A 114,410-nucleotide genomic window follows, 5' to 3' on the forward strand; every position below is an offset into this window, starting at 1 on the left:
GGCGCAGACGTTCCCCGAACTCACTGGCCGGGTGGTCGACCAGGCGGATGTCATTCCGCCCGATGTGGAGGCGCAGCTGGAACAGAAACTCGCCGCGCTTGAAACCCAGTCGCAGCGGCAATTGGTGGTTGCGACCATTCCCGATCTCGAAGGCTACGATATATCCGACTATGGCTACCAGCTTGGCCGGGCCTGGGGGATCGGCGATGCCGAGCGCAATGACGGCGCGCTGCTGATTGTCGCGCCCAATGATCGCAAGGTCCGGATCGAAGTCGGCTACGGCCTCGAAGGCTATATGACAGATGCGCTTTCGTCGCTGATCATCCAGAACCAGGTCTTGCCGCGCTTTCGCGATGGTGACCTGCCCGGCGGAATTGTCGCCGGAGCCGACAGTATTATCCAGCAATTGCAATTGCCGCCCGACCAGGCTGCGCAAGTCGCCGCCGAAGCGGGACAGGCGCGCGATAGCGACGGTGGCTTTCCGGTCGGCGCGATCATCTGGTTCGGCGTGCTGTTTTTCTTCTTCATCCTGCCCATGCTGCGCGGACGGGGCCGCAAGCGCCGCTATGGCGGCACCGGGAGTGCAGTCGGCGACATCATCCTGTGGGAAGTCGGATCCTCGATCGTGCGTGGCGCCCTGAGCGGCGGCGATGATTGGGGCGGCGGAGGCGGCGGTTTCGGTGGTGGATTTGGAGGTGGCTTCTCCGGCGGCGGCGGATCATTCGGAGGCGGCGGCGCCTCCGGGGGTTGGTAAGCAGCACCTTGGCCGGAAGGGTATCCATGGCAAGCGTGCGGCAGCTGTTGCGAATGATCTTTGCAACTTGCGTGCTGGTCGCGTCACCCTTGGCTGCGCAAGACTTTCCCGAACTGACGGGACGCATCGTCGATCAGGCCGGATTGCTGGACGAAAAGAACACAACGAACCTGACCGAGAAGCTGCGCAAGCTGGAAGAAACCACCACCAGGCAGCTCGTTGTTGCGACCGTCAATGACCTGGAAGGCTACGATATTGCCGATTACGGCAACCGGCTGGCCCGGCACTGGCAGTTGGGGCGCGGTGCGAATGACAATGCCGAGAAGGACAATGGCGTCCTGCTGCTCGTCGCGCCAAACGAACGCCGGGTGCGGATTGAAGTGGGGTATGGGCTGGAGGGCGTCATCACCGATGCCCTCGCCTCCCACATCATCCAGGAGAGCATCGCTCCGAAATTCAGGCAGGGGAACATGCGCGGCGGTATCGTGTCGGGCGTTTACCAGATTGCCAAGCAGCTGGAATTGCCTCCCGAGGAAGCGCAGGGAGCTCTCGAAGATCTCGCGTCCGAGAAACTGTGGGATGACGGTGGCCTGGTTTTCGTTGTAGCGCTGGTCCTTGTCATCGGCATCTGGATCGGCCTTTTTGGTGGAAGAGGAAAAGGGCGCGGCAAACGTGTTTCCAGCTGGAATTACACGTCTTCGTCCAGGCGCTCACGCAGCAGTTCGAGCAGAAGCTCGTCCAGCTTTCGTGGCGGCGGTGGTAGTTTCGGAGGCGGCGGCGCCTCAGGAGGATGGTAGAAAATGGCCTATTTGAATGAAGACCAGCACAAGATCGTTTCTGACGCCGTTGGCGCAGCGGAAATGACAACCTCGGGCGAGATCGTGACAGTCCTGGCGGACCGGTCCGACGGCTACACCGATGTCATCCTTTTATGGGCAGCGGTGCTGTCCTTCACAATGATGAGCGTTTTCGCCGCCCTGCCCCAGCCATTCATGGATTTCTATGACAGCTTACTGGGCGGATGGGATCATGAATGGACCACTGGCCAATTGGCCAGCATGACGATCACGCTGGGCCTGATCACATTTGCCCTCACCTGGGCGGTGCTGTCGTGGGACAAGCTGACCTTTGCTTTCATCCCCGGCCCGGTCAAAACGGCCCGCGTCCACCAGCGGGCGATCAAGCACTTCAAGGTCGGGGCAGAGCGGCGCACCACCGGGCGCACCGGCATCATGATCTACCTCTCCATGCGCGAACACCGCGCCGAGATTGTCGCTGACGAGCCGATTGCCAAGCTGGTTTCCGCCGATGTCTGGGGCGAAGCGATGTCCGATATGCTGGTCGAGATCAGGCAGGGGAAGATTGCCGAGGGGATGGCCGCCGGCGTCCGCGATGTCGGTGTCGTCTTGTCGGAGCACTTCCCGCGCACCGATGATGACGAGAACGAGTTGCCCGATCGCCTGATCGAAGTCTAAGCCGCCCTGAATGACCGATCCTGATGCCAACCTGCCCGAAGAAACGATGTGGCAGGGCAAATTCGTCACCGCCAAACGCCGCGGACGGTGGGAATATGCCAGCCGCTCGCGCGGGATTCGCGCGGCGGCGATCATCGCCATCGAAGATGGGCACGTGCTGCTGGTCGAACAATACCGCGTGCCGCTGGGCCGGGTCTGCCTCGAAATACCGGCCGGGCTGATCGGCGATCATGAGGGGCAGGAAGACGAAGACGCGACCGAGGCCGCGATCCGCGAGCTGGAAGAAGAAACCGGCTATCGGGCCGAGCGGATGGAAACCATCGGCGAGTTTTATTCCAGCCCCGGCATGGTCAGCGAAGCCTTCACTCTGCTGCGTGCTCATGGCCTGACCAAGGTCGGCCCCGGGGGTGGCACGGAAGGCGAAAACATCACCGTCCACCGAGTCAAATTGGCCGAACTGCCGCAATTCGTTGCGGAATGGCGCCAACAGGGGCACGGGGTGGATGTGCGGATTGCCATGTTGATGGCACCAGGATTTTTGGGAGAAGTATGATGGCAGTCACTCGGCCGGGGCGTGTTGAAGGAAAAATGGCGCTGGTAACAGGCGCAGCGCAAGGTCTGGGCGCGCAGCACAGCATGACGCTGGCGCTGGAAGGCGCGAGGGTCCTGTGCACCGATATCAATGGCGAAGGCGCCGCCGAAACGGCCGCGGCCATCAATGCTAAGCTGGGCGACGGCACAGCTTTCTCCATCCAGCACGATGTGACCGACCGTGACCAATGGGACGCCGCAGTCGCCATGGCGCGCGATTCGATGGGCGGGCTCAATGTGCTCGTCAACAATGCCGGGATTGGTGTGGCTGGCAACATCGAAACCTGTACGTTCGAAGACTGGCAGCGCTGCTTCTCGATCAATGTCGACAGCATCTTTCATGGCTGCCAGGCTGCCCTGCCCCTGATGCGCGACCACGCGCCGGGATCGATCGTCAATATCAGCTCTATCGCTGGACTGATCGCGAGCGATACGATGCCGGCCTATAATGCGTCCAAGGCTTCGGTCTGGATGATGAGCAAGTCGATCGCGCTGCATTGCGCTAAAAAGAATATGCAAATCCGCTGCAATTCGGTGCACCCCACCTTCGTGGATACACCGATCCTCGATGGCACGGCGAAGAACCACAATATCGAGAAGTCTGTTTTGCTTGAGAAGCTGGCGCGTCAGATCCCGCTCAAATTCGTTGGCGAGCCGAGCGATATTGCCAATGCAGTGCTGTACCTGGCGAGTGACGAGAGCAGGTTCATGACCGGAGCGGAGCTGAAGCTCGACGGCGGTATCTCGGCCATGTGACCCCATTGGGGCGAGAGACTTTCGGGTCTCGGTAACCTCCCGGCCATTTCGCGCGGGAGGGTTTTGTCCTTGGTGTGACCGGGAGCCCCCTTTTTGAGGGAGCCTCCTCAGTCTGCAATCAGGGCGATGGCGGCATAGACGAGGATCAGTGATCCGAAGCCAACCAGTGTGCCCAAGACGAAACCGATACGCACCATCAGTGGGTCGATCCCGAAATATTTGGCGATACCAGAGCATACGCCCCAGATTTTGCCATTGGTGCGGTCAAGCCGAAATTCCTTGGACGGCGGGCCGCTGCGGTTGTTGTTGCTGACCTGGTTCATGCGATGAGACCGGCCGGGCTTGCAGGGATAATGGCGAAGGCCATCGTGGCTGTGGAGATCGCAAGAGCCGTGAATGCGGCGAGGATGCGAGTTCCGGATACTTCAAAGTCGAACATGGTTCCTTTTCCTTTTGCTTGAGTGATGATCTGGTCGATCAGGCGACGAGAACAGGGCTGCCGGGGACGATTGCGGTGGCCATGGCGACTGCCGAAAGGGCAACTGCGAAAGCGGCGGCGAAGAGGCGGTTTACATCGAATTTGACGGTCATGATCTTGGTTCCTTGTGAAAGTGTGGTCGGGGGTTGGTGTGGTTGGGTTAGGCGATCAGGCCGGCCGGGGTGGCAGGTACGATTGCGGTGGCCATTGCGACTGCCGAAAGAGCAACTGCGAAGGCGGCGGCGAAGAGGCGGTTTGCATCGAAGTTCAGGGTCATTGTCTTGGTTCCTTGTCGTTTTGTGTTCGTTGCGGGACCATCCCGCTGGATATCCCAAACGTTGCAGGAGGCGTGCCAGTTTCGAAAAACGGGAGAATTCTGCGGTTTTCGACGATCTCGCTACATTCAGCTTTGTTCATGTATCCGAAAGGTTGGGATTTTTTCCCAACTGATAGGATCATGCTTTTTCGTAGCGTGTCGTCCCGTGCCCCGCTAACCGCTTGAAGGCTCATGGCGCTCGACCGCATCACCCTTTCCCGCTTCCGCAATCACGCGCATTCCGCCCTTGACGGAACCGCGCAGTTCAACCTGCTCGTGGGGGAGAACGGTGCGGGGAAAACCAATATCCTCGAGGCGATTTCCTTGCTCGCACCGGGGCGCGGCCTGCGCCGCGCTGCGTTGGATGCCATGGCGAGTGAAGCAGGCGACGGCGGCTTTACCATTGGTGCGTCTCTCTTCGCGCCGGATGCGGCCGAGCCGGTCCAGATCGGAACCGCGGTTGATCCAGCCCGTCAGGGGCGGCGCAGGGTCCGGGTAAATGGCGCTGAAAGCAGTGCGGTATCTTTGGGAGAGTGGCTGGCGATCGGTTGGCTGACCCCGGCCATGGATGGCATATTCACCGGCAGCGCGGGCGACAGGCGTCGTTTCCTTGATCGCATGGCACTCGCACTCGATCCAGGTCATGCCCGCCAGGCCAGCCGCTATGAGGCTGCCCTGCGCGAACGCAATCGCCTGTTATCGGATGATGCCCCGCCCGATCCGGCTTGGCTGGACGGGATCGAGGCCCAGATGGCCGAACATGGCAGCGCGCTGGCCCGAGGCCGCGCGCGACTTGTCAGCGCACTGGGCGAAACTCTAGCCATACATCCGGATGAACCCTTTGCCCGCCCGCTCCTGTCGATCCAGACCGACAGTCCGTTTGAAGAAGGCACGCTGTGCGAGGCGCTCAAGGGCAACCGCACGCAAGACCGCCGCGCCGGACGCACCCTGATCGGGCCGCATCGTGATGATCTCGCAGTCATCATGGCGGGCAAGAGTGCCCCTGCCGCCAGTTGCTCCACCGGCGAGCAGAAAGCGATGTTGATCGCCATGACTCTGGCGCACGGCGAACTTGCTGCACGCGGGCGCCCCGGCGTGTTGCTGCTGGACGAAGTCGCTGCCCATATCGATCCGGTCCGCCGCAAAGCCTTGTTTGACCGGCTGCGCGATACCGGCGCACAAGTCTGGATGACCGGCACCGAGCTCGGGCCATTCGAGGCTATACAGGGTGACGCCGCAATCTGGCGCGTCAGCGATGGCGCGTTGGAACGGCTAAGCTAGCCGTCAGTCTCCGGCAGGGCTGCAGTCACTTCGTCGAGCGTTTCTGATACCAGCAGCTCGATCCCTTCTTCGGTCGGATGGATACGATCCGCCTGGATCAGCTCCGGCTTGTCGGCAACGGCTGCCACCCAGAACGGGATGAATTGGGTGCCATATTGCTCCGCCAGTGCGGGATAAAGGCCGTTGAACTCTTCCACGAACTCTGCCCCCATATTGGGCGGAGACTGCATTCCCATCAGCAAGACGGCGATCCCGCGCGCCTGCGCTTGCTTGATCATTTCTTCCAGATTGCTGCGTGTTTCGGCCGGCGAAAGGCCCCGCAGCAGGTCATTGCCGCCCAATTCGAGGATCAACAGATCGGGCGTCTGCGCCATACCGTCGAGCGCAAAGGCAAACCGCTGCAGCCCGGCCGCGCTGGTATCGCCCGATACACCGGCATTGGTGACCCGTGCGTTGACCCCTTGCGCCCGCAGGGCAACCTCCAGTTTCGCCGGATAGCTATCGCTCTTGGCCACGTTGTAACCGGCAAACAGGCTGTCCCCGAAAGCGAGGATACGCTTTTCGGGACCCATTACGGGTACTTCTGCGTTGGAGGGCGAACCGGACTGCGCTTGTTGCTGGGGATCGGCCACTGGAGCCTCTGCTCCACACGCGGCCAAAGCCAGTGCGAGTGCGGGAATCGACAAACGACTGAATGCCATCGGCCACCTACCTTGTTCCATAAGTTTCAACATGCCATCGGATTGCTGTGACTGACACCCCTAACACGCCCACACAAGCATCGGGTTCCGACCCGCTCGCAATTTCCGCCCGCAACCTGACCCTGACACTGGGCCAGGAAAAGCATCCGGTGGAGATCCTGAAGGGCATCGATCTGGATGTCGCATCGGGCGAAGTGCTCGCGCTGCTTGGCCCCTCCGGTTCGGGCAAAAGCTCGCTGATGGCCGTATTGTCTGGCCTCGAACGCGCAACCTCCGGCACGCTTAACGTTGCCGGAGCAGACTTCGTCGGCATGGACGAGGATGAGCTGGCACAAGCCCGTCGCGGCCGGATCGGGATTGTGCTGCAGGCTTTTCACCTGTTGCCGACCATGACTGCGACCGAAAATGTCGCCACTCCGATGGAGCTGGCGGGCGCAACTGGTGTACGTGACCGGGCACGCACAGAGCTGGAAGCTGTGGGCCTGGGCCATCGGCTTGACCATTATCCGACCCAGCTTTCGGGCGGCGAACAACAGCGCGTGGCCATTGCCCGCGCCACCGCGCCCCGCCCCGAATTGATTTTCGCCGACGAGCCGACCGGCAATCTGGACGCGGCAACCGGGGCCGAGATTATCGATATGTTGTTCAAACGTCGCGGCGAGACCGGGGCGACCCTGATCATCATCACGCATGATCCAAGCCTGGCGGAACGCTGCGATCGGGTCATCACGCTGGGCGATGGTGTGATTGCCAGCGATACGCAGACAGCCAAGGCGGCATGAGCACCACCATTTCCTGGGGCACCGCGTGGAAGCTGGCGCGGCGTGAGTTGAACCTGCGCTTCAAGGGCCTGCGCCTGTTGCTGGTGTGCCTGTTTCTGGGCACCGGGGCGCTCGCCGCAATCGGCACGCTGACCGGCGCGATCGAGGACGAGCTGGCCAATCGCGGGCAAGAACTGCTCGGCGGTGATCTGGAAGTCGAAATCTGGCAACGCAGCCCCAATGATGCGGAGCTGGCCGCGCTCGAAGACTATGGCGAAGTGTCGCTTGGTACCCGCTTGCAAGTAGTTGCCCGAAATGGCGACGCCACGGCGCCCGTGGGCCTCAAATCGGTAGGCGACAATTACCCGCTTTATGGCGAGCTGACCCTGACCGATGGACGCAGCGTCAATGCCCCTGCACCCGGCGAAGCGTGGGTCGGCCAAGGGGCTATGGACCGACTGGATATCGCCATCGGCGACAGCTTCCAGATCGGCACCTCGACTGTCACTGCAGCGGGGGTCATCGATGTCGAGCCGGATAAATTGTCCGAAGGTTTCCAATTGGGCCCGACCATCATCACCGATTTGCAGACGCCCTATGATGCCGGCCTGATCCAGCCCGGCGCGATGTACCAGAGCAAGTCGCGCATCGCCTTCGATGGCAATCAGGATCCGCAGGTTGTTCAGGATGCGCTGCAAGAGCAATTCCCGCTCGCCGGATTCGATTTCCGCAACCGTGATCGCGCCAGCCCGGGCGCAGACAGGTTTGTCGGCCGGATGGGCGAATTCCTGACCCTGGTCGGCCTTGCTGCGCTGGTGATTGCCGGGATCGGCATTGGCGGCGGTGTCTCCTCTTATCTCGAGGCGCGTCGAAGCAGTATTGCGACGCTGAAAGTCCTTGGTGCGACTAGCGGCGACATCGTGCGGATCTATGCGCTCCAGATCGGGCTGGCAGCCTTGATCGGTAGCGCAGCGGGCCTTGCAGTCGGCCTTGCTATTACGCCCATTCTCGGGGCTGCCCTGCAAGGATTGTTGCCGGTATCGAGCGGCTTTACCTTCGAACCGGCCGCGCTCTTGCTCGCCAGTGCCTATGGCTTGCTGGTGGCAGTGGTCTTTGCCGCAACGCCCCTGCTGCGCGCGCGCCAGTTCCCCGCCATGGCGTTGATGCGCGCTCGAATTGCCCCCCTCGCCCGCGATACCAGAGCCTTGCTGTGGGTCGGAGGCGGACTGGTCGGCATTGTCGCTCTCGCGCTGCTGACGTCGCGCGATCCGCTACTGGCAGGCGGCTTCCTGGCCGGAGCCGCTGGCATGCTGCTGGTGCTCGCCTTGCTCGGATGGGCGATCCGAACCCTCTCTTCCAAGGTCGGGCGACCGTCCAATCCGCTAGTGCGCAATGCGCTGGCCAATCTCTCGCGCCCGGGCGCATCGACTGGTGCGTTGGTAACAGCTTTGGGCTTCGGGCTTTCTGCCTTCGTCCTGCTTGCCGGGATTCAGACCGCCATTGACGGCAATATCGAAAGCAGCGTTCCGCAAGAGGCGCCGGACTATTTCGTGCTCGATATTCCGCGGGACCGGGTCAGTGAATTCGAAGGGGTCGTGCAAGCACAGGATGCCGACGCCATGATCCGCTCCGTCCCCGCCCTGCGCGGATCAGTGACTGCTTATGGTCCTGAAAATGCCATGGTGCAGGTAGCGGAACTGGAGAGCATTCCAGACGGCGCATGGGTGCTGCGCGGCGAGCGCGGCCTGACCTATTCGGCAAAGCTGCCCGCCGGCAATAGCGTCGTCGAGGGAAGCTGGTGGGATGCCGACTATGATGGCGAACCGCTGGTCTCAGTCGCCGATGATTTTGCTCAAGCGATCGATCTGGAACCGGGAGACCGCCTGACCATCGCGCTACTCGGCGTCGAACGCACTGTGACGGTGGCAAATACCCGCAGTATCGACTGGGAAAGCATGGGCTTCAATTACGCCCTCGTTTTCAGCCCCAATGCGCTGGAAGACGCCCCGCACAACCTTGCTGCAACGATCGAGTTTTCACGCGACGACATCCCAACCGGCCCGCTCTTGCGCGAACTGGTCCAGACCTTCCCGTCTAGCTCTGTCATCGAAGTGGGTCAGGTACTGGTGCAGGCCCGGACCATTGTCGGACAGGTGGGCATTGCCACGCTGGCGGCGGCCTCGGTCGCGGTGCTCGCCGGTCTTGCCGTCTTGCTCGGCGCGATTGCCGCAGCGCGGGCCGCACGGACCTACGACACTGTCGTGCTGCGCGTTCTGGGCGCGAGCCGTGGGCAGATCTTGCTGATGCAGCTGATCGAATATGCCTTGTTGGCGCTCATCCTGGCTGTCGTCGCACTGGCGATTGGCAGCGGGCTGGCGTGGCTGGTGATCACGCAATTGTTCGAATTCGACTGGTTGCCTGACTGGAGCGTGGTGTTGGCTGTACTCGGCGCGGGTCTCGCGTTGGTGGTTGGCTTTGCCCTGATCGGTTCGTTGCCGCTGTTGCGTGCCAAACCCGCACAGGCTCTGCGCGCATTGTAGCGTGAAGGCCTAGGCGCCGCGCTTTACGGCGTGGTGATAGGCATTGCCGCCACTGTCCTCGAACGACGCGACCAGATCCATGCTGCACGCATCGAGCAGCGCGCGATAGGCTCCCTTGCCAAGCGAGCGCGATTGCTCGCCAGTCAGAACGTCCTGCCACTGATGCACTTCATTCGGAGCACTGAACAAGACATGCCCGCCGGGCCCCACGGCCTGCGCCATGCGCTCGAAGGCGATGACTTGCTCTGATCCCGGCAGCAGGAAGATCACCCCGATTGCGACGGCGGCATCGAAGCTGCGGCCAAAGAACGCGCTCTCTTGCACCGTCTCGCAAGCTACGGGGGTTTCCGGAAGGGCCGCGCGAAACCGGGTCAGCATGGCTTGCGAAGGATCGATTCCATACAGATCGAAACCCGCTTCGACGAGCGCTCGGGCAATTGGCTCTCCCGTGCCACAACCGATATCTATCAGGGATGCTTGCGAAGGGAGGGCTCGCTTCGCCCACTCCCGCACCAATTCGGCTCCTGTCTCGGAACGCGCAGCGGCATATTGGTCTGCGACCGCGTCGTAGCCGTGTGATAAATCCTGAGACAATCCTCTACACCCGCTCAAGGGGCTGATGCGGTTCTGGCGGCAGCACGACCGATACGGGATCGCCGGCGGCGACAGTTCCGGAGTGGCGCACGATCGCCATGATCCCCGCCTTGCGGACCAGGCTCCCGTCGGGTGCGGTGTCCAGCACGGCCTTGAGCAAGCCGGGCTGGTACGCCTCGATCTGGGCGCAGGGGTTGCGCAGGCCGGTCACTTCGATCTCGGCCTCGTCCCCCAATCGCAGCACCGTGCCGCGCGGGAGACCCAGAAGGTCGATCCCGCTGGTGGTGATGTTTTCGCCCAATTCCGCTGGCCCGATATCGAAGCCCTTGCCGTGAAGCTGGGCAAACAGCTCCGCATGGATCAGATGAACCTGGCGTAGATTGGGCTGTTCAGGATCGGCCCTGACGCGGGACAGGTGCTGCACTTTCGCCCCCTGATGCGCATCACCCTCCACGCCCAATCCGGCCACCAGCGTGATTTGCTGACATACCTGCTTGGAAAAACCATGCTCGCCGTGGCGGGAGACAGACACAATCTGCGCCGAGGATGGAGGGGAATATGCCATCACGCGAGCCTATGCCGCCCGTTCCGACTCCACAACAGTTCAACGAAAAAGGGGGCCCGAAAGCCCCCTCCTCGAAAACGATGCGTTCGGCGAAGTCTGTGCTTACTCGAAAACACTCGCATCGTTTGGATTTTTGGGATCAGGCCCGAACCGGTTGGGGCCTTCGGTGCCGGGCAGGAACATCAGCACGAGGAAAGCGAGCGACGCCAGAAACCCAATGAAAGGGATCAGGCTGGCCACAATAAATCCGAGATACCACCAACCCGACATATCGCGATCGTGCAGCCGGCGAACAGAGACCGCGATGCTCGGGATGAACACGATCAGGCCCCATAGCGCGAACAACAAACCAACCCCACTGAACATGCCAGAATACAGCGCCATGGTATCGTCCGGATCGACGCCCGAAAGCGCATCAATTCCACCACCGATGCCAAATGTCAGGCCCCCGATAACGAGGTACACCAGCAAGTTGAGAACGGCGAACATCCAGAACTCCATCCGCCGCGAACGCCCCTGAAAATCGAAATACCGCCTAAACGGCAGGATCATCCATTCCATTTCTCACCCCCACTCTCGTTGATTGGTCGAGAGTTTGCCCTGACTTGCAAGCAATTGGCAAGGGGCACAAAAAAGGGGGCCCGAAAGCCCCCTTTTCCGTATCGGTACTGATCGTTCGATCAGAACTTGAAGCGTACAACGCCGCCATAGGTGCGCGGTGCGCTGGGGTAGCCGGAAACCGTACCAGCCTGCGCAACACCATCGAACACCGTCAGGATGTACTGGTCGTTGAACAGGTTGCGGCCCCACAGACCCACTTCGATGCCATTGTCGAGTGCCAACGTCATCGAAGCGTTCACCAGATTGACTTCACGACGGAAGATATTGGTGTTGCCCAGCGCTGCGTTGAACGTCGGCAGGCCATTGTTGATGTCGCTGTTGCTTTCGTGGTTGTAATCCACACGCGTGATCAAACGGTTGCCCGAGGCACCGAATTCATGCGTGTAGGTTGCCGACGTCGCGATGGCGATCTCCGGGATACCGGCCGGTGTAACACCGGTCAGATCACCCAGAACGCTGCCGGGGAAATCGTCAAACAGCGGATCGAGATAGGTCATTGCGAAGGTGAACACGAGGCCATCGGTCGGTGTGATCGTGCTGTCGAGCTCGAAGCCCTTGACCGACTGCTTACCAGCGTTGCGCAGGGCAAAGCCGGTGCCCGTGAAGGCGAAGCTCTGGAAACCCTGGATGCTCTGGTCGAACAAAGCGACATTCACGCTCAGTCCGTCCCACTGCCCCTTGAAGCCGATTTCGTACACTTCGGCTTCTTCCGGACCGGCAAAGCGCGAACCCGATACCAGGTTAGGCAAGGCCAGACCGGCATTCAGGATGTTGGAGGCCGGCGCCGCAATGGTCGAACCGCCTGGCCCGGCCAAGAAGTCCGTGTTCGCAGGACGCGAGTCCCGCGACAGGTTGACCGAGCTTGCCTTGAAGCCGGTCGAGTAGCTGCCGTAGACATTGATCGAAGGCGACACCTGATATGCTGCACGCAGCAAATAGGTGAACTTGTCATCACGCGTGCGACCGTCTTCGACCGCGTTCGGGATCGTCAGGAACGGCGGCTGGAACTGAAACGCAGCCAGACCCAACAGCGGGTTGACGGTCGGGTCAGTTGCCGCGCCGATAAGCGCCGCCTGGTTGGCTGCCGGAAGAGCAGCGAACTGGGCCGCAGTGGTTACCGTCCCGCCGGTTGCACCAGCGATGAAGACATCGACGAAATTGACCTGGGCCAGCGGATCAAAGCTCTGCTGGGCAAGTGCGAAATCCTTCTTGTCGTCGGTGTAGTTGAACCCGCCGGTGAGGACGAGGCCGTCAACCGGTTCGAAATCAACGGTACCGAAGATCGACCACGACTTGTTGTCCATCGAGAATTGCTCAGCAGTCAACAGCGGCGTGGCGAAGATGCTTTCCTGCGGGAAACCGAAGCTGGCTTCGAGCCCGTTGAACAGCGTCGGTGCGCCGGTGATCACATCGACCGGATTGGCACCTGCCAGGATTTCGAAGAAGTCACGGATCTGCGTACCGTTCTCGATCTGGCTGGTCTGCTCGATGCTCTCATCGAAATAGAAACCACCAAGCAGGAAGTTGAGCGGTCCGTCGAAATCAGAAGTGATCCGGATTTCCTGCGTGAAAGTGCTCACGGCCTGGTCGCGGGTTTCATTGGCGACATCGAGACTGGTGTAGTCGATGTCGGAGATGAACAGGTTTTCCAGCTCACGATAAGAGGTGATCGAAGTCACCGAAATCGGGCCACTGTTCCAGTCAATCTGGACCGAGCCGCCATAATTTTCGACTTCGTTGATCGGAACCTGGTTCAGGAACGCGTTGTAGCTGAAGAAGTCGGTGTCGAGCGCGCCGCCAAGTGCGAAGATGGCACCTGCGGTCGGGCCGGCCACCAACGTGCTGACCTGGCAGCAGATTTCGTCAATGCGCGAATAGTCGGCAATGGCGCGGATCTTCAGGCTGTCACTCGGTTCGAACAGCAACTGGCCGCGGGCCGACCAGCGGTCACGGTTGTTCTGCTCTGTGTCGAGGTTGACGATATTGGCATAGCCGTCACGCGTGTTGTAACTGCCGTCGAGCGAGAAGGCGATGCTGTCGCTGATCGGGCCAGTCACGTCAGCCTTGACCACGATGGCATTGAAATTGCCGTAGCTGGCTTCGACAGCGCCGCCGAATTCAAACTGCGGTTCGCGGGTGACAACCGAGATCACGCCGGCTGACGCGTTCTTGCCGAACAGCGTCGATTGTGGGCCGTTCAAGACCTCGATGCGCTCGACATTGGGAAGATCGGACAAGGCCGCCGCAGAACGCGAACGGAACACACCGTCGATAAACACACCGACCGACGGCTCGATGCCGAAGTTGTTGTCGCCGTTACCGAAGCCGCGGATGATGAAGGTCGAAGCCGACGAAGTCTGCAGCTGGCTCACGCGCAGCGAAGGCGTAACGGTCTGGAGGTCGAGAACGTCGCGAATCTGCGCCTGCTCAAGCACTTCACCGGTGGTAACCGAAACCGAGATCGGTGTTTCCTGCAGGCTTTGAGCACGCTTGGTCGCGGTCACGATGATAACCGGGGCGCCCGTATCAGGCTCGGCATCGGCGGTGGCGTCGGCATCCTGGGCCAATGCGGCACCCGGGGTGAGAGCGATCCCGGCAGCGCCGGCCAACAAACCAAGGCGCGAAAGACCCTTACGCGGCGCGAATGCACCGTTCAAAACAGTTGATTTCATGGAATAATGTTCCTCTTCCTGCGCAGCCGCCAGTGCAAGGGGGAGGAGCCTGCGACCGCTTGATCACGCGCATAGATTGCAGAATCGCTGTTCTCAAGCGTCACCGCGTCGCACACCCGCGTTGGAATCGACTTGTTGCACGGTAGACACAGTTGCCGCGCGCGCGCGCATCCGCTAGGGGCGCGGGCGAATATTGCGCTGCAACATAGGCCGCGCTCACCAACATAGAGATCCAACATGTCCCAGGCCCTCCGCAACGTGGCGATCATCGCCCACGTCGATCATGGCAAGACCACACTTGTCGACCAATTGTTCCGCCAGTCCGGCACCTTCCGCGAAAACCAGCGCGTGGAAGAGCGCGCGATGGATTCGGGCGACCTGGAAAAGGAACGCGGGATTACCATCCTCGCCAAGTGCACCAGTGTCGAATGGGAACATGAGGGAGAGACGACTCGTATCAACATCGTCGATACCCCGGGCCACGCCGATTTCGGCGCCGAGGTGGAACGCATCCTGAGCATGGTCGATGGCGTTATCCTGCTCGTGGACAGCGCGGAAGGCGCGATGCCGCAGACCAAGTTTGTGACCGGCAAGGCGCTCGCATTGGGCCTCAAGCCGATTGTGGTCGTCAACAAGATCGACCGCCCTGATGGCCGTCCACAAGAAGTGTTGGACGAAGTGTTCGACCTGTTCGCATCGCTCGACGCGACTGACGAGCAGCTCGATTTCCCTTCCCTGTGGGCTTCGGGCCGCGATGGCTATGCCAGCAATGACGAAAGCGCACGCGAAGGCAATCTGGAGCCGCTGTTCAAGCTGATCACCGAGCACGTACCTGCCCCCGGCCTCGACGAAAGCGGACCGTTCTCCTTCCTCGCCACACTGCTGGATCGTGACAACTTCATGGGCCGCGTGCTCACCGGCCGTGTGCAATCGGGCACGATCAACATCAACGATCCGATCCACGCCATCGATCTGGACGGCAATGTTGTCGAAGTCGGCCGCGCGACCAAGCTGATGAGCTTTGACGGGCTCGAGCGGGTCCCGGTCGAAACCGCCAAGGCGGGCGACATCATCGCGCTGGCAGGCCTCGAAAAGGCAACCGTCGCCAACACCATTTGCGACCCGAGCGTGAAGGAACCGATTGCCGCGCAGCTGATCGATCCCCCCACCCTCGCCATGCGCTTTGCCGTGAATGACAGCCCGCTGGCGGGCCGCGAGGGCAGCAAGGTTACCAGCCGCATGATCCGTGACCGGCTTGAGCGCGAGGCGGAAACCAACGTCGCCATTCGCGTGACCGAAAGCAGCGACAAGGACAGTTTCGAAGTGGCTGGCCGCGGCGAATTGCAGCTCGGCGTGCTGATCGAAACGATGCGCCGCGAAGGCTTCGAGCTGGGCATCAGCCGCCCCCGCGTCCTGTTCACAGAAGAAAACGGCCAACGCATGGAGCCGTATGAAACCGTCGTGATCGACGTGGATGACGAACACTCCGGCACCGTGGTCGAGAAGATGCAGAAGCGTAAGGCCGATCTCACCGAGATGCGCCCGAGCGGCAAGGGCAAGACCCGCATCACCTTTTCCGCCCCGTCACGCGGGCTGATCGGCTATCACGGCGAATTCCTGTCCGACACGCGCGGCACCGGCATCATGAACCGCCTGTTCGAGAAATACGGCCCCTATAAGGGCGCCGTGGGCGGTCGCAGCCAGGGCGTGCTGATTTCCAACGGTACCGGCGAAGCGACCGGCTATGCGCTCTACGCACTGGAAGAACGCGGCGAGCTTTTCATCGGCAGCCAGGCCAAGGTCTATGAAGGCATGGTGATCGGCGAAAATGCCAAACCGGACGATCTGGAAGTCAATCCGATGAAGTCCAAACAGCTGACCAACTTCCGTTCCACCGGCAAGGACGACGCGATCCGCCTCACCCCGCCGCGCGTGATGACCCTGGAGCAGTCGATCGCTTACATCGACGATGATGAAATGGTCGAAGTAACTCCGGAAAGCATCCGTCTGCGTAAGGCACTGCTGTGCCCGCACGAGCGCAAAAAGGCGAAGCGCAAGATCGAGGCGTAAGCGCTAGCAGACCCTGCGGCCTCCATTGGAGCCAGTTTCGACTTTCGACTGCAAGACGCTTTGTTGAAGCAATCGGCGTTGACCCAGTTGACCTGGCTCCCAAGCAAGCGCAGCTTTGGGCTGGAAGTGCGATTGATTCGACGTGATACGCCTGCATTGGTTGCTCGTCGGTTCGCTGTGTTGGGGGTAGCCACAGGATGAGCAGAGCTACTAGTCCGCGCAGCCATCAGGATGCTGCCGACCCAAAAGACGGGATTCGCGGCGCACTGGCAGTCGAACGGATTGAGTTCGATCCCTGGACTGTGTTGGCATTCCTTTACCCGCTTTCTCAATTGATTGTCTTCGATCTCGTCGGTCAATTGTACCTGCTCGACATTCTTGCGCTGCCGATGCTGGCGCTCTTGCTGACACTTTCAGACGCCGGGGACCGGCTTTACCGGTTGAGGGTGTTCTTCATCTTCATGGGTCTCTGGCTTCTAGGTCAGGTGCTGACGGATCTGGTACGCGGGACGGTTCCGTCAGATTATCTTCGCGGGTGGTCGAGAATTGTCTTCCTGGGCCTGCATGTCTGCGTGCTGTGGCTCTGGCTGCCGCGTCGACGAAGCTACATGATTGCCTTCGCGATCGGCTTGGGCATCGCCTCTGCCTATAATATTCCCGAGGAATTCATCAAAGATGCGTGGAAGTTCGGGTATGACAAAGCCCTTGTTTACTGCTCGCTCGGGCTGCTGCTGGTCATTGCTTTGCGGTACCGGCGTATCCAGTACCTGATACCGGCCGTTCTGGCTCTCTTGAGCCTCTACATTCTGCTTCAAGGGGCGCGTGCTTCCTTCGCCATTGCGCTTTTTTCCTCTGCGGTCGCCGCATTTGTTCTGTTCGTTACCCCGTTCAAGGAATGGCGCAGGAAACTGAATTTCGGTGGCTTTGCGATTATTCTGGTCGGTGGCGCTGCGGTGATCTGGGGCGCGACATTCACTTACACTGCCGCCGCCGAGAATGGCTGGTTAGGCCGCGAAGCCTATTTGAAATACCGTGACCAGACATCAGGTGAAGTGCCGTTGATCCTGGGTGGACGCACCGAGAGCCTGGTATCGGTTCGAGCAATCGCAGACTCGCCAGTTCTGGGACACGGAAGTTGGGCGCGCGATGCGCGCTATGTCGCATTGCATCACTCGATCAAGGTCGAACTGGGTCTACCCATCTTCGACGCCCAGAAGGGCAAGCGCGACCTGATTCCGTCCCACAGCTACCTGCTGGGCTCGTGGGTGGAGGCTGGCGTGCTTGGCGGCTTATTCTGGCTGTTCGTGTTAAGCCTGCCCTTCGCCACGCTCTTCCAGCTACTCAAGCGCGAGGAAGTTCTCGCTCCGCTCATCGCATATTGCTCTTTCGCATTGATTTGGTCGGTCCTTTTCAGCCCGTTCAGCGGGAGTGAACGGTTCCTGGTATCCTTCCAATTGGTCGTCTTGTTCTGGTTCTTGCGGACTGGAGCAATATCGGTTTCCGTCTTTGCTCCATTGCGCGGAAAGCAACGTGGTGCCCAAGGGTTGGCGGGTTGAGCTTCGCAGTACGAGAATTCTGCCGTCGGAACCGGCAATCGATGAAAATTGTCACTGGAATGCCGGGCCATCATGGGCTTTGCGATGGCTAATCTGGATTACCGTGCAGATATTGACGGGTTGCGTGCGCTCGCAGTCAGCGTGGTTGTCCTATTCCATATCGGCAGCCCCGCCTTTCAGGGCGGTTACGTTGGTGTCGACGTCTTCTTCGTGATTTCCGGATACCTGATCACGAAGATTATCGCCGACGAAATGGCCACCGGTCGTTATTCGATCCTGAACTTCTATGAGCGAAGGCTAAGGCGATTGATGCCCTCGCTCTTCGTAGTTGCGGCGATGACATTGCTCGTCGCCGTATTCTTGCTTGCTCCGCAAGAACTGGTCGGCCTCGCCAAGTCGTCGATCGCGACGATGCTGTTCGCGGCCAACATCTTCTTTTTCCGGCAGGAGGGGTATTTCGACGGAGCAGCCGAGCTCAAACCCAACCTGCACATGTGGTCGCTGGCGGTCGAAGAGCAATTCTATCTCGTCTTCCCGGTCGTTCTACTCTTTCTGTACCGCTTTTTCCGGCCGCATGTCCGCGCCTTCATCGGGCTGGCAGTAATACTCTCCCTGTTGGCGAGCGCCTGGGCCACCTATGCTGCCCCCACTTTCAACTTCTATCTTCCGATAACCCGCGCCTGGGAACTTCTTGTAGGATCGCTTCTGGCGCTGGGCGCCTTTCCGGAAGTGCGTTCCCGCTCAGTGCGGGGAGGCCTCGCATTCCTGGGTCTGGGTCTGATCGTCGTGGCGGTACTAGGATTCAGTGCAGCCACTCCCTTCCCGGGTCCATTTGCACTACTCCCGATCTTGGGATCAGCCCTCTTGCTCTGGACCGCGGAAGGTACGCTCATCGGCAGGGCCCTGTCGCTCCGGTCTGTGGTGTATGTCGGGTTGATCTCCTATCCACTCTATCTCGTCCATTGGCCCGCAATCGTGCTATTCAAATTCGCGTATATTGGTGCGGACCTGGGCGATCTCACAATCGGTCAGTCCATCCTGATTGTGATGGTTTCGATTGGCTGCGCATCCCTTCTCTATCACTTTGTCGAAAGGCCCTTTCGCGACCGGAACCGGGTCAGTTCAAAGACCGTGTTCGGAGTTTCGGCTGGCGTGGCGTTTTCGATTGTCGCCATTTCCGGCGCAATAATTGCCCAAAACGGCTTCCCCTCGCGCGGAAGCACGAAGAGTGAAACCACCCAGTCGCTGGAAAAGGAAATTGTTGCATTCCAGGCGAATGATTGCCTGCGGCGCGGATCTACGCCGGCCCCGCATGGCCAGTGCAAGCTGGGCAACATGGAGAGCGAAAGGCATCCGATTGCGCTGCTCTGGGGAGACAGCCAGGCCGCCCACCTTGCACCTGCGATGGAAAGTGCGGGAGCCGAGACCGGGGTCGCAATCCAACAGCACACAAAGGCCGGCTGCCCACCGATTCTCGCGGACGGGTTTTTTCCGGAAAATCGTATGACGTCAGGATGCCCTGCTTTCAATCAAGCGGTCTTGGCCCGGATCGAAGGCGATCAAAGAATCAAAGTCCTTTTCGTCGCTGCACAATGGGAAACCTATCTCGAAGGTCGCGTACTTGCGACGTCAGGTACGTGGCGCGTTGGCACCCGGGATTCCTACGCAACCATCTCCGCCACACTGCACAAACTCGCCGGATTGATGCAAGCGCGTGGCGGAAAGCTGGTCGTGGTCGGCCCGGCACCCACGCCCGTTGTCGATCTGCTGACGTGTATCCGGACGTCGGAATTCCAGGGGCGTGGGCAGTTGCCGTGTCAGTCGTTCGCCGCAGCAGCGAGCCTGAAGAACGCCGCCGATTTTCGGCAATCGATCATTGCTCCCGCTCTTTCGTCTGGTGGAACGCTGGTCGTTATCGATCCGGTATCGCTCTTTTGTGACAATGAAAGATGCGAAGCCACGAGCTCTGGCCGGCCCCTGTTTCTGGACCAGGTGCACTTTTCCGAAACCGGTTCAATCAGGTTACAAGAAGCGATCACGAACGCGCTTGAGCAAGCAAGATGATGATGCACTGCGCCGGTAGCCATCCCGTGCCTGCCCTGTTACCTGCCCGCGCATGACAACAGGCTCCTTCCAGACCGGCACTCTCGTCTCGCTCGCGCTCTATTTCATCCTGATGCTGGGTATCGGGCTGTATGCGTGGCGCAAGTCGACTTCGGACAGTGCGGGCTATCTCCTTGCTGGACGAAATCTGCATCCGGCTGTGGCGGCGCTGAGTGCCGGGGCCTCGGACATGTCGGGCTGGCTGCTGCTGGGCTTGCCCGGTGCGCTCTATGCCAGCGGGCTGGTAGAGGCGTGGATCGGTATCGGGCTGTTTGTCGGCGCCGTGGCGAACTGGATCATCGTCGCACCGCGCCTGCGCCAACAGACCGAAGATCTGGGCAATGCGCTGACCATTCCGGAATTCCTCGCCAATCGCTTCCCCGACAAGGCGGTGGCCCTGCGGGTGGTGAGCGCAGTGATCATTGTGCTGTTTTTCACCGTCTACACGGCAGCCGGGCTGGTTGGTGGCGGCAAACTGTTCGAAACCGCCTTTGCCGGGATCATGCCGGGAGCGGGCATGAGCGACTACATGCTCGGCATCTGGATCACCGCCGGCGTGGTGCTTGCCTATACGATGGTGGGTGGCTTTCTGGCCGTCAGCCTGACCGATTTCGTCCAGGGCTGCATCATGGTGGTGGCGCTGGTGCTGATGCCGCTGGTGGTGATCTGGGGCGGCAAGGATGTGGGCGCGTTGGGCGAATGGAGCGCGGTGACAGGGATGCTCAACGAGGTCGATCCCGGCCTGTTCAGCCTGTTTGGCGGGCTGACTCTGATTGGCTGGCTGAGCGCGGTAACCTGGGGACTGGGCTATTTCGGGCAGCCGCATATCATCGTGCGTTTCATGGCGGTGCGCAGTGTCGCAGACGTTAAGGTGGCGCGCACGATCGGCCTGAGCTGGATGGCCGTGGCGCTGATCGGGGCCATCGGCGTCGGCATTGCTGGCCGCGCCTATGCCGAGGCGAATGGCGTGGTGGTACAAGACCCGGAGACGATCTTCATCCTTCTGGCAGACCTTCTGTTCCACCCGCTGATTACCGGCTTCCTGCTGGCGGCATTGCTGGCGGCAATCATGAGTACGATCAGCTCGCAATTGCTGGTCAGCTCCAGCAGTCTGACCGAGGATTTCTACCGTCTGTTCCTGCGCAAGGAATGCAGCGAGACCGAGGCGGTGAATGTCGGGCGACTTTGCGTGCTGTTGGTCGCCCTCGCCGCAATTGTGATTGCGCGTGATCCGGACAGTCAGGTTCTGGGGCTGGTTTCCAACGCCTGGGCCGGGTTCGGCGCGGCGTTTGGCCCGCTGATCCTGTTTGCGCTGACATGGGACAAGATGACTGGTGCAGGCGCAGTGTCCGGATTGGTCGTTGGCGCCGCCACGGTGATGGTTTGGATTGCACTGGGCTGGAACGGGGCGTTCCTGGGAGGTCCGGGCGTCTACGAGATCATCCCGGGTTTCGTGGCCGCGAGCCTCGCTATCTGGCTTGTCTCCAAAGCAACAGCGCGCGACGAGGAATCCTCACCGCGCGCTGCCTAGGGTGCGATCATTGCTGCCCTAAAACTGTGTCGTAAACTCTATCACACTTTGCGGCAGGACACCCAGCAGCGCCGCCTCGATCACCTTGTCAAAGCCGGTCACGACCATCAAGCCGACCACCAGCAAGGCAGCGCCGAACAGCGGTTTGCCGTATTTGGCCAGCGTCACCATCGTATCGCGCTTGTCCTTCAGCGCCCGGCGTGACCCATAAGCGAAGGCCAGGATCGAGGTTGCGACGCCCAGCCCGAAGACAAGGAAGATGAAGAAGCTGGAGAGCAGGTCCTGACCGGAACTGGCCGCAGCAATGGCCACACCCAGAGTCGGGCCAACGCACGGCGCCCAGACCAGGCCGAGGAGCAGGCCGATGGCGAACTGGCCGCCGGCACCATCGCCAGTGACCCGGCCCAATTGCTGATTGCCAAAGTTTGCGATCGGTGCCGTCGCACCGCTCAAGGCCGCCTGTGCCCTGGGCACCAGCAAGACGAAACCTGCGACGGCCAACAACAGGCCCGCACCGATACGCACGGCCTGTTCATTAATGCCGATGGAATAGCCAAAGGCGATCACTCCGAAGCCGAAGATGGTGAAACTGGTCACCAATCCGGCCGCAAGCGCCACGGGGCCCATCTTGCTCTTGCTCAGCGCCGACCCGATCAGGATCGGGATGAGCGGCAGAACGCAGGGGTTCAGGATCGTCACCAGTCCGGCGACGAAGGAGAGAAGCGTGCTACCAAGCATGACGGGCCTCTGGTCTGTCTATTGGGCGATCAGATACGGTCGAGCACGAAGCTGCGCAGGCGCGTACGGTTCGTTTCAGCGATCGAACGACCCACCTCCTGCTTGCCCTTGAATACCAGGATGGTGGACTGGCGCGGGATGCGGTGCTGGCGCAGGAAAGCCTTGTCGCGATCGAAATCGACGCGGACAAATTTCACGTTCTTGGCATCCTTGGCGAGCTGCGACAGGATCGGAGCCTGCGCCTTGCAGGTCGGGCACCAGCTGGCATGGACATCGACCACGATGGTCTTGCCCTGATCCTGCGCCGCGGCGAAGCTTTGCGCGTTGTAGCGGGTGATGGAGCCACCGGCCGCATTGGCCGTGGTGCCCAGCGCCGCGACGGCCAGCGCGATGATACCGGTAAGAAGTCCGAGGAAACGAAGCATTACAATATTCTCCTGTTGGGAAGGGTGGTGTTGCAATGGCGCTTCGCCCGAATGCGACAATCGGTTACACATGCGGCGGGAACAGGAGAAAAATGATGGCCAAGGTTACCGGACTGGGCGGCGTATTCTATGTTGTGAAAGACCCCGCAGCGACCCGTCAGTGGTATCGCGACACTCTGGGGCTGGACGGGGAATATGGCCCGCAAATGAGCTGGTCAGAAGAAACCGGCGACCAGCCCTACTCGCTAATCAGCCACTTCAGCGATGATTCCTATATGAAGCCCGGCACCGGCGGCTTCATGATCAATTTGCGGGTCGATAATCTTGATGGTTTCATCGCACAGCTCAAGGAGAAGGGTGTCGATGTGCTCGACAGTGTCGATGAAGGCTATGGCAAATTTGCCTGGCTGCTCGACCCGGACGGGATCAAGATTGAACTGTGGGAACAGGTCGAGGCGCCCTGATTTTTTGCGCCGGAACGGCACGGGTTTGCGGCAGGATTTTGCCGGGTTAGGCTGGCCTTAACCAACAGCTGCGACATTACGCTGATGCAGCGTTTTGCGACCCTTGTGACCATGGCCGCCCTTCTCGGCGCATGCGGAGTCCTGCCTGACAAGAGCGGGAGCCAGGGCAGCTCACGTGCTGCCAGCCAGAGTTTTGCAGTCAGCCCCCAAGGACGCCAATGCCTTTCCAGCCTTGGTGCCAGTGGCTCGCGCTTTTCTGCACTGCCTGACAAATATTACGGGGCCGGCTGCTCCACTCTCAATGCCGTGACCTTGGCAAGTCTCCAGGGTGATCGTTCCAGCCTAGCCGTTTCCAATCTCGGCCCCGTCACCTGCCCCACGGCAGAAGCCCTTTCAGGCTGGGCCCGCTATGGCGTGGACCGGGCGGCCCGCCAGATATTGGGCAGCCCTCTACGCCAGATCGAGACCATGGGCAGTTATGCCTGTCGCAATGTCGCAGGCTCTTCCCGCCGATCCGCCCATTCGCGGGCGGAAGCGATCGACGTTTCCGGCTTTGTGCTGGAGGATGGCCGCCGGATCAGCGTGCTCGCAGACTGGCATGGCGGAAGCGCGGCGGAGAAGGAATTCCTGCGCATCGTCCAGCGCAGCGCCTGCAAACGTTTCGGGACAGTGTTGGGGCCAAACTATAACGCAGCCCATCGCGACCATTTCCACCTTGAATGGGGCAATTCCAGCTTCTGCCGGTAGAATTTCTTGCCGACCACCCCTCAATGATCGGGGCAGGATGGCCGGCAATCGGTTCCGAGGGATTGGAACCGGCACAACGGCGGCTGCCTGCATCCGTTGCGACTATAGCTCCTTATCAACGGCCCATCACGCAGCGACAGGCTCGATCCGGGCTTCGATCCGCAACCGCACGGCTTCGGCTGCATGGCGCGCGCCCAGCTTGGTCATCATATTGGCCCGATGAATCTCGACCGTTCGCGGACTGATCTCCAACTCGCGGGCAATCGCCTTGTTGCTGCTGCCTTCGGTCAGCCAATCGAGCACTTCACGCTCGCGATTGGAGAGAGCCTCGATCCGGTTACGGGCTTCCATCATCCGGCGCCGGGAAATCGCCTGTCGCCGTGCCTCGTCCCTGATCCGGTCCAGCGTGTTGGCAAACCGTTGCTGGTCGATCGGCAGTGGCAGGTAATCGAGCGCGCCCGCTTTGACTGCATGAACAATACGGTCGGTCGTCGGCTGCGCATCTGTTGCCACCACCGGCAGCCAGATACCCATGGCGGTGATCTGCTCCATAAAGCGACCAATGCCACCTTCGCGTGGATCGTCGCGTGCGATGATGATCCCTTCGGAGGGTTGGTGATCGGCCAGTTCCGATACTGATCCGTAGACCTCAGCATGGTGGCCAAGCGCAAATCCCGCGCGGGCCAGTTCGGCTCTGGTACGGCTGTCGCCGTCGATGCAATGCAAAGTAAGTCGTTGTTCCATGGGACGGATCGTGCCCAGCCAGGCCGATCCGCCCAATCCAGTCTAGCGCCGATCTGGAGCGAATATACCGAGCGCGAACGCCCGATCCTTGCGCGCGTCGGCAGCAATGGCAGCCGCAGACAACCTCCGATATCGAGATACTTTAAGTAAAAGTCCGCTCCGTATCGAATGCTAGCGGATTATTTCTAGGCGATACTACCTAATCTTTGATCTGGTAGTCAGGCAAAGAATGAAATGCCGAGCGCAAGGCATCGCCCCAACTTGACGATATCGACTGGAAATATTCATCCTCTGCGGTGATCCGATTGGTATGCGATGGGGCAAACCCGTCTTTTTCGATCACCATCAGATCAAGCGGCAGACCGACCGACAGATTGGCCTTGAGCGTGGAATCAAACGACACCATCAGCAGCTTGATCGCGTCTTCGAAGCTCATAGTGCGATCGTATCCGCGAATGATAATCGGTCGGCCATATTTTAGCTCGCCGATCTGGAAGAATGGCGTGTCCAGACTGGCCTCGATGAAATTCCCCTCTGGATAGACATAGAAAAGGCGCGGCTCCATCCCCGCGATCTGTCCGGCCACGATGATCGATGCCGTGAACCGGTTGCGCCCGGAATTGCCGTTAGCCTTCTGCCGCTCGTCAATCGTATCGCGCAGCAGGCGCCCGATTTCGGTTGCAACCGTAAACATGGTTGGCATGCCGAGCAGTGAGTTTTCGCGATCATCGGGCGCTTTGGTGCGCTCTTCCAACTGGCTTACCACGGCTTGCGTCGTAGCAAGATTGCCGGCGGACATAACGGTGATGATCCGTTCACCAGGTACCGTCCAATGAAACATCTTGCGGAAGGTGGAGATGTTGTCGACGCCCGAATTGGTGCGCGTGTCACTCATCAACACGAGCCCTTTTTCAAGCACCATGCCAACGCAGTAGGTCATGCCGAATCGTCCTGTTTTCGGAGAAGTCCGTGCGAGCCTTTACTGCTCAACGGTCTGCTGTTCTACAGCAACATTCACCGACATCCCGTCCGGCTGGCCGCCGAAACTGATCCCGGTGATCGGTGCCGCATCGCGGTAATCGCGGCCCGTTGCCACACGGATATAGCGCGGATCGGGGCTGATACCGTTGGAAATGTCGAAACCGACCCAGCCGAGCCCGTCAACGTGCGCCTCGGCCCAGGCATGGGTGGCATCCTGGTCAATCCGGTCATTCATCATCAGATAGCCGCTGACATAGCGGGCCGGAATATCCGCCGCACGCGCTGCACCGATGAAAATATGGGCATGGTCCTGGCATACGCCCGAACCCTGCACCACGGCTTCTTCCGCAGTGGTGTGGACCCCGGTCTCCCCGATACGATAATCGACAGTGTTGCGGATCGATTCCGACAGGCGATGCAGAAAATCGACCTTGTCGCCGCCCTCCTCCGTGCCTGGTCCGTCCAGATCGCGCAGCAGCGCTTTCAGCTTGGCACCCGGCTTGGTCAGCTTGGTCTGGCCGAGGAAACTCCATAGCGGCAAGTGCCCGGAGTGGCGGCCGATGACCCCAGCATTGTCTTGCGTATCAACTGTCCCGGCACATTCGATCGTCACTTTACGCGTGTCCGGCTCGACCGCAATCAGGGCGACGGTGTTGTGATGCTGGTCCTCATATTCGAGCTGCTGGACTGCGTTCTCGAATGTCATTTTCCAGTCGAGAATTTCCTGTCCCTGGGTCGTCTTGGGCGTCAGGCGCAGCCGCTGCAACGCGTGTACGACCGGCTCAGCAAAGCTGTAGCTGGTGGTGTGGCGGATCGAAAGGCGCATCAGATGTGGAACCTGTAATCATCGCCGATCGCACGGGCGATGGCAGCATTGGTGTTCTGAAAATCGATCAGGAACTGGTGCAGCCCCTGGTCAAACACTTGCTCCACCGTCAGGTCGGTCAGGCGCATGTCGGACTGGCGCATCAATTCGTTGCACTCCCCTTGCGTCTTGTGGATGCGGGCCAGCGCCAGCAGCTCTTCGCGCAAAGCGCTGTGACAGAACGCCAGACTGCGCGGGAAGCGGTTATCCAACACCAGGAACTCGACGATGCCGCGCGCATCGATCTGGCCGGCATTGAGCCACCGATAGGCACGGTCACCCGAGACTGACCGCAAAACGTTGTCCCACTGACCGGTATCGAGGCTGGAGCCGACATAGGAGAGCGAAGGCAGGAGAAGGTAATATTTGATGTCGAGGATGCGCGCGGTGCTGTCCGCGCGCTCCAGAAAGGTTCCGGCCCGGGCGAAATGGAAGCCGGCATCGCGCAGCATGGACCCGGCCATGGCCCCATGCGCCAGCGTTCCTGCTTGCCGGATCGAGGCCACGACATTGCCCACCGCGCCCTGCCCCACAGGCCGCGCGAGCAGATCCTTGATCTGCATCCAGCTGTCGTTGATCGCTTCCCAGACTTCGCTGCTGATCGCGTTGCGTGCGGCACGGGCATTGGTGCGCACGCCATCGATCATATCCATCACGCTGACCGGATTGTCCTTGTCGCGCAAAATGAAATTCCACGCTTGTTGACCGTTATAATCGTCATATTTGGCTTCGTATTCGGTCCGGCGTCCGGCGGTCTGGATCACCGATTTCCATTCTGCCTCTGCCGTCGCAATGTCGCGGGTCAGGGCCATACGGAGCCCGGCATCGAGCAGGCGCGCGGTGTTCTCCGCCCGCTCCAGATAACGGAACATCCAGAACAGGCTGTTGGCTGTCCGGCCTAGCATGATGCGCCTGCCCTGCTCATTCCTTCAACACCCACGTATCCTTGGTGCCGCCGCCCTGGCTCGAATTTACTACCAGCGATCCCTTTTTGAGCGCCACGCGGGTCAGGCCACCAGGCGTGATGTCGATTTTGTCGGGCGACACCAGCACATAGGGCCGCAGATCGACATGGCGCGGGGCGAGGCCGGATTTGGTGAAAATGGGGCAGGTCGAGAGCGAAAGCGTCGGCTGCGCAATATAGTTTTCGGGATCGGCGACCAGCTTCTTGCGAAATTTCTCGATTTCGCGCTTCGAAGCGGTCGGGCCGATCAGCATGCCATACCCGCCTGAGCCGTGAACTTCCTTGACCACCAGCTCGGCCAGATTGTCCAGCACATAGGCAAGGCTGTCGTCATCGGCGCAGCGCCAGGTCTGGACATTGGGCAGCAGCGGTTTCTCGCCGGTGTAGAACTCGACGATTTCCGGCATGAAGCTATAAATCGCCTTGTCATCGCACACGCCTGTACCGGGCGCATTGGCAATCGTGACCCCGCCCGCGCGATAGACATCCATGATGCCGGGTACGCCCAGCATGCTGTCAGGATTGAAAGTCAGCGGATCGAGGAATTCATCATCGACCCGGCGATAGATCACATCGACCGGCTGGTAGCCATGGGTGCAACGCATAGCGACACGTCCGTCGATCACCCGAAGATCGCTCCCCTCGACCAGTTCGGCGCCCATCTGGTCTGCCAGAAAGGCGTGCTCGAAATAGGCGCTGTTGTAGATACCCGGCGTCAGCACTGCGACCACCGGCTTGCCCGTCGCCGCAGCGGGCGCGCAGGCTGCCAGGCTCTTGGCCAGACGACGCGGATAGTTGGAGACTGTCTCTACCCCTACCTGCGAAAAGAGGTCGGGGAACATCGCCATCATCGTTTCGCGGTTTTCCAGCATGTAGGACACACCGGATGGGGTGCGTGCGTTGTCCTCCAGCACGAACCAATCATCGGGCCCGGTCCGGACAAGATCGATGCCGACAATGTGGGTGTAAACCCCGCCCGGCGGCGTAAAGCCGACCATGTTGGGCAGCCACGCGGCGTTGTTGCGGAACAATCGCTCCGGAATCCGGCCAGCACGTATGATCTCCTGACGGTGATAGAGGTCATACATGAATGCATTGAGGGCGCTGACGCGTTGTTCAATACCGCGCGATAGCTTGCGCCATTCAGCCGATCCGATGATCCGCGGCACCATGTCGAACGGGATCAGGCGCTCTTCCGCCTCGTCCTCGCCATAGACATTGAAAGTAATCCCGGTCCGGCGGAACTGCCCCTCTGCTTCGCGATGTTTGCGGCGCAGGGCCTGCGTTTCCTGCTGCTGGAACCAATCGTCATAGGCAGCATAGGCCGGGCGGATGGTGCCGCCAGCATCGCTACGTTCGTCGAAATAATCGTCCGGTTCGGACATGAGGTCCCCGTCTGGAAGATTGCAGCATAGCAAGCCCTCCGCAGGGTATCAAAGGATCAATCGCAATCCAGTTCCCGCGCCACGGTCAGGATCGCTTCGTCCGAATAGGCAAACCCCAGATGGCCGCAGCGCAGCGCAATGGCGCGGTCACGCTCATCGGGTTTCCCGCACGCCGCACGCGGGTGCACGATCCCGTCATTCGGGCTCCACAAGGCCACAGTCGGCACGGGGGGCTTGGTCGCGACATCCTGGCCAATCGGCGGCTCGTGAACGCTGTGCCCGGCAATGAACTGGTAGATCCGCCAAGCATTGTTGGCGCGCGGCGAATAGGAGAATGGCGATCCCATGCTGATTACTTTCGCAACCGCTTCCGGCCGGTCTTTCGCCAGCTCGCGCGCGAACAATCCACCCAGGCTCCAGCCAACCAGATGGACCTGCTGGCCCGAACGCTGGTGCAGATCGGCAAGGCGACCCCGCAACAGTTCGAAATTCTCCTCCGTCGGCCCCCAATTGAAGCCGAGGCCCCAGCGTTTGACGGTATGTCCCGCCTTTTCCAGCGAAGTGGCGAAATGCCGCATCCGGACGGGATGCGTGGCGAAACCGGGAAGTACCATAACTGTTCTGGGCCGGTCCGCGACCGGAATTACCAGCGGATTGCGCAGCTGGCGCAAGGGCCGCCGGACGGGTTCAAGCAAATAAAGGGTTTCGGCGAGCATGTGGCGCAGGCGGGGCTTGGGAATCTCGCTTTCATCCGGCTCCCTTGCCAGCGCGATACGGCGCGCCAGCTCCTTGCGTTCCAGCGGAACCGGAAAGGGAGTGGTCGGGGGGCGACGTTTACTCATCAGGAACCCAAGATAGGAAACCCAAACCCGCAATGCCATTGCGATGCCGCTGACACCCGATCTTTACTCAGCGGCAGCGGCGGCTGCCTCTGACCGTTTTCGGGCCTCTGCCAACTGGCTTTCCGAACAATCGCCGATCCGCTGCGACTTCACCTTGAAACGCATTTCCATCGAGCCGCCCGGGATTACAGCCATCTCGGCCGTCATATCCATGTCGAGCTCCAGGCTTTCGGACGTCGTTTCACCGGCAAACCCGATATCGGCCTTCGCACCGACTGGACCAGAGCAGGAGAGGTCCGCCACCAGGCGCGGCGCATCCACTTCGAATTTGGCGAACCCGCAGGCCATACCGTTGGAGGCTTCACCGATGGTTTTGAGCATGTCCTCAAAACCCTTCTTGGCCTCTTCCTTGGTCAGGCAATATGGCTGGTCTTCACCTTCCAGGCCGGACAACTGCTCGCGGAAGCGATCAGCCTGCGCGGGTGGCAGGCCCGGCACGTTGAATTCCACCAGCTGGGTTGTGCTGGCATAGAGTCCGGGAGTCGGCCGATCGAGATCGCGCGCCTCACTCAACACCTGGTCGGTCGACAAGGATGGGGTCTCCTCGCACCCCGCGACCAGCAAGGCACATCCTGCCATTGCCAGTGACCGGCCAACACGGTTCATTCTCAGGAGCACTCGCCCACCCGCTCTGACGACATTTTCATTTTCATCTTCATCGATCCACGCGGCAGATCAGCGGACTGCTGGTCCAGCGTCATGGTCAGGTCCTGGCTGGTTTCGGTGATTTTGCCTGCCATTGAAATCGTCCCGGCATTGCCCTTGCCATCGTCGCATTTCATTTCGGAATCGATCGCCCCGGACGACACATCGAAGCGAGTGAATTCGCATTTATTGTTGTCGTCATTGCGCATTTTCCGGATCGCTTCTTCAAAGCCCTTTTCCGCGTCTTCCGGCGTCAGGCAATATCCGACCTGCTGGGTAAAGCCCTGCTCCATAAAGCCGCGGATCATTTGCGATTCTTCGTCCGACATGCCCGGCACTTCAAACTCAACCAGCTCCGCTGTGGTCTGGTATTGCCCGGCCTGCGGCTGGATCATCTCGCTCGCCTGTTCAGCCAGCTCTTCTGCATCCACTGCAGCATCGTCCGCCTCGCCGCTACAGCCTGCCATCACCAACGCCGCGCTGGCCACCAGCATCATCTTCGTTTTCATCGCAAATTCCTCCTGTCCCGTGTTTCGTGGAGAATAGCCGCTTTCGACCAGAAGCCAACCGGCGCGCCACAATTCCTCGCGGTTGTGCACCCGGCCCGGCGGGGCCATATGGTCAGGCATGGCAGAATTGGTGATCAGACGCGGGCTGGAAGAGCCCGATACTTCGGGCGAATTCACTCCGCACAAGCCGGCGCGGCCGGAAAAATCGATGCCCGGCAAGAGGTTCGAGCTGGTCAGCGATTATGAGCCTGCGGGCGACCAGCCGACTGCAATTGCCGAGTTGGTCGAGGGTGTTAAAGAAGGCGAAAAGACGCAAACGCTGCTGGGCGTGACCGGTAGCGGCAAGACCTTCACCATGGCCAAGGTGATCGAGACGGTGCAGCGCCCTGCCCTCATCCTGGCCCCGAACAAGATCCTGGCCGCGCAGCTTTACGGCGAATTCAAGAGCTTCTTTCCCAATAATGCAGTCGAGTATTTCGTCAGCTATTACGACTACTACCAGCCGGAGGCCTATGTCCCGCGCTCCGACACCTATATCGAGAAGGAAAGCTCGGTAAACGAGGCGATCGACCGGATGCGTCACTCTGCCACGCGTTCGCTACTCGAGCGGGACGATGTGATCATCGTCGCTTCGGTTTCGTGCCTGTACGGCATCGGTTCGGTCGAAACCTATTCGGCGATGATCTTCGACATCAAAAAGGATGAAAGCGTCGACCAGCGCGAGCTGATCCGCAAGCTGGTGGCGCTGCAATACAAGCGCAACGATGCCGCGTTCCAGCGCGGCACGTTTCGCGTGCGGGGCGACAATCTGGAGATTTTCCCGAGCCATTATGAGGACATGGCATGGCGGATCAGTTTCTTCGGGGACGAGATCGAGGAGATCAATGAATTCGATCCGCTGACCGGCGAAAAGGGCGCCAGCCTGGAGACGGTGCGGATCTACGCCAATAGTCACTATGTCACGCCCGGCCCGACCATGAAACAGGCCGCCGAAGCAATCAAATTCGAGCTGCAGGAACGGCTCAAGGAACTGCACGAAGAAGGCCAGCTGCTTGAAGCCCAGCGGTTGGAACAACGCACCAATTTCGACCTTGAAATGATCGCGGCGACCGGAAGCTGCAACGGGATCGAGAACTATTCGCGCTTCCTGACCGGCCGCCTGCCGGGTGAACCGCCGCCCACCCTGTTCGAATATCTGCCTGACAACGCGCTGCTGTTTGTCGACGAGAGCCACCAGACAGTGCCGCAGATCGGCGCGATGGCGCGCGGAGACCACCGGCGCAAACTGACCCTTGCCGAATATGGCTTCCGCCTGCCCAGCTGTATCGACAACCGCCCGCTGCGCTTCAACGAGTGGGATGCCATGCGTCCGCAAACCTTCGCCGTGTCCGCCACGCCGGGTGGGTGGGAGTTGGAGCAGACCGGCGGTGTCTTCGCCGAACAGGTCATCCGCCCGACCGGCCTGATCGACCCGCCTGTCGAAATCCGCCCCGTCGAAGACCAGGTGCAGGATTGTATCGAGCAGTGCCGCCAGACCGCCGAGAAGGGTTATCGCACCCTCGTCACCACGCTGACCAAGCGGATGGCAGAGGATCTGACCGAGTTCATGCACGAAGCCGGCCTTCGGGTCCGCTACATGCACTCCGATGTCGAAACGCTGGAGCGGATCGAGCTGATCCGGGATTTGCGGCTGGGCGTTTATGATGTGTTGGTGGGGATCAATCTCCTCCGCGAAGGGCTCGACATACCCGAATGCGGACTGGTGTGCATCCTTGATGCCGACAAGGAAGGCTTCCTGCGGTCCGAAACGTCCCTTGTGCAGACCATTGGCCGCGCCGCGCGTAACGTCGATGGCAAGGTGATCCTTTATGCCGACCGGATCACCGGCAGCATGGAACGCGCGATGGCCGAAACCGATCGTCGCCGCGAGAAACAGCGCGCGTATAATGAAGAACACGGGATCACCCCGCAAACGATCAAGCGCGACATTGCCGATATCGTCGCTCATACTGCGAGCAAGGATGGCGTGGTGATCGACACCGGCGATGACGAGGTCAACAATCTCGTCGGCCACAATCTGCGCGCCTATATCGAGGACCTCGAAAAGCGCATGCGCGATGCCGCCGCCAATCTGGAATTCGAAGAGGCTGGCCGCCTGCGCGACGAAATTCGCAAGCTGGAAGCAGACGAATTGGGCATCCCCGACGAAGACAAGAAAGCGCCCCGTGTGGGCCGCAGCAACGAAGGCAAGCCAGGGACCCGCAAGCTGCGCTACGGCAAAACGCAGCGTAAATTCGGACGGTAACTACTCCGTTGGTTCGTTGACCGGTGGCTCGGCATAGCTGGCCATTTGCCAGATCACCTCGTCAGGCGCGGCGATGACTTGTTTGTAGCGTTCCGGGTCCATTGCCTGATGGGGTTTAGACGGGTCGATTGGCGGCTGGGCCACCTTGCCACCCTCGCCGGCATAGGCAGCAGGCTCAGCGTAGCCAGCCAATTCTTCTGCCGAGATACCGATCTTTTCTGCCGCGCTGGGATCAATCCAGCTGGCCGGGTCGATCGCGCTTTCCGACCATGCCACTTCCAGCACGAGGTTTTCCGGCCCGGCGAAGTAGATCGACTGGCACATGCCGTGATCGATCGGGCCGTAAACATTGACCCCGCGATCCCGGATCCGGTCGCGCATTGCGAGCAGTTGATCACGTTGCTGAACACCCAAGGCGAGGTGCTGCATGGTACCGGGCGCGGAATTGCCGCCGCCCCATCCGGCATGGGTGGCGCCGATCTCGGTCGCGATATCACCCGTGCCGGGCAGCTGAACCAGGCTGAACTGGCAGTCCTGCGATAGCTCCAGAAAGGCGTGAATTCCGCCGGGCACGCCGTGCATGTCGAAGATCGCCACCAGCCTGCAACCGAGGACGTCGGAGAAGAATTCGAGCTGGCTCTTCATATCGGCGGTCATCACCGCAAGATGGTGAATGCCGGTGGGATGCACATTCGCGCTCATTGCTTTGGTCCTCTCACTCGTTCTATTCCGCGTGCATGACCAGAATGCACCAAAGCCCCTCCTATCACAATCGCACCTTCGCCGATCGCGAGCACGCCCGATGAGCGGGCCGATCCGGCATCCCTATGGCGTCGTCTATAAGGAGCAATCCGGCTTCAAGGACGTGTATGGCGGTGCTGGCGGCATGGTCTTCGTCGAGTGCATGCGCATCGCATCCAGCGAAATCCCTGCGAAACGGGCGATTGTGTTTACCCATCCGATCGGCAGCGGGTCCTTCCTGCCGCTGATCACAGCGCTGGCGATGGCGGGGCACGATGTGCTTTACGTAAACCCGCGCTATCGTGGCAATGACACCGCGCTGATCATGGAAAAATGCATCGCCGATCTGGGCGCCGCGCTGAAAGATGCGAAGACGCGGTTCGGCTATGAAGAGTTCATTCTGGGCGGGTGGTCTGGCGGTGGATCAATGTCGCTGTTCTACCAAGACCAGGCCGAGAACCCGACGATCACTCATACGCCCGCGGGCGATCCATACGATCTGACCGCGATGGACTTGCCGCCGGTGGACGGGATCATGCTGCTGGCGGCCCATGTCAGCCGGGCGATCACCCTGACCGAGTGGATAGACCCCTCGATCACTGATGAGAGCATACCGTTCGAGCGTGATCCCCAGCTCAATATCTACGATCCGGCTAACCCCAACCAGCCGCCCTATACGGATGATTTCATCGCCACTTACAAAGCTGCGCAAATCGCGCGAAACCGGCGCATTACCGACTGGGTGCAGGCGGAATTGAAAGCGCTCAAGCAGGCGAGTGAACCCAATGCGGAGCGCGCGTTTGTTGTCCATGGCACAATGGCGAGCCCGTGCTGGACCGATCCGGCGCAGGAGCCCTCTGACCGGCGACCCAACGATTGCTATCTGGGCGAACCCAAAGTCGCCAATGATGGCCCGGTCGGCCTCGCGCGCTTCACCACCTTGCGCAGCTGGTTGTCGCAATGGGGCTATGACACGACCAATGCCGACGGGCTCGGCAATGCCAGCAGGATCACCTGCCCGGTACTGGTCATCAACAACACGGCAGACCTCGCCTGCACGCCCAGCCACGCGCGGCGATTATTCGATGCGGTGGGGCATGGTCGCAAGGAATATCACGATGTGAAGGGCGCCGATCACTATTACATCGAGCGCCCCGATTTGCTGCCCAAAGCGGTGGGCCTGTGCGCCTCGTGGATTGAACGGACCTTCGACGCATGAGGCCTCCGATATTTCTGGCTTGTCTGGCCGCGTTGGCGGCGTGCCAGCCGCCCGCGACTGACGACTATGTCGAACGTATCGCGCTGGAAGAAGGGACCAATTTCGCCAGCGAACCTCTGCCTTCCCCCGATAGCGAAGGCGCGGTGTGGGCGCGCAGCGATACCGAAGATCGCCTGCTCTATGGCATTCCGGGCGATATGCCCTTCCTTGCCATGCAGTGCACCAGCGATGGCGAGGAACCGATGCTAGCCTTTACCCGCTTCTCCCCGGCAGACCGGGGCGCGACAGCTATCATGGCACTGGTCGGAAATTTCCATGTCGCGCGCCTGCCGGTGGATGCGACCTTCAATGGCCGCGCCTGGTTGTGGCAGGGCAGCGTTGCCGCACGCGAGCCGGATATGGATGTTCTGACTGGCCCGCGCAGCGTCGAGGCCACGATCCCGGGCGCCGGATCACTGATCTTGAACCCCAGCCCGCTGTCGCGTGACCTGGTCAACAACTGCCGCGCTATCGGGCGGCCGCAAGATCCCGAGGCGGAAGAGACTGAGACTGAACAGGTCGGGACTGGAGAGCCCGAGACTGGAGAGCCTGAGATTGCTGGGCCAGAGTAACCAAGCTGTCCGGCCCCAGCACTTGTGAAAGCTGGTTCGGCTCCGATGCGCCGGGCGCATACCAGAGATAGAGCGGTACACCCGCTGCACCCTGACCATTCAGGAACTGGGTGATCTCCGGCTGGCGCAACGTCCAGTCTCCGCGCAGCGCGACGACCCCTGCGTCTTCGAATGCTGCCTGGGTCGCGTCGCGCTCGATCGCCACGCGTTCATTCACTTTGCAGGTCAGGCACCAATCGGCGGTGAAATAGACGAACACCGGTACGCCTGACCCGCGCGCCCGTTGCAGAGCCTCGGCCGAAAACGGTTCGGTCACAAGCGTTGCGCTGCTGGTATCGGCAACGGGCGGGGCAAAATTTCGAGTCATCGCCACCACTGTCATGATGGCGACCAGGCTAAACACCGCGATCACGGCTTTGCGCGCCCGCTCGACCCTCATCCTCGCACCCAGCAACAGCGCCACGATCGCGATTGAAGCCGCCGTCAATGCCACGGCTCCAACAGCAAAGCTCATTCCCCCGATCCGCCAGACCAGCCAGATCAGCGCCAAGGCAGTCAGCCCCATGGGCACCGCCAGAACCTTCTTGAACGTCTCCATCCATTGACCCGGCTTGGGTAGGATACGGCGTAGAGCGGGCACAAAGCCCAACAGCAGGAACGGCAACGCCAACCCCAATCCGAGGGCCGCAAAAAGCAACAGGGCGACAGGGGCAGGCAGCAGCAGGGCCGCGCCCAGCGCAGCAGCCATGAACGGCCCGGTGCAAGGCGTCGCCACAAAGGCCGCCAGCAAGCCGGTAGTGAATGCACCTGACGGGGTGCTACCCTGCGAAATCGAGAGGCCGGGCAATTCAAACGCGCCAAGCAGATTGGCAGTAATCAGGCTGGCAAGAACCAGCAGGGCGACAACCACGCCCGGCTCTTGCAACTGGAATGCCCACCCGACTTGCTCTCCTGCCGCGCGCAGGCCCAGCATCACGCCGCCCAGGGCAATACAGGCTAGGATTACGCCGGTAGTGTAGGCCAGCCCTTCCAGCCGCGCTTCGCGCTCACCGCCACCCGCCTTTGCAAGGCTGAGAGCTTTCAGGCTCAGGATCGGGAACACGCAGGGCATCACGTTTAGTATCAGGCCTCCCAGCAAGGCACCGCCCAGCAAGATCCAAAGCGCCGGCAATTCGCTGCCGCGCATCATCAGCCGGGTGCCACCGCTCGGCACATCTCCGGCGCGCGCTTCGAACCGCAGGCCATCGCCATTTCCCAACCGGAGTATCCCTTCGACCAATTCGGGCATTTCCCCTGTCCTGGCGAGCGGGATTTCGGCGATCAGCACGTCCCCTTCGCGGGCAAATCCCTGTGCATCGGCATAATTGACCAGATCGCGGTTGCCGACAAACACATGCGGCTCGCCCACATCGATGCTGGCAGGCAAGGGAATCGCAATCCGCAACAGGCTCGCAGTTTGCTGGAAACGTGCCGCGCTATCCAGTCGGGGCGCGATGGCGCTGCGATATTGGGCAAAAGCAGGATTGGAGGCACCCGACGCGCCAATTGGCACGGTGACCGACAGGCTCGCTTCCTCGGGTACGCAAATCTCGTCCGTACAGGCGAGGTAGAAAGCTTCGACCGAAACCTCCAGCAGGCCCGAACCGGCAAAATCTTCCGCAAGCGTGAGCGGCACGAGGACTGCATAGTCACCTTCGAACACATGATTCATCAAGCCGTCGATCAGTAGCCGCGTCGGTGTCGGATATTGCGGTTCGCCCACGGTGACACCGTCGGGCAGGTCCCATTCCAGCACCATGCCCAGGCCTGCATCGCCGGGATTCGACCAATAGCCATGCCATTCCGGCTTAATCGGGGAGAAGCGCAATGCCAGCGTGCTCTTCTCGCCCGGGGCAACCGGCCCTTCGGCCACCAGGGTCGCACGGATATTGTTGTTCTGCGCGTGCACGCCGGTCGCCATCATGGCTGCCAGCGCCAGTGCGAGGCCAGCCATCAGGCGGCGGAAAGTCCATCTTGCGGAGAGCATCAATTCGGTCCTACTGCGCCCCATCTAATGTCTCAACAAGGGGTTTCCATGTCTGACCGGCGCGACCTTCTGATCCTGGGCGGTGGACTGGTGGGCATGACGCTTGCCCTGGCCGCTGCGAAGCGTGGTTTTTCCAGCCACGTGGTCGATCGCGCTGATCCGGCCGATGTGACGGCAGAGGGTTTTGACGGTCGGGCAACGGCAATCTCCACGGCAAGCTGGAACCTGTTTCGCAATATCGGCCTTGCCGACACGCTCGAACCCCATGGCTGCCCGATCGATTCCATCGCGGTTAGTGACCAGATGAAACCGGGCCGGCTTGATTTCCAGCCCGAGCCACATGAAGATTCGCTTGGGCGGATGTTCGCCAACCGGATGCTGCGGGTTACTTTATTCGAGGCCGCGCGGCAGGAGGAACTGATCACCTGGCACGCTCCGGCAGAGATTGTTGCACGGGAACGCGACGAATTCGGAGTGGCAGCGACGCTGGCCGATGGAACACAGCTGACCGCGTCGCTGATGGTCGCTGCCGAAGGCCGGGGCTCCCCCACCCGTGAGGAAGAAGGCCTGTCGATGGCGAAGTGGGATTACAGCCACCGCGCCATTATCGTCGGGCTCGACCATGAGAAACCGCATGACAATGTGGCGTGGGAAATCTTCTATCCCGATGGTCCGTTCGCCCTCCTCCCTGTGCTCGACGCACCCGATGGTACCCATCGCAGCGCGTTGGTCTGGACGGTCGCGGAAGAAGACGCCGAGGGAGTGCTGAAACTGTCAGACCACGCGTTCAGGGCAGAGGTCGAAAAGCGTATGGATAGCCTGTTCGGCTCCATCAGCCTCAACAGCCCGCGCTCCTCCTACCCGCTCAGCTTCCAGCATACTGCGAAACTGATCGGCAACCGGCTCGCGCTGATCGGCGATTCCGCTCACGGGATGCACCCGATTGCCGGGCAGGGCCTCAATCTGGGGCTGCGCGATGTCGGGGCACTGGTGCAGGTTCTCGAAGATGGCCGCAAGATCGGGCTCGAACCCGGCGATGCCCAGATGCTCAAGCGTTACGAGGAATGGCGCGCTCTCGATTCGATCATGGTGATGTCAGCAACCGACGGGCTCACCCGCCTGTTCGGCATTCCCGGCAAGGCCGCCTCCGCCATCCGCCGCATTGGCATGGCGGGCGTCCAGCGCACCTCAGCACTCAAGAGTTTCTTCATGGATGAAGCGCGCGGCGTAACCGGCGAAAGGCCGGAATTGCTACGCCACTGATTTTGCGGTTCGCTCGGTCTGCGTCGCGCTTAGTTCCCCGCAGGTGCGACTTCCTGAACCGGACTGGGCTGGCCAATGCGGTTCCCTGCCCCGTCGCGAAGACGACGCGGCTCGAGCACGGCGGAGGTCTCAATCAAGTCCAGGGCCCGCTGGGTGGCGGCGTAGCGACGCATATCGGCGATCCAACGCTCCGCTCGCTCGGCACCGGGCATATTCTGCACTTCTTCGATAGCGGCTTCGTAGCGCCCGCTTTCCAGAAACAGCCGCGCCCGATCGAGCCGCCTGACCGGCTGGGGCGACGGAGAATCCTCGCGCCGGACCACGAATAACTGGCTGATTTCGCGCCGTAACCGGTCTAGGCTCGGCTCTTCGCTCGAATTGCGCAATTCAGGCTCCAACCCCTCCAATCGTGCGATTAGCTGGTCCATAGTCACCGGATCGCGGGACATGCTGACGACGGTGCGCACGGCATTCGGCAACGCATCACCGAACCTAAGCCGCAATTGGTCCGCCAGGAAACCCAACTCCGCGCCACGTTCAATCGCGCGCCGTGTGGCAAAGGCGATCAACAGACCCTCGGCACGCGCTGCATTCCCCGCTGCCGCTTGCGCTTGCAGATCCAGTCGGGCCAAACGCTGCTCGGCGGCTGCCAGGCGTTGATCGATCCCGCCCTGTTGCTCGGCCACCCGCTCGACGGCCGCTTCTGCAGCCTGCTCGACAGCGGCAGCGGAGGCCTGGGCACTGGGGGTCGCGTCCGGTTCTTCGTCGGCCTCCGGTTCGGCTGCGGCCAGCGCCGTTTCCGAATCTTCTGCAGCGACTTCAATCGCTTCTTGTTGGGCGCCGCTGAAATTTGGGCGCCACCACATATAGCCAAGCACTGCGGCGCCGATCAGGGCGACCAGCAGCACGACGCCGGCAACGGCCCGGAAGGAGCCGCCCAGCTTGGGCTGCGAAAACATATCGTTCATTCGTATCCGTTCTTTGACCCGGTTGCCGCGCTTTACCCGCGATCTATCGTGGTATGCGCCCTCAATGGCACAGGTTTCCGGCCAAATCCAACAAAGCAGCATCGCTGGGGCCGTCTGCGACGTGGACAGAGCGCCACCCGTCGCCGATGTTTTCGAGGATGCGAGGTGCCATGGCCGCGATGTCGACCCTGCTGCGATCAACGCCCAGACGCGTGCATTCTTCGGCGAAATGTCTACCTGCCTCGCCCGAATGCAGCAACACAATCGCACCGCCGGACAGCAAGCCGGCCTGATCGGCGGAGAGGCGACGATATTGCACGCGGTACACGACGCAGCTGTCGAGCGTCAGGTGGGCTGGCACATCCAGCGCAACATGCACTTCCCCGGCCAGCCGCAGCAAGTGCCTCGGTTCGCCTGGCAGAGTGTCGATCAGGTCTTGTAAGCCGCCCGATCCGACATGCTCCACCTGTAACCCGGCCTCCTGGGCCAGTTTCGCTGTGGTCGCGCCGACGGCCAGCACCGGAAGGTGCGAGACCTTGTCCAGCTCCTTGCCCGCGTGGCGGACCGCGTTGGCGCTGCCAATCAAAAGGCCGTCAAAGGGTTTGGCGGGCGCGGACCAGGTGACCGGCTCGACGCTGCTAAGAGCCATCCCCTTCGCTTTCAATCCAGCCTCAAAGGCCGCGACAAGCGTCGCGGTCAGGCCCGGCTCCGGGCGTAATACGAATATCGGAACGCTCATGCTGGGGGTCCGAACACCGCCTGCGTTGCCGGCCCGGCCTTCGCCAGCAAATCTTCAGCGAAAGCGGTGACGGTTCCGAGGTCATCAGCATCCACGGTGATTTTTCCATCGGTGCGCTCCGTTCCGTCGGGGCTGAACAGGGTCGCCGAGATGATGATGCGCGCGCCGTCTGCGGTGGCGAGAACGGCAATCGGGCTGTGGCAAGTGCCGCCGAGCCCCGCGAGCAAGGCCCGCTCGGCTAGCACTTCCGCCTGCGAAGGCGCATGATTGATGGCTTCGAGCAATGCGATCGTGCGGGCAGCATCGCTGCGGCATTCGAGCCCGATCGCCCCTTGCGCAGGTGCAGGCAGCCAATGGTCGCACGCCAGCGGTGTGCCGATGCCTTCTTGCCCCAGACGTTCGAGGCCCGCTGCCGCAAGCAAGGTCACATCCGCCTCGCCAGCCTCCAGCTTGCCCAGACGGGTGGCTACATTCCCGCGAAAGGTGACGATCTTCAGATCGGGGCGATGGTGCAGCATCTGGGCGGCACGGCGCGGCGCGCTTGTTCCGATAACAGCACCGGTGGGTATCGCGGCGATGCTGTCGGCCCCGATCAGCACATCACGCCGGTCTGCGCGCGGCAATATGGCGGCGATATGGAGGCTGTCGGGGCGGATCGTCTCGACATCCTTCATCGAATGAACCGCCGCGTCGATCCGGTCTTCGGCCAGCCACGCATCCAGTTCCTTGGTCCACAGTGCCTTGCCACCGATTTCTGCCAGTGGCCGGTCCTGGATCTTGTCCCCGCTTGCCACCACCGGGACCAGCTCGACCGCGCTCTCGTCCCAGCCATGGGCTTCGCACAAGCGGCGGCGAGCCTCCTCGGCCTGCACCATGGCAAGCGGAGATTGGCGTGTTCCAAGGCGAAGGATCGGTGTGTCAGTCATTGTATCAGTCGTCGTATCAGGCATCGGGCGCGCTTGCCCTAGCCCCGGCATCGGCTAAGGGGAAGCCGCATGGGGATAGTCCTCGGCATAGAATCGAGCTGCGACGAAACAGCGGCAGCGTTGGTGACCACCGACCGCCGCATTCTGGCGCAGAGAATCGCCTCGCAGGACGAGGCGCATGCTCCCTATGGCGGGGTAGTGCCGGAAATTGCCGCACGCGCCCACGCGGAGCGGCTTGCCCCATTGATCGACGAGGTGATGCAGGAGGCCGGGCTCGAATTCGCAGACCTTGATGCGATTGCCGCCACCGCCGGCCCGGGATTGATCGGCGGCGTCATGGTCGGTCTGGTCAGCGCCAAGGCCCTCGCGATGGCGGCAGACAAGCCCCTGATCGCCATCAATCATCTCGAAGGCCACGCGCTCAGCCCGCGTCTTGCCGATGCTGATCTGGACTTCCCCTACGCCTTGCTGCTCGTCTCTGGCGGGCATTGCCAGATCCTGCACGTGGAAGGCGTGGGGCAGTATCGCCGCCTGGCCACAACGATCGACGATGCGCTGGGCGAAGCATTCGACAAGTCGGCCAAGATATTGGGCCTTGGCTATCCCGGCGGCCCTGCGGTCGAGCGGCTCGCGCTGGAAGGCGATCCACAGGCCGTCCCACTGCCCCGCCCGCTGCTGGGCAGCAAGGAACCGCATTTCTCCTTCGCCGGACTGAAAAGCGCGGTCATGCGGGCCAAGGATAGCGACCAGCATGTCGACGCCGATATCGCCGCCAGTTTCCAGCAGGCCGCGATCGATTGCGTGCTGGACCGGCTGAAGGCGGCACTGGATGCCAAAACACCACTCCCTGCCCTGGTTGTCGCTGGCGGGGTTGCAGCCAACCAGGCGATACGGGGAGCCCTGGAAGGGTTCGCCGCCGAACGTTCCATGCGGTTTGTCGCACCACCGATGGCATTGTGCACGGATAATGCTGCCATGATTGGCTGGGCAGGCTGTGAACGGCTAAAGACTGGCCAGAGCGACCCGCTCGATTTCCGCGCCCGGCCACGTTGGCCGCTGGACCCGGATGCCGAGCCGGTGCGCGGGGCGGGAGTAAAGGCATGAGCGCACAGGTGGCAGTAATCGGTGGCGGAGCCTGGGGCACGGCGCTCGCGCAAATGCTGGCGAGCGACGGGCGCGCTGTGATCCTGTGGGCGCGCGAGCCCGAAGTGGTGGAGAATATCAACACCTACCACCGCAACGACCATTTCCTGCCAAACGCCTTGCTGGCCGAAACGATCACGGCCACCGGCACCATCGAAGATCTACGCGGTATTCCGGTCGTCCTGGTGGTGACCCCGGCGCAACATATGGGCGCGGTTTTGGCGCAATTGCCTGACCAGCCGCGCGACCTCGTCTTGTGCAGCAAAGGCATCGAACAAAGTAGCGGCCGCCTGATGAACGATGTCGCCTCCCAGGCGTGCCCGCGAAGCACGGTCGCGGTGCTGTCCGGCCCGACCTTCGCTCATGAAGTCGCCGATGGCCTCCCGACCGCGGTGACGCTGGCATGCAGCGGTGGCGAAACGCAGTGGGACCGGCTCTCCCCCGAAATCGCCCGTATTGCCTTCCGGCCCTATTATTCCTTCGATGTGGCCGGCGCTGAAATCGGCGGCGCGGTCAAGAACGTGCTCGCCATCGCCTGCGGTGTCGTCGACGGGCTCGGGCTGGGCCAGAATGCGCGCGCCGCATTGATCGCGCGCGGCTATGCTGAAATGCTGCGCTTCGGCGAGTCCTACGGGGCCAAGGCTGAAACGCTTGCGGGCCTGTGTGGCCTGGGTGATCTCGTCCTGACCTGCTCGTCTGTCTCCAGCCGCAATTTCTCGCTTGGCAAGGCATTGGGCGAAGGCCAGTCCGCTACTGATTTGATGGCCGACCGCAAGACTGTCGCCGAAGGCGCGCATACCGCGCCCGTGTTGGCAGAACTCGCGCGGACCCGCGGAATCGCCATGCCAATCGTGGATGCGGTAAATATGCTGCTGACTGGTTCAAGCGCGGGTGAAGTCGTCCAGCAATTGCTCGCCCGTCCGCTGAAGCGCGAGCAGGAAAGCAAGGCGTGAGCGACACGAGCCATACTCCGGCAGACGATCACTCGGGCGACATGGCAGCGCTCGCCAAGGGTGGACGTACCAATTTCTTCGGCTTCATCTTGCGGTTGGTCGCGCGCCTGCCATTCCTGTTTCTCGCTGGTCGTCTCTACGGCGCCGACGCGGTGGGGCGTTTCGCCTCGGCCTTGATCGTGGTCGAACTGCTCGCCCTGGTCTGTTCGATGGGTGAAAAGCGCGGGCTGGCCCAGCGCCTGGCCGAGAGCGAAGAGCACCAGGCCAACCTTGTCCTCGATGGATTCCTGGTTGCCCTGATGCTCTCGGCAATTGTCGCGACGATCCTGTGGATCTTCCCGCAGCCGATGTTCCCGAACGGCATGAACAGCGAACTCGACATCCTGCTCGTCATTGCCATTCCAGGTTACGCGCTGACCGAAATCGCCCTCGCCGCGCAGGCTTACAAGTTCGACATTGCGACCACGGTCCGGGCACGTGCGGTGGTGGAGCCGTGGACGATCTCGATCCTTGCCGGCGTGCTCTATTTCACCATTCCCGATGAAGGGCTGGCCTTCGCCTATATCGGATCGATCTATGCCGGATTGCTGACCGCGCTCTGGCCGTTCCTGAAGACGTATGGGGCACCGCGCGGCTGGAGGCCGCATCCGAGCCACATGTGGCGTATGCTCACCCGCGCTCTGCCGCTTGCCGCCACCGATGCAGTGGAATGGGGCACGCGGCGGCTCGACATCTTTATTCTCGGCTTCTTCGCATCCCCGGCAGCGGTCGGGATCTACTACATGGCGCAGCAGGTCGCGAGCTTGCCGCAAAAGCTGAAGACCAGTTTCGAACCCGTGCTCGGCCCGGTCATCACCAAGAATTTGAAGGTCAAGAATTACGCCGCGATTGCCAAGCAGGTGTGCCAGGTCGGGTTCTGGATCATTGCCGCCCAAGCCGGGATTGCGCTGGCTCTGGGCATCCCGGGCGAAGCGGTGATGGGCCTGATCGGGCCGGAATTTGTCGGCGGTACGGGTGCGCTGGCATTCTTGCTGGCGGCAGAGGTCGTGGCCGCCACCGCCGTCGTTTCGGAAGCGGCGCTAGTTTATATGGCGCGCGTCCGGAACATGTGGATCTCGCTCGCCACGATTGGCTTGCAGGCCGCGCTAACCGTGGGCGCCTTGCTAGTGATCGAACGGTTTGCCTGGGGCGACGGGTTCATGGCCGCAGGGGCAGCCGTTTCGCTGATGATCGCACTCGGCGTCGCATCGCTGGTCAAGGCCGTGCTCCTCAGCCGCATCCTGGGGCATCGGGTCAACAATTGGCGCTGGGCCCTGCTCTGGGCCATAGGGCCTGCGGTGCTCGTCGGCTGGGGCGCGACATTCCTGCCCGAATGGCTCGAGCTGCTGATTGGTATCCCGCTGATCCTGGGCACCTATGGCTTCATCATCTGGCATCGCGGCTTCGGGCCCGAGGACCGCGTATTGTTCCGCAAGAACATCGGCGGAAACGAAGCGGAATCAGAGACTTCGCAGCAAGCTTAAACTTCCTGACCGAAACATTCAGAGAGCATTCACGCGACTCGCCGATGCTCTGGCACGGGTTACAGAATGTTTGGGAGGACTGCCGAATGCGTATCGCCCGTTTCGCCACCGTGAGTGTGTTGGCCATGGCTCTGGCCAGTTGTGCCGGATCGTATGAAGAAGGCGACCGTGTCGGTTCGACCGGGAAAGGCAACGATACCGCTGTCGCGCCGCCGCCCCCGCCGCCACCTCCACCTCCACCGCCGGCTCCTTCGCCGGCCTATCTGGCAGAATCGCAAGCGATCATGGTCACTGGCTCCCGAGTGCGCGGAGCGCCCATGGCGGACCAAGCAGCAACCACGCCGGACCCGCAGACGGCCGTTGCGCCCGGAGATACGAAGTACCGCTATTTCCCGCCGGTTTTCGTGCCCCGCCCGGTCGACCGCGAACAATATGATGGCGAGGAAGTTTCGCCGGTCAAAGTTTCCTCCGCAGAGCCGGTTTCGACTTTCTCGGTCGATGTCGATACCGGGGCCTACGCCAATGCACGCCGGTTCCTCAGCCAGGGGCAAATGCCGCCCAAGGCAGCTGTGCGGACCGAGGAATTCATCAATTACTTCCGCTACGACTATGATCGCCCCAGCGACCGTTCGCAGCCCTTCACTGTCAATCTGGATGCGGCGCGCACGCCGTGGAATGCCGACACCCGTCTGATCCGCATTGGCCTGGCCGGATATGACCTGCCCCGCGCTGAGCGACCGCCGGTTAATCTGGTGTTCCTGATGGACGTTTCGGGATCGATGGGGCAGCCGGACAAGCTGCCGCTGGTCAAGACAGCGCTGTCGGGCCTGGCCGGTGAATTGAAACCGCAGGACAAGGTATCGATCGTTGTCTATGCGGGCGCTGCGGGTCTGGTTCTGGAACCGACCAGCGACACGCGCCAGATCCGTGCTGCGCTGGAAAGCCTCTCTGCCGGGGGTTCGACCGCCGGGGGCGCCGGGATCAAGCTTGCGTACCAGATCGCAGAGGATAACCGGATCGAAGGCGGCGTGAACCGCGTAATCCTGGCCACCGATGGTGATTTCAATGTCGGCGTGCAGAGCCGTGATGCATTGGTCGAACTGGTCGAGAAGAAACGCGATTCCGGGATAACCCTCACCACGCTGGGTTTTGGCACCGGCAATTACAACGAAGCGATGATGGAGCAGATCGCCAATCACGGGAACGGCAATTACGCCTATATCGACAGCGCTCTCGAGGCTCGGAAGGTCTTGGGCGAAGAAATGCAGTCGACCCTGTTCACCATCGCCAAGGATGTGAAAATCCAGGTCGAATTCAATCCCGCCGTTGTCAGCCAATACCGGCTGGTCGGGTATGAGAACCGTGCCCTGCGCGAGGAAGATTTCGACAATGACGCCGTGGATGCAGGCGACATCGGTGCCGGTCACCAGGTAACAGCGATTTACGAAGTCGTGCCTGCAGGAACCAAGGGATGGATCGGCCCGCGCCGCTATGAAGAGAAGCTGGCCAGTGCCGCGACCGATCGAGCCAACGAAGCCGCTTATGTCAAACTGCGCTACAAAATGCCCGATGGCGAAACGTCGAAACTGATCGACTATGTCCTGCCGGCCAGTACTTTGCGCGCGGCCACGGCTCCGCGCGGCGATTTTGCCTTTGCCACGGCTGTGGCCGGGTTCGGGCAGAAACTGCGTGGTGACCCGTTGCTGGGCCGCTTCTCCTACGGTGACCTTGCCAGCCTCGCTGGCAGCCAGGACAATTTCTGGCGGCAGGAATTCGTCAAGTTGACATCGCTGGCCAGCGGGATGCAGCGCGAGGCGAGCGAAGCGGTCGGGGGTAACTGACCCCTTCCAAGCGCCGCCAGCGATGGCTAGGGATGTCGGGTGAGAATTCGCCCGACCATCGCCATCGCCGCCGGCGCGCTGCTGACCGCCTCGCTCGCTTTCGTGGGCGCGGGAAACAGCGCGCAGTCGATCGCGAACGCGCTGTCGCGTCAGGCTGGTGAAATGGCCAACTCCGTCGCAGCCGATGCCGTGACAATCCGCTTCGCCTCGCAGGAAGGCTGGGCCAGCCGGCACGCAATGCTCTCCCCCGTGGGTGACCTGGACGAGGGCACACGGGCTGACATTGCCACGGCGATTGCGACCATCCCGGGTGTCGGCGGGGTCCACTGGACCGACGGGACAATGTTGGCCGAGGCCGGGGAAATCCCTTTCGCATCAATGCAATGCCAGGATGATGTGCAAGCTATTCTGGAAGCGCGTACGATCCGGTTCGAAGAATCAAGTTCTGCCCTGGCGGCGGGCGGCACCGAATTGCTGGACGAGGTTGCGGCAGCCCTGCGCCCTTGTGTCGGGGCGATTATCGCGGTGAACGGCCACACGGACAACTCGGGTGACGAACCGGCCAATATCGTGCTGTCGCAACGGCGGGCCGCCACGATCGAGCGCGGCCTGGTTGCGCGCGGCATTCCAGAGGAGAACCTGCGCACCCAGGGTTTCGGCTCTGCGCAGCCGGTCGAGGGTCTCGACTCCGCCGATCCAGCCAACCGCCGGATCGAGTTTTCCGTCGTCGCCAAGGTTCCGCTGCGCCCTACCCCTGTCGACACGCCGGGAGCCCGTTGAGATGCCGATCTGGTTCGAACTGATGGTGCTGCTGCTGTTCACTTACGCAATGGGTCTTGGCATCGGTTGGGGCCTGTGGGGCCGGTCCGGCACAGCGCCTGAGCCCGACGAAGTTTCTGACACTCCGAAAGGATAGTTTTCGCATGATCGAATTGGTCGAAGCCAATTGGCCCTATTTCCTCGCCGCACTGCTGATCGGCATCGCGGTTGCGTGGTTCATTTTCGTCGCCTCGCGCAAGACCAAGATTGCCCGTGACAGCGCAGAGGCTGCACAAGACAAACCCGCCACCCGCAATCAGGCGTTGATCGATGCAGAGCCGGTGGCCAAACGCGATGTGCCCGTACCCGAAGTGCCGCCGGTCGGGCTGGCCGGTGCCGGACCCGCTGTCGCCGCCGCTGCACAAAACGCGCAGGAGGAAACCGCAGCACCAACAACAGATTCGCCCGCATCCGGCGACGACCTGACCCGGATCAAGGGCGTCGGATCCAAACTGGTCGTGTTGCTGAAGGAAAACGGCGTCACCAGCTTTGCCCAGATTGCCGATTGGAGCGAAGCCGAGATCGATGCGATTGACGACAAGCTGGGCCGCTTTTCCGGGCGGATCCGCAGGGATGACTGGGTCAAACAGGCCAAATTGCTCGCCGCTGGCGATACGCAAGGCTACGAGTCGCAATTCGGGAAGCTATAGTTTACCCTCCGTCACGGAACCTCTGCGGCGTTTGGCCATTGAGAATCCAGCGGGACCAACCCGCAGTGGGGAAGATGGATGGATAGACCGGTAGTTTTGGTGGCCGAAGATGAAGGGATCATCGGCATCGACCTGTGCGACACAGTGGAAGAAGCAGGCTTCGAAGTAGAAGGGCCTGTTCCCGACGTGGCATCTGCCATGCTGGCCTTCCAGAAACGCAAGCCCGATGTGGCCATCCTCGACGTGCAATTGGGTGACGGCAATGTCTTCCCGCTTGCGGAAAAGCTGATCGCCGAAGACGTGAAGGTGATCTTCCATTCCGGCAATTACACGCTGGAGGAAATGGAAACGCGCTTCCCGCAGGCAACCGCATTGTCCAAGCCTTGCCCGCCGCAAACCATGCTGGCGAATGTGCAATCGGCGCTCAACGCAGACTAACTAACGCGGTCACGGGTGCCCCCTGTGCGAAGTGTGGTCTTGAAGCCGGAACCTGCACCTGCGAAAGGGCGCTCCTGATCTAAGGAGTTTCCATGGCAGGCATGGCCAAGTTTACCTGGGACGATCCGTTCCGGCTCGAAGACCAACTCACCGAAGAAGAACGCATGATCCGCGACGCGGCGCATGGTTTCGCGCAAAGCGAGCTGCAGCCGCGCGTTACCGATGCCTATCGCGAAGAAACATCGGCGCCCGAACTGTTCCCGCTGATGGGCCAGGCCGGGATGCTGGGGGCCACGGTGCCCGAAGAATATGGCGGCGCAGGCGCAAGCTATGTCGCCTATGGCCTGATCGCGCGCGAGATTGAGCGGGTCGACAGTGGCTATCGCTCCATGGCCTCTGTCCAGTCCAGCCTCGTGATGTACCCGATCCATGCCTATGGTTCGGAAGAACAGCGTCGGAAATACCTGCCCGGCCTCGCCAGTGGTGAGCTGATCGGCTGTTTCGGGCTGACCGAGCCGGATGCGGGTTCTGATCCCGGCGGCATGCGCACATACGCCAAGAAAGACGGCAGCGATTACGTCATTTCGGGCGCGAAGACGTGGATCTCCAACTCTCCTTTCGCCGACGTTTTTGTCGTCTGGGCGAAGAGTGAAGAACACGGCGACGGCATTCGCGGTTTCATCCTCGAAAAAGGGATGGAGGGCCTTTCCGCGCCCAAGATCGAAGGCAAACTGAGCCTGCGGGCCAGCACCACCGGCATGATCATGATGGACGAAGTGCGCGTGCCCGAGGACGCCCTGTTGCCCAATGTGCAAGGGCTAAAAGGGCCATTCGGCTGCCTCAACCGCGCACGCTATGGCATTAGCTGGGGCAGTATGGGCTCGGCCGAATTCTGTTTCCACGCAGCGCGCCAATATGGCCTCGACCGGCACCAGTTCGGGGTACCGCTTGCCTCCAAGCAGATTTACCAGCTCAAGCTCGCCAACATGATCACCGATATCGGCATGGGCCTGCAGGCGTCCTTGCGCGTTGGCCGCCTGATGGATGAGGGCGAGTTTGCGCCGGAGATGATCAGCATCGTCAAGCGCAACAATGTCGGCAAGGCGCTGGAAATCGCCCGCCACGCGCGCGACATGCATGGCGGCAACGGCATCAGCGAGGAGTACCAGGTGATCCGTCACATGGTGAACCTGGAAACGGTCAATACCTATGAAGGCACGCATGATGTCCACGCACTGATCCTGGGCCGGGCGATTACCGGACTGGCGGCGTTCTGAGCGTGCCCGCGACGCGGCAGCTATCCTACTTTGCCAAGGATAGGTATGAAGGGCTGATGACCACGCGACCCCCCTCCCCTACTCCGCATATTGCAATGCGGTCCGGGGAAGGGATTTTGTTTCCCAGGACTGTGTTCCAAGTGTTCCATCGCGTAGGATTTGCACCGGTATGAAGCTCTATGGCTACTTCCGCAGCTCGACCAGCTATCGCCTCCGCTGCGCGCTGGAGCTGAAGGGGCTCGCGTACGAAAACGTGCCGGTGAACCTGCTGAAGGCGGAGCAAAAGGGCGAGGCTTTCACAGCCCGCAATGCTTTTGGCAGCGTTCCGATGCTGGAAACCGAAACCGGCGACAAGGCGCAATCGATGGCCATTTTGGAATGGCTGGATGAAGCCTATCCCGACCAGCCGTTGCTGCCTGCTGATCCGGAGCAACGTTACGTCGCACGCGAGCTTGCCTACGCCATCGCGACCGAGCTGCACGCGCCACTCAATCTGCCCGTGCTCAAGTGGCTGAAAGAGGAATACGGCAAGTCGCAAGAGGAAGTGGACAGGTGGTATCGCCATTGGCTTGCCCGGACGCTGGAACCGCTCGAGCAACGGCTTGGACAGCTCGGCGCCGGAGACTTCCTGTTCGATCGCCCGGGCTTCTTTGAAGCAGTGCTGATGCCGCAAATGTATAATGCCCGGCGGTTCGCTTTCGACTTTGCCGACAAACCGCATATGACCCGGATCGAGGCGGCCTGCCTCGCCGAGCCCGCCTTCCAGCGCGCCCATCCCGATGCCCAAAGCGACAACCCAGACAACCCGGAAAACAAGGATAGCTGACATGAAGCTCGCCACCCTCAACGACGGAACTCGCGACGGCAAACTGGTCGTCGTATCGAAGGACATCACCCGCTATTGCGCCGCCGACAATATCGCGCCGACACTGCAGGCCGCGCTCGACAATTGGGACCAGGTGGCGCCCAAGCTGGAAGCGCTTTACCGCGATGTCGAGCACCAGACAGTGCCGTGCGAACGTTTCCACGAGCGCGAGGCGCATTCGCCGTTGCCGCGCGCCTATCAATGGGCCGATGGCAGCGCCTATATCAACCACGTCGAGCTGGTGCGCAAAGCGCGCGGAGCCGAAGTGCCCGAAAGCTTCTATCACGATCCGCTGATGTATCAGGGCGGCTCGGACGATTTCCTGCCGCCACGCGCCGACATCCCGTTGGGTGACACAGCTTGGGGCTGCGATATGGAGGGCGAAGTCGCCGTCATCACCGATGACGTGCCGATGGGCGTGAGCGCGCAGGATGCCGCCGGTCACATCAAGCTGGTGATGCTGGTCAACGACGTATCGCTGCGCGGCCTGATCCCGGGTGAGCTGGCCAAGGGCTTCGGCTTCTTCCAGTCCAAGCCGGCCAGCGCCTTTTCGCCCGTGGCCGTAACCCCGGACGAGCTCGGCGATGCGTGGCAGGACAGCGTGATCAAGCTACCGCTCAATGTCGATTACAACGGGGCGCCGTTCGGCCGTGCCAATGCCGGCGTCGATGCCACTTTCAACCTCGCGCAGCTGGTCGCCCATGCGGCCAAAACCCGCAATCTGGGAGCCGGTGCAATCATCGGTTCGGGTACGGTGTCCAACCAGGATGCCGACGGCGGGCCGGGCAAGCCTGTTTCGGAAGGGGGCCTTGGCTATAGCTGCATCGCGGAAATTCGCATGATCGAAACCATTGCCGATGGTGAGGCCAAGACCCGCTTCATGGCACCGGGTGACAGTGTGAAAGTGTGGATGGACGACAGCGAGGGCCACTCGATCTTCGGCGCAATCGAACAGAATGTGGTGCAGGCCTGATGTTCGTCGACGCGACCTGGCCTGACGCGCTGCTGCGAGGATTTCTTCTCTCGGGAATCGGTTTGTCCTATGTGGTCTTCCTGGTCCGCGTTCTCGGGCTGCGATCTTTTTCGAAGATGACCAATTTCGATTTCGTCATGACGGTCGCGAGTGGCTCGCTATTGGCTGGCGCCGCACAAGCAACCGACTGGACCGGGTTCGTGCAGCCGATGGTGGCCATGACAGGACTCTTTACGGCCCAATGGACCCTGGCTCGCTGGCGCAAGAATTCCGACAGCTTCGAACAGGCCATGCAGAACAACGCTGTGCTGTTGATGCGCGACGGCGAGTTCTGCGAGAAAGCAATGGACGAAGAACGGGTCAGCAGGTCCGATGTGGTAGCCAAATTGCGCGAGGCCAACGTCCTCGAATTGTCGAAGGTGCGCGCCGTGGTGCTCGAAACAACCGGCGATGTCTCGGTCATGCACGGTGACGTGCTCGAAGATCGGATCATCGAGAATGTGCGTTCGGTAGACTGATGGTCCTAAAGCTCCCTTTCGCTGGATTGCCAGCGTGCTATCGGCATCCCGGTGACCGATAATCATCACTCTCTTCCTGCCCGGACCTATCACGAGGGTGACGATACGCGCGCCCTGCGCGATGCCTTTGGCTGTTTCGCGACCGGAGTGACGATTGTCACGACCGCAGCGCCCGATGGCTCACCGGTCGGCCTGACTGTCAGCAGCTTCGCCTCGGTCAGTCTTGATCCGCCGTTGCTGCTGGTCTGTCCGGCCCGCAACGCCGGCAGCGCAAACCTGCTCGAAACCGCTGAGAGTTTCGCGGTCAATGTCCTGGGCAGCGAGGACAAGGATCTCTCGACCCGCTTCGCCATGAAGGGGGCCGATCGCTTTGTCGAAGGGGATTGGGCGACAAGTGAGCTGGGCAACCCGGTCTTGCAGCGGGCGCTGGCGACATTCGAGTGCCGCCGCCACGCAATCCATGACGGCGGCGACCATCTCGTCCTGATCGGCCGGATCCTGCATGCCCGCTATCACAGCGAGGATGACCCGCTGCTCTATTACCGCAGCCAGTATCGCGGCATCCACATCGACTGATACGAAAAAGGGCGGAGCCGAAGCCCCGCCCCAATTCCGGATTACGGCCTGCTAAAAGCCGATCTTGAGCCCGACCACAACTTGCTGGCGATCAACATCCTGACCGCCTTCCAGATCAGTCAGGATGCTGCCTTGCCCGAAGATCGTGAAGCGCCCGTCCCGCCAGCTATGGCTGAGGCCCAGACCGATCTCGCCAAGCCACTCGGCATCGGTTGTCACGAGGTCGAAATCGCTAACCGTCACTCGGTTCTCGGCATCGAAGACATAGTGCAGGTTGGCTATGCCGTAGGCCCGCAAGCTGCGGTTCCCGCCACTACCGCTCCCGGTTGTCCAATTGCCATCCAGCGTGAGGCCGGCGCGGCCCGCGAACTGATCGTCATTGGCAGTATCGCTTATCAGTTCGCCGATCGGGCCTGTAAACTGGTCGAACGATACTGTGGTCCAGATCGCCTGAATTTGCGGTGTGACCGAAAGCGAGCGGGTGAGCGAGATTTGTTGGCCGATCTCGAATGATGCACCACCCGAAAACGCGCCGTTTGCTACTGGAATCCGACCCTGCGTCGCGGTGGTAATGTCGGGATCGATCCATGTCGCCCGACCCTGCAGGTCGGCATAAAATCCGCTCGCCCCGAAATAAGCGATGGCTGCGCCGAAGCCCCAGCCATCAAGCTCGATCATGCCTTGTTCGCGCGGCGCTGACACTTCGCTCTCGACATTCACGTAGTGACCGGAGAGCGTTCCGAGGAAACCGCCCCCGAGATTGAAATCGCCACCGAATTCCCATTCGATCCGGTCATTCTCGTAACTGCCACCAGCGGTCGAGATACCGGGCGTGACGCTTTCAGAATCCACCGTAACACGGGTCCAAAGGCCAGAGCCGACCTGGCCGCCGGAAGAACCGCCCAGTTCCATCACACCGTCTGTGCTCGGTGCGGTCAGGCGATGGCTGAGGCGCGCTTTGAGTGTGTCGAAGCGACTGATGACCTCCAACGCGCCTGGCAATGCCTGATAGACTGACGATTGCGCCGTGATCGTGCCGGCAAGCACGAGCGACTGCCCTTCCAGAGCCAGGCCATAGTCGAATGCCCCGACCGAGAAGCTACCGCCGATCAGTGCGAAATTGCTCCGGTCAATTGCGCCTGTCGCTGAGACAAGCTCGATCGATTGGACGCGCCCGACACCATTATCGATCCGGTTGAGATCGATCCATGTGCCACCGCTGACATCGCCATTGATGGCCACGCTATCGGCCGTGCCGCCCGCAATATCGAGGTCGAGGAACAGCGTGCCTGCGCCACCGGCAAAATTGCCCCCGATGGAAAGCCGATCTCCCGTCGCGCCATCGGAAAGATCAATGTTTCCGATCGCTGTCACATTGCCGCTGATCGCACCGCCATCGCGGGCGAACAAGGAAGAGCCGGAGTCGATCGCCAGATTGCCATCAAGGGCAAAACCGGCGCTCGCCGCAAGGGTCGAATTGCCCAGCAGGAACAGCCCCGTATCGACATCGCTCCCGGTAACGAATGATCCTGTCAGCGTGGCGTCGGAGCCTTCATCCAGCACGACAACTTCGAAATTGGTCAGCTTCGATCCATCGAGTGCGAAATCGAAATTGTTCAGGCCTAGCCTATCGACAAAGCCATCAGCGGAAGATGTATCATCTCCGCCGTCAATGGGTGCCGTGCCGTCATATGTCGACGCTGCATCGATGATCACCGTATCGCTGCCATCTCCGCCCGCAATCGATCCGAAGTTTCCGGAGTTGATGGCAAATCCGTCGTCTCCGCTGCCGCCCGAAACTGCGCCTGCAATCGTAGCTCCGTCGAGCACGAAGGTGTCATTGCCGCTGCCGCCAGCTAACGACCCCGCTGTTCTGGCCATGAGGCCGAAGGTGTCGTCGCCGTCACCTCCGCTTATCGCCCCGGAGACCGCACCCCCTGCGAGCATCACAAAATCATTGCCATCGCCCCCGGAAACGGCGCCTGCCGCGCCGGAATTGAGCGCGATTCTATCGGCGCCAGCATCGCCGGAAATGGCACCGGAGACCGTCGCGCCATCCAGAACGATCATATCGGCATCAGCACCGCCAGAAACATTGGCAACCGAACCGCCATTCAGGCCGATCACGTCTTCGCCAGCGCTGCCCAGAATGTCGCCTGCTACGTTCGCACCAGACAGGATCACTGTATCGGCTCCTGATCCGGCATCGACAGAAGCTGCGGAACCACTGCTCAGCGAGATGCTGTCATTACCGTCGCCGCTGTCGATAGAGCCGGTCACAGCAGCACCGGCCAACACAATCATATCCTCGCCAACACCGCCTGATACCGAACCGGCCGTGCCGCTGTTCAATCCGATCGCGTCATTGCCGGATCCACCGGAGATCGCCCCGGCGACAGTGGCCCCATCGAGGACGATCATGTCGGCATCGTCACCGCCATCGACAGAGGCTGCCGATCCCGCGCCAAGGAGGATTTCGTCTGCGCCCGCTCCCCCAGCTACAACGCCCGATATGGTCGCACCTGCAACCGTGATCGAGTCTGCCCCTGCATCACCACCAATGCTCGCTGCTGTCCCGCTGGTGGCGGAGATCGTATCCGAGTCCGCACCGCCAGTGATGGCGCCTGAGATGGCCGCACCGGCCAGCATGATCGTGTCGCTGCCGGCATCCCCCGAGACGCTATCGGCAGTGCCGCCCGTCAGCAGGATCGTATCTGCACCGGCATCGCCGGTTACCGCACCACCGATGGCGGCCCCGGAAAGGCTGATCGCATCATCTGCGTCACCGCCACTGAGCGACATGGCCGAACCCGAGCTGGCCATGATCATATCGGCATCGGCGCCACCTTCGATGGCACCAGCAATGATCGCGCCTTGAAGGCCGATAGCGTCTGCTCCACCATCTCCGCTGACCGAGGCCGCGTTTCCGGAATCAAGAGCAATCGTATCGCCATCAGCGCCGCCCGCAATCGCGCCCGTGACCGTTGCGCCGTCTATCGTGATGCTGTCAGCCCCCGCATTGCCGCTGGCAGATCCAAGCATGCCGCCAGTCAGCGACAGCGTATCTGCGCCTTCGCCCCCTGCCACGTCACCGCTGATCGCACCTCCGGTTACGGCAATCATGTCGCCTTCCGAGCCGCCGTCGACCGAGGTTGCACTACCGCCCGATACCAAAATCGTATCGGCGCCGGCATCGCCGGTTATCGCGCCGCCAATCGTAGCTCCGGAGAGGCTGATCGTATCATCTGCGTCACCGCCACTGAGCGACATGGCCGAGCCCGAGCTGGCCATGATCACATCGGCATCGGCGCCACCTTCGACGGCACCGGCAATAGTCGCGCCTTGAAGACCGATCGTGTCTGCACCGCCATCGCCGGTGACAGAGTCCGCGCTTCCGGCATTGAGTGCAATCGTGTCGCCATCAGCGCCGCCCGCAATCGCGCCTGTGACCGTTGCGCTGTATAGCGTGATTCCGTCCGCGCCTGCGCCGCCCGCCACGGCAGCGGCGCTTCCCGCTGCCAGAACGATTGTATCCGCGTCAGCGCCGCCGTCGATGAGACCGGTCACAACTGTCCCGTCGAGGGTGATTGTGTCCAGGCCAGCGTCCCCGCTGACAGATCCAACTGTGCCACCAGTGAGCGACAAACTGTCTGCCCCAGCGCCGCCAGCCACGGTTCCGAGAACAGTTCCGCCAGCAACGGCAATCGTATCGGTGTCCGTACCGCCATCGATCGAACCTGCAATGCCAGCCGTGATGGCAAGAGTATCAGCGCCTGCATCGCCGGTTACTGCTCCGGAGATCGTCGCACCGGCGAGTGTGATCGAGTCTGCCCCGGCATCACCACTGATGCCCGCTGCCGTACCGTTGGTAGCAGAGATCGTATCAGCATCCGCACCGCCGGAAATTGCCCCTGCAACAGTGGCACCGGCCAGCATGATGGTATCGCTACCGGCGTCACCTGTGACTGTGCCAGACGAACCCGCTGTCAGCAGGAGTGTGTCATCCTCATCACCGCCTGCCACAGCACCGGCAATTGTCGCGCCTTGAAGGCCGATAGTGTCTGCTCCACCATCTCCGCTGACCGAGGCCGCGTTTCCGGAATCAAGAGCAATCGTGTCGTCATCAGCGCCGCCCCCAATCGCGCCCGTGACCGTTGCGCCGTCTAGCGTTATTCCGTCTGCGCCTGCGCCGCCGCTGGCAGAACCAAGAGTCCCGCCGGTCAGCGAAAGCGTATCTGCGCCGTCGCCGCCAGACACATCTCCGCTAATCGCCCCACCGGAGACAGCAATCATGTCGCCGTCCGTACCGCCGTCGACTGAGGTTGCGCTGCCGCCCGAGACCATGATCGTATCGGCACCGGCATCGCCGGTTATCGCGCCGCCAATCGTGGCTCCGGAGAGGCTGATCGTATCATCTGCGTCTCCGCCGCTGATCGACATGGCCAAGCCCGAGCTGGCCATGATCCTATCGGCATCGGCATTGCCGGAAATGGCACCCGCGACGGTCGCCCCGGCAAGGGTGATCACATCGGCCCCGGCGTCGCCGGAAACCGAACCAGCACCGCCCGAACCAAGATTGATCGTATCCGCCCCGGAATCGCCACTTATTGCGCCGGCAATGGCCGCTCCGCCAAGCGCAATCGAGTCAGCATCGTCGCCGCCCGAGACCGATGCGGCGCTGCCACCAGCAAGAGCAATCGTGTCCCCGCCTGCATCACCGCTCACGGCACCGGAAATCGTCGCACCGGCAAGCGAGATGATATCCGCTCCGGCATCGCCGGAGATCGATCCCGCATTGCCGCTGGTCGCAGCAATAATGTCGTCACCAGAATCACCCGAAATAGCGCCGCCAACGTCCGCACCCTGCAAGGTTATCCTGTCCGCGCCATCATCACCCGAGACCGATCCGGCCGTTCCGCTCGTCAGGGTGATGGTATCCGCATCAGCGTCGCCTGAAATTGCACCCATTATGGTCGCGCCATTGAGGACGATGTTGTCTGCGCCGGTTCCGCCCGAAACGGAACCTGCACTACCGCTCTTGAGATTGATCGAGTCGCTTTCGCCGTCACCCGCGATCGGGCCGGACACAGTGGCACCGTTCAGTGTGATGCTGTCCATGCCAGCGCCGCCGGAGACAGACCCTGCCGATCCGGATGCCAATACAATGCTGTCTGCACCGCCATCGCCCGTAATCGCACCGGCAATCGCGCTTCCATCGAGAATGATCGTATCCGCGTCATCACCGCCGCTTACCGATGCAGCTCCGCCGCCCGACAAGGTGATCCTGTCCTCGCCCGATGCCCCTGATACAGCGCCGGTTACAGTCGCCCCGGACAGCACCAAGGTGTCATTGCCGGCATTGCCCGTCGCGCTGGCAACAGTGCCGTTGGCTAGCGTGATCGTGTCATCCCCCAGAACGCCATCGACAATGCCGATGGTGCCGCTGGTGTCGATCAGGATGGTATCGCCTGTATCCTGCGCGGCAGAGCCATCTTGGCCGGCAAGTCCGCCATAGATCCCTTGCGAGACGGAAGCACTGCCGGTGACGCGGATCGTATCGGCACCACCTGCGCCTTCGATAATCCGGGCCGTGGCCGTATCGGCTAGGGCGAAGCTTTCATCCGCGAAACAGCCGAGGGCCGCATCGAATGTCTGCATGCCGCCCTCGACCCTGCTCGTTTGGCAGAAACCGACATCGTCACTCGCCAGAAGGTTGGCGAGGTACCAGTCCCCACCGGTTGCACCGTAGAACAGATTGTAAAGCGCGCCATTGCTGACGAACTCGCCGCCAGCGAGCGCGAAGGCCCCGCTATTCGAATTGGCAGCATCCAGAACGTCGACCAGCAGGATGCCTTCGCCCTCGGTCCACATGCCGTCGCCATCAAGGTCGGTCCCCGCACCCGTACTCCCGGCACTGGCCGCGATCGAAATCGTCGTTGCACCGCCCATGCCGAGAGTGGTGGTGTCGACCACCAGCATATCGGCCAGATCGCTCGAACCGTCATTGAGGAACACGTCGAGCAGCAGGCTGCCGCCGTTCGAACGGAATTCGCCGCCGCCGCTGGTGCCGGCTGTTGCACCGCCAGAAATAACCAGCAGATCCCCGGCAATCGCGCGGGTACCGCCCGTCAACGCATCTTGCAGGATGATGCTGCCGGCATTGTCGAACAATTCAAGGTTGAGCAATTGCGCTTGCTCGATACCAGTATTGGCGATCCCCGCCATCGCGGTACCACCAGCATTTTCCGCTGCGTTGGAGGCATAGGCGCCAGCAATATCGACCGCCGTCGGCGCGGTGTCATCATCCGTGCCTACCGTGAAACCGGCCTGGTCCGCCACTGTCATCAGGCGCACTACGCCGCCGGCGGCATTGGTGAATGTGTCCGTACCAGCTCCGAAATCGCTGATCGCAACGCTTTCGGTGTCACGAATGCCGTCCATATCAGTGTCGGCAAACGCGCGCAGATTGACCGAGGTCGACGACGTATTGGTCAGGCTGTCTTTGCCGTCGCCCAACGTGACCGACCCTGTGATTGTGCCAGCGTTTGCGATGGTAACGTCACCAGCGCGCGCGAATATGGCCTGATCAGTAAGCGAGCCAACTGATGCCCCCGCCGCAATCGCAATATCGTTGGTCGCCGTGCCATAAGTCGCAATGGCGGATCCTGTGGTGGCCTGGACCGAGCCGACATTGAGCAGGATGCTTCTGCCAAAGGCCACGATGCCCCGGGCGCCAGAAACGGTGCCTGCGGTTGAATTTAGGGAAAAATTGCCGGTCGGCTGTCCGGTCTCTTCTCCGATCCTGATGCCAATACCTTCGAGGCTGGTTACGTCAGATGTCGCGATGGTGACCGATCCGGCGCCGGCTTTGCTGATCGAGATCGCATCCGAAACACCTGTGACAGTTCCCCGTGTGCTATCGATGGCGATCTCTGATGTCGTCGTCGTATCCAGAATGCGGATCCCCGACTCACCTCCGGTTACATCTGCCGTGGTGATGTCGAGAGTTCCCGCACCACCGAAGATGACGCCAATGCCATGGCGGCCCCCTGTGACCGCCCCTGCCGACGAGTTAATCAGGATGGCGCCGGATGTGCTGTCATCCATCGCGTTTATACTCGCGAAAATCCCTTCTCGTATTTCGCCGCTCACATCTGCCGTATTGATGGCGATCGAACTGCCACTGCCAGTCGATACAGATAAACCGGACTGGGTCCCCGAGATTGATCCGCCGGTCGTATCAATATCTGCCGTCGAATTGGTTCCGCTGATCACCGATATGCCGGTTTGGCCACTGCTAACGTCGGCCGTGCGGATCGTTACATCACTATCTTCGGTCAGGCCGCTGAATGCGATGCCATCAAATCGTGAATCGATCTTGCCCTGTGTCGTGTCGACTACAACGCTACTGCCCGGGTCGATCTGGCTTCGAATTAGAATACCGCCCGCGGCAGTTGACGATACATCTGAAGTTTCGACAAGGATATCTCCTGTCCCGTTGGATATTATTTCCAGGCCATTTAGACCCGCGGAAACCGCACCAGCGGTCGTATCGATCGCAATGGGCCCATTGGCGTAGACGACAATGCCGCCATAACCCGCATTCACATCAGCTGTCGTGACGGCAGTCTTTCCGAAGCCGAAATTCGAAACAGAGATGCCATCGCCATCAGACGTGACTGTCCCGGCAGACGTATCTAAAATTACTTCGCCAATGAGACGCGTGGTGGCCAGCAAGGCAGCCCGCCCGCCCGCCGAATTCACATCCCCGGTGGTAATCGAAATGTTGCCTGTAATACTTCCGACACCGATCGCGTTGCCACCGAACCCACTCACCATGCCGCCGGTTGAATCGATTGTGATGCTGCCGGCCGTGGACCGTGCAACCACCCCGGAGCCGGCCCGGCCGGTTATGTCGCCGTTATCGGCGATAACGATGTCCCCATATTCGGAAATAGCCGTTAGACCATTCGCCCCTTCGATACTCGCTAGCCCCCGGACCGAGATATTTGCTGGGTTGACGGGAGAAAAAAAGAAGCGACGCTCGGACCTCAGATAGAGTCCATAATTCGCGCCACTGACGGCGGCTGCGCCCGAGATATCAATGTCACCACCTTCAGCCTCGACTCTGATGCCATCCGCACGTTCACCGGTCACCGATGACCCGTCTGCCAGAGTGATAGTTGTAGGAAGATTATAAGAAGACGCGAATATCCCGCGTTCTCCGCCAGTCACATCGGCAGTCGTTTCGATACTGAGCGTACCGGAACTATCGACGTGGATTCCGTCGCCAAAGGTGCTTGTGATCTGACCGGTTTTCAAATCTGCCTGCGCCAGCACACCTGTGATGACCTTCAGCCCGCTATTGCCGGAACTGATCGATCCCGCAGTCGTGTCTACGGTCAGTTGATCGGTCGAATCGTGCCTAATGTAGACGCCATATGCACCAGCGGTGATATCTCCGGAGCGGATCGTCATGGTGCCCCGAGCGCCACCCAGAATACTTCTAATTCCGCTCTCGCCGGCTGTGACCGAATTGACTGTCGCATCGATCTCGACATGCGTGTCCGGATTGAAAGTGCCAGACGTGCTGGAAACGATTCCGCTGAATCCCGCGACGATATCGCCAACTGCCACCTGATTGCCGATGAATACACTGCCAGACAATCGTCCGACACTGATACCATCAAACCGCGTGGTAATCCCTCCGGCGCGGCCGACATCCTGAATCGAAACTGCTCCATAAGCGCCATAGCTCAGTGCGCGGATGGTGCCGGTGGCGGTCCCGATGTTCGAGATCGTGACATCGGATTGTGATGATCGTGCGAAAATGCCGCTGATTGTATCGAAATCGCGGATGGTGACGGTTCCGTACCTAGAACGAGCAAAAACGCCGCTACCACCTGTCAGGTTCGAGTTATCACCCTCGACAAGAATATCGCCTCGCGTCGACACATCGATGGCGGTACCACCTTCTGTTGCCGCAACAGTTGCCCCTTGCGCGATACGAATACTGGTGTCGGCCCTGCCGGAGTTATTGACCTGAATGCCCGATTGGGATCCGCTAGCGACCGAGATATTCCCAGCGGAAATATCAACCCGTCCGTACGCGTCGGCAATATTGATGCCGCTAGTCCCACCTGCGATCGTGCCTGCAGTCGTATCAATAACGATATTCCCGCTACCACGAGCATGGATCGCATCATAGGCCGTCGCGGTGACATCAGCTGTGACCACTGTCACATCGCCCCCGCGAGAGCCAGCGGCTCGAATGCCTGCCCTCGCGCCGCTCACACTGCCGCCAGTTGTGTCGATAACAATATCACCGCTGCCGCGGTTATAGGCCCGGATTCCGACGCTGAACGGGGCCACCGTATCCATCGCGAATGACGCCGAAACGTCTCCGGTCACGATGGACAAGTCATCAACCCCTCCCTCAATTGCCGCGGAAATTCCAAACAGTCCTCCCGAGATGGAGCCATTTGTCGTATTTATGGTCAATGCGCCGGACCGACGCACCTCCGCTGCAATCGCGGTTCCGGAAGCTCCGGATACGACGTCTCCGAGTTGAGACGTCTCGCCGATGGTGATGTCGCCGTAATATGTCTGCGTGTGTATCCCGTTTGCGTAGACCCCAGTAACGGAATCCAGGCCCTCGACCGAAATCGAGCCGGATCGGGTTTCAATCCAGACCGCTGCGGAGTCACGCCCTCTCCTTGTACCGGTCACTGTGAACCCGGCACCACCATCAAGTGTTATGTCGCCTTGATTTGAGCGGAGATAGACGCCGTAGCCCTCCCCGGAGATTGCGACATTGTCTCCCGCAGAGAAAGCGATTGCGCCTCCTAGCGAATTCACACGGACGCCTGCGTCACTGGTGCCCTCTATCGTCGCGCCGTCGACCACCCTGATTGTGGTGGTCCCGTCACCTGCTCGGGTGTTTATCGCCCGCGCTGCGCTGACGTCTGCCACGTCGATAGTGATATTGCCGTCAGGGGCACCCAAATAGGCGTTGGCATTCTCTACATAGATCCCATCCCGACCGGCTACCACTGCACCAGCCGTGGTATCGACGCTGACATCGCCTTTCGTATAGACAAAAACACCGGACCGTGTCGCCGTCACGTCACCTGTTGTGACATCGACATTCTGGCGGAAATTCCGGACAACTATTCCGTTCCCGCCGCTTACCGCGCCAGCCGTCGTATCGACAGAAACAAAGTTTGACCCTGTAAGGGCGGTGATCGCAGCACCTGACACAGAATCGACCGACGCTGTAGTAATCGTGATTGAGCCTGATCGGGACCAGACTCCGATTCCGCTGGCGCCACCGCTTATCGTTCCTCCCGTGGTATCGATAATGGTCGGGCCGTTACCGAAATTGTCTACGTAAACACCGGAACTGAATGTCGAGGTCAGATCCCCAGTCGTGATCGTGACAGGTGCTGGAGTGAAAAAGGAGCTCTTCTGTACTCGGATCGCGTCACCTCGCGCCGTTATCGCACCTGCCAATGTGTCAATATTTACGCTTGAAGCAAAACCAAATACGGAGACATTGACACCCCCTGCATTGGCAGAATCCACATCTGCCGTGGTGACGGAAATACTCTCTCCACTCCCTGAGCGGGCATACACCGCTGGCGAAATACCCGATGTCTTCGTGACCGTACCAAGACTTGTGTCGATAGTGATATCACCGGCGCCAAGAGCCGAAATCCCGGAGTTGCTGACGGCAACGTCGCCGGTCATGATGGAAATTGGCGCTTGGCGGTTATTCGCCTCAGCGTAGATTCCGCTGGACGATGAAATACTGCCCGCTGTCGTGTCGATAGAGATGCCTTCTGCAGCTTGCGACAACGCCTTGATCGCAAACGCATTGCCATTCGAAGTGATATCACCAGTGACGATCGAAACTTCACCAGCTGCAGTTCGGTTTTCCGCTTTGATTACTGTGAAGTTGGAAAAGCCGGAGTATGGGGCCGCGCCTGCGGAAATCGCCCCTCCCGAAGTATCAATGCGCACGGCGCCCGAACCGGCACCAGCGAAATAGGTTTGGGAGACTGCGTAAATCGCGCCGAATTGGCCAGTGATTGGCCCGACGGGCGCCGATGTGCCAATTTCGATGTCACCGCCGCGGTAATTCTTCGCCCAAATGGCATAGGAAAGTGATGGACTATTCGTTTGCGTCACATTGATGCCGCCATTCGTGCCGACATCCTGAATTGATATATTCCCTTCCAGGGTCCGCACTGAGACCGCGCGCCGGCTTCCCGAAACGGTCCCGATGCCGCTGACGGTGATATTGCCAAAATCCGTCTGCCCCAGGATGCCGTAGTCGCCGCTGGATCCGAAACGAAAGTCTCGGCTGCCTACAACTTCGTCGATCTGGCTAATCGAGATGTCGCCCATCCCGGTATTTATCGCCCCGATACCGAGGCCCGATCCAACAATCGAATTCCCACCCGAGCCGATGATCGAAATGCCAGTGAAATCAGCAACCTCAATCGCAGTGCTTCCACTGACGGCCGTGTCGACATCGAACCCGTCTTCCAGGGTGACGTCAGTCGCATTGCCGTCGCCCCTGCCATCAAGCACCTGCGTGTTTGTCGCAGGCGCTCCGCCGTCGACGCAGTCAAAGTCGCTGTTGCCGTTGTTGACACAAGCATCTTGGGCCTGCGCCATGGCGGCGCTGCTGGCGGAGGCGAGGAGGAGAGGGGCGGTGAATTTGAGCAGCGTCGCACCCAGGGCCAGGGCACCGGTCGAAAGACCGCCTGCCGTAACCGTAACGCCCAGATGGGGGGCATAGCTGCCAACTTGCCCGTCAACCTTGGTTACCCGACCGCCGCGCATCATGGCAAAGCCCATCCAGCCGGATATGTCGGAATGTGCAATCGTCTTGGTCAATCTATCTGCCCCTGTGCAGGTATTCGGTCCCATCAAGCTGGGACGGGATCTTGGAAATTCGTGTTAGGTCGTCGAGCCGCCCGCGCCAGTATCGGGCGCAGTCGTGATCAATTGTGCGGAATCCGGCGAACCGGGAGAAACGGTCATCGGGCAGGCAAAGCCCGGAATAATCTCGAGATCATACAACTCACCGATCTCGCCATCGATGCGGAACCAGTCGACGCAGGTGCCGGTATCCAGATCGATCACCTGGATGCCGCACCAAGGCTCGCTATCGGTATCCTTCAGGCGATCCGCCAGGGCGAGCCCGTCAAACCTTTTGTAGCGCGGCTTACTGAGGCCAACGAAGGCGTATTTGCCGTGAAAAGCGAGGCCACGCAGGAAGCCGGGACAAAACGCCTTCGGCTTGAATGTGCCGATGGCGCCCTTCTTCTTCGGGAAAGAGACCGAACCGATCTCTCCGGTGCCCGAATTGAGAATCCACAATTCGCCATTATGCATGCGCGGGGAATGGGGCATCGAGAGCCCTTCGCACACGATTTTGCCGCTGGCATAATCGATCACAACGCCGCCATCGGCGCGCCGGTCCCGCCAGCCATCGATCGTGTCGGATTTGCTGACGGCAGTAAGGTAGCGCGGTTTGCCATCTTCCATCGCAAGGCCATTGAGATGGCAGCGATCCTCATCGACAATCGCGCTGATGAAAGGTGGCCGCCAGACGGGCTCAAAACTGTGCGTTGCAGACAAGGTTGCGAGGCAATTGTAGCGGGTGTTTACGAACAAGATCTGCCCGTCATCGGTCACGCCGACATCATGCGCGTCCAATTGGCCGGTGACATGGACCGTCCGCGGCATGAAGCAGCAATCGAAGGTATTGTTGGCGCGCTGGTCACCAAACAACACATTGGCAAACCGGATCACCTGCGCCGCGCCGGTCATATAGAGATCGCCTGATGGCACGCGGCATAGCCCCATAGGCTTTGCCATCGCCGACTGGTGCAGATGCGCCCCGCCCTGCGGATTGCGCCCAAGCATATAGAGCAAGCCAGACTGGTAGGAGGTGAAAGCGAGGCTGATGCCGAGCGCTTCCAGCCGTGCGATCAGTCCGCCTGAAAGGGAATACTCCACCTTCGGCTCGGCCGCCTGCGCCTGGCTCGGCAATACCTGTTGGCCAGCGGCCGTTTGCGGCGCCGCCACATCATTATCCGTCGTCATTGATCGCTACCCCCGTAGCGAACCAATTGCATTATATGCCGTCACGTAACCTTGCGCCCCCCAAAAAACCGCGAGTCCCAACAAATCCCATGCACTGGTTAACCCAAGCTCTTGAGATTACCAGTCAAAATCGGGAGTTTTGAAGGGAACTGCACCAATTTGAACCGAACCTGTTCGAATTGAGGCAACAGTCGTGCCGAATTCACTGCCGGGAATAAGGCCCAGCGCACGAAAAAAAGGCTGTGCCCCCCCCCAAAGGAGAACACAGCCTTTCCTATTCTGTCATAGCCTCCGGGCGGCGGGCCCGAAAGGCTGATGATCAGATGACAGCGTCGCGCTTCACCGTGATCACTTGCGGATAGGTGAATTCGGTCAGGCCTTCCTTGCCGTATTCAGCGCCAAAGCCGGACTGCTTGTGGCCGCCGAACGGAGCGAAGGGCGAAAGGTGGAGGAATTCGTTCACCCACACCGTGCCGGTTTCAAGCTGCTCGGCAATTTCGACGCCTTTGTCGACATCCTTCGACCACACCGCGCCGGCCAGGCCATACTCACTGTTGTTCGCGCGCGAGATCACTTCTTCCTCGCTCGAGAACTTCATCAGCGGCATGACCGGTCCAAACTGTTCCTCGGCCACAATCCGCGCATCTTCGGGCGGATTGTCGAGGATGGTCAGCGGCACGAAATACCCGGTGCCCGACGGGTCGGCATCGCCGCCCAAGAGGAACTGATAGCCATTGTCCTTGGCATCCTGGATCAGCTCCAGCACACGCTCATACTGCTTCTTGTTCTGGATCGGGCCAACGCCGGTGCCCTGCTGCGAGCCATCACCCACGGTTACACCCTTGGCATATTCGGCGATTGCAGCGCTCAAATCATCATAGATATCCTCATGGATATAAACGCGCTTGGCCGCGATGCAGATCTGGCCGGCATTGCTGAAACTGGACCAGAACAGCTGTTCGGCCACCTTCTCGACATCCGCGTCAGGCATCACGATCGAGGCGTCATTTCCGCCCAGTTCCAACGTGATGCGCTTGAGGTCCTTGGAAGCACCTTCCATGATCTTCTTACCGGTCGCGGTGGAGCCGGTGAAAGTGATTTTGTCGATATCCTCATGCTCGGTGATCATCGGGCCGAGCGAGTCTTCGCCGGTAATGATGTTGACCACGCCGGCAGGCACCACATCCTTGATCAGTTCGGCAATCCGCAGCGTCGCCAGCGGCGTGAACGGCGAGGGTTTGAGCACGATGGTGCAGCCCGACAGCATGGCCGGGGCAATCTTCTGCATCGCCATCATGACCGGGAAATTCCACGGCACGATGCCGCCGACAACGCCCACCGGCACACGGCGGGTACGGCTGAGGCGGGTATCGCTGTCTTCGTTGATCTCGTCATCCAGCGAGAGCGTCGATTGCGCGCTGGCCATCATGGAGGCGCCGATGATTTCCTGCTGCGCCTGCTGGTGCGGCTTGCCCTGCTCGCTGGTCAGCAAACGGTAGAGTTCGTCGGCGTTTTCCTTGATCACGCCGGCAACCTGCTGGATTACTGCTCGACGTTCGTCGATCGGGGTCTTGGACCAGGTCTTGAACGCCCGGCGCGCTGCCGCGACGGCGCGATCCAGTTCGTCTTTACCGCAGGCCGGCACGCGACCGATCACCTCTTCATTGGCCGGATTGACCACATCCATCCACTTGTCATTGGTGACCATCTCACCGTCGATCAGGTTGCTATAATCGGTAGCCATCAGATTCTCCTCTTGTTGCGCGGCAGATAGCAGGCCGAATCCGGCTTTGTCGCCCTTGAATTTCGATAGGAAACCTATCGCGCAAAAAGAAAGGGGCACCCGGAAGCGCCCCCTCCCCCTGTTGTGTTGCTCACCCGCCTAGAAGCGGAAGCTTGTTTCCACGAAGACCTGGCGACCACGGTTTTGGGTTACGACGAGGTCGTCACCCACCGGCAGGCCAAGGCCCGGGCCAGCAAGGAAAGGACGATCACCCGAAGTGTTCACCCAGATCTCGTCAGTCAGGTTGGAACCGACCAGCGAAACTCTCCACTTGCCATCAGGATGGCCAATCGAAACCCGCGCATCGAAGGCGACATAGCTGTCCTGTCGGAAGTCGTTCAGCGTTACCTCGTCGGTAAAGTAGCTGCCGCTGTAGATCGCGTTGCCGCCCAGGTTAAGCTCAAGCGAGTCGCCCATTGGCACTGTGTAATCGAAGGCAAGGTTACCCGACCAGGTCGGCGCACGGGCCACATCGCGCCCATCCAGATCGACGCCGCCCGTTGTGTTGAATGTGTCGGAGAACTGCGCATCGAGCCACGAAAGGTTGCCCGACAGGTTGAGGCCCTGAACCGGGGTTTCCCAACCCCAGGCCACGTCAACACCCTTGGTGGTGACTTCACCGGCATTCAGTGTGATGAACTGGATCGTGGTGCCATCGAAATTCTGCACCTGCAGATCATCAAACACATAGTAATATGCCGTCGCATTGAGCGTGAAAGTGCGGTTCGCGAATTGCGATTTCACACCCACTTCACCACCGATAGCGCTTTCCGAATTGTAGATAAGGCCATCAGCAGTCGCTTGCCGCACAGCCGGATCAGGGCTGCCGAAGCCGAGCAATGACGACGATGGCAATGCACTGTTGTCGACGCCGCCGGATTTGAAACCGGTCTTGAACGACGCAAACACATTCACATCGTCGCTGACCTGATATTTGATCGTGGCTTCTGGAGACCAGTTGCTATCGGAAAAGTCGATCGGGCCAGAGAAGAACCCGCTATCGATAAAGCCCGGTCCTGCTGAAAGGAAGGTATGCACAAACGGAACCGAGATGCGCGATGTCTTGCTTTCATCGGTATAGCGAACGCCCCCTGAAAGCTCGAGCCTGTCAGTGAGATCGAGAATAACACTGCCGAAGAATGATGCAGCAGATGTCTTGGTCTCCTGGGATTTGTCCCAATCATAGGTAAAGCCGGTTACGGGATCAGGTGCGATAATCGAAATATTGACGGCCTGCTGGGACGTATCGAACACGAACTTACGCCATTCGTAAAAGCCACCAACCATGAAGTTGAAGATACCGTCGAAGTCGCTGGTGATCCGGATTTCCTGGCTGAATTGCTCCAGTGTATTACGCGGATCGCTCGAGCCGAAGCCCTGTGGCGAACCTGGCGCATTATTTGCAGCGAGGGCCGGAGCAATCAGCCCAACTGGAACGCCGCCCGGATTGAAGGCTGGGCCGATGCCGACATAACTGTAGCTATCGAAGTCGGTTGCATCGAGATCGACGTAGCCGGTTGTGGTCGTGATCGTCATCGAGTCCGTGACGTCGAAATTCATCCGCAGACGCCCGAAGAACAGATCCGTTTCGCCGAAGGGGACCCCGTTGCGGCCAGCAGCCAGGGTCGGACCTGTCGCGGTCGGAACACTGCCCGCTACCGCGCCGCTGGCATCAGGCAAGAAATACTTGCCATCAAAAGCGTTGCAATCATTGCCCGCCGGGACAGCAATTGCGCCGCCGAGCAGAACCACCTCGTCGGCACGCCCATTGGCACCGCAGAAAATGTCCGAGTGCGCGATTGCGCCATCGGTTTCGGTATGCACATATTGCATCTTGAGATTGATATCGAAACCCGGAGTGGGCTCCCACGCCAGTGTCACACGGCCGACAAAATCCTTGAAGCCGCGACTGTCCCCCAGGGCCGTTGGCGTGCCCGGCTGAAGCTCAACATAGTCCTCGATATCGGTGTACTGGCCGGCAACACGGATACCCATCGTGTCAGTGATCGGACCGGATACAAATCCGCCTACGACCCAGCCTTTTTCTTCCAGCTCGTAAGATGCCTTGCCGCCAAACTCCCAGGTCGGGGTCGGATCGGCAGAGCGGATCGAGAACACACCGGCCGAGGCGCTCTTACCAAAGAACAGCGATTGCGGCCCCTTGAGGACGTCAATCTGCTGGGTGTCGAAGAAACCGGCCTGGACCAGCCGCATGGTGCTGACCTGAACCCCGTCAAAATCGAAGGCAACCGCGGAATCGAACGCTGCCGAGATGTTGGAGGATCCGACACCGCGCAGCGACAGCTGACCGCCCGAGCCCGAGCCACCAACCTGCACGTTCAGGGTCGGGACGCGGCTGACCACGTCGGCCACCTGGTCGACCGAGTATTTCTCGAGCGTATCTCCGCCAATGACCGTGACAGTAACCGGTACTTCCTGAAGAGTTTCTTCCTGACGGCGCGCCAGAACGATGATCTCGTTGCCGGTTGCTCCATCGGAAGATGCTCCGTCGTCTGCGTCTTGCGCATGGGCAATCCCCGGTGCGGCAAGCATGGCGATGCCTGCGGCCGATGCGTAGAATGCGGGCCGCATCCGGCGCGCGATCTGTTGGGCGACGGTCTTCTCAATCATGGTCATCCTCTCCCTATAGAACCGGGCCGGCAGTTGCGCCGTGTCTCCGATCCGAAATCTCCTGCAACTTCTTCAAGCTGCATACGCAACCTATGCCTGTTGCGATTCACGCACATTTAGCAAAAGCGTTAGTCCCCGCTTACGCTACGGAATTGTGGCATTTTGGCCTCACACGTCCTCCGGGGCTTGCTCGCGGCGCATCAATTCAACCCGTGGATCATTGGGCCAGACCCACTCTTTCCCGATCACTTGTGCCACCCTCAGCTCCTCGGGAATCGCATCGGTCCCGATCATCCGGTCGCAATTCTGGTGGAAGCTGTAGATGCGGGCCTCCTGGTAGCTGAGCGGCACACTCTTGAAGCCCTGGCTTTCCATCGATTTCTGGATCGCTTCCCCAAACTGCGTGTCTTCCAGGATGATCGGGCTCATGTCGCGCCCGTTGGGCTTGCTTGCGTCCGGTACCGTCCAGAGATCCGGCGCCGGTGCATCACCCCAGTCGAGTGCCATGGTGACAAGTTCCAGCCGCGTGGTGCCCAGCCCGGTCGGCCAAAACAGCAGCGGCGGCACAAAGAAGTTGGACAATGGCGAAACCCAGTTTGGAAAGAGGGTGTAGCTTTGCGTCGCAGTCCGCCCCAATTCGCCGACGGTTTCGATTGGCTGCCACTCCGGCGGACTATCGATAGCCCGGACATGCTCGCGATCGGTCTGCTGCGGCGCAGGGGCCAGCATGCGGGCGTGCCCATTGGGATAGAAGTGATTCACATTGCGCTTGCTGTCGACCAGCGGGGCCACCGTGTCCGGATGGATATAGGGCACATGGTAGACTTCCATGTTCGCCTCCATCGCCACTTTCCAGTTGCAATTGAGTTCAAAACTGTGGCGGGCCGCCAGCCGCACCTTGTCGAACCGGAATTCCGCCCATTCGTCAGCAAGCGGACCAAGCCAGTCGAGCAAGCTCTTCGCGCCTTCGTCGAAGTTGACGAAGATGCAATTTCCGAACATTTCGCAGCGGACCGGGATCAGCCCGCGACAGCTCATATCGAAATCGGGCGGGAAATCCTGCCGCTCGGGAACGCCGATCAGACTGCCATCGGTCTTGTAGGTCCAGTTGTGATAACCGCACATCAGGCGCGGCGATCGCCCCTTGTCTTCGGTGACGACGGGTGCACCACGATGGCGGCAGGTGTTGTAGAAAGCGCGGACCACGCCATCCATGCCGTGTACGATAATGATCGGGTCACCGGCATTGTGCCACCGCATGAAGCATCCTGGTTCCGGCACCTCGTCAATATGCGCGGCAAACAGCCAGCTCTTGCGAAAGATATGCTCCTGTTCGAGGTTGAAATAGGCTTGGCTGGTGTAGCGGGCCGCAGGCATGTCGGGCAGATGGGGAAACCCTTCCGGGGGCGCGGACCTGCCGGCCTCCCATTCCATCAAGGCCTTGAGCGTTTCGACTTCTTGCGCGTCCATCGCCATTGGCTTTCCTCCTGTGGCCAAGACTATGCAGCAGGCGTGCCGGCGCGAACTGTCAGAATGGCGAGCCGGGAGCACGGTCTCCCTTCCCCACCCTTTTTGACGGTTTGGGTCCTTCGTGTTCCACGTTACCTCTCACACCAAATCTTATGGGAGAGAGACATGGCAGGACGCGTCGAGGGCAAAGTTGCACTGGTCACAGGCGGAGCGATGGGTCTGGGCAAGGCCGATTGCGAACGCCTGGCCGCCGAGGGCGCCAAGATCGTGGTCACTGACATCAACGAGGAGGAAGGACAGAAAGTCGCCGCTGCTGTCGGCGGTCATTTCCTGCAGCACGATGTCCGTGACGAGGCCCGCTGGCAGGAGATCTTTGCCGAGGTCGAAAAGATGCACGGCAGGTTGGATATTCTGGTCAACAATGCCGGCAATGTAATCTTCGAGGATATTCTCGAATGTTCACTCGATCATTTCCGGTTGCATCTGGATATCCATGTCGTCGGGACATTCCTGGGTTGTAAATATGGCATTCCGCTGATGGCCAAGTCCGGTGGCGGATCGATCATCAACATGGCCTCGACCGCATCTTTGCTCGGCTATGGGAATATTCCAGCTTACACTGCGGCCAAGGGCGCGATCCGCTCCATGACCAAGTCGATCGCGATGTATTGCCAGGACGAGGACAACAAGATCCGCGTCAATGTGTTGATGCCCGGGGGTATCGAGACACCGATGGTGATGGGCATATCCGGCCGCGCCGGCGAAGAACCGATGGATATCCCGGACGGCGTGCTGCCCAAGGATTCTCTCGGCGCGCCCGAAGATGTCGCCAACATGGTCCTGTTTCTGGCGAGCGATGAGAGCCGGTTCCAGACCGGGAATGAATACACCATCGATAATGGACTCAAGGCGCGACCAGAGCGTTGAGCGACACCCGCACCGAAGGGTCTGATCCCAGCGCGAATTCCAACTACCGCTGGTATGTGCTTGGCCTGCTAACTGTAGTCAGCATGTTCAGCATCGCTGACCGGCTGGTGTTCTCGATCCTGCTGGAGGATATCAAGGCAGAATTTGCCTTTTCCGATTTCCAGATCGGGCTGCTTGGCGGGCTCGCCTTTGCCGCAACATATGTCATCATCGGGTTTCCGGCCGCCAGATTGGCAGACAGATCGGTCCGCAAGAACATTGTCGCAGGGGCGATCTCTTTTTGGAGCGTGATGACCGCGCTTTGCGGGCTGGCAACCGGCTTTTGGACGCTGTTCTTTGCCCGCACCGGTGTCGGTGTGGGTGAAGGGTGCTCCGGACCCGCCTCGCAATCGCTGGTTTCCGACTATTTTCCGCGCCACGAACTGGCCAAGGCGATGGGGTATCTGACGCTGGGCGCCACAATGGGCACCGCTGGCGGATTGATCGTTGGGGGGCAGCTCAATGAGCTGTTCGGCTGGCGCTATGCCTTTATTCTGATGGGACTGCCGGGCGTTTTGATCGGCCTGATGATGTATCTCACCGTGCGTGAACCAAAACGCGGGCGCTTCGCTCCGCCCAGTGCCACGATCGAACAACAGCCATTGGGCGAAACACTGAAGGAACTGATCGCCAACCGGGTATTCATGGGCTTGGCGATTGGCTGGGCCGTGCAAATAATGATCGGCTACGCATTGGCGTTCTGGATGGCCGCAGTAATGCTGCGCAATTTTGATATCTCGACCGGTGATGTCGGGCTCTATCTGGGTCTGGCATTCCTGATCGGGGGTATCCCCGGGCCGGTGCTGGGCGGCTATGTTGCCGAATGGCTGACCAGGCGGGACGAGCGATGGCGCGCATGGCTGCCCGGCGCCGTCAGCCTCGGCTGCGTGATACCGCTGGCGATCAGCCTCCAATCGGGCGCATTCTGGCCCTTCCTCATCTGGTTTGCGATTGCCTATGCGATCTATGTTGCGAGCCAGGCACCTATCCTTTCGGGGATCCAGGCGGCCGTAGAACCTTCGCAGCGCGGCTTCGCCGTTGCGGTTGCGCTATTCTTCAACAATCTGGTCGGCCAGGCGGCAGGCCTGTCGATCATCGGGGCAATCAGCGATCAATTGACCCCCGTCTATGGCCCCTCGTCGCTGAGCATTGCGGTATTTGGCGTGTGTGTCGTGTCAGGCGTGCTGGCCATGATCGTCTTCGCATGGACCGCCGCACAAATGCACGGCAGCGGCTATCTGGACAAGATGGCCTCTGACTAGGGCTGCTAAAAGCCCGGATGGATCGACAAGGCCCCGCCATCGACCAGCATTTCTGCCCCCGTCATAAACGGGCATTCGTCACTGGCGAGGAAGGCAATCGCCGCTGCGGTTTCGGCGGGATCCGCCAGACGCTTCATCGGTGAGGTCGCCGCCACGGCGGCCTTGAGGCCCGGTGTCACTTCCTCTGCCGCGTTGAGGATGCCCGTCTCGGTCGCGCCCGGGATCACAGTGTTGCAGCGAATGGCGTAGCCTTGCTGCGCGCACCAGGTCGCCACCGATTTCGACATGACCCGCACGGCCCCCTTACTGGCCGAATACCCGACATCGGTCGGCAGGGGCGCCATAGCGGTGGTGCTGGCGATATTGATGATCGCGCCGCTGGCGCCGCCGGGATTATCTTTCATCGCCGCTATCGCAGCGCGGCAGCCTGCCATGGTCCCGGTCAGGTTGACAGCAATCACACGGTCCCATGTGTCGTCGTCGACATCACCGATAGAGGCTCCAGTCACGATACCGGCATTGTTGACCAGAATATCGAGCCGCCCGAAGGCCTCAATCGCTTCGCGCACCACCCCGTTCCAAAGCGCCCGATCGGACACGTCCTGGACAGCAAAGCGCGCGCCCGCCTCTTCGCACAGCGCGGCGCCGGCCGCCGCGTCGATATCGGTCCCCAGGATGCGGGCCCCGTCTGCAATCAGGCGCTTGAGCGTTGCAGCGCCAATGCCGGAAGCGCAGCCGGTAACGATCGCGACCTTGCCGGAAAGGTCAGGCATTTACTCGCTGTCCTGCCACACTTTCGCGCTTTCGCGCTGGTTGTGCATGTCGATGAAGCGCGCCAGATTGTCGGTTCCGTCGGGCAGTTTCCAGCCCACGGTGAACCCGAAATTGGCGAAGCAGAAGGTGATCAGGCAGGCCAGCGTGAAACGGTCCGCACATATGTGGTTCCGGTCACCCAGTTGCTGGTCCAGCCAGCGCCATTTTTCATTGGCCATCTCTGTCAGCTCGGCCCCAGCCGCCTCGCTGACCACCGGCATGCGCGGTTCGAACATGGGCCGACCACCTGTGGCGCGGAACCCCATGGTCATCGGGACCACGATTTCCTGATCGAACCAGCGCACCCATTTGCGGATTTCGGCGCGCTCTTCCGGCGAAGTGCCGATCATGTTCGGCGTCGGATGGGTCTCTTCGAGATACTCGCAAATCGCTGTGCTCTCGGTCAGCAAACTGCCATCGTCCAGTTCGAGCACCGGAAGGGTTTGCAGGACATTCTTCTTGGCGAATTCATCAGAGCGGTTCTCGCCGGTGATGATGTCATAATGGACCCGTTCGACCTCGATGCCCTTCTCGATCAGGAACATGCGAACAAGGCGGGGGTTCGGGCCAAGGCTGGAATGCAGTTTCATGGACGTCCTCTCCAAAACGTGTATCGTGCAGCCTGCCTACCAGATCGCCGATCCGAAACCGCTGCTATTTTTGCTGATTAACGGCTTGGTGCCGATGGAGTACCCGCCGAGTCACGACAGAAATTCACCGACGAAGGAGCAGGAACCATGGATCTCGGACTGGCAGGCAAGAAAGTCATCATGAATGGCGGCGCGCACGGGCTGGGGCTCGCCTCACTCCGGCATTTTGCGGCAGAAGGCGCGGATGTCGCTTTCTTCAGCCGCAAGGACGACAAGATCGAAGCGGCCAAGAAAGAAATCGATGCGGCCGGCCCGGGCAAGGTCCATGGTGAAGTGTTCGATATGGCCGATGGTGCAGACGCCTACAAGAAGTGGATCGGCGATGCCGCTGACGCGCTGGGCGGCTGCGATATCTTTGTCCACATGGCGAGCTCTTCGGGCACCGGTGGCACAGGCGACTGGCAGCAGGGCCTCGACATGGACATCATGGGCGCAGTCAACGCCATCGAAGTGCTGACCCCGCATCTGGAAGCGTCCGATAGCGGCTCGATCGTGCTGATGTCGTCCACTGCAGCGCTTGAAACCTTTGTCGCGCCGCAAGCTTTCAACGCGCTCAAGGCCGCGCTGATCACCCATGGATCGCAGCTGAGCCAGGCACTCGCGCCGCAAGGCATCCGTGTGAACTGCGTGTCGCCCGGCGCGATCTATTATCCCGGCGGCAACTGGGAAGTGATCAAGGACGCTGTTCCGCCGCTTTACGAAGGCACGCTGGCAAAAATGCCGATGGGCCGGTTCGGCGAGCCGGAGGAAGTGGCCAAGGCGGTGGTCTTCGTGGCCAGCCCTGCCTGTCCGTACATGACCGGAGCCAATGTCGTGATCGATGGCGGCTTTACCCAGCGCGTCCAGTTCTGATCCTGACCCGTAACCCCCTAAGCGAAAGGGCCACTTATGGCTGACATCGACCGCGAGAAGCTGCTCGATATCTACACCCGCACCATGAAGGTGAACCGCACGGACGAGAAGTTCCGCGCCCTGCTGATGGAAGGCAAAGTCGCTGTAATGTATTACTGCGTGCGCGGGCAGGAGCTGGTCTCCGCCGCTGCGATGGCAGCGCTGGAGCAGGACGATTACGTCGTGTGCACCTATCGCGGCCAGGGCGAGCAAACCGCCAAGGGTATTCCGATCGAGAAATGGTGGGGCGAATGCCTCGGCAAGGATACCGGCACCTGCAAGGGCAAAGGCGGCACCATGCACATCACCGATCCCGACACCGGGATCATGGTCACCACCGGCGTGGTCGGTTCGGGCCTGCCGATTGCGAATGGCCTGGCCATGGCGAGCCAAAACAACGGTGATGGCCGGGTCACACTGGTCAGCTTCGGCGATGGCGCGGCCAATATTGGAGGCTTCCACGAAGCAATGAACATGGCCCAGCTGTACAAGCTGCCGATCATCTTCCTGTGCCAGAACAACCGCTATGGCGAGCATACCGCCTATGCCGACCATACCGACAGCCCCGACATTTCCAGCCGCGCATCCGGCTATGGCATGAAGGGGATCAAGGTTGACGGCAACGATGTGAACCAGATCTACCCGGCAATGGAAGAAGCTGTCGCTCATGCCCGCTCCGGCAAGGGTCCGGTGCTGGTCGAGGCCATGTGTTACCGCATGATGGGCCACTTCTTCGGTTCCGATTTCTCCTACATGCCGCCCGAGCATCTGGAAGAAATGCAGCGCGAAGATCCGCTGCCCAAACTGCGCAAGGTGATGCTGGAGCACCAGTTTACCGAAGAAGAGCTCGACAAGATCGTGGCCGATATCGACGCCGAAATCGATGGCGCGGTCGAACATGCGCTGGCCGCCGACCTGCCGAGCACCGATGAAATCTACAAAGATGTTCTTGAGGAGACCGCGTAATGGCTGAAATCACCATGACCGAGGCCCTCAACAAGGCCATCGATGAAGCCATGGCCGAGGATGACGGCGTCTTCTGCCTGGGCGAAGATGTTGCGGCCAAGCAAGGCGGCGGCGTGTTCAAAGTCACCTCCGGCCTGACCGAGAAATATGGCGAGAACCGCATTCGCGCGACGCCGATTTCGGAAACCGCGATCGTCGGTGCTGCCGTGGGTGCTGCACTGGCCGGGCAACGTCCGATCTGTGAAATCATGCTGATGAATTTCGTCGGCGTGTGCATGGACCAGATCGTCAACCACGCCGCCAAGCTGCGCTTTATGTCGGGCGGGCAAACGCCCTGCCCGATGGTGCTGCGCACAACTACGGGCGTGGGTGTCGGCTTTGGCGGGCAGCACTCCGATATGCTGGAAGCATGGTTCGCCCATGTCGCCGGCATTCACGTGGTCACGCCCAGCAACGCGGCCGATGCGCGCGGGCTGATGCGGGCCTCCATCGATGCCAATGATCCGGTCATCTTTATCGAAAACATCCTGTGTTACGGGCTCAAATCCGAAGATCCCGGCCCAGGCTATCGCGTGCCTTTGGGCAAAGCAGCGATTGCCAAGGAAGGCAGCGACATCACGCTGGTGACTTATGGTCGGACCGTTCTCGATGCGCTCGAAGTCGCGGGTGAGCTCGACAAGGAAGGCATCTCTGTCGAAGTGATCGATCTGCGGACGATCGCGCCGTATGACGAGGAAACCGTGCTGGCTTCGGTGCGCAAGACCGGCCGCGCGATCACCCTGCACGAGGCTGTGCGGCCCTTCGGCACCGGTGCCGAAATTGCTGCCAACATACAGGAGAAATGCTGGGACTCGCTCAAAGGGCCGGTGCGCCGCATCGGGGGCACATTTTCTGCCGTGCCCTTCGCCACAGTGCTGGAACAGGCGTGGATTCCGCAGAAAAGCGATCTGGCCGGCCAGATCAAGGCCAGCGTGGGGAAAGCCTGACCGATGGCGAATGAAATCCGCATTCCCAAACTGGGCATGAGCGCGCAGGAAGTCACCCTGACCGAGTGGATGTTCGGCGATGGCGAAGCGGTCTCGACCGGCGATGTGATCTATACCGTGGAAACCGACAAGACGACTGTCGAGGTACAGGCGCAAGCCAGCGGTACGATCCATCCCACCGGTGACGAGGGCGCTGTCTACAAAGTCGGCGACCTCGTCGGCACGATTGCCTGAGGCGGGCCGGATGAGCACACCGCGCGAGCTGCTGAGTCAGGTCTATGCCAAGGCTGGCGCCCGCGACTGGGACGGGGTCGAGGCCCTGATCCATCCCGATTTCATCCTCCACGAAGGGGAATCGCTTCCCTTTGGCGGGCAATGGACGGGCAAGGATGCTCTGCAACGCTGCGCTGCGGCAATGTATGGCACTTGGGAAGCAGCCTCGGTCGATATCCATGACATTACCGGCGGAGACGAATGGGCGGTGGTTGTCCTGACCCTCACCATGACATCGAAAAAGGGTGGCGCGCCATTCCAGCAAACCGTCTGCGAAGCTGGCCGGTTCAAAGACGGGCTGTTGCATGAATTGCGCATCCATTATTTCGATGCGGCGGAAATCGCCGGGAAAGCCTGACGCCCGATGACAATCGAGAAAATCTGTGTGCTTGGTGCGCCTGCCGACCAGGGCCAGCCCTTGGTGCAGTCGCTGCGCAAGGCCGGCTTCCACGTCACTGCCGGCGTGCGACGACGGAATGCGCTGGCTGATACGCCCTTCCCGGATCTGCCGACTATCCATGCCGACATTACCGATCCCGATGCGATGGCGACGGCATTTACCGGGCAGGACGCAGCAGCGTTCCATTTGCCGTTTGAATTCGATCGGGAAAAGGCAGCAGGATTTGGTCGGGTCATCGCAGAAGGGGCGCAGCGCGCCGGACTGAAGAAGATCGTTTTCAATACCGCCTGTTTTGTAGCGGATCATGATCTGGATCTGTCAGCCCATGATGGACGACGCGATATCGAGGCGGCACTGGAAGCGACCGGCATCCCGTGCGTCTTCATCGAGCCGACCGTGTTCATGGACAACCAGTACCGGATCTGGACCCGACCGCTGATCATGCGCGAAGGGGTGTTTGCTTATCCGGCCAAGCCTGACCTGAAGATCAATTGGGTCTGCCTGGACGATGTCGCCCAGGCCATGACGCGTGCCTTGCAAACCGATGCAGCCGATGGCCAGCATGTGCCGCTTGGAGGGCCGCAAGCTCTGGTCGGTGACGAGGTTGCCGCGAATCTGTCCGAAGCGATTGGCAAACCAGTCCGTTTCCAGAGCCTCGCACCAGAGGAATTTGCCGCACGGATGAGCGAACTCGTTACGGGTTCGCGCGAGGTCCAGCCGCTCAGCATCTATGACGGGATGGCCAAGTTCTACGCGTGGTACAATGCGCAGCCGACATCACCGCTGTTGGCCGATCCGGCGCACGCGCGGGACTTGCTCGGGATGGAGCCGACAACCCATCTCGATTGGGCCAAATCCATGGATTGGAGTGCAGGCCTGCCGGGCTAGGCCAGAGCAGCTACAGCGTCTGCCCGTCATCCAGCACGAAGTCCGTGCCGGTCACGAATTCCGCAGCATCGGAGCACAGGAAGAGCAGCATCGCATCGAGCCCTTCCTGCCCCATCAGGCGCTGTTTCGGGAAGCGTTTGACCTGTTTCTTGCCCATATCGGTATCGAACCAATCGGCATTGATATCGGTGCGGATATAGCCGGGCGAGATCGTGTTGACGCACATTCCGCGCCGTGCCCATTCGCGCGCCAGGGTCCGCCCCAACTGCACCACGCCTGCTTTGCTTGCCGAATAGGCCGCCAGGCCGGGCGAGGGTTGAAACGCCGTGATCGAGGCGATCATTACAATCCTGCCATTGGTCTGTCCCGCCGCCATCAGTCGCTTGGCACCCTCGCGGGCCGTCAGTAGCGCCCCTTTCAGATTGACGTTCAGCGTCCGCTCGATTTCGTCTTCGGGCATATCGGTGGCCATCCCGGCCCCGTCGATCCCGGCATTGGCCACGATCGTATCGACGGTGCCGAAGGCGGCTTCGGCCGCGTCATAGCCGGCAATGACGTCCGCCTCGCGCGCGACATCCATTTGGATCGCCGTTGCCCGCGCGCCAAGCTCGCCAGCCAGCGTGTCGAGCCGATCCTTGCGCCGAGCCGCGAGGGCCACATTGGCACCCGATTGAGCAAGCAGCTGACCGAAGCGAGCTCCCAGTCCCGAGGATGCGCCAGTGACGATCGCCGTGCGCCCAGTGAGGTCAAACGAAAAGCCCACCTCAGGCCGGCAATTCGCCGTTGATATATTTCATCAGCGTGGTCTGGAAATGCCGGACCCGGCTGTCCTGGTACTTGCCCAGTTCCAGCATACCGTCCTTCATCGCCTTCATCCCGGTCTGGACATGCGGCAAATTGGCCATGTCCTGATCGAACACATTTGCCAGCTGCGGGCCCATCTTGTCCGCCGCCCAGGCAAAGGGCTCATCGTCGGGTATATAGGTCCGCTCGACAGCGCGCGGCCGATCCTCGCCCTTCGGTGTCGGGAACAGCAGCCGGATTTCCATCACGCACCAATCGGGCGTATCGCCCGGCAGCCAGCGATAGACCAGCGTCGGCAGATATCCGATCCACGGGCTGAAATTGGGGAAGATATTGTAAGTGAAATTATCGAGGATCTCGGCATCAGACGCTTCGGAATAGTCATAGCCGTATTGCTCGGTGAAGCCTTTACGCCCGGCCTCTGCCAGCACTTTACGCGCCATCAACGGATCGTCGGCATCAAACTCGTCACCGCCATCGCCCGCAGCAAAGCGGCGATTGGTGCTTGCATCGGCGCCACCGGAGAACTCGTTCATTTTCTCCAGAACATAGTTCTGGTCTTTCCCGTAGAGGTGCGGACTCAGGACACCGGACGGTGTGATCGCGCGATTGAAATGGTCACCGATATGATCGTAGCGACTGTTTGCATCCCCCAGGAATGGCAACAGTTGCGGGTGCGTGGTGATCGAATGCCACGCCTCCATGAAAGCTTCCGCCGTTGCTTTCCAGTTGGCCGGAATCCGCTTCGCGATCCACATGCCAGTAAATCGGTTCTCGAAATCATACCGCTCATAATGGCTGGCCGCCGGGCCGAGCCATTCGGCAAAATCGGGCAGGTCATCATTCTCCGTGATCATGATGAAACCATGCCATTCTTCCACCCGGACTTCGGGCAGGCTCATATCCTTCTCTTCGAGATGCTTGAAATCCCATGCGCAGGGGATTTCTTTCAGGCTGCCATCATTCTTCCAGGCAAAACCATGGAACGGGCATTTGAGCTGGGTGGTGGTACCGGATTTGGTGCGCAGCTTGCGCCCGCGATGCAGGCAGGCATTGTAAAACGCCTTCACCGTCCCGTCTTGTTGGCGGACCAGCAGGTAGCTGCGATCATTGATCTCGAACACGACCGTATCGCCAGGATCAGGCATTTCATCGACGCGCGCCGCGAACAGCCAGACATTGGGCCACAGCCTCTCCCGCTCCAGCCGCGCGAACTCTTCGCTGACATAGGACTCGGTCGAGAGAGCCTCGGTCCCCATGTCGGCGATCGTCTCTTCGAACAGGTAATCGGGCGGTGTGCGGGTATCGCCTTCCAGCATCTCGGTATAGTCCATACCGGGGCAGCGATCATCGCGGACGACCTTGGTGCTCTCGTTCATCGAAAAGAACCCTCTCACATTGCGCAGTTTCGATTACGCATTTCATGCCACAACGTGGCCATGAGTTATCCTAGCGTAACTGTGAGGAGTGAGGCAAAAATGGCCGTCGCGAACAGCATATCCGCCCTGGGCCCTGTCATGCAGCTGGCCTTCGTCCCGAGCGACTTTGATGCCGCCATCCGGCATTGGACTCAGACCATGGGCGTGGGGCCGTTTTTCCTGATGGAGAGCATCGCGCTCGACGATATGCGCTATTGCGGGGAACCGACCGAAGCCGTCTTCACACTGGCGCTGGCCTATTGGGGCGACATGCAAATCGAACTGATCCGGCCGGAAAACGACGCGCCTTCGCACCTTTCAGGTGACTACGGGGTGCGGGATCGATTGCACCATACCTGCCTGCTGCTCGACGATATCGCAGATGCTTACGCAGCCTGCGAGAAACATGGCGCGAAAATCCTGGTCGAGGGCAAAGTGGGCGACGAAGGCGCGGTGATCTATGCCGATCCGGGTGGAGGCCCGGGCCACGTGGTCGAAATGCTGCAAACCCAGCCCGGAACCCATGATTTGTTCGGGATGATCAAACAGACCGGCATCGGCTGGGACGGAAAAGATCCAATCCGCTCGCTCGGAGCGGGTTAGCCGCTATTCGCTTGCGCCGAGATAACCCAGCTGGCCGGCCTTGAAGATCGCCTGCGCCCGGTTGACGGCGTTCAGTTTTTCGCCCGCACGATGGATATGATAGCGGATCGTCGCATGGCTACGCTCCAGTATCATACTGATTTCCATGTCCGTCTTGCCGATCGCAGCCCAGCGCAAGCACTCGACTTCGCGCTTGGACAAGACGCAATCGCTGGGAATACGCCGCTTAGCACGATGCGCCTGGACGTAGCCTGCAACAAAACGCCTGACAGCCGCTGACAGCAATTCGCCATGCAGAGCGAAATCCTGCGAAAGGTCCGTCTTGTCCAGATCTTCGGATATGAAACTGTTGGCCGAGATCTGCGCGAATGGCAGATGGATTGGAACAACGATGGCTGCCTTGCACAAGGATCGCTTTTCAAAATCGCGCAGGTCGATTTCGTCGAGATAGCTGTTGGCCCACATGGTGTGGAAGCCATCGGCATTGACCCAGAACGGCTCGCTCTCGTAGCGACAGGCCCGTGGCAAGGGTGAATGCAGCGCAAGGCGATGGTCTTCCCACCACCGCATACCATCATCCAGCCAGCCGAAGATGTCTCCGTTGATGATCGTGCCATCGGCATCAATCATCGGCTCCTTGGACGAAATGTCATCGCACGTGCTGACCCTGAACCCGCGTTCGCGAGCCAGTTCTGCCAGCGCAACAGCTGCATCGTGAATATCCTCGGTGCTGCGAACGGTCACTGTTTCCAGAACCTTTGACACCGACGAGCCGATCCGCTGTCGCGGGAATTCAACTACCTCTGCCCTCATGTGCATAGGTATCCACGATTTTTGCGGGATGCACAAACGATTCGTGCGCTTGACGCAACGTCACAGGTATCGATCATTGCGCCAACAGGCGCAGTTCAGGAAATTTTCAGAGCCCGAGCACGGTCTTGGCGATGATGTTTTTCTGGACCTCGTTCGACCCGCCAAAAATGGTGGACGCGCGATTGTTGAGGTACTTACCCATCGCGATCTGGGCGAGCGGGCTCCCCACCGGTTCCGGCGCTTCGTTGCCATAAAGCGGGCGGTCCATCGGCAATTGCAGGGCGTCATAGCCCAGCAATTCGAGGCGGAGAGTATCTACTTCCTGGCCGATATTGGCCCCCAACAGCTTGGTCAGCGATGTTTGCGGACCGGGCGAGCGACCTTTCGCCAATTCGGCCAGAATGCGCAGCTCGGTCACTTCCAGCGCCTCCGCCTCCAGCTTGGCGCGGGCAAGCCGGTCGCGGAAGCGCGGATCATGCGCGATGGCGCCATTGACGCCAGAAGGCTGCTCTTGTGAGAGGTGTTCCAGTTCTTCGATTGTCTGCAGCAGCTTGGGCGCAAAACACGAACCGCCGCGTTCATTCTCGAGCAGGAACTTGGCAATCGACCAGCCCTGCCCTTCCTCACCGATCCGGTTGTCGACGCTTGTCTTCGCATCGCTGAAGAAAACCTGGTTGACCTCGTGATCGCCGGACATGGACAGGATTGGCGAAATCTCGATCCCGGGCTGGTCCATCGGCAGAAGGAGGAAAGTGATCCCGGCCTGCTTTTTCACTTCGGTATTGGTCCGCACCAGCGCAAAAATCCAATTGGCATGGTGGGCATGGGTGGTCCAGATCTTGGACCCGTTGACGACATACTCGTCACCCTCGACACGCGCACTGGTTTTGAGTGATGCCAGATCAGATCCGGAACCGGGCTCGGAATAGCCCTGGCACCAGTAATCGGTCCCGGAGAGAATGCCGGGCAGGAAACGCGCCTTTTGCTCGGGCGTGCCGAAAGCGCAGATGACGGGGCCGACCAGCCGCAAGCCGAGGATCGACAGTCCCGGCGCGCCGGCCAGAGCACACTCCTTTTCGAAGATGAACTTCTGCGTCGGCGACCATCCAGTGCCGCCATCCTCCTTGGGCCAATGATAGGCGACCCAGCCTTTTTCATAGAGGATGCGATGCCATTCGAGCCCGATATCCGGCTCGACAAAAACGCCTGGTGTTCGCCGCGCGCCATCGCGCAGGCTTTCAGGGAGTTCCTCTTTCAGGAAGCTCCGCACTTCTTCGCGAAATGCCAGGTCCTCTGGCGAGAATTCCATATCCATGAGGTCAGTCCCCCTCGCGCATTGCCCAGGCGATGGAGCGCCTCAGCAGGTCATAATAGACATCGTAATTCCACGCGCACATTTCCTTGTGCGGATAGAAATCGGCCATGCCCGGCAGATCATAATGCCCGCGGCAATGGCCCAACGTGTTGTACACGATCCGCCCCTTGCCCATGTCACGGGTGTAAAGGATCGGGACCGCAGTCTTGTCCCATTTCTCCTCGACGAAACCGGTCGCCTCGCCTTCGAACGTGGTTTGCATCAGCGTCTCGATCTTGGCTGTCGTGTGCGACAGATAGAGCTCGTCGACCACTTCGAAATCCTCGATCCCGCGTGTGAATTCGTGATCCTTGTTGACGACCTCGACCGGAAACGGACCGATTGGCGGATGCGCTTTGAACTGGGTGCCCAGCATTTCCATCATGTCGGGGCGGTCATTGGGCGTATCGACCAGCCCGCTTTCAGTGAAAACGAGGATCGAATTGGTCCCGTGCAGTGCCAGCCATTTGCCGCCGCCTTCAACCCAGGCACGCAATTGCTGCGCCTGTTCCTTCGTCGGCATCAGATCACAGGTATAGGTGATCAGGAACCGGCATTGGTCGAGCCGTTCCAGCCCGGAATAGTCGCAACCAACCGTGGTGCGGATATGCGGATGCTCGGCCAACAGCTTGAGCAGCTCCAGCCGCGGGTAGTCGATATCGTGATACTTGCCGGCAGCAATGAAATGTGCGTCGATCCGTGTCGTTGGTTGGTCACCCATGGCGTTTCCCCTTAACTTCTGATCGACCCACCGCCATCGACCGTAAAGTCGACACCGGTCGTGAAGCTGGCATCGTCACTGGCCAGAAACAGGACTGCCTTCGCAACTTCGTCCGGCTCGCCGATCCGGTTCATCGGGTGGGTTGCGGCAAAGTTGGTCTCGATATTCTCCGGCGTATCCATGCCCGAATATTTATAGCGGTCATACATCGGTGTGCGGATCGCGCCGGGATGCACCATGTTCGCGCGTACCGGCACGCCGCGCTCCGCACAATCAAGCGCAACCGAGCGTGTCAGGCCGACCAGCCCCGCCTTGGACGCGCTGTAGGCGGCGACGAAAGCGGCGGGGCGGATAGCGATCATCGAACCGATATTGACGATAGAGCAAGGTTCCCCCGTTGCCTCCATCGCCGGCAAGGCCGCCCGGCATCCGTAGAACGGGCCGACCAGATTGATATCGATGGTTCGCTGCCAACTGTCGAGATCGACATCGACGACATTGCCCGGTTCGGAAATGCCGGCAATATTGCACAGGGTTGTAATCTTGCCGAAGCTGTCGACCGTCGCTTTGACGGCGGCGTTCCACTGATCGAGATCGCGCACATCAAGCTGGAAGGCCTGGGCGCGATCCCCCAATTCATCAGCCAGCGCCTGCGCCTTGTCGATCTGGATATCGCACAGCATCACGCTGCCGCCTTCTTCGACCATCTTGCGCCCGACTGTCGCGCCGATCCCTTCGGCTCCGCCCGTAACCAGTGCGACTTTTCCGTCCATGCGGCCCATATGTGTTCCCTATCTTTGCAGGATCGCGACGGCGCTCAGGCCCGGTGCGCCATAGACATGGCTGTAGCCAGTCTTGGGCATGGTTGGCACTTGGCGCTCGCCTGCCCGTCCACGCAATTGTTCGACATTCTCGTAAACCTGACGCAGGCCTGATGCTCCGATCGGTTCTCCGCAAGCGATGCATCCGCCATCGGTATTAATCGGCATCTTGCCGCCAATTTCCGACCAGCCTTCGGACAGCCATTGTTCCTGATCACCGTCCTTGCAAAACCCGTTCTCGGCCATGTGCATGATTTCAGCGCCGCTTTCAGTGTCCTGCAATTGCGCGACTTCGATGTCTTCGGGGCCAATGCCCGCACCTTCGAAGGCAGCTTGCGAAGCGAGGATAGTCGGCTTGCCGCCATCCTTCACACTGACGCCGGCCTGAAACACTTCGAAACTGTCAGGCGGCCGTGTCCGCACGGCGATATTGGCAATCTTGACACCATCCGCGCCCAGTTCCTTCATCTTCTTTTCCGATGCCAGGATCAGCGCGACGCCGCCTTCCGCCGGGGCACAGAACATGTACTTCGTCAGCGGATCATTGATCATCGGGGCGTTCATGATCGTGTCCAGATCGATCTCGCTGCGCCGCCAGGCATGGGGCGTCTTCGCTCCATTGCGAAACGCCTTTTCGGCGACGCGGCCCAGCGCCTCTCGGCTGATCCCGTGCAATTGCATGTACCGCTGAATCTTGAGCGCGAAGAATTGTGTAGTTAGCATCATTCCGGTCTGGCCATACCATTCGGGCAAACCGTAATCCGATGGCTTGGCGTTGAAAGCCCCGCGCGGATGCTTGTCGAACCCAACGGCCAGGGCCAGATCATACATCCCGCTGGCAATCGCCTGTTGCGCCGATACCAGCGCGCTGCCGCCGGTGGCACAGCCATTGGCCACATTGGTGAAAGGCAGGCTGGTCAGGCCCAGCTCGTTGACCATGATGTCAGCGCTACCTGCCGCTGCCGAACCGCCATAGGCGCATTCGATATCGGGCCAGTCGAGCCCGGCATCCTGCAAAGCCTGCCGGACGGCGAAGACACCCTGCTCCCGGCCCGAGCGTTCCTCGGTCCGCCCGAACGGGTGGATCCCGGCGCCGATAATATAGACATTGTCGCTCATGCTGCGGTTTCTCCTGCATCCGCATCAGGGCGGAAGGCAAAGGTGGTGTGCTGATCGTTGAAGGGGACGATGCAGAAGGTCATCGGCATGCCCAGCCGCAAGTCTTCCAGTTGTGCATCGACAATCCGGCTCTCGACAATCACTTCGCCCGGCAGTTCAACATAGCCGATCAGGAAGGGCTGGAAATCATGCGGCCCCTCGCCCGGCCCTTCATAGGGTTCCTTCGGGCGGAAATCCTGGCTGGTCCATGACCACAGCTTGCCGTGACGCGACAACTTGTAGGGCTCGACATCGCGAGCCGCATCGCCCTGCGGCATCGGGAATACGATCTCGCCAGATGGTAGCCTGCCGCCCATTAGATGCGGCTGGGCATCATCGCTCCACAGCGCCGTGTCGATAGGTGTCAAATCGCTCATGCTGCCTCTGCGTAGTCGACCAGAACAGCGCCCGGGTCACCGAACAGCTTGTTGAGAAGGAGGACGCGCTTCATCGCGTGGCCGATGGCCAGTTCGTCGGTCACGCCCATGCCGCCATGCATCTGCACGGCCTCGCGCGCAACGCGATCAACCTGCTCCCCGATAAAGGCTTTGGCTCCGGCGCAAGACTTGCGCCATCCGGCTGCATCTTCGTGATGGCCCAAGGCTGCGCGATACAACATCGAACGCGCCTGTTCGACGGCGGCGTAGCATTCCACCAAGCGGTGCTGGAGAGCCTGGAAGCTTCCTATCGCCACGCCAAATTGCTCCCGCTCTTTCACGTAAGCAACTGTATCGTCGAGGAGGCGTTGCCCGAGGCCGAGCATCTCGGCCGCGGCCAGCAAGCGAATGTCGTCGATAATCGGTTCCAGTCCGGCGAGATCCAGATCGAGCTTGGCCGCAACAGCATTGGTGCAGCGCAGCTCGCTCGCGACGCTGCCATCGGCGATCACGTAATTGCGCCGCTCGACGCCCGATGCATCGGCATCCAGCAGGAACAGCCATGTGTCGCCATCATGCTCTGCCGACACAATCAGCGCATCGGCCATCGCTCCGCCCAAGACCAGCGTCTTTTCACCGGTCAAAGCGAACCCATCGCCATCCTGTTTCGCCGTCATGCCCCGGGCCCGCAAATTGTAACGCTGGCGCCTTTCGGCCAGCGCGCAGGCTGTCACGCGCTCGCCCGAGAGCAGCGCCTCGAGTGCGCTCGATTGCCCCGCAGCGGCCAGTATTCGCGCCGGCAGCACACCGTTTTCGAGCCAGGGATCGGGAGCGCTGCCCTTGCCCAGAGCCTCACCGACCAGGGCAAGATCGACCGGTGAGCCACCCATCCCGCCTTCGTCCTCGCTCGCGACCAACGCAATCAGGCCCAGTTCGGCAAGCTCTTGCCAGCGCGCTGCGTCATATCCATTGGGCTTGCTGCGAAGCTGGCGGCGGAATTCGGTATCAACCGGCGCGACAAAACGCTCGACCGTAGCTTTGAACAGCTCCTGCTCTTCGGACAGGTCGAAATTCATGCGATTTTCTCGAAGGTGATCGGAAGGCGCGTGATCCCGCGCAGCAGGATGTTGGGCAGGATCGCGATGCCGCCTTCATCCGCGACCTGGAAATTGGTCAGGCGGCTCAAAAGCTCATCAAAAGCAACAAACATCTCTTTGCGGCTCAGCATATTGCCGACGCACATATGCGGCCCCTTGCCGAACGCGACATGGGCGCGGGCATTCTGTCGTTCGATATCGAACTTGTCAGGGTCCTCGAACTTGCGCGGGTCGCGATTGGCCGCAGCATAGCGAAGTTGCAGCATTGTGCCTTTGGCAATCGATACGCCGCCAAGCTCGGTGTCTTCCCTGACCAGACGCCACATACCCGCAGTTGGTGTTTCGTAGCGCAGCGCCTCTTCCACCAGGTTCATGATCAACTTGGGATCATTGCCACCTGCAGCAGCAACCGCTTTGGCCATCTGGTCCGGGTTGCGGATCAGTTGCAGCAATCCGCCAGCCAGCGTCGAGGTGGTTGTCTCGTTCCCGGCAACCATGAATTGCTGCATGATCGACATGATTTCCTCGTCGGTCAGGGGCGTTTCGCCTTCGACCCGGGCCTCGACCAGATCGGTCAGCAGATCATCGCCGCCATTGGCCCTGCGCTCATCAATCTTGGACTTCATGTATCTCTGGTATTCGACGAAGCTGCGCGCACATTCCAGTTCGCGCTCGCGGCCAACCATCTGGCTGAACCGGTCAACCGCAGCGTCAGACCAGGCCTTTACCTGTTTGGGATCCTTGTCGAGCCCGATTTGCTGAGCGATCATCGCGACCGGAAGCGGGATCGCGAATTCCCCGACAAATTCACACTCGCCTTTGTCGGCAAAGCCTTCGATCAGCTCGATCGATTTGGCCCGCATGTCCTCTTCGATCGCGTTCACGCGCGGGGCGGAGAAAGCGAGATTGACCAGTTTGCGATTGCGCGTGTGGACAGGATGATCGGCGGTCAGCAGCGTAGGCGGATTGTCCCAACCTTCAGCCAGAATCGCCTTGATCTCGTCATCTTCCGCACCCATCAGCGCGCTGAAATCATTCGAGAACAATTCCGGCTTGGTATTCACCTCGTTGCAGAGCTCGTATGTGAACACGACATGCGTGTTCATCTCCGGAAAATGCTGGATCGCGACCCCGTCCGCATGCGCTTTGGCATAATAGTCAAACGGGTCGGTCAGTGTTTCCGGAGCGAAAAAGTTCGATTGCTCGGCAGGCTTGTTCAAGGCACGCGCTCCCATCAAGAATTATGCGAGGAGCTTAGACCTTCCGAGCCCGCCTGCGCGATGCGTGAATTTGTTAGGGAGCTACGCCTGCTGCAGCGAAGCTGGTCTGGAACTCGGCCATGTCGAAATAGTCCCGCCAGTGCGCGATCTTGCCATCGCGATCCAGTTCGAACGTGCCCATCACACGTATCCCGGCCGAATTGCCGTTCGTGAATGTGAAATTGTCGGTCCGCTCGGTCAACACGGTGGCGCCATTGGCGGCTATCGCATGGGTAATCCATGCGCAGCTGTCCACATTGGCCATAAAGCCTGCGACGGCTTCGCGCATCGCAGCCTTTCCCACGATCGGGTCCATCGGAATATTGTGCCACACCACATTGTCGGCACACAGATCATACATCGCCTCCATATCGCCGCTGTTCCAGTGATCGATAAAGGCTTCGACAGTTGCCTGCGCAGTCATGGATTTCCTCCTGTAAATGCCAGCGCATTGCTGAGCAGCTTGCGGACACTGGGGTCACGATAGGTCGCCGGGCCATCCCCGAATTGGAGATAGACCAACGGTGCATCCTGCACCTGTCTGACCCATCCAACGCAGTTCGACCCGGGCGGATGATCCCAACCATCATTGCTAAACATCTGGCCCGCAACGGCCGATGCAGCGGAATAAAAATTCTCCGCCGCGAAATCGTGACGGGCGCGGATCAGCGGGGTAATGTCGCTCTCGTTGACCTGCGCCAGATAGAGCTCGTCGACCAGATCGAATTGTGCCGGGACGCCGCGCGTGACCGGATGGTCGAGCACCACCTCGGCTTCATAAACGACATCATGGCGATAGCCGGAATCGGGCACCTTCTGGCCCCGGAATTCGCCCGGCTGGTAAAGAAACCGACCGCCCAGCATCTGATGCCATTCCGGCCATTCGGCCCATCCCGCCAACGCGTGATGCATCGCCACGGCGCCCTTGCCCGATGCGAAACGGCGCATAATGGCCTCCCGATAGGCTTTGCTGGGCGCACGGGCAGAGACTTTGCCGTCGGCGAATTCATAGCCGCCCATATCGTAAAACAGCAGCGCGTCTGCGCTATCCGCCGCGCCTGCCGCAACCGCTTGCTCGGCCTCGGGGTGGACGAGATGTGTCACATCCCAATCCCCCAGCGCATGGATCAGCTCGTCGAAAGGCTCTTCTTCGTAGGGATGCCCGCCAGAAAGTACGAGAAGCGTCGCCACCGCTAGGCGATCTTCAGGATCATCTTACCCTGGTTGGAGCCGGCAAACAGCCGCATAAAGGAATCATAGGTCGTCTCGATGCCTTCATCGATATGCTCGTCGATGGTGAGCTTGCCCTCGCCCGCCCAGGCACCCATTTGCGCCGCCCCTTCGGCAAAACGCTCGACATAGTCCGCCACCAGCAGCCCGCGAATTTGCGCCCGCTTGACGATCAGCTGCCACAGATTGCGAATGCCGCGCGGCTCCGTGTTGTACTCGCTGATCAGGCCGCACAGCCCGACGCGCGCATAGAGGTTGACGTTCATCAATCCGGCATCGAGGATGATCCCGCCGACATTTTCAAAGATGACATCCACACCGTCAGGCGCGGCCTCGGCGATGGCCTGGCGCAGTGCCTCTTCATCCTTGCCGCGATAATCGATCGCCGCGTCGAAGCCGTATCGCTCGGTCAGCTTGGCGCATTTCTCCGGCCCGCCTGCTATGCCGATTGCCCGGCACCCCTTGATCTTGGCCAATTGCCCGACCAGCGACCCCACCGCGCCTGCGGCCCCTGTGACCAGGACCGTTTCGCCTTCCTTGGGTTCGCACACTTCCAGAAATCCGAAATAGGCCGTCATCCCGACTGCACCAAACAGCGACAGGTAGTTCGTAACGCTGGGCACCATGCCCGGATCGATCGGCTGGGTGAATCCACCCGCAACACCGACCGAGTAATCTTCAATCCCGTTGAGGCCCATGACCCACTGACCGGCCTCGAAACCGTCCGCATTGCTTTGCTCGACCACACCGATCGTGGTCGCCCGCACCGGATCGCCCAGCGGGATCGGTGGCATGTAATTGCCCCCGGCATCCATCCAGCCGCGAATGGCCGGATCGAGCGAGGCGTAATGGTTGCGGATCAGGAACTGGCCCGATGCCAGCTCCGGAGTCGGTTCGGTCACCAATTCGAAGTCATCGGGAACAGGTTCGCCGTCCGGGCGACGCTGGAGGAGGAATCGCCGGTTCTCGGGCATCGAATATCCTTTGTGTTTTGAGGTCAGGCCACTGCAATCCGGACCGGAATGGCGCTTTGCAACGCCTGTCCGGTGATGGGATCAAAGTCGACTTCGTCGCTGGTAAGCCGGTTGGTGGAACCACCCATCTCGCGCACATTGTGTTTGCCCGCTTCGCTGTCGCCAAACGCATGGGCCATCGAAATCAGCCCGCGCCGAACCCTGTCGCTGCCCTTGGCAACGCCATGGATGCTGGCATGGGGGCTGGTGATTTCGATCACGTCCCCGTCGGCAATGCCCTGCTGCTGCATATCATCGGGATGGATGTAGGCAGGGTTGGTGGTGATCTTGCGCCCCAGCCTTTCGAGTGGCTGACCGATCGAATTGAAGCGGGCCTTGGACCGGCGTGAGATCAGGCGGAAATCAAACCCGGCCGCACGCGCTTCATCCGCGCCATATTTCTCCAGGTTCTTCGGCATGTCACCAGCCGCGAGATCAAATTTGTGCTGTTCCTCTTCATCTGCAGCCTCGATCACGGGATGCAGATCCTCATAGATCACAGCGGCACCGCCTGCGGCCTGCACATCCTGGCGTACCTGGCTCGGCGGGACGAGGCATCCGGCAGTCATCAGGTCGAGGAAGGTCTGCTTGTCCGGGCATTCATCCATCGGCACAGGCCCGCCCGGCAGGTTCATCTGGACGCCCAGATATTTGCCGATGCTCCACAGCATTTCATACTCGTCGATCACATCGCCCGGAGCGTCTGCAACCGCCTCTGTGTAACGGGCATAGGCGCGTTCGTGCCACCATTCGGAAAGGTTGGTGATGTCTTCACGCTCCAGGCATTGCTTGGGCGCGAGCACCACATCGGCGCGTTTCGCACTGGCCGACATCCATGGATCGATCTGCACAAATATCTCCAGATCATCGAGCGCCTTGCGCATCTTGAGCTGGTTGGGGAAGCCGACCTCCGGATTGCCGCCCACTGAAATCAGAGCGCGGATCTGCCCCTTGCCCGGCGTGAGAATCTCGTCCGCCATCACATTGCACGGCATCTCGAACAGCAATTGGCCAAGCCCGCGGAAACGCGATTTGGCCATCCCCTCTACCCCGAACATCGGTGCCGGTGGTGCCACTTGCGCACGCTTGGGTGTCTGCGCGGTGTAAACCCCGGGAACGCCGCATTTTTCACCCTCTTGCTTGAACCGGGCACATAGCGTGTTGAGGCAACAGACGAGGTATTCGGTCAGCGTGCCGTTGCCGGCCATTTCCGGACCGGTCCCGGTAACCGCACACCCTTTCGAGCCATTGGCAAACATGCGAGCTGCGGCAACCAGTTGATCTTTCTCGACACCGGCCCGCTCTGCCGCAACATCAGGCGTAAACGCTGCGACCGCTGCCTTGAGCTCTTCAACCCCGTCGACATGCGCCGAGACGAAATTGCGATCGTACAATTCCTCCTCGAAAATCACATTGAGCATCCCTGCCAGCAATGCGGGATCTTCGCCCGGCTTCACGGGCAGGTAGATATCGGCAAGCTGACCGACTTCGGCCAGCCGCGGATCGGCGACGATCAGCTTGAGACCTTCCTTCTGGCGGTCCCGGATGCGCTTGGACGGGCTGAAGGGCGGCACGCCACCGACCGGCGCGTAGTGCGACACGATCGGATTGTTGCCGATAAACAGCGCGACATCCGCGTCGGAGAAATTGTTCACCCCTCCCATCCATTTGCCATAGCGCTCGGTCGTGAAAACCTTGGCTGGCTGGTCGAGCGTCACCGACGTGAAGAAATGCTTGGTCCCGATCGCCTGGGCGAGGCTCATCGTGGCCATCATCGCTGAACTGTTCTGGTATCCACCAGACCCCATGAACAAGGCGATCGAATCCGGCCCGTATTTATCGATAATGCGGCGAAATTCGCTGCCGACATGATCCAGCGCCTCAGCCATCGGCGTTTCCCGGAATTCGCCGTTTGCATCACGGACCAGTGAGTGGTGCAGGCGATGTTCCGCATTGTGCGAATCCGGCAGCTCGCGGCCCTTCATGCAGGTGTATCCGCCATATTCGGGATCGTCGGGATCACCTCTGACGGACTGGACTTTGCCGTCCTCCACATCGACCAGCATCGCACAATTGGCGTGGCAAAAACGGCAAAACGTCTTGTGTGTCTGGATGCCCATCGGCGTGATCCTCTCTATTCCGTAAGGGAAGATACCAGAACAGATGCGGCGAACGACTGACACTTTTGGGCGTAGCGACCGACAAAGGCGCTCTGCATAGGGTCGGCGACCAACCAAACAGAGCAGCCCCAGGAGACTTCAATGCCGACGACAGCACGCCAATGGCTTCTGAACGGACATCCGCGCGGGCGCGGCATTGAAGACGGTGATTTCAAACTGGTCGAAACCGAAATCGCCGATCCCGGCGAAGGCGAAGTTTTGCTCAAGACCCATTTTCTGGGTTTTGATCCGGCGCAAAAGGGCTGGATGGAGAACATTGCAGACTATGTCGCCCCGATGGCGCTTGGCGATGTGATGCGCGGCAGCGGAATCAGCGAAGTGATCGCCAGCAATCATCCCAAATTCCATGTCGGCGAATTTGTCTTCGGCAGTATCGGCTGGACCGAATATCTGGTCAGCAATGGCGAAGGCCTGACCAAGGTTGAAACCAGCTTGCCGCCGACCGCCGTACTCTCGGTTTTGGGCACAACAGGTGTAACTGCCTATTGCGGCCTGTTCAAAGTGGGCAAGCCGGTGGCAGGTGACACGGTGCTGGTTTCCGGAGCAGCCGGAGCGACGGGTTCGGTCGTCGGCCAGTTGGCAAAAATTGCCGGGTGCCGCGCTGTCGGGATCGCGGGTGGACCGGAAAAGTGCAAATGGCTGGTCGAGGAAGCTGGCTATGACGCCGCCATTGATTACAAGGCGGGCGGCGTGAAAGAACAGATCAAGGAGCACTGCCCGGGCGGAGTTGATGTGATCTTCGACAATGTCGGCGGATCGATCCTCGATGATATGCTGGCCAATATCGCAACCGGTGCGCGGGTTGTTATCTGCGGCGGTATCAGCCGCTACGAGACAGGCGACTTACCGTCCGGGCCGAAGAACTATTTCAACCTGATCTTCCGCCGCGCCAGTATGGCAGGGTTCATCGTGCTCGATTGGGCAGCGGAATTTCCTGCCATTCGCAAGCGGCTCGAAGGCTTCGTGCATGATGGCAGCCTGAGCTATCAGGAAGACATCCAGGAAGGGTTCGAAAACGCGCCCGAAACGCTCAACCGGCTGTTCCGGGGCGCCAATCGCGGCAAGCAGATGCTGAAACTTTAGCCTAATGCGCGCCGGGCAAGTCGCCGGGCGTATTCACATTGGCAAGTGGCGGATCGAAACGGACCTTGCGTGCGCCCACATGCTCGGCAAAGCCGTAAAGAGCGCGTCCACCGCTAGCCAGAAATGCATCCAGCTCCGGCGCCAGGGCCGCAGGCCACAGGCCGATGACAGGCTGGCTTTGCACAATCGCCGGGCCTGACCCGGCCAGCGCGTCGATCAGGTCCGTTGGTAGATTGTGGACATCGCATCCTGCGCTGAGCACTGCATTATAACCATTGCCCGCGGCGAAATGCAGCGCAGCGTTCAGGCCCCCTAGAGGCCCCAAGCCTGTATCAGGCCGGTCCGCGATACACTCGAAGCCGGTTTCGTCCCGCCCGCACACAAGCACTGCCTGAGTCTGCGCCGCCAGGGCAGCCGAGACCCGATCAATCAGGCGTTCGCCATCGACCAGGGCATACGCCTTGTCGCTGCCGAAACGTCGCGCTTTGCCCCCTGCGAGGACGGCGCCCAGAATGTTCACATGGGCCTCAGTCGAATTGCTCGGACGGTTTGCCCTCGGCATTGTAGACTGGCCCTTCAGCATCCACCCGGTATTTCTTGCTGACCGCATTCTCGATCCCGAACGATCCCATATGGGCCAGCATTCCGGCATATTCCTTGTTCGCGAAATGATGGGCCAGCGATTCTTCGCTCTCCCATTCTTCGAACACATTCACGCGTGCCGGATTGTTGAGATCGGCGCTCCAATCGTAATGGATGCAGCCATCCTGCGACAACGCGCCGTCGATCCATTTCTGGGCCGATTTGAGCGCTTCTTCACGTTTGGCTGGATCAAGGTCGATCTGGGCGGAAATGACAATCTTGGCCATGCTTATTCCCCTTGCGGATTGTATTCGGCAACAATTTCGAAGACGCGCTTGGCATAGACCCAGCGCCCGTCCCGCTTGACCAGATCATCGGTATAGAGGCCGCCGATCATGCGGGTCGAGCCATCTTTGCCCTTCAGCACTTCCTGGGTCTGGACGCGTGATGTGGCGGTATCGCCATCGACCTCGATCGCAGCTGGCACACAGCTGAAGCTGACCGCTTCGAAATTGGCCATCGCCCCCAGCCACACTTCGACGATCTTGTCGCGGCCCTTGATATCCATGCCCATGAAGCCCCAATCGGCATCATCGGCCCAGACCGAGCCCCAGGTCTCCGCGTCGAAGCGGACCACGCCGTCGCCATAGATTTCATGCAGCTCGCGGATCGCCAGGCGATCTTCGATAGGGCCAGTAAACATGTCTCTCTCCTTTGGATTGGCCTGTCTATTCTCTCTCTGGCCGCCCGCCACAATGACCATTTTTGGGAAGGGCGCGCAGCCACGAGCCAAGCTAGAAGAGCAATCATAACGAATAGACAGGAGCATTCATCATGGCACGGCTCGACGGCAAGACAGCAGTAATTTTGGGTGCGGCCAGTGCCGGGAATATGGGCCAGGTGATCGCCCGCCTGTTCGCCAGCGAAGGCGCAACCGTAATGGTCGCCGGTCGCCATGAAGGTCCGCTCAAATCACTGGCCGAGGAAATCGGCGGGCACTATGCGATTTGCGACATTACGGATCGTGGCCAGGTGCAGGCCATGGCCGCCAAGGCGAAAGCTGATATGGGCCGGGTGGACGCGGCGATCAATTGCACAGGTTGGGGCCTACTCGCCAGCCTGGTCGAGACCACGGAAGAACAGCTCGACCAAATCGTCGATCTGCAATTCAAGGGCACCCATCACTTCTTGCAGGCCTTCGTCGAGCAGATGATCGCACAGGAGCCCAGCGGAGGATCGCTGATCTCGCTATCTTCCGCTACCACCAAAGCGCTGATCAACAACCATGCCGCCTATATCGGCACCAAGCGCGGGACCGAGGCATTGATCGAATGCGTCGCCAATGATTACGGGCCGCAGGGGATCAAGGCCAACACGGTCTCCCCCGCATTCACCGAAAGCCCGATGACTGCCGACAGTTTTCAGGTTCCCGGGTTGGTCGACGCGTTCCTGCCGAAATACCCGATGGGTCGGCTCAACACGTCGGAAGACGTTGCCAATGCCTGCCTGTGGCTATGCACCGACGAGGCGTTTCTGACCGGGCAGAACATCCAGCCCAATGGCGGCGTGACGTTGCGGGGCAACCCGCAGGCCACCGATATCGAGCGCTCGGTGGGCGCTGCCATGGCCGCCCAGGCTGGCGACGGTTAACTCGCAGCGGACTGATGCAGGTTAGTATTGGGCCGTGCCGCCATCCACACTGATGGTGGCACCGGTAATGCCGCCGCCTTCTGGGGACGCGAGGAGCATCGCCACCGCGGCAATTTCCTCCACCGTGTTGGGGCGCTTGATCGCCGCCTCCTGCGCGAACATGTCGATCATCGCATCGAACTCCATGCCCATCGCCTCCGCTGTGGCCGGTCCATTGTTCTTGATGATGTCGGTGATCACCAGCCCCGGACAGATCGAATTGACCGTGACGCCCTCGGTCCCGACCTCGCGCGCCAATGACTTGGTCATTCCATTCACGGCATGTTTGGCCGCCGTATAGGCCGTGAAAACCGGCTTGCCGTGCTTGCCCTCCATCGAGGACATATTGATCACGCGCCCCCATTGGTTCGCCAACATGGTCTTGAGCGCGCGCCGTGTCGCCCAGAAGGTGGAATAGACGTTCCACTTCATCGCCTCGTCGAAGGCTTCGTCCGACAGATCAACCATCGGCTGCAAATCCCCTGCCCCGCCTGCATTGTTGACCAAGATATCAATGCTGCCGAGACCGGAAACGGTGGCATCGATAAACCCCTCAACGTCCTCCTGCTTCATCACGTCCCCGGCAAAGAAAAACGCGCGATCGCCGACCCCCAATTCATCGAGGACCTTCTGCCCCTTGTCCGGATTGCGGGCCATCAGAGCGACACTTGCCCCTTCCGCCAAAAAGGCCTCCGCAATGCCTCGACCCAAACCGGCCGTGCCCCCTGTGATCGCCGCTACTTTGCCTTCGAGCTTCATGGGTCGTCTCCTTCACAATTGTTCTGTTTGGCACAACGTTAGCGGCAGCGACGGATCGGTGCACCTCGCCAAAATGGAGGGTTGTCGCTGGCCCGCGCTTCGCCATGACTGGCGCGATGGAAACATGTGATGTGATTGTGCTGGGTTCGGGAGCTGCCGGGATGAGCGCAGCGCTTGCTGCCCATGATGCTGGCGCCAAGGTCATTCTGCTCGAGCGCGACGAGCGCGTTGGCGGGACGTCGGCTGTGTCGGGCGGCGTAATCTGGGTCGCCGACAATCCGCGCATGCGCGACGCGGGCTTGGAGGACAGCCGCGAAGACGCGCTGGCCTATTTCCGTGCTCTCGATCACGGTGATCTGGTTGACGAAACGCTCGAAGCATTCATCGACAAAGGGCCGGAAGCGCTGGAATTTCTGGAAAGCATTGGTGCCCTGAAGGTTGCCCTGCTCGAGGGATATCCGGACTATTACCTCGACCGCCCGGGCGCCAAACCCGGCGGCGGGCGGGCGCTTGATCACGATCTCTTCGCGCTTACCGAACTGGGCGATTGGGCAAACAAGATCACCGCCATCGAAGATATCAAACCGATGATGCTGCGTGAGACCCCGCTGGGCGGGGGAACCGGCGTGGTAGATCCGGACGAAATGGGCCGGCGGATCGGCGCGCAGGAGCGCGGCTTTGGCCAAGCGATGGTTGGCCGGTTGCTCAAGGCCTGTCTTGATCGCGGGATTGAACCGCGCACAGGAGCCGATGTCGAGCAATTGCGGATCGACGATGGACGGGTCACCGGTGTCGCCTTGGCGGATGGCACAGAACTCACCGCCACGCAGGGCGTCGTCTTGTCGACCGGCGGGTTCGAGTGGAATGACGAGATGCGACAGGCCTTCCTGCGCGGGCCGATGGATGCACCCGCTTCGCCGCCGACTGCGGGCGGTACAGGCCTCGCGTTATCGATGGCTGCCGGGGCCAAGCTGGGCAATATGACCCAGGCCTGGTGGGCGCCCACTCTCGCCCCGCCCGATCGCAAATGGGCGGATGGGCAGCAACGGGCAGAACCTGTCCTGATCGAGCGAACAGTGCCGCATTCCATTCTGGTCAATCGGGCCGGGAAACGTTTCTGCAACGAGGCCGCAAACTACTCGGCTCTGGCGGGCGCGTTTCATGCGTTTGATCCGCAAAGTTATGATTACCCCAACCTGCCCGCGTGGCTGGTGTTCGATGCGCAATATGTAGAGCGCTATCCGATCGGCACCCGTATGCCCGGCGAGCCGGTGCCGGACTGGGTGGCACGTGCCGACAGCCTGGCCGAGCTGGCCAACACACTCGGGATTGCATCCGATGCGTTGGAGGCGACGGTCGAACGCTTCAACCAGCATGCGAGCGCTGGCTATGATCCTGATTTCCAGCGCGGGACCAGCGCCTATGATCATTTCTACGGTGACCGGAGCCGCGAGGGCACTGCGGTGACATTAGGGCCGATCAAGCAGGGGCCGTTTTACGCGGTCGAAATCCATATGGGGCTGCTCGGCACCAATGGAGGGGCGCGCACCGATGGTTCGGCACGCATTCTCGGGCATGACGGAAGCCCGATCCCGGGCCTTTATGGTGCAGGCAATGCCATCGCCTGCCCCACCGGCGGCATCTATGCCGGCGCGGGCGGCACGCTGGGCCCTGCCCTCACCTTCGGAGTGATCGCAGGCCGCGCTGCCGCCCGGCGCGACAATAGCTGAGCGCTCAGCGCTTCTTCGGCTCGAATTCGATATGGAGTTCCTTCAGGCTGCGGAGCAGGAAGTGGGGATGGTAGGTGAAATCATTTTTGCCTTCGGCGAACCACATATCTTCGAACCGGTCGATGACGGCGGTAAATCCCCAGGCCAGTTCGCGCCGCGCCAGAGGTGCGCCGAGACAATGATGGACGCCTGATCCAAACCCCATATGGCTGCCCGCCTTGGGCCGATCCAGATCGAGTTTTTCGGGGCATTCAAACTGCCGCTCGTCGCGATTGGCAGCAGCGAAGCGCACATTGATCATCGACCCGGCAGGAATCGCGACCCCGTCAATTTCGATGTCGCTGGCCACGAAGCGCATCAGGCTCTGCACCGGCGATTCCAGCCGTACGACTTCTTCGACGAAGGTCTTCATATAGGTATCGGGATCGTTGCGCAGCTGGTGCCAGACATCCTTGTTCTCGATCAGCAGCTTCATACCCGCTGCCAGGGCATTGGTGGTCGTCTCGCTCCCGCCAACAAAAGTATCCGCCATCATTTCGGCATGCAGCTCGTTATCGGTCAGCGGGCGTCCCCATTCCTCGATCACGGTGTTTACCAGGACACTGATCAGCGAATCATCTGGTTCCTTGCGCAAGCGTTCGAAGATCGGCTGGAAATATTGCTGCGCCTCGATTTCGCGATCGACCATTTCCATGTGCTGGTCTTCCGGCAGCATCAGCGAGATGCGATGGAAGAACGCATCCGTCCAGCGCTTGATTTGCCACATATCCTCGCGCTTGGCCCCCATCTGCTCACCGATGATAAACAGCGGCAGCGGGATGCAGAATTGCTGCACCCAATTGCAGTGCCCATCGTCCAGAAAGCTATCGATCAATTCGTAAGCCAATGTCTCAACCTTCGGATCGATCTCCTTGATCTTACTCGGTTTGAAGGCCTGGTTGAACATCGCGCGCATTTGCTTGTGCTCGGGATCATCGCGGCCGTTGAGAGTCGGCGCCGGGACCCAGCCCTTTTCCGCAAAACGTTCGGCAACCATCTGGCCACGCTCGATATTTCCGGCGCTGGCCCGGAAAGGTGTGTCGGCGCTGCTGCTGGGAAAGGTGACCGGGTCCATCAATATCCGGCGCACATCGTCATAGCGGCTGACCACGAACATGTCGGTCCCCTCGATCCGGAAAACCGGCGCCTCGTCGCGCAAGGTCTTGTAGGCGTCATAGGGGCATTGCTGCACCTGCGGATCGAACAGGTTGATGTCCGGTTGTTCTGCCTCGGTCACCGTATTCGCCATCAGGTCCTCCCGAAATTGCCTATGGTCAATCGCGCTACCCTCTCCCGATACTGGACCTGCAACAATTGCCACAATTGGGGAGGAACGCGATGGACACGGCAGTGCAGGAATTGCTCGACAAGAAGGCAATCGAGGATGTTGTGGCCCGCTATGCCCGCACGCTCGACTGGCTTGATGATGATGGGCAAGCGAGCTGCTATTGGCCCGATGCGGACATCGATTACGGCTTCTTCAAGGGCAAGGCGCAGGATTTCCTGCCGGTGGTGATGGACATCGAACGGGCGTCACAGCGGCGCTGGCATATGTTGGGCGGCCTGATCATCGCGTTCCAGTCCGCAACCAGCGCGAGCAGTGAATGCTATGGCATTTTCGCCGGGGCCAATCCACAAGAAGACGGCAGCCTTGCCGGCAACCTGTATGGCGGTCGCTATCTCGACGAGTGGGACAAGCGGAAGGGCGAATGGCGCATTTCGTCGCGTCTCTACATTGTCGACTGGCACCGCCCGCTCGATAATCAGCCCGGCCTTGAACCGAACCCCGATTTCCCCCTGCCCACGGCGAAGATCACCGAAAGCGAGCACCCGCTCTACCGGCGGTTATGAGGACTTTGTCTGGAATGCGGCGATCCGTTCATGCATGTCCGGCCCGCGCCCTTCGCCGTCCATCCATTCCCGCTGGAGCGCCGCATCCATGGGTTGGGCATCGGAGCGATCGAGCAACCGCTTGTTCGCCGCATGGCTGAAATGGGATTGCGCAGCGATCTGCCCGGCCAGCCGCGCAATCTCGGTCTCGAACTCCGCTTCTTCGATCAAATATTCGGCTAGCCCGATGCGGACCGCCTCTGCGGCACCAAACATCTGGGCCGTGAACATCAGCCGCTTGGCCGTGGCAATGCCGACCCGGCGCGGCAACCGCGCGCTCATGCCCCAGACCGGTGTGAGGGCAAACTTGGCATGGGTATCGCCAAACCGCGCCGTTTCCGATGCGATGATGAAGTCGGCCGCCAGCGCCACTTCCAGAGCGCCGGTGTAACAATGGCCATGGACCGCTGCCACGACCGGGATCGGCAGCTTTTCCAGCATACGCAGGGTTTCGGAATGCCAACCCCTCGATGGGGGCGTCTCCCCTTCGGCTATGCCGCCCAGATCATGCCCCGCAGAAAAGCACTGACCCGCACCGCGCAACACCACACAGCCAATGCCGGTTTCCCCGGCAAGGGCCAAGCAATGCTGCCGAAGCTGTTCGAACATTGCGACATTCAGCGAGTTCAGCTTGTCGGGCCGGTTCAGGGTCAATTGGACCCAGCCATCGAAATCCTCGCGTCTGACCAGGTCAGGCATCGGCATTCTCCTCGACAGGCGGGTCCATATAGTCGCGATAATAGGTCACTTGCCCATCGCGCACCTTGTAAATGCCCACACCGCCGCGACTGCCCCCGGGGACGTGCATGGTCCACCGGGCCCAAACTGCGTGATCGTCGCCGCAGATTTCGTCGACGGTGAAGTGGATCTTCCGCTCGCCCATCTCGCTGACCATTGTGGTCATGAATTTAAGGATCGCGTCGCGGCCGTTATAAGTCCCCCACACCGGATCCTCCAGCACAGCATCCTCCGCAAAGAGATCAACCAGCTTGGTATAATCACCCTCATCCTGGATCTGCCAGAATCGTTCGATCGTGGCCTGCGCTTGTCCTGGCATTGCCATTCTCTCCGTCAGCTTTGGATTGTTGCCATATTCAATTCGGTCGCCTGCGGAACGGTGGACCAGAAATCGGGATCATGGCCGTAGAAAATGCGCGCTCCGGCCCTCCGCAAGCTCGAAAGCGATTCCAGCGAGCCGCGATAGTGATCCGCATTGTAGACGTTCTCAGGCATTTTCATTTCATCCAAGGAACGGCGGAAGTTGCAGCAATCACCTGCCAGCACCGCCTCTCCGGTTGCGGTCCGTATGCGGGCCGACTGGTGTCCGGGCGTATGGCCCGGCGTCGGAAATACCGTCACCGAACCGTCGCCAAACACATCATGCTCGCCGCGCACTTTCTTCACCGTTTGGCCAATGTCGAAATCCTGGGTCGAGTAGGCCCCGTCTTCCCCGGCAAAACCGAAGTCCCATTCCTGTTCCTGCACGATGACAGTGGCGTTTGGCAGCATGCGGTTGCCGCCGGCATGATCGAGATGCAGGTGCGAATTGATGATCCACTGCACCGCTCCGGGATCGACATCCAGCGCTTCCAGCCGCACGGCAATGGGGTGCTCTTCCGGCATATCGACAATCTTGCCGAGCCCATCCTCCAGCCCGACGAAACGATCCGAAAAGCCGGTGTCGAACACGGCCAACCCGTCCGGATGGTCGATCAGAAAACTACACGCCGGGACCTTGGTTTTCCCCTCGCCACCGGCAATGAAATAGGTTGTCGGCAGGGTGATATAGCCGCAGGTGAATGCGTAGACGAGCACGCCTGTCTCTGCAGTGGCCTGGCGCATCAGTATCCTCCCAGTTCCCGCACCGGATCGCTTCCATCCCAACCCTGTGCGGCCTGCGCCACCATATCATAGAACGCAAGCAAGCCCTCGGTGGGCTCATACAGTTCCAGCATGTGGCCCATGCTGACCCGCGCATCGATGAAGGCGTAGGCGACACCGCTTGTGGTGACGGCATATTGCGCCAGATCCTGCCCGTTTTCCGCAAACTCCGCGATGGCCGCTGGCAGATCGGCTACGAACAGCGCCATGTGATGAAGCCCGTATCGCCCGGTCCCCAGGGGAAACAGATCATGGAATGCACTGGGGTCGGAATTGTGTTGCTGGACAAACTCCACCATCACTGCGCCCCACTGGCCATAGGCCGAACTGTGATCGAGTGGTTGCGGCACACCGCGATGCTCGCTCGTCGAAAGTTCGATATGGCGGGCAATGAAGAACGGGCCAGAGCCGAATTGATCCGCATGCACCCGTGCCGCTGCTTCGATATCCGGCACGAAATATGCGAGCTGGCGGACCGGTAATCCTGCAAGGTCTGCCACGCTCAATTGACGGCCCGTTCCTTGCCCTCCCAATAGGGCGCGCGCAATTCACGTCGCAGCACCTTGCCCGATGGGTTACGCGGCAGGGCTTCGATAAAGTCGATCGATTTGGGGCATTTGTATCCCGCAATATGCTCGCGGCAATGCGCGATGATCTCCGGCTCGGTAACCTCCTCGCCATCCTTCACGACAACGCAGGCTTTCACCGCCTCGCCCCATTTTTCGTCGGGCACACCGATCACCGCGACATCGGCGACTTTAGGGTGCGAGTAGACCGCGTTTTCAACCTCGGCCGGATAGATATTCTCCCCGCCCGAGATGATCATGTCTTTCACTCGGTCATGGATATAGAGATAGCCGTCCTCGTCGAGATATCCGGCATCGCCGGTGCGCAGCCATCCCTCCGGATCGATGGTCGAGGCTGTGGCATCCGGATTGTTCCAGTACCGGCTCATATTCTTGCTGCTGCGGGTGGCGATTTCGCCGACAGTGTTGGCAGCCACAGTGTTCCCGTCATCATCGATGATCTTGATTTCGACCCCTTGCAGCGGAGTCCCGACGGAGCGCATTTTCGGGCTGCCTTCGGGCCGGTGATCCTCGGGATCGAGCGCCACAATGGTGCCGCTGGTTTCGGTCATGCCGTACATCTGCACGAAGCCGCAGCCGAACCGCTCCATCGCCGCCTTCATCAATTCGAGCGGGATCGGAGACGCGCCATAGGTGATGAATTTCAACCGGCTGAAATCCACCTCCGCCACGCGCGGATGGTTGAGCATGATCTGGATCGCCGCCGGCACAAGGAATATCTTCGAGATGTTGTAATTCTCGATCAGGTCCAACGCCTGGGTCGGATCGTATTCGGGCAGCACGATCGCATTGGTGCCCGCCACCATCGTACCGATCCCCGTGCCGGTGCCGCTAATGTGGAAACACGGCATCGCCAGAAGCGTCACATCGCCTTCGACCGGCTCTTGCCAGGGCCGCAATCCGCCATCGCGCCCAGTGCTGTCCCGCGAGGAAAGGATCGAGCCGTGGGTCATCACGGCCCCTTTCGGGCGACCCGTGGTGCCGGAGGTATAGAGCTGGAGCAGATCGTCGCCCGCCCCCAGATGCACGCCGGGATTATCCGCCGGGAAGCTATCCCGCCATTCGCAATAATCGGTTGCGGTTTCGCCTGTGGCTTCCAGCCCGATGACATGCGAGAGACGCGGCGCGTCTGGCCGGGCTTTCTCCATCATCTCGGCAAAACCTGCCCCGACAAACGCGACCTGCGCTCCGCAATTGTCGAGTATGTAAGCAACTTCCGGGGCAGCGAGCCGCCAGTTTACCGGGGTCATCACCGCGCCAATTTTCGCCGCCCCGATCAGGATTTCAAAATAGAGCGGATGGTTCTTGCCCAGATAGGCAATCCGGTCACCGCGCTGGACCCCGAGTGACATCAACCCCTGTGCCGCGCGGTTGCTACCAGCATCCAGCTCCGCAAAGGTGATCTCCTGATCTTCGAAGGTGAACGCGGCGGTGTCCGGCGTGTTGATCGCATGCAAGCGGACAACCTCGGTCACGGTTTCGGCTTCGGCAATCTCGAGTACGGTGTCGGCCATCCCTCTCTCCTCACCTTGGTTTCCTACGGCTTGGCACGAAACCAGCCATTGGCAGAAATCATAGTCCCGCCTAGCACCGCTGTGCGCCATCACAGTGCAAAGGGAGCATTCCATGTCCAATCCACCAGACGGCTTCAGCGCGGCGCAATTCGATACCACGTTCCTCGACCTGTCCGGGCCGTATTTCCTTAAGGAGGAAGCTGGCCATACTCTGGTCGGCATGCGTGTTGCCGAAAACCACGTGAACTATCTGGACATCGCCCATGGCGGCGTGCTGACAACCTTTGCCGATGTCGGATTGTCGTATCAGGTCCATGCCAGCGAAACGCCGCGGCTGGCCGTGGTAACAAATACGCTGACCACCAACTTCCTCGCCGGGGCAAAGCTGGGCGATTGGCTGGTGGCCGAATGCCGGGTTGACCGGATCGGCAAGCGGATCGCCTATACCAGCGGCTCGATCCGACGGGGTGAAGACGTGATAATGACGATGACAGGTGTCTTCACGATACTGCGCAAAGGGTGACTCAATGACCGATGACCTGCTGATCGAAACCCGTGGACCGATCGAGATCGCAACTCTCAACCGGCCCAATACGCTGAACGCAATGAGCGCATCGCTGATCTCCGCACTCGATGCCTATTTTCGCGGCCTGCAAGATCGACCCGAGATTCGCGTGGTGCTGTTTCGCGGGGCCGGGCGCGCCTTTTGTGCCGGGCTCGATCTGACGCCCGGCTCCTGGCCTGCAGATACCACACTCGGGGCGGTACAGTCCGGCTGGAAGACGCAGCGCGCCATCGCCACTGTGATGCAGCTGATGCGCCAATGCCCGCAACCGATCATCGCGCTGGGCCATGGCGCGGCCTGCGGGGGCGGCTTCTCGCTTCTTTTGTCGAGCGATGTCCGCTTTGCCGCGCCGAGCCTCAAGGCGAATGCCGCCTATATCAAAATCGGTCTGGGCGGGTGTGACATGGGCTCGAGCTATTTCCTGCCGCGGCTGGTCGGCGCATCGGTCGCCAGCGAATATCTGCTGACCGGCAAGTTCATGACGGCAGACAAGGCGCGGGAATGCGGCCTGGTCAGCGCCCTGGTCGAAGAGGAGGCGCTGCTGGATACGGGCCTGACATTGGCGGAAGAGATGCTAGCGACGTCCCCTATGGGCCTGCGGATGACCAAGGACGCGCTGGCCCGCAACATTGATGCTCCCAGCTTCGAAGCTGCGCTTGCCATTGAAGACCGGCAGCAGGTGATGCTGGCCCAGACCCGCGATTTCACCGAAGCCAAGCGAGCCTTCGCCGAAAAACGCGCGCCGCGATACGAGGACCGTTAGGCGCCCCTCCAGCGAGTCACCACCGGCGTCGAAGGATCGCGGTCATCATGATGGCCATCCGAACCTTCAGGCAATTCGGAAAGATCGGTTCCTTCCACCTCGCGGAATTCGCGCCAGTCATAGACGCCCGTTCGATGGGCAATACGCCATTGGCCGCCACGATGTTCGAACCGGTCGATATAGCGCCCGGCAATCACTGCCGAATAGATCACGCCCTTGTCGGGAAACACATCGGGCACCGGATAGCCCGGGCCGATCGTGTGCATTGCAGTCATATAGGTTTCGGTATGGCAGGTGGCCTCGCCATCGAAGCCAAACTGGATCTGGCCAAGCTGGTGTTGGGTCGCAAGGCACGGATCGATAATCGCACGCGCCTGCTCGACGAATTCCCGCCACGCCCCCTGCACCGGGCCAAAGCCGAAAGTGGCATCGTCGTGAAACAGGTTCTGCATCATGTCCCACCGCCTCCGGTCGACCGCATGGGCATAGGCATTGATCACATCGCGAATGGCTTCGCGGTCTTCGATCCGGATTCTCACTTGCTCAACTCCACGATGACTTTGCCGATGTTCCCACCCGTAAACAGCTTCTCATAGGCGGTCAGTGTGTTGGCCAGCCCGAGGGTAACGTCATAAGGCAGCGAAAGCTCACCAGCATCGACCCATTGGCGCAATCTTGCTGTCAATTCATCGCCATGCTGCATGAAATCGGGCGAGAAAAAGCCCTCGATGCGCAAGCGCTTCATCAGCACTTGGTCGAAATTTGCCGGACAGCCTCTACGCCCGTTGGCATATTCCGCAATCAACCCGCAAACTGCGACGCGGCCATACAGCGCCATATTGGCAAGGACCGCTTCGAGAATTTCGCCCCCGATATTGTCAAAATAGACATCGATCCCACCGTCGATTGCGGCGAGTTTTTCGGTCATATCGCCGGCGCGATAATCAAACGCTTTAGTGACGCCGTAATCCCGCTCCAGGATTGCGCATTTCGTTTCACCACCAGCAATTCCATAGGCTTCACCCCCCAGCAATTGCGCGATCTGGCACGCCAAGAGGCCTGTCGCCCCCGCAGCAGCCGACACGAGGACCTTGTCACCAGCCTTGGTTGCTCCGGTTTTCTCGAGGCCCCACAAGGCTGTCCATCCGTTCATGCCCAGCGGGCCGAAATGGTCGCGCATATCGGACACCGATGTGTCCAGCATCATCGCACCCGACAACGTGGCATCCACGATCGAGTAGTCGCTCCAGGTGCCAAAGGCCCTTACCCAGTCGCCAGCGGCAAACCCGTCAGCGCGCGAGGCGATGACAGGGCCGATCACCAGGCCCGACATCGGCACACCCAGTTCGAGCGGCGGCTGGTATCCGTCGGTGCGGTCGGTCATCCACATGCGGGTACCGGCGTCCATCGACAGCATTCTGTTGTCGATCACGATTTCCCCGTTTTGGGGCTCGCCCAATTCGGCCTCCACCAGCGACAGCGCCTTGGCAAAATCATTGCCCTGTGGCCGCGCGTCGAGGCGCCAGTAGCGATTGGTCATGTCCTCTCCCCTTGCGTCAGCCATCTATCACAGAGCGGCAATCGGGGGCGGCTATCAAATTCGTCCAGCGCACCGCACCCGCGGATGCCGTAGGGTCTCAACATAACGGAATTGGGACAGGAGGCAGCGATATGGCGCTTATCACGGTTATCGGAGCAAGTGGACGGCAGGGCATCGCACAAGTGAGCCAGGCCCTTCAGGCAGGCTATGATGTGCGCGCTATTTCCCGGCAGGATGATCCCTTCGCCGGCTATGACATCAAGGGCGTCGACAAGGTCGAAGTCCGCCCGATGGACCTCTACGATACGGAGACCTTCCGCCCCGCGCTGGAGGGCAGCGATTACATTTTCTACACCCACCCGCTGCAGGCACGGGCAGACCGCGCAGTACTGGTTGGGCAAGTGGGCGCGGTAGCCGCTGACCTCGATGTAAAACGGGTCGTGTGGAACACCTCGAGCTGGATTCCGGACCGGCCCGGTGATGCCTTCACCTATGCTGGCAACACCGCCGGAATCAACGCGCTATGGCGGTCCGGCGCACCAGGAACGGTGTTTGGCTCGGTGTTGTTTATGGACAATCTGCTGACCAATTGGGCCCGCCCGTTCATCGTCAACGAGGATCGCTACGTCTATCCCCACAACCCGGAATTGCATGCCAACTGGATCAGCCTCGACGATGTGGCGAAATTCATGCTCGCCTCGCTCGAACGGCCCGACATGGAAGGGGCGTGGCTCAATATTGGCGGACCAGAGCGGTTAGTCGGCAAGCAGGTTGCCGGATTCCTGAGCGACAAATTCGGCAAGCCGATCAAGTATGATCCGTGCACCCCGCGCGAGTTTGGCGACTATCTGGTCAGTGCAGCGGGCGATGATATGCCCGCCGAAGCGCGCGAAGAATTCGCCGCCGGTATCGCTGCCTTCTACGAATACAACAACACCGCGCCGACCAAGCCCTTCGAAGTCGATATGGATCATGTCTATGAGCGCTTCCCCGAACTGGAAGGAGAGCTGGAAGTGATGTCCGACTGGATTAACCGGCAGGACTGGAGCGAGAGCAACCACCGCCCCGCCTTTGGCTAGGCGAATTAGGCCAGGCCTCGGTAAGAGGGGCTATTCAGCCGCTTGAGCAACAGCATTTTCGGCCGCGAAGATGTCTTTCAGCTCATCGTCGCTCGCATTGACGAGCTTGTCTGCCCATTGGTGGAAGACCTGCCCGCCGCCTTCGTTGCGGCCGAACAGGACATGCCCCATCTGGCCACTCATCAGCGCATCGTGCTGACGCTTGCCGGTCGAATAGTCCTCGTCGCGCACGACGATCTTGAGAAAGTCGAACTGCTCTTGCGCGCCTTTGCGCTGTTCTTCGGTTTCGGGCTCACGCTCCATTACGTAAAACTGCGTCGTTACGCTCTCGCCCACTGTCTCGCCTGGGAACAACTGGCTGATCATCGCCCCGCGGCCGCCACCGCCATAGAAACTTGCGATCGAGATATGCGGGAAGATAGTCCAGACGCCCTGCACCAGCGCGTCAATCGGCCAATCGTCTTCGGGAATTTCGGTAAGGTCCAGCATTTCGTCACTGCCGGTACGCTGGGCAAATTTTGACGGGTTAGCGAGCCGTTGGTGCGGGCCCCACGCAAAGTAATTGGCGCGGTTGAAAAAGTCCGAGCCGAAGGTGTTCGCGTGCAGCACCGGCAAATGGTAGAAATCGAGATAGCCATCATAGGCTGTCTTCCAGTTTGGACCCGGCAATTCGCGCTTGTCGAACAGGATCCAGTCTTCGAACCCGAAGGCAGCCAGAAGATCGTCGTAGCCGCACAAATAGTCTTCGATGCTCAGGGTGGAATCGACATCCAGGGTCGCCCAGATCAGCCCTGCGCTTTCCAGCACCGGGAATTTCTTCAGGCATAGCTCTGCCTTGTCGACCGCCCCGAAATCCTTCGGGCTAGCAACGCCGACCAGGTCACCGTCATTCTTGAAGGTCCAGCCGTGATAGCCGCAGGTGAAGCGGCTGGCATTGCCGGTGCCGCTGACCACAGGATTGCCGCGATGGCTGCACATATTGAGGAAGGCGCCAACGCTTCCGTCGCGCTTGCGGGTCAGCAGCAGAGGTACTCCGGCAATATCCATTGCCTTGTAATCGCCCGGCTCGGGCAGTTCACAACTGGGCGCAACCATCAGTGGCAGCCGCTTGAAAATCCGCTCTTTTTCGCGCTCGAACAGGGTGATGTCGGTATAGGCTTCAACAGGAATTTTGGCCACTTGATCCGCCAGATCCATCGTGCCCGCCTCGCCATGCTGGATCAGCGAGCGATTCATCTCGAGCAGTTTTTCGCGCGACATTATGTGTGTCCTTCCACAAAGCATGACCCGACACGGGTGTTCTTAGGCGCTACCATCTTCGCGCGACCGCTTCCCCGCAATTGCCATTTTTGGTGGCGTGCCGGGTTATCGTGAATTGAGCAATGCCAGTGTTTGCGGATCGTCGATGTCGGCCAACCACTCTGCTGGGCATGGAATGGCGGTACCCTGCTGCAACAACGCGCGCGCGCCGCGATCCCCCCCAAGGGCTTCGAGCGCAGGAAAATGGCCGGCCCCGAACAGCGCCGGCGGCTGGCGGCTCTTGCCATCGGTCGACACTCTTGTCGCAGAGGAAGCGAGAGCGTCCGCCCCGCCCAACAGCGCCGCGAAATGATCGCGCGGCACCAGCGGCATGTCCGCAAGGCAAATGAGGAGTGCGTCAGCCTGCGCCTGCAGGGCAAGGCTGGCCGCAAGTGCGACTGACGTACCCATGCCTTCGCCAGCTCTGGCATTGGCGTGGACGGCAAAGCCGGACTCGCGCCATCCCGGGGCACATGGATGATCGACTTGCGATGCGATCACAAAGGCGCGGGGGCAGGAGAAATCCGCCAGAGTATGGGTCACATGCAGCCCCAGCATGGTACCGCGGAAATCTGCTGTCAGCTTGTCCCTGCTTCCGAAACGCTGCGAACTGCCTGCTGCGAGGACAGCAATGGCGAGTTTCACTTTAACCCCCATGGGCAGGTTCGAAGTCGGCATTCTGATAGGCTTGAACGATCTCGCCAAGGGCCGACAGGGCCAAGCTGTCTGGATCACGCGATGAATGGAACAGGCCGATCGGGGCGCGGATTGTATCAAGCTGAGACTGCGTGATGCCCCTGGCCGATAGCGCCGCACGCCGGGCATCATGCGCCAGGCGCCCACCCATGGCCCCGATGTAAAAATGGGGCAGCTGAAGAGCCTTATCCATCAGAGCGGTTTCCCAGTCATGATCGTGGAACAGAAATATGATCGCGGTCCAGGGATCACTGTGCAGCATCTGTGTATCGGTCGCCCGCGCCAGTTTCGTAGCGCACAACTGAAAGCCTTCCAGCTGGTCGATCAGCCGATCATCTGGGGTGAGAATATCTGCGGCCAAGTCCATCGTTCGACCCAGCTTAGCCAAAGAGGCGACACTGGCACCATGGCCAATGATCAGCAGCCGGGCTTGCGGCCAATGGCCAAATACTCCGGTGCCTGTTTCCGGATCGAACGCAGCAGAACGCCAACCATCAAGGCATTCTACGCCATCGCCGCTGATCCTGACCGCAAACGGGCGCCTTGCGTCTATCGCAGCACAGCATCGGGTGACGAAATATGGCGTGTCGAGAGGCTGGAAGTGGATATCCAGGCCACCGCCACAGGGTAACTTGATATCAAGATAGGGCGATCCCGCGCCGAAACGGACGATACGTGCAGCGCTAGATTTGAGCGTGGCCAGTGCCTCCGCTACCACCGCATTTTCGATGCACCCGCCCGAAAGTGATCCGGCAAAGCTGCCGTCTTCGCACACCGCCATATGGGTGCCCGGATTGCGCATCGAAGACCCCTCCACCTCCATCACCGTGACGAGCACGCAGCGTTGGCCACGCCCCTGCCGTTCGGCGAGGAAGGTAAAGACGCGGCTGGTATCCAATGGAGTGGCCTGTTCGGGTGGTCAGCTCGACAAGGAAGCGAGATAGGCCACAATCGCGGCCCGGCGCTCGTCATTGCTCACCGCACCGGCAGACATGGTCGTACCCGGCACCTTCGCCCTGGGATTGGCAAGGAAAGCGTCAAGCTCTTCAACCGACCATGTGATCCCGGAAGACGCCATGGCGTCCGAGTAATTGGCCCCGTCCAGCGATCCCGCCACGCGGCCTAGAACCCCGTTGAGATTGGGGCCGATGCCCGAGGCGCCGCCTGCTTGGACCGAATGGCACGCAGAGCAGACCGCAAAGGCAGCTTCGCCCGCCGCGACCAGATCAATGTCGCTGGTCGCGGTTACCGCCGCTTCAGCAGCTCCATCGCCGGGTGCCTCGACGGGCTCTTCGCCGGGTTCGCGCACAACGATTTGTTCAACCGGCTCCTGCACTTCAGACCCGCAGGCCACCAAGGTCAATGCCATCAGGCCAACGGTAAATGTTGCGGGCAAACGCATTTCAATGATGCTCCCTTCAGTGTGTCAGTCAGGCGAATTGCTTGGCGATCGGCAATTCACGGATACGCGTGCCAGTCGCCGCAAAAATCGCATTGGTCAATGCGGGCGCAGCAGGCGGAACACCGGGTTCTCCGGCCCCACCAATCGGTACCGGGCCGCTATTGATAATGGCCACATCGATGTCCGGACATTCATCCATCCGCAGCATCTTGTAGTCATGGAAATTGCTCTGCTGCACCGCGCCATCCACCAGGTCGA

The 114,410-nt window shown here is 60.5% G+C and carries 109 protein-coding genes (2 of these 109 only partly in view); 47 read left to right on the forward strand and 62 right to left on the reverse strand.

From position 1 onward, the window contains the following. The 5 genes in view from ABD653_RS05300 to ABD653_RS05320 are tightly spaced (at most 53 nt apart) and all read left to right on the forward strand, a layout consistent with a single transcriptional unit that may run on beyond the window. Positions 1-754: the 3' portion of a TPM domain-containing protein gene (locus ABD653_RS05300; RefSeq protein WP_199801145.1), read on the forward strand. 59 nt of this gene lie to the left of the window's left edge; the window shows 754 of its 813 coding nt (coding positions 60-813); its start codon lies beyond the left edge, outside the window; the stop codon is at positions 752-754. A gap of 53 nt (positions 755-807) precedes the next feature. Continuing rightward, the gene (locus ABD653_RS05305) at positions 808-1,551 is read left to right on the forward strand and encodes a TPM domain-containing protein (protein WP_234032214.1); all 744 of its coding nucleotides are present in this window, start codon (positions 808-810) and stop codon (positions 1,549-1,551) included. 3 nt (positions 1,552-1,554) lie between these two features. After that, positions 1,555-2,229, forward strand: coding sequence for a TPM domain-containing protein (locus ABD653_RS05310; RefSeq protein ID WP_160780200.1), 675 nt, complete (start codon positions 1,555-1,557; stop codon positions 2,227-2,229). A 10-nt stretch (positions 2,230-2,239) separates the two neighbouring features. Further along, the gene (locus ABD653_RS05315) at positions 2,240-2,782 is read left to right on the forward strand and encodes an NUDIX hydrolase (protein ID WP_160780201.1); all 543 of its coding nucleotides are present in this window, start codon (positions 2,240-2,242) and stop codon (positions 2,780-2,782) included. Next, positions 2,782-3,576, forward strand: coding sequence for an SDR family oxidoreductase (locus ABD653_RS05320; RefSeq protein ID WP_160780202.1), 795 nt, complete (start codon positions 2,782-2,784; stop codon positions 3,574-3,576). Before ABD653_RS05315 ends, ABD653_RS05320 begins: the two co-directional genes overlap by 1 nt. Positions 3,577-3,683: 107 nt before the next feature. On the opposite strand, the gene ABD653_RS05325 is transcribed toward ABD653_RS05320, so the two are convergent. The 4 genes from ABD653_RS05325 to ABD653_RS05340 are packed head-to-tail and all read right to left on the reverse strand — an operon-like array spanning position 3,684 to position 4,331. After that, on the reverse strand, positions 3,684-3,899 hold the full coding sequence (locus tag ABD653_RS05325; protein ID WP_160780203.1) for a PspC domain-containing protein: 216 nt from the start codon (positions 3,897-3,899) through the stop codon (positions 3,684-3,686). Continuing rightward, positions 3,896-4,015 carry a recombination protein F gene (locus ABD653_RS05330; RefSeq protein WP_160780204.1) on the reverse strand — a complete coding sequence of 40 codons (120 nt, stop codon included), beginning with the start codon at positions 4,013-4,015 and terminating at the stop codon, positions 3,896-3,898. Before ABD653_RS05330 ends, ABD653_RS05325 begins: the two co-directional genes overlap by 4 nt. Before the next feature lie 38 nt (positions 4,016-4,053). Beyond that, complete coding sequence (locus tag ABD653_RS05335; protein ID WP_199801146.1) at positions 4,054-4,167, reverse strand: enoyl-CoA hydratase; 114 nt, start codon at positions 4,165-4,167, stop codon at positions 4,054-4,056. 47 nt (positions 4,168-4,214) lie between these two features. Further along, a complete protein-coding gene (locus tag ABD653_RS05340) occupies positions 4,215-4,331 on the reverse strand; it encodes a recombination protein F (protein WP_199801147.1) in 117 nt (38 codons plus the stop codon). 231 nt (positions 4,332-4,562) lie between these two features. Between ABD653_RS05340 and recF the strand changes: the two genes are divergently transcribed. Further along, positions 4,563-5,651: a DNA replication/repair protein RecF gene (gene recF, locus ABD653_RS05345; RefSeq protein WP_160780205.1), complete on the forward strand. Its 1,089-nt coding sequence runs from the start codon at positions 4,563-4,565 to the stop codon at positions 5,649-5,651. On the opposite strand, the gene ABD653_RS05350 is transcribed toward recF, so the two are convergent. Then, positions 5,648-6,352, reverse strand: coding sequence for an arylesterase (locus ABD653_RS05350; RefSeq protein WP_199801148.1), 705 nt, complete (start codon positions 6,350-6,352; stop codon positions 5,648-5,650). The two genes, recF and ABD653_RS05350, sit on opposite strands and share 4 nt — an antisense overlap. A gap of 47 nt (positions 6,353-6,399) precedes the next feature. Between ABD653_RS05350 and ABD653_RS05355 the strand changes: the two genes are divergently transcribed. Next, complete coding sequence (locus tag ABD653_RS05355) at positions 6,400-7,134, forward strand: ABC transporter ATP-binding protein (protein WP_160780206.1); 735 nt, start codon at positions 6,400-6,402, stop codon at positions 7,132-7,134. After that, positions 7,131-9,653, forward strand: a complete 2,523-nt coding sequence (locus ABD653_RS05360; RefSeq protein ID WP_160780207.1) for an ABC transporter permease — start codon at positions 7,131-7,133, stop codon at positions 9,651-9,653. Before ABD653_RS05355 ends, ABD653_RS05360 begins: the two co-directional genes overlap by 4 nt. A 9-nt stretch (positions 9,654-9,662) precedes the next feature. Here ABD653_RS05360 and ABD653_RS05365 read toward each other — a convergent pair whose 3' ends face one another. The 4 genes from ABD653_RS05365 to ABD653_RS05380 all read right to left on the reverse strand — a co-directional run bounded on the left by ABD653_RS05365 (position 9,663) and on the right by ABD653_RS05380 (position 14,105). Then, a complete protein-coding gene (locus tag ABD653_RS05365) occupies positions 9,663-10,166 on the reverse strand; it encodes a class I SAM-dependent methyltransferase (RefSeq protein ID WP_325065415.1) in 504 nt (167 codons plus the stop codon). Between the two features lie 85 nt (positions 10,167-10,251). Continuing rightward, positions 10,252-10,812, reverse strand: coding sequence for an MOSC domain-containing protein (locus ABD653_RS05370; protein WP_160780209.1), 561 nt, complete (start codon positions 10,810-10,812; stop codon positions 10,252-10,254). Between the two features lie 102 nt (positions 10,813-10,914). Next, complete coding sequence (locus ABD653_RS05375) at positions 10,915-11,301, reverse strand: DUF805 domain-containing protein (protein WP_407672781.1); 387 nt, start codon at positions 11,299-11,301, stop codon at positions 10,915-10,917. Positions 11,302-11,492: 191 nt separating this feature from the next. Next, on the reverse strand, positions 11,493-14,105 hold the full coding sequence (locus ABD653_RS05380) for a TonB-dependent receptor (protein ID WP_160780211.1): 2,613 nt from the start codon (positions 14,103-14,105) through the stop codon (positions 11,493-11,495). Between the two features lie 237 nt (positions 14,106-14,342). On the opposite strand from ABD653_RS05380, the gene typA reads away from it, so the two are divergent. The 4 genes from typA (at position 14,343) to putP (ending at position 21,365) form a co-directional block, all read left to right on the forward strand. After that, complete coding sequence (gene typA / locus ABD653_RS05385) at positions 14,343-16,175, forward strand: translational GTPase TypA (RefSeq protein ID WP_160780212.1); 1,833 nt, start codon at positions 14,343-14,345, stop codon at positions 16,173-16,175. 197 nt (positions 16,176-16,372) lie between these two features. Next, positions 16,373-17,731 carry a hypothetical protein gene (locus ABD653_RS05390; protein ID WP_160780213.1) on the forward strand — a complete coding sequence of 453 codons (1,359 nt, stop codon included), beginning with the start codon at positions 16,373-16,375 and terminating at the stop codon, positions 17,729-17,731. Positions 17,732-17,815: 84 nt separating this feature from the next. Beyond that, a complete protein-coding gene (locus ABD653_RS05395) occupies positions 17,816-19,795 on the forward strand; it encodes an acyltransferase family protein (RefSeq protein WP_160780214.1) in 1,980 nt (659 codons plus the stop codon). A 52-nt stretch (positions 19,796-19,847) separates the two neighbouring features. After that, on the forward strand, positions 19,848-21,365 hold the full coding sequence (putP, locus tag ABD653_RS05400; protein ID WP_160780215.1) for a sodium/proline symporter PutP: 1,518 nt from the start codon (positions 19,848-19,850) through the stop codon (positions 21,363-21,365). A gap of 18 nt (positions 21,366-21,383) precedes the next feature. Here putP and ABD653_RS05405 read toward each other — a convergent pair whose 3' ends face one another. Both ABD653_RS05405 and ABD653_RS05410 read right to left on the reverse strand, forming a co-directional pair. Then, a complete protein-coding gene (locus ABD653_RS05405) occupies positions 21,384-22,103 on the reverse strand; it encodes a cytochrome c biogenesis CcdA family protein (RefSeq protein WP_160780216.1) in 720 nt (239 codons plus the stop codon). 29 nt (positions 22,104-22,132) lie between these two features. Then, positions 22,133-22,528 (reverse strand): thioredoxin family protein, encoded by a 396-nt coding sequence (locus tag ABD653_RS05410; RefSeq protein ID WP_160780217.1) that lies wholly within the window; start codon positions 22,526-22,528, stop codon positions 22,133-22,135. A gap of 95 nt (positions 22,529-22,623) precedes the next feature. Between ABD653_RS05410 and ABD653_RS05415 the strand changes: the two genes are divergently transcribed. Then, entirely contained in the window at positions 22,624-22,992 is a 369-nt protein-coding gene (locus tag ABD653_RS05415) for a VOC family protein (protein WP_160780511.1), read from the forward strand. An 84-nt stretch (positions 22,993-23,076) separates the two neighbouring features. Continuing rightward, the gene (locus ABD653_RS05420; protein ID WP_160780218.1) at positions 23,077-23,739 is read left to right on the forward strand and encodes an extensin family protein; all 663 of its coding nucleotides are present in this window, start codon (positions 23,077-23,079) and stop codon (positions 23,737-23,739) included. Positions 23,740-23,865: 126 nt separating this feature from the next. Here the strand turns inward: ABD653_RS05420 and ABD653_RS05425 are convergent, their stop codons facing one another. The 8 genes from ABD653_RS05425 to ABD653_RS05460 form a co-directional block, all read right to left on the reverse strand. After that, on the reverse strand, positions 23,866-24,483 hold the full coding sequence (locus ABD653_RS05425) for a response regulator transcription factor (RefSeq protein WP_160780219.1): 618 nt from the start codon (positions 24,481-24,483) through the stop codon (positions 23,866-23,868). Positions 24,484-24,682: 199 nt separating this feature from the next. Continuing rightward, a complete protein-coding gene (locus tag ABD653_RS05430) occupies positions 24,683-25,423 on the reverse strand; it encodes a proteasome-type protease (protein ID WP_160780220.1) in 741 nt (246 codons plus the stop codon). Positions 25,424-25,462: 39 nt separating this feature from the next. Next, entirely contained in the window at positions 25,463-26,290 is an 828-nt protein-coding gene (locus tag ABD653_RS05435; protein WP_160780221.1) for a transglutaminase family protein, read from the reverse strand. After that, the gene (locus tag ABD653_RS05440) at positions 26,290-27,234 is read right to left on the reverse strand and encodes an alpha-E domain-containing protein (protein ID WP_160780222.1); all 945 of its coding nucleotides are present in this window, start codon (positions 27,232-27,234) and stop codon (positions 26,290-26,292) included. Before ABD653_RS05440 ends, ABD653_RS05435 begins: the two co-directional genes overlap by 1 nt. A 16-nt stretch (positions 27,235-27,250) precedes the next feature. Continuing rightward, positions 27,251-28,678: a circularly permuted type 2 ATP-grasp protein gene (locus ABD653_RS05445; RefSeq protein WP_160780223.1), complete on the reverse strand. Its 1,428-nt coding sequence runs from the start codon at positions 28,676-28,678 to the stop codon at positions 27,251-27,253. Positions 28,679-28,734: 56 nt separating this feature from the next. Then, positions 28,735-29,520, reverse strand: a complete 786-nt coding sequence (locus tag ABD653_RS05450; RefSeq protein ID WP_160780224.1) for an esterase/lipase family protein — start codon at positions 29,518-29,520, stop codon at positions 28,735-28,737. A gap of 63 nt (positions 29,521-29,583) precedes the next feature. Further along, a complete protein-coding gene (locus ABD653_RS05455; protein ID WP_160780225.1) occupies positions 29,584-30,186 on the reverse strand; it encodes a DUF3617 domain-containing protein in 603 nt (200 codons plus the stop codon). Between the two features lie 2 nt (positions 30,187-30,188). Continuing rightward, the gene (locus ABD653_RS05460) at positions 30,189-30,854 is read right to left on the reverse strand and encodes a DUF3617 domain-containing protein (RefSeq protein ID WP_160780226.1); all 666 of its coding nucleotides are present in this window, start codon (positions 30,852-30,854) and stop codon (positions 30,189-30,191) included. Between ABD653_RS05460 and uvrB the strand changes: the two genes are divergently transcribed. Then, positions 30,853-33,039 carry an excinuclease ABC subunit UvrB gene (uvrB, locus tag ABD653_RS05465; RefSeq protein ID WP_160780227.1) on the forward strand — a complete coding sequence of 729 codons (2,187 nt, stop codon included), beginning with the start codon at positions 30,853-30,855 and terminating at the stop codon, positions 33,037-33,039. The two genes, ABD653_RS05460 and uvrB, sit on opposite strands and share 2 nt — an antisense overlap. Here uvrB and ABD653_RS05470 read toward each other — a convergent pair whose 3' ends face one another. Next, on the reverse strand, positions 33,040-33,741 hold the full coding sequence (locus tag ABD653_RS05470; RefSeq protein ID WP_160780228.1) for a VOC family protein: 702 nt from the start codon (positions 33,739-33,741) through the stop codon (positions 33,040-33,042). A 100-nt stretch (positions 33,742-33,841) separates the two neighbouring features. Between ABD653_RS05470 and ABD653_RS05475 the strand changes: the two genes are divergently transcribed. Beyond that, positions 33,842-34,999, forward strand: a complete 1,158-nt coding sequence (locus tag ABD653_RS05475) for an alpha/beta hydrolase family protein (protein ID WP_160780229.1) — start codon at positions 33,842-33,844, stop codon at positions 34,997-34,999. Then, positions 34,996-35,610 (forward strand): hypothetical protein, encoded by a 615-nt coding sequence (locus tag ABD653_RS05480; RefSeq protein ID WP_160780230.1) that lies wholly within the window; start codon positions 34,996-34,998, stop codon positions 35,608-35,610. Before ABD653_RS05475 ends, ABD653_RS05480 begins: the two co-directional genes overlap by 4 nt. Here the strand turns inward: ABD653_RS05480 and ABD653_RS05485 are convergent. Next, the gene (locus ABD653_RS05485) at positions 35,507-37,660 is read right to left on the reverse strand and encodes a protein-disulfide reductase DsbD family protein (protein ID WP_234032215.1); all 2,154 of its coding nucleotides are present in this window, start codon (positions 37,658-37,660) and stop codon (positions 35,507-35,509) included. The genes ABD653_RS05480 and ABD653_RS05485 overlap by 104 nt on opposite strands. 24 nt (positions 37,661-37,684) lie before the next feature. Here ABD653_RS05485 and ABD653_RS05490 point away from each other — a divergent pair, with 24 nt between their 5' ends. Next, positions 37,685-38,899: an FAD-dependent monooxygenase gene (locus tag ABD653_RS05490; RefSeq protein ID WP_160780231.1), complete on the forward strand. Its 1,215-nt coding sequence runs from the start codon at positions 37,685-37,687 to the stop codon at positions 38,897-38,899. 29 nt (positions 38,900-38,928) lie between these two features. Here ABD653_RS05490 and ABD653_RS05495 read toward each other — a convergent pair whose 3' ends face one another. From ABD653_RS05495 to hemC, 3 genes are all read right to left on the reverse strand, one after another. After that, entirely contained in the window at positions 38,929-39,867 is a 939-nt protein-coding gene (locus tag ABD653_RS05495; RefSeq protein ID WP_160780232.1) for a hypothetical protein, read from the reverse strand. 61 nt (positions 39,868-39,928) lie between these two features. Then, positions 39,929-40,606 (reverse strand): uroporphyrinogen-III synthase, encoded by a 678-nt coding sequence (locus ABD653_RS05500; RefSeq protein WP_160780233.1) that lies wholly within the window; start codon positions 40,604-40,606, stop codon positions 39,929-39,931. Beyond that, positions 40,603-41,532: a hydroxymethylbilane synthase gene (gene hemC / locus ABD653_RS05505; RefSeq protein WP_160780513.1), complete on the reverse strand. Its 930-nt coding sequence runs from the start codon at positions 41,530-41,532 to the stop codon at positions 40,603-40,605. The genes ABD653_RS05500 and hemC overlap by 4 nt, the downstream gene beginning before the upstream one ends. A 69-nt stretch (positions 41,533-41,601) precedes the next feature. On the opposite strand from hemC, the gene tsaD reads away from it, so the two are divergent. From tsaD to ABD653_RS05570, 13 genes are all read left to right on the forward strand, one after another. Next, entirely contained in the window at positions 41,602-42,636 is a 1,035-nt protein-coding gene (gene tsaD, locus ABD653_RS05510; protein ID WP_160780234.1) for a tRNA (adenosine(37)-N6)-threonylcarbamoyltransferase complex transferase subunit TsaD, read from the forward strand. Further along, the gene (locus ABD653_RS05515; protein WP_160780235.1) at positions 42,633-43,628 is read left to right on the forward strand and encodes an NAD(P)H-dependent glycerol-3-phosphate dehydrogenase; all 996 of its coding nucleotides are present in this window, start codon (positions 42,633-42,635) and stop codon (positions 43,626-43,628) included. Before tsaD ends, ABD653_RS05515 begins: the two co-directional genes overlap by 4 nt. 41 nt (positions 43,629-43,669) lie before the next feature. Then, positions 43,670-45,151: a lipopolysaccharide biosynthesis protein gene (locus ABD653_RS05520; RefSeq protein WP_160780514.1), complete on the forward strand. Its 1,482-nt coding sequence runs from the start codon at positions 43,670-43,672 to the stop codon at positions 45,149-45,151. An 86-nt stretch (positions 45,152-45,237) separates the two neighbouring features. Next, the gene (locus tag ABD653_RS05525; RefSeq protein WP_160780236.1) at positions 45,238-46,992 is read left to right on the forward strand and encodes a vWA domain-containing protein; all 1,755 of its coding nucleotides are present in this window, start codon (positions 45,238-45,240) and stop codon (positions 46,990-46,992) included. A 39-nt stretch (positions 46,993-47,031) separates the two neighbouring features. Then, on the forward strand, positions 47,032-47,772 hold the full coding sequence (locus ABD653_RS05530; protein ID WP_160780237.1) for an OmpA family protein: 741 nt from the start codon (positions 47,032-47,034) through the stop codon (positions 47,770-47,772). A gap of 1 nt (position 47,773) precedes the next feature. After that, positions 47,774-47,908: a hypothetical protein gene (locus ABD653_RS05535; RefSeq protein ID WP_267904710.1), complete on the forward strand. Its 135-nt coding sequence runs from the start codon at positions 47,774-47,776 to the stop codon at positions 47,906-47,908. Positions 47,909-47,915: 7 nt separating this feature from the next. Beyond that, complete coding sequence (locus ABD653_RS05540) at positions 47,916-48,461, forward strand: hypothetical protein (RefSeq protein ID WP_160780238.1); 546 nt, start codon at positions 47,916-47,918, stop codon at positions 48,459-48,461. Between the two features lie 78 nt (positions 48,462-48,539). Then, positions 48,540-48,899 (forward strand): response regulator, encoded by a 360-nt coding sequence (locus ABD653_RS05545; protein ID WP_160780239.1) that lies wholly within the window; start codon positions 48,540-48,542, stop codon positions 48,897-48,899. A 92-nt stretch (positions 48,900-48,991) separates the two neighbouring features. Beyond that, positions 48,992-50,176, forward strand: coding sequence for an acyl-CoA dehydrogenase (locus ABD653_RS05550; RefSeq protein ID WP_160780240.1), 1,185 nt, complete (start codon positions 48,992-48,994; stop codon positions 50,174-50,176). 169 nt (positions 50,177-50,345) lie between these two features. Then, positions 50,346-51,002 (forward strand): maleylacetoacetate isomerase, encoded by a 657-nt coding sequence (maiA, locus tag ABD653_RS05555; RefSeq protein WP_160780241.1) that lies wholly within the window; start codon positions 50,346-50,348, stop codon positions 51,000-51,002. A gap of 1 nt (position 51,003) precedes the next feature. Next, on the forward strand, positions 51,004-52,014 hold the full coding sequence (locus ABD653_RS05560) for a fumarylacetoacetate hydrolase family protein (RefSeq protein WP_160780242.1): 1,011 nt from the start codon (positions 51,004-51,006) through the stop codon (positions 52,012-52,014). Beyond that, entirely contained in the window at positions 52,014-52,532 is a 519-nt protein-coding gene (locus tag ABD653_RS05565; RefSeq protein ID WP_160780243.1) for a DUF421 domain-containing protein, read from the forward strand. The genes ABD653_RS05560 and ABD653_RS05565 overlap by 1 nt, the downstream gene beginning before the upstream one ends. 51 nt (positions 52,533-52,583) lie before the next feature. Then, positions 52,584-53,108 (forward strand): flavin reductase family protein, encoded by a 525-nt coding sequence (locus ABD653_RS05570; protein WP_160780244.1) that lies wholly within the window; start codon positions 52,584-52,586, stop codon positions 53,106-53,108. 51 nt (positions 53,109-53,159) lie between these two features. Here ABD653_RS05570 and ABD653_RS05575 read toward each other — a convergent pair whose 3' ends face one another. The 5 genes from ABD653_RS05575 to ABD653_RS05595 all read right to left on the reverse strand — a co-directional run bounded on the left by ABD653_RS05575 (position 53,160) and on the right by ABD653_RS05595 (position 72,117). Next, positions 53,160-65,012 (reverse strand): hypothetical protein, encoded by an 11,853-nt coding sequence (locus ABD653_RS05575; protein ID WP_160780245.1) that lies wholly within the window; start codon positions 65,010-65,012, stop codon positions 53,160-53,162. 63 nt (positions 65,013-65,075) lie between these two features. After that, positions 65,076-66,227: a TIGR03032 family protein gene (locus tag ABD653_RS05580; RefSeq protein WP_160777770.1), complete on the reverse strand. Its 1,152-nt coding sequence runs from the start codon at positions 66,225-66,227 to the stop codon at positions 65,076-65,078. Between the two features lie 319 nt (positions 66,228-66,546). Beyond that, entirely contained in the window at positions 66,547-67,971 is a 1,425-nt protein-coding gene (locus ABD653_RS05585) for an aldehyde dehydrogenase family protein (protein ID WP_160777771.1), read from the reverse strand. 138 nt (positions 67,972-68,109) lie between these two features. Further along, the gene (locus tag ABD653_RS05590) at positions 68,110-70,641 is read right to left on the reverse strand and encodes a TonB-dependent receptor (protein ID WP_160777772.1); all 2,532 of its coding nucleotides are present in this window, start codon (positions 70,639-70,641) and stop codon (positions 68,110-68,112) included. Between the two features lie 168 nt (positions 70,642-70,809). Continuing rightward, positions 70,810-72,117 (reverse strand): aromatic ring-hydroxylating oxygenase subunit alpha, encoded by a 1,308-nt coding sequence (locus ABD653_RS05595; RefSeq protein WP_234032096.1) that lies wholly within the window; start codon positions 72,115-72,117, stop codon positions 70,810-70,812. 159 nt (positions 72,118-72,276) lie between these two features. On the opposite strand from ABD653_RS05595, the gene ABD653_RS05600 reads away from it, so the two are divergent. Continuing rightward, positions 72,277-73,038: an SDR family oxidoreductase gene (locus ABD653_RS05600; RefSeq protein WP_160777773.1), complete on the forward strand. Its 762-nt coding sequence runs from the start codon at positions 72,277-72,279 to the stop codon at positions 73,036-73,038. Next, a complete protein-coding gene (locus tag ABD653_RS05605; protein ID WP_160777774.1) occupies positions 73,035-74,339 on the forward strand; it encodes a spinster family MFS transporter in 1,305 nt (434 codons plus the stop codon). Before ABD653_RS05600 ends, ABD653_RS05605 begins: the two co-directional genes overlap by 4 nt. A gap of 5 nt (positions 74,340-74,344) precedes the next feature. Here ABD653_RS05605 and ABD653_RS05610 read toward each other — a convergent pair whose 3' ends face one another. Continuing rightward, a complete protein-coding gene (locus ABD653_RS05610; protein WP_160777775.1) occupies positions 74,345-75,112 on the reverse strand; it encodes an SDR family NAD(P)-dependent oxidoreductase in 768 nt (255 codons plus the stop codon). Beyond that, complete coding sequence (locus tag ABD653_RS05615; protein WP_160777776.1) at positions 75,113-75,742, reverse strand: glutathione S-transferase family protein; 630 nt, start codon at positions 75,740-75,742, stop codon at positions 75,113-75,115. It abuts the gene before it with no gap. A 147-nt stretch (positions 75,743-75,889) separates the two neighbouring features. On the opposite strand from ABD653_RS05615, the gene ABD653_RS05620 reads away from it, so the two are divergent. The 6 genes from ABD653_RS05620 to ABD653_RS05645 are packed head-to-tail and all read left to right on the forward strand — an operon-like array spanning position 75,890 to position 80,206. Continuing rightward, positions 75,890-76,654 (forward strand): SDR family NAD(P)-dependent oxidoreductase, encoded by a 765-nt coding sequence (locus tag ABD653_RS05620; RefSeq protein WP_160777777.1) that lies wholly within the window; start codon positions 75,890-75,892, stop codon positions 76,652-76,654. 36 nt (positions 76,655-76,690) lie between these two features. Continuing rightward, positions 76,691-77,659, forward strand: a complete 969-nt coding sequence (locus ABD653_RS05625) for a thiamine pyrophosphate-dependent dehydrogenase E1 component subunit alpha (protein WP_160777778.1) — start codon at positions 76,691-76,693, stop codon at positions 77,657-77,659. Beyond that, complete coding sequence (locus tag ABD653_RS05630; protein ID WP_160777779.1) at positions 77,659-78,645, forward strand: alpha-ketoacid dehydrogenase subunit beta; 987 nt, start codon at positions 77,659-77,661, stop codon at positions 78,643-78,645. Before ABD653_RS05625 ends, ABD653_RS05630 begins: the two co-directional genes overlap by 1 nt. Positions 78,646-78,648: 3 nt before the next feature. Next, positions 78,649-78,879, forward strand: a complete 231-nt coding sequence (locus ABD653_RS05635) for a biotin/lipoyl-containing protein (RefSeq protein WP_160777780.1) — start codon at positions 78,649-78,651, stop codon at positions 78,877-78,879. A gap of 10 nt (positions 78,880-78,889) precedes the next feature. Beyond that, entirely contained in the window at positions 78,890-79,276 is a 387-nt protein-coding gene (locus ABD653_RS05640) for a nuclear transport factor 2 family protein (protein ID WP_160777781.1), read from the forward strand. 6 nt (positions 79,277-79,282) lie between these two features. Further along, complete coding sequence (locus ABD653_RS05645) at positions 79,283-80,206, forward strand: SDR family oxidoreductase (protein ID WP_160777782.1); 924 nt, start codon at positions 79,283-79,285, stop codon at positions 80,204-80,206. A 10-nt stretch (positions 80,207-80,216) separates the two neighbouring features. Here ABD653_RS05645 and ABD653_RS05650 read toward each other — a convergent pair whose 3' ends face one another. Continuing rightward, positions 80,217-80,969: an SDR family NAD(P)-dependent oxidoreductase gene (locus ABD653_RS05650; protein ID WP_160777783.1), complete on the reverse strand. Its 753-nt coding sequence runs from the start codon at positions 80,967-80,969 to the stop codon at positions 80,217-80,219. 1 nt (position 80,970) lies between these two features. Further along, a complete protein-coding gene (locus ABD653_RS05655; protein ID WP_160777784.1) occupies positions 80,971-82,389 on the reverse strand; it encodes an aromatic ring-hydroxylating oxygenase subunit alpha in 1,419 nt (472 codons plus the stop codon). 99 nt (positions 82,390-82,488) lie between these two features. Between ABD653_RS05655 and ABD653_RS05660 the strand changes: the two genes are divergently transcribed. Continuing rightward, on the forward strand, positions 82,489-83,031 hold the full coding sequence (locus ABD653_RS05660; protein ID WP_160777785.1) for a VOC family protein: 543 nt from the start codon (positions 82,489-82,491) through the stop codon (positions 83,029-83,031). A gap of 3 nt (positions 83,032-83,034) precedes the next feature. Here the strand turns inward: ABD653_RS05660 and ABD653_RS05665 are convergent, their stop codons facing one another. The 12 genes from ABD653_RS05665 to ABD653_RS05720 all read right to left on the reverse strand — a co-directional run bounded on the left by ABD653_RS05665 (position 83,035) and on the right by ABD653_RS05720 (position 94,994). Further along, positions 83,035-83,844, reverse strand: a complete 810-nt coding sequence (locus ABD653_RS05665; RefSeq protein WP_160777786.1) for a helix-turn-helix transcriptional regulator — start codon at positions 83,842-83,844, stop codon at positions 83,035-83,037. A 106-nt stretch (positions 83,845-83,950) separates the two neighbouring features. Further along, positions 83,951-85,159 carry an acyl-CoA dehydrogenase family protein gene (locus ABD653_RS05670; protein ID WP_160777787.1) on the reverse strand — a complete coding sequence of 403 codons (1,209 nt, stop codon included), beginning with the start codon at positions 85,157-85,159 and terminating at the stop codon, positions 83,951-83,953. Between the two features lie 4 nt (positions 85,160-85,163). Further along, entirely contained in the window at positions 85,164-85,919 is a 756-nt protein-coding gene (locus tag ABD653_RS05675) for a ThuA domain-containing protein (RefSeq protein ID WP_160777788.1), read from the reverse strand. Between the two features lie 11 nt (positions 85,920-85,930). Continuing rightward, positions 85,931-86,701, reverse strand: coding sequence for an SDR family NAD(P)-dependent oxidoreductase (locus ABD653_RS05680; protein WP_234032097.1), 771 nt, complete (start codon positions 86,699-86,701; stop codon positions 85,931-85,933). Between the two features lie 9 nt (positions 86,702-86,710). Then, the gene (locus ABD653_RS05685; protein WP_160777789.1) at positions 86,711-87,859 is read right to left on the reverse strand and encodes a thiolase family protein; all 1,149 of its coding nucleotides are present in this window, start codon (positions 87,857-87,859) and stop codon (positions 86,711-86,713) included. Further along, a complete protein-coding gene (locus ABD653_RS05690; RefSeq protein ID WP_160777790.1) occupies positions 87,856-88,275 on the reverse strand; it encodes a Zn-ribbon domain-containing OB-fold protein in 420 nt (139 codons plus the stop codon). Before ABD653_RS05690 ends, ABD653_RS05685 begins: the two co-directional genes overlap by 4 nt. After that, on the reverse strand, positions 88,272-89,351 hold the full coding sequence (locus ABD653_RS05695; RefSeq protein ID WP_160777791.1) for an acyl-CoA dehydrogenase family protein: 1,080 nt from the start codon (positions 89,349-89,351) through the stop codon (positions 88,272-88,274). Before ABD653_RS05695 ends, ABD653_RS05690 begins: the two co-directional genes overlap by 4 nt. Then, complete coding sequence (locus tag ABD653_RS05700) at positions 89,348-90,592, reverse strand: cytochrome P450 (RefSeq protein ID WP_160777792.1); 1,245 nt, start codon at positions 90,590-90,592, stop codon at positions 89,348-89,350. The genes ABD653_RS05695 and ABD653_RS05700 overlap by 4 nt, the downstream gene beginning before the upstream one ends. Before the next feature lie 73 nt (positions 90,593-90,665). Beyond that, positions 90,666-91,055, reverse strand: a complete 390-nt coding sequence (locus ABD653_RS05705) for a nuclear transport factor 2 family protein (RefSeq protein WP_160777793.1) — start codon at positions 91,053-91,055, stop codon at positions 90,666-90,668. Further along, on the reverse strand, positions 91,052-91,822 hold the full coding sequence (locus tag ABD653_RS05710) for a ThuA domain-containing protein (RefSeq protein ID WP_160777794.1): 771 nt from the start codon (positions 91,820-91,822) through the stop codon (positions 91,052-91,054). Before ABD653_RS05710 ends, ABD653_RS05705 begins: the two co-directional genes overlap by 4 nt. Positions 91,823-91,824: 2 nt before the next feature. After that, positions 91,825-92,835, reverse strand: coding sequence for an NADP-dependent oxidoreductase (locus tag ABD653_RS05715; protein WP_160777795.1), 1,011 nt, complete (start codon positions 92,833-92,835; stop codon positions 91,825-91,827). A 23-nt stretch (positions 92,836-92,858) separates the two neighbouring features. After that, complete coding sequence (locus ABD653_RS05720; protein ID WP_160777796.1) at positions 92,859-94,994, reverse strand: molybdopterin-containing oxidoreductase family protein; 2,136 nt, start codon at positions 94,992-94,994, stop codon at positions 92,859-92,861. Between the two features lie 141 nt (positions 94,995-95,135). Between ABD653_RS05720 and ABD653_RS05725 the strand changes: the two genes are divergently transcribed. Then, on the forward strand, positions 95,136-96,137 hold the full coding sequence (locus tag ABD653_RS05725; protein WP_160777797.1) for an NADP-dependent oxidoreductase: 1,002 nt from the start codon (positions 95,136-95,138) through the stop codon (positions 96,135-96,137). 1 nt (position 96,138) lies between these two features. Here ABD653_RS05725 and mobA read toward each other — a convergent pair whose 3' ends face one another. Genes mobA through ABD653_RS05740 form a run of 3 tightly spaced genes read right to left on the reverse strand, consistent with a single transcriptional unit; the run spans position 96,139 to position 97,422 of the window. After that, positions 96,139-96,699 carry an NTP transferase domain-containing protein gene (gene mobA / locus ABD653_RS05730; RefSeq protein ID WP_199801054.1) on the reverse strand — a complete coding sequence of 187 codons (561 nt, stop codon included), beginning with the start codon at positions 96,697-96,699 and terminating at the stop codon, positions 96,139-96,141. Further along, on the reverse strand, positions 96,665-97,006 hold the full coding sequence (locus tag ABD653_RS05735; protein ID WP_160777799.1) for a putative quinol monooxygenase: 342 nt from the start codon (positions 97,004-97,006) through the stop codon (positions 96,665-96,667). The genes mobA and ABD653_RS05735 overlap by 35 nt, the downstream gene beginning before the upstream one ends. A 2-nt stretch (positions 97,007-97,008) precedes the next feature. After that, entirely contained in the window at positions 97,009-97,422 is a 414-nt protein-coding gene (locus ABD653_RS05740) for a nuclear transport factor 2 family protein (protein WP_160777800.1), read from the reverse strand. Between the two features lie 131 nt (positions 97,423-97,553). On the opposite strand from ABD653_RS05740, the gene ABD653_RS05745 reads away from it, so the two are divergent. Continuing rightward, positions 97,554-98,369, forward strand: coding sequence for an SDR family NAD(P)-dependent oxidoreductase (locus tag ABD653_RS05745; protein WP_160777801.1), 816 nt, complete (start codon positions 97,554-97,556; stop codon positions 98,367-98,369). Positions 98,370-98,390: 21 nt separating this feature from the next. Here ABD653_RS05745 and ABD653_RS05750 read toward each other — a convergent pair whose 3' ends face one another. Beyond that, complete coding sequence (locus ABD653_RS05750; protein WP_160777802.1) at positions 98,391-99,167, reverse strand: SDR family NAD(P)-dependent oxidoreductase; 777 nt, start codon at positions 99,165-99,167, stop codon at positions 98,391-98,393. A gap of 104 nt (positions 99,168-99,271) precedes the next feature. Here ABD653_RS05750 and ABD653_RS05755 point away from each other — a divergent pair, with 104 nt between their 5' ends. Beyond that, a complete protein-coding gene (locus ABD653_RS05755; RefSeq protein WP_160777803.1) occupies positions 99,272-100,897 on the forward strand; it encodes an FAD-dependent oxidoreductase in 1,626 nt (541 codons plus the stop codon). Between the two features lie 4 nt (positions 100,898-100,901). Here the strand turns inward: ABD653_RS05755 and ABD653_RS05760 are convergent, their stop codons facing one another. After that, positions 100,902-102,185: a cytochrome P450 gene (locus tag ABD653_RS05760; protein WP_160777804.1), complete on the reverse strand. Its 1,284-nt coding sequence runs from the start codon at positions 102,183-102,185 to the stop codon at positions 100,902-100,904. An 89-nt stretch (positions 102,186-102,274) separates the two neighbouring features. Between ABD653_RS05760 and ABD653_RS05765 the strand changes: the two genes are divergently transcribed. Beyond that, on the forward strand, positions 102,275-102,787 hold the full coding sequence (locus tag ABD653_RS05765; protein ID WP_160777805.1) for a nuclear transport factor 2 family protein: 513 nt from the start codon (positions 102,275-102,277) through the stop codon (positions 102,785-102,787). Here ABD653_RS05765 and ABD653_RS05770 read toward each other — a convergent pair. Genes ABD653_RS05770 through ABD653_RS05790 form a run of 5 tightly spaced genes read right to left on the reverse strand, consistent with a single transcriptional unit; the run spans position 102,782 to position 106,808 of the window. After that, positions 102,782-103,525, reverse strand: coding sequence for an enoyl-CoA hydratase/isomerase family protein (locus ABD653_RS05770; protein WP_160777806.1), 744 nt, complete (start codon positions 103,523-103,525; stop codon positions 102,782-102,784). The two genes, ABD653_RS05765 and ABD653_RS05770, sit on opposite strands and share 6 nt — an antisense overlap. Further along, positions 103,518-103,889 carry a nuclear transport factor 2 family protein gene (locus ABD653_RS05775; RefSeq protein WP_160777807.1) on the reverse strand — a complete coding sequence of 124 codons (372 nt, stop codon included), beginning with the start codon at positions 103,887-103,889 and terminating at the stop codon, positions 103,518-103,520. The genes ABD653_RS05770 and ABD653_RS05775 overlap by 8 nt, the downstream gene beginning before the upstream one ends. Before the next feature lie 8 nt (positions 103,890-103,897). Next, complete coding sequence (locus tag ABD653_RS05780) at positions 103,898-104,668, reverse strand: N-acyl homoserine lactonase family protein (RefSeq protein ID WP_160777808.1); 771 nt, start codon at positions 104,666-104,668, stop codon at positions 103,898-103,900. After that, a complete protein-coding gene (locus tag ABD653_RS05785) occupies positions 104,668-105,207 on the reverse strand; it encodes a VOC family protein (RefSeq protein ID WP_160780248.1) in 540 nt (179 codons plus the stop codon). The genes ABD653_RS05780 and ABD653_RS05785 overlap by 1 nt, the downstream gene beginning before the upstream one ends. A gap of 2 nt (positions 105,208-105,209) precedes the next feature. Further along, on the reverse strand, positions 105,210-106,808 hold the full coding sequence (locus ABD653_RS05790) for a fatty acid--CoA ligase (RefSeq protein ID WP_160777809.1): 1,599 nt from the start codon (positions 106,806-106,808) through the stop codon (positions 105,210-105,212). Positions 106,809-106,920: 112 nt separating this feature from the next. Here ABD653_RS05790 and ABD653_RS05795 point away from each other — a divergent pair, with 112 nt between their 5' ends. Then, positions 106,921-107,331, forward strand: a complete 411-nt coding sequence (locus ABD653_RS05795) for a PaaI family thioesterase (protein ID WP_160777810.1) — start codon at positions 106,921-106,923, stop codon at positions 107,329-107,331. Positions 107,332-107,335: 4 nt separating this feature from the next. Continuing rightward, positions 107,336-108,136 carry an enoyl-CoA hydratase/isomerase family protein gene (locus ABD653_RS05800; protein WP_160777811.1) on the forward strand — a complete coding sequence of 267 codons (801 nt, stop codon included), beginning with the start codon at positions 107,336-107,338 and terminating at the stop codon, positions 108,134-108,136. Here ABD653_RS05800 and ABD653_RS05805 read toward each other — a convergent pair. Both ABD653_RS05805 and ABD653_RS05810 read right to left on the reverse strand, forming a co-directional pair. Then, a complete protein-coding gene (locus ABD653_RS05805) occupies positions 108,133-108,675 on the reverse strand; it encodes a nuclear transport factor 2 family protein (protein ID WP_160777812.1) in 543 nt (180 codons plus the stop codon). The genes ABD653_RS05800 and ABD653_RS05805 overlap by 4 nt on opposite strands. Then, positions 108,672-109,700 (reverse strand): zinc-binding dehydrogenase, encoded by a 1,029-nt coding sequence (locus ABD653_RS05810; RefSeq protein WP_344705311.1) that lies wholly within the window; start codon positions 109,698-109,700, stop codon positions 108,672-108,674. Before ABD653_RS05810 ends, ABD653_RS05805 begins: the two co-directional genes overlap by 4 nt. A gap of 107 nt (positions 109,701-109,807) precedes the next feature. Here ABD653_RS05810 and ABD653_RS05815 point away from each other — a divergent pair, with 107 nt between their 5' ends. Beyond that, on the forward strand, positions 109,808-110,755 hold the full coding sequence (locus ABD653_RS05815; protein ID WP_160777814.1) for an SDR family oxidoreductase: 948 nt from the start codon (positions 109,808-109,810) through the stop codon (positions 110,753-110,755). Positions 110,756-110,785: 30 nt separating this feature from the next. Here the strand turns inward: ABD653_RS05815 and ABD653_RS05820 are convergent, their stop codons facing one another. The 5 genes from ABD653_RS05820 to ABD653_RS05840 all read right to left on the reverse strand — a co-directional run. Further along, the gene (locus ABD653_RS05820; protein ID WP_160777815.1) at positions 110,786-112,015 is read right to left on the reverse strand and encodes an aromatic ring-hydroxylating oxygenase subunit alpha; all 1,230 of its coding nucleotides are present in this window, start codon (positions 112,013-112,015) and stop codon (positions 110,786-110,788) included. Between the two features lie 105 nt (positions 112,016-112,120). Beyond that, positions 112,121-112,699: a nucleotidyltransferase family protein gene (locus ABD653_RS05825; RefSeq protein WP_160777816.1), complete on the reverse strand. Its 579-nt coding sequence runs from the start codon at positions 112,697-112,699 to the stop codon at positions 112,121-112,123. Position 112,700: 1 nt separating this feature from the next. Continuing rightward, positions 112,701-113,648 carry an XdhC family protein gene (locus ABD653_RS05830; protein ID WP_234032098.1) on the reverse strand — a complete coding sequence of 316 codons (948 nt, stop codon included), beginning with the start codon at positions 113,646-113,648 and terminating at the stop codon, positions 112,701-112,703. 21 nt (positions 113,649-113,669) lie between these two features. Then, entirely contained in the window at positions 113,670-114,152 is a 483-nt protein-coding gene (locus ABD653_RS05835) for a c-type cytochrome (RefSeq protein WP_160777817.1), read from the reverse strand. 28 nt (positions 114,153-114,180) lie between these two features. Continuing rightward, positions 114,181-114,410, reverse strand: partial view of a xanthine dehydrogenase family protein molybdopterin-binding subunit gene (locus ABD653_RS05840; protein WP_160777818.1) — the 3' portion only. 2,032 nt of this gene lie beyond the right edge of the window; the window shows 230 of its 2,262 coding nt (coding positions 2,033-2,262); its start codon lies beyond the right edge, outside the window; the stop codon is at positions 114,181-114,183.

The sequence above is a fragment of the Parerythrobacter jejuensis genome (assembly GCF_039536765.1).
In the GTDB taxonomy this organism is placed as follows: Bacteria; Pseudomonadota; Alphaproteobacteria; order Sphingomonadales; family Sphingomonadaceae; genus Parerythrobacter; species Parerythrobacter jejuensis.

What these genes read in the sequence shown, in the direction of transcription:
- ABD653_RS05305 (WP_234032214.1), top strand. Translation starts at nt 808, where the DNA reads ATGATCTTTGCAACTTGCGTGCTGGTCGCGTCACCCTTGGCTGCGCAA.
- ABD653_RS05310 (WP_160780200.1), top strand. Translation starts at nt 1,555, where the DNA reads ATGGCCTATTTGAATGAAGACCAGCACAAGATCGTTTCTGACGCCGTT.
- ABD653_RS05315 (WP_160780201.1), top strand. Translation starts at nt 2,240, where the DNA reads ATGACCGATCCTGATGCCAACCTGCCCGAAGAAACGATGTGGCAGGGC.
- ABD653_RS05320 (WP_160780202.1), top strand. Translation starts at nt 2,782, where the DNA reads ATGGCAGTCACTCGGCCGGGGCGTGTTGAAGGAAAAATGGCGCTGGTA.
- ABD653_RS05325 (WP_160780203.1), bottom strand. Translation starts at nt 3,899, where the DNA reads ATGAACCAGGTCAGCAACAACAACCGCAGCGGCCCGCCGTCCAAGGAA.
- ABD653_RS05330 (WP_160780204.1), bottom strand. Translation starts at nt 4,015, where the DNA reads ATGTTCGACTTTGAAGTATCCGGAACTCGCATCCTCGCCGCATTCACG.
- ABD653_RS05335 (WP_199801146.1), bottom strand. Translation starts at nt 4,167, where the DNA reads ATGACCGTCAAATTCGATGTAAACCGCCTCTTCGCCGCCGCTTTCGCA.
- ABD653_RS05340 (WP_199801147.1), bottom strand. Translation starts at nt 4,331, where the DNA reads ATGACCCTGAACTTCGATGCAAACCGCCTCTTCGCCGCCGCCTTCGCA.
- recF (WP_160780205.1), top strand. Translation starts at nt 4,563, where the DNA reads ATGGCGCTCGACCGCATCACCCTTTCCCGCTTCCGCAATCACGCGCAT.
- ABD653_RS05350 (WP_199801148.1), bottom strand. Translation starts at nt 6,352, where the DNA reads ATGGCATTCAGTCGTTTGTCGATTCCCGCACTCGCACTGGCTTTGGCC.
- ABD653_RS05360 (WP_160780207.1), top strand. Translation starts at nt 7,131, where the DNA reads ATGAGCACCACCATTTCCTGGGGCACCGCGTGGAAGCTGGCGCGGCGT.
- ABD653_RS05370 (WP_160780209.1), bottom strand. Translation starts at nt 10,812, where the DNA reads ATGGCATATTCCCCTCCATCCTCGGCGCAGATTGTGTCTGTCTCCCGC.
- ABD653_RS05375 (WP_407672781.1), bottom strand. Translation starts at nt 11,301, where the DNA reads ATGTTCGCCGTTCTCAACTTGCTGGTGTACCTCGTTATCGGGGGCCTG.
- ABD653_RS05380 (WP_160780211.1), bottom strand. Translation starts at nt 14,105, where the DNA reads ATGAAATCAACTGTTTTGAACGGTGCATTCGCGCCGCGTAAGGGTCTT.
- typA (WP_160780212.1), top strand. Translation starts at nt 14,343, where the DNA reads ATGTCCCAGGCCCTCCGCAACGTGGCGATCATCGCCCACGTCGATCAT.
- ABD653_RS05390 (WP_160780213.1), top strand. Translation starts at nt 16,373, where the DNA reads ATGAGCAGAGCTACTAGTCCGCGCAGCCATCAGGATGCTGCCGACCCA.
- ABD653_RS05395 (WP_160780214.1), top strand. Translation starts at nt 17,816, where the DNA reads ATGGCTAATCTGGATTACCGTGCAGATATTGACGGGTTGCGTGCGCTC.
- putP (WP_160780215.1), top strand. Translation starts at nt 19,848, where the DNA reads ATGACAACAGGCTCCTTCCAGACCGGCACTCTCGTCTCGCTCGCGCTC.
- ABD653_RS05405 (WP_160780216.1), bottom strand. Translation starts at nt 22,103, where the DNA reads ATGCTTGGTAGCACGCTTCTCTCCTTCGTCGCCGGACTGGTGACGATC.
- ABD653_RS05410 (WP_160780217.1), bottom strand. Translation starts at nt 22,528, where the DNA reads ATGCTTCGTTTCCTCGGACTTCTTACCGGTATCATCGCGCTGGCCGTC.
- ABD653_RS05415 (WP_160780511.1), top strand. Translation starts at nt 22,624, where the DNA reads ATGGCCAAGGTTACCGGACTGGGCGGCGTATTCTATGTTGTGAAAGAC.
- ABD653_RS05420 (WP_160780218.1), top strand. Translation starts at nt 23,077, where the DNA reads ATGCAGCGTTTTGCGACCCTTGTGACCATGGCCGCCCTTCTCGGCGCA.
- ABD653_RS05425 (WP_160780219.1), bottom strand. Translation starts at nt 24,483, where the DNA reads ATGGAACAACGACTTACTTTGCATTGCATCGACGGCGACAGCCGTACC.
- ABD653_RS05430 (WP_160780220.1), bottom strand. Translation starts at nt 25,423, where the DNA reads ATGACCTACTGCGTTGGCATGGTGCTTGAAAAAGGGCTCGTGTTGATG.
- ABD653_RS05435 (WP_160780221.1), bottom strand. Translation starts at nt 26,290, where the DNA reads ATGCGCCTTTCGATCCGCCACACCACCAGCTACAGCTTTGCTGAGCCG.
- ABD653_RS05440 (WP_160780222.1), bottom strand. Translation starts at nt 27,234, where the DNA reads ATGCTAGGCCGGACAGCCAACAGCCTGTTCTGGATGTTCCGTTATCTG.
- ABD653_RS05445 (WP_160780223.1), bottom strand. Translation starts at nt 28,678, where the DNA reads ATGTCCGAACCGGACGATTATTTCGACGAACGTAGCGATGCTGGCGGC.
- ABD653_RS05450 (WP_160780224.1), bottom strand. Translation starts at nt 29,520, where the DNA reads ATGAGTAAACGTCGCCCCCCGACCACTCCCTTTCCGGTTCCGCTGGAA.
- ABD653_RS05455 (WP_160780225.1), bottom strand. Translation starts at nt 30,186, where the DNA reads ATGAACCGTGTTGGCCGGTCACTGGCAATGGCAGGATGTGCCTTGCTG.
- uvrB (WP_160780227.1), top strand. Translation starts at nt 30,853, where the DNA reads ATGGCAGAATTGGTGATCAGACGCGGGCTGGAAGAGCCCGATACTTCG.
- ABD653_RS05460 (WP_160780226.1), bottom strand. Translation starts at nt 30,854, where the DNA reads ATGCCTGACCATATGGCCCCGCCGGGCCGGGTGCACAACCGCGAGGAA.
- ABD653_RS05470 (WP_160780228.1), bottom strand. Translation starts at nt 33,741, where the DNA reads ATGAGCGCGAATGTGCATCCCACCGGCATTCACCATCTTGCGGTGATG.
- ABD653_RS05475 (WP_160780229.1), top strand. Translation starts at nt 33,842, where the DNA reads ATGAGCGGGCCGATCCGGCATCCCTATGGCGTCGTCTATAAGGAGCAA.
- ABD653_RS05480 (WP_160780230.1), top strand. Translation starts at nt 34,996, where the DNA reads ATGAGGCCTCCGATATTTCTGGCTTGTCTGGCCGCGTTGGCGGCGTGC.
- ABD653_RS05485 (WP_234032215.1), bottom strand. Translation starts at nt 37,660, where the DNA reads ATGGGGCGCAGTAGGACCGAATTGATGCTCTCCGCAAGATGGACTTTC.
- ABD653_RS05490 (WP_160780231.1), top strand. Translation starts at nt 37,685, where the DNA reads ATGTCTGACCGGCGCGACCTTCTGATCCTGGGCGGTGGACTGGTGGGC.
- ABD653_RS05495 (WP_160780232.1), bottom strand. Translation starts at nt 39,867, where the DNA reads ATGAACGATATGTTTTCGCAGCCCAAGCTGGGCGGCTCCTTCCGGGCC.
- ABD653_RS05500 (WP_160780233.1), bottom strand. Translation starts at nt 40,606, where the DNA reads ATGAGCGTTCCGATATTCGTATTACGCCCGGAGCCGGGCCTGACCGCG.
- hemC (WP_160780513.1), bottom strand. Translation starts at nt 41,532, where the DNA reads ATGACTGACACACCGATCCTTCGCCTTGGAACACGCCAATCTCCGCTT.
- tsaD (WP_160780234.1), top strand. Translation starts at nt 41,602, where the DNA reads ATGGGGATAGTCCTCGGCATAGAATCGAGCTGCGACGAAACAGCGGCA.
- ABD653_RS05515 (WP_160780235.1), top strand. Translation starts at nt 42,633, where the DNA reads ATGAGCGCACAGGTGGCAGTAATCGGTGGCGGAGCCTGGGGCACGGCG.
- ABD653_RS05520 (WP_160780514.1), top strand. Translation starts at nt 43,670, where the DNA reads ATGGCAGCGCTCGCCAAGGGTGGACGTACCAATTTCTTCGGCTTCATC.
- ABD653_RS05525 (WP_160780236.1), top strand. Translation starts at nt 45,238, where the DNA reads ATGCGTATCGCCCGTTTCGCCACCGTGAGTGTGTTGGCCATGGCTCTG.
- ABD653_RS05535 (WP_267904710.1), top strand. Translation starts at nt 47,774, where the DNA reads ATGCCGATCTGGTTCGAACTGATGGTGCTGCTGCTGTTCACTTACGCA.
- ABD653_RS05540 (WP_160780238.1), top strand. Translation starts at nt 47,916, where the DNA reads ATGATCGAATTGGTCGAAGCCAATTGGCCCTATTTCCTCGCCGCACTG.
- ABD653_RS05545 (WP_160780239.1), top strand. Translation starts at nt 48,540, where the DNA reads ATGGATAGACCGGTAGTTTTGGTGGCCGAAGATGAAGGGATCATCGGC.
- ABD653_RS05550 (WP_160780240.1), top strand. Translation starts at nt 48,992, where the DNA reads ATGGCAGGCATGGCCAAGTTTACCTGGGACGATCCGTTCCGGCTCGAA.
- maiA (WP_160780241.1), top strand. Translation starts at nt 50,346, where the DNA reads ATGAAGCTCTATGGCTACTTCCGCAGCTCGACCAGCTATCGCCTCCGC.
- ABD653_RS05560 (WP_160780242.1), top strand. Translation starts at nt 51,004, where the DNA reads ATGAAGCTCGCCACCCTCAACGACGGAACTCGCGACGGCAAACTGGTC.
- ABD653_RS05565 (WP_160780243.1), top strand. Translation starts at nt 52,014, where the DNA reads ATGTTCGTCGACGCGACCTGGCCTGACGCGCTGCTGCGAGGATTTCTT.
- ABD653_RS05580 (WP_160777770.1), bottom strand. Translation starts at nt 66,227, where the DNA reads ATGACGACGGATAATGATGTGGCGGCGCCGCAAACGGCCGCTGGCCAA.
- ABD653_RS05585 (WP_160777771.1), bottom strand. Translation starts at nt 67,971, where the DNA reads ATGGCTACCGATTATAGCAACCTGATCGACGGTGAGATGGTCACCAAT.
- ABD653_RS05590 (WP_160777772.1), bottom strand. Translation starts at nt 70,641, where the DNA reads ATGATTGAGAAGACCGTCGCCCAACAGATCGCGCGCCGGATGCGGCCC.
- ABD653_RS05595 (WP_234032096.1), bottom strand. Translation starts at nt 72,117, where the DNA reads ATGGCGATGGACGCGCAAGAAGTCGAAACGCTCAAGGCCTTGATGGAA.
- ABD653_RS05600 (WP_160777773.1), top strand. Translation starts at nt 72,277, where the DNA reads ATGGCAGGACGCGTCGAGGGCAAAGTTGCACTGGTCACAGGCGGAGCG.
- ABD653_RS05610 (WP_160777775.1), bottom strand. Translation starts at nt 75,112, where the DNA reads ATGCCTGACCTTTCCGGCAAGGTCGCGATCGTTACCGGCTGCGCTTCC.
- ABD653_RS05615 (WP_160777776.1), bottom strand. Translation starts at nt 75,742, where the DNA reads ATGAAACTGCATTCCAGCCTTGGCCCGAACCCCCGCCTTGTTCGCATG.
- ABD653_RS05620 (WP_160777777.1), top strand. Translation starts at nt 75,890, where the DNA reads ATGGATCTCGGACTGGCAGGCAAGAAAGTCATCATGAATGGCGGCGCG.
- ABD653_RS05625 (WP_160777778.1), top strand. Translation starts at nt 76,691, where the DNA reads ATGGCTGACATCGACCGCGAGAAGCTGCTCGATATCTACACCCGCACC.
- ABD653_RS05630 (WP_160777779.1), top strand. Translation starts at nt 77,659, where the DNA reads ATGGCTGAAATCACCATGACCGAGGCCCTCAACAAGGCCATCGATGAA.
- ABD653_RS05635 (WP_160777780.1), top strand. Translation starts at nt 78,649, where the DNA reads ATGGCGAATGAAATCCGCATTCCCAAACTGGGCATGAGCGCGCAGGAA.
- ABD653_RS05640 (WP_160777781.1), top strand. Translation starts at nt 78,890, where the DNA reads ATGAGCACACCGCGCGAGCTGCTGAGTCAGGTCTATGCCAAGGCTGGC.
- ABD653_RS05645 (WP_160777782.1), top strand. Translation starts at nt 79,283, where the DNA reads ATGACAATCGAGAAAATCTGTGTGCTTGGTGCGCCTGCCGACCAGGGC.
- ABD653_RS05655 (WP_160777784.1), bottom strand. Translation starts at nt 82,389, where the DNA reads ATGAACGAGAGCACCAAGGTCGTCCGCGATGATCGCTGCCCCGGTATG.
- ABD653_RS05660 (WP_160777785.1), top strand. Translation starts at nt 82,489, where the DNA reads ATGGCCGTCGCGAACAGCATATCCGCCCTGGGCCCTGTCATGCAGCTG.
- ABD653_RS05665 (WP_160777786.1), bottom strand. Translation starts at nt 83,844, where the DNA reads ATGAGGGCAGAGGTAGTTGAATTCCCGCGACAGCGGATCGGCTCGTCG.
- ABD653_RS05670 (WP_160777787.1), bottom strand. Translation starts at nt 85,159, where the DNA reads ATGGATATGGAATTCTCGCCAGAGGACCTGGCATTTCGCGAAGAAGTG.
- ABD653_RS05675 (WP_160777788.1), bottom strand. Translation starts at nt 85,919, where the DNA reads ATGGGTGACCAACCAACGACACGGATCGACGCACATTTCATTGCTGCC.
- ABD653_RS05680 (WP_234032097.1), bottom strand. Translation starts at nt 86,701, where the DNA reads ATGGGCCGCATGGACGGAAAAGTCGCACTGGTTACGGGCGGAGCCGAA.
- ABD653_RS05685 (WP_160777789.1), bottom strand. Translation starts at nt 87,859, where the DNA reads ATGAGCGACAATGTCTATATTATCGGCGCCGGGATCCACCCGTTCGGG.
- ABD653_RS05690 (WP_160777790.1), bottom strand. Translation starts at nt 88,275, where the DNA reads ATGAGCGATTTGACACCTATCGACACGGCGCTGTGGAGCGATGATGCC.
- ABD653_RS05695 (WP_160777791.1), bottom strand. Translation starts at nt 89,351, where the DNA reads ATGAATTTCGACCTGTCCGAAGAGCAGGAGCTGTTCAAAGCTACGGTC.
- ABD653_RS05705 (WP_160777793.1), bottom strand. Translation starts at nt 91,055, where the DNA reads ATGACTGCGCAGGCAACTGTCGAAGCCTTTATCGATCACTGGAACAGC.
- ABD653_RS05715 (WP_160777795.1), bottom strand. Translation starts at nt 92,835, where the DNA reads ATGCCCGAGAACCGGCGATTCCTCCTCCAGCGTCGCCCGGACGGCGAA.
- ABD653_RS05720 (WP_160777796.1), bottom strand. Translation starts at nt 94,994, where the DNA reads ATGGGCATCCAGACACACAAGACGTTTTGCCGTTTTTGCCACGCCAAT.
- ABD653_RS05725 (WP_160777797.1), top strand. Translation starts at nt 95,136, where the DNA reads ATGCCGACGACAGCACGCCAATGGCTTCTGAACGGACATCCGCGCGGG.
- mobA (WP_199801054.1), bottom strand. Translation starts at nt 96,699, where the DNA reads ATGCCGAGGGCAAACCGTCCGAGCAATTCGACTGAGGCCCATGTGAAC.
- ABD653_RS05735 (WP_160777799.1), bottom strand. Translation starts at nt 97,006, where the DNA reads ATGGCCAAGATTGTCATTTCCGCCCAGATCGACCTTGATCCAGCCAAA.
- ABD653_RS05740 (WP_160777800.1), bottom strand. Translation starts at nt 97,422, where the DNA reads ATGTTTACTGGCCCTATCGAAGATCGCCTGGCGATCCGCGAGCTGCAT.
- ABD653_RS05745 (WP_160777801.1), top strand. Translation starts at nt 97,554, where the DNA reads ATGGCACGGCTCGACGGCAAGACAGCAGTAATTTTGGGTGCGGCCAGT.
- ABD653_RS05750 (WP_160777802.1), bottom strand. Translation starts at nt 99,167, where the DNA reads ATGAAGCTCGAAGGCAAAGTAGCGGCGATCACAGGGGGCACGGCCGGT.
- ABD653_RS05755 (WP_160777803.1), top strand. Translation starts at nt 99,272, where the DNA reads ATGACTGGCGCGATGGAAACATGTGATGTGATTGTGCTGGGTTCGGGA.
- ABD653_RS05760 (WP_160777804.1), bottom strand. Translation starts at nt 102,185, where the DNA reads ATGGCGAATACGGTGACCGAGGCAGAACAACCGGACATCAACCTGTTC.
- ABD653_RS05765 (WP_160777805.1), top strand. Translation starts at nt 102,275, where the DNA reads ATGGACACGGCAGTGCAGGAATTGCTCGACAAGAAGGCAATCGAGGAT.
- ABD653_RS05770 (WP_160777806.1), bottom strand. Translation starts at nt 103,525, where the DNA reads ATGCCTGACCTGGTCAGACGCGAGGATTTCGATGGCTGGGTCCAATTG.
- ABD653_RS05775 (WP_160777807.1), bottom strand. Translation starts at nt 103,889, where the DNA reads ATGGCAATGCCAGGACAAGCGCAGGCCACGATCGAACGATTCTGGCAG.
- ABD653_RS05780 (WP_160777808.1), bottom strand. Translation starts at nt 104,668, where the DNA reads ATGCGCCAGGCCACTGCAGAGACAGGCGTGCTCGTCTACGCATTCACC.
- ABD653_RS05790 (WP_160777809.1), bottom strand. Translation starts at nt 106,808, where the DNA reads ATGGCCGACACCGTACTCGAGATTGCCGAAGCCGAAACCGTGACCGAG.
- ABD653_RS05795 (WP_160777810.1), top strand. Translation starts at nt 106,921, where the DNA reads ATGTCCAATCCACCAGACGGCTTCAGCGCGGCGCAATTCGATACCACG.
- ABD653_RS05800 (WP_160777811.1), top strand. Translation starts at nt 107,336, where the DNA reads ATGACCGATGACCTGCTGATCGAAACCCGTGGACCGATCGAGATCGCA.
- ABD653_RS05810 (WP_344705311.1), bottom strand. Translation starts at nt 109,700, where the DNA reads ATGGCTGACGCAAGGGGAGAGGACATGACCAATCGCTACTGGCGCCTC.
- ABD653_RS05815 (WP_160777814.1), top strand. Translation starts at nt 109,808, where the DNA reads ATGGCGCTTATCACGGTTATCGGAGCAAGTGGACGGCAGGGCATCGCA.
- ABD653_RS05820 (WP_160777815.1), bottom strand. Translation starts at nt 112,015, where the DNA reads ATGTCGCGCGAAAAACTGCTCGAGATGAATCGCTCGCTGATCCAGCAT.
- ABD653_RS05835 (WP_160777817.1), bottom strand. Translation starts at nt 114,152, where the DNA reads ATGCGTTTGCCCGCAACATTTACCGTTGGCCTGATGGCATTGACCTTG.